Origin of the sequence: Amycolatopsis dendrobii, assembly GCF_014145675.1 — a bacterium.
Taxonomy (GTDB): domain Bacteria; phylum Actinomycetota; class Actinomycetes; order Mycobacteriales; family Pseudonocardiaceae; genus Amycolatopsis; species Amycolatopsis dendrobii.
Genome location: NZ_JACGZW010000020.1, coordinates 1 through 114391, shown reverse-complemented (window position 1 = coordinate 114391; position 114391 = coordinate 1). Strand labels below are relative to the sequence as shown.

108 protein-coding genes and 1 pseudogene (1 of these 109 cut by a window edge) are annotated in these 114391 nt (G+C 71.5%); 67 read left to right on the top strand and 42 right to left on the bottom strand.

Annotated elements, in window-relative coordinates; translation table 11 throughout:
* The 3 genes from H4281_RS41150 to H4281_RS41140 all read right to left on the bottom strand — a co-directional run.
* Nucleotides 1–275, bottom strand: partial view of a GntR family transcriptional regulator gene (locus H4281_RS41150; protein WP_182896265.1) — the start only. It extends 427 nt beyond the left edge of the window; only the first 275 of its 702 coding nucleotides appear in the window; it begins with the start codon at nt 273–275; its stop codon lies beyond the left edge, outside the window.
* Nucleotides 276–397: 122 nt separating this feature from the next.
* Nucleotides 398–1900, bottom strand: coding sequence for an FAD-dependent oxidoreductase (locus tag H4281_RS41145; RefSeq protein WP_182896264.1), 1503 nt, complete (start codon nt 1898–1900; stop codon nt 398–400).
* A gap of 1 nt (nt 1901) precedes the next feature.
* Nucleotides 1902–2819 (bottom strand): AurF N-oxygenase family protein, encoded by a 918-nt coding sequence (locus H4281_RS41140; RefSeq protein WP_182896263.1) that lies wholly within the window; start codon nt 2817–2819, stop codon nt 1902–1904.
* A gap of 193 nt (nt 2820–3012) precedes the next feature.
* Between H4281_RS41140 and H4281_RS41135 the strand changes: the two genes are divergently transcribed.
* Both H4281_RS41135 and H4281_RS41130 read left to right on the top strand, forming a co-directional pair.
* Nucleotides 3013–3588 (top strand): hypothetical protein, encoded by a 576-nt coding sequence (locus H4281_RS41135; protein ID WP_182896262.1) that lies wholly within the window; start codon nt 3013–3015, stop codon nt 3586–3588.
* Nucleotides 3585–4097 carry a GNAT family N-acetyltransferase gene (locus tag H4281_RS41130; RefSeq protein WP_237599613.1) on the top strand — a complete coding sequence of 171 codons (513 nt, stop codon included), beginning with the start codon at nt 3585–3587 and terminating at the stop codon, nt 4095–4097. Before H4281_RS41135 ends, H4281_RS41130 begins: the two co-directional genes overlap by 4 nt.
* A 491-nt stretch (nt 4098–4588) precedes the next feature.
* Here the strand turns inward: H4281_RS41130 and H4281_RS41125 are convergent, their stop codons facing one another.
* Complete coding sequence (locus tag H4281_RS41125; protein ID WP_312872281.1) at nt 4589–8005, bottom strand: AfsR/SARP family transcriptional regulator; 3417 nt, start codon at nt 8003–8005, stop codon at nt 4589–4591.
* Between H4281_RS41125 and H4281_RS41120 the strand changes: the two genes are divergently transcribed.
* A complete protein-coding gene (locus H4281_RS41120) occupies nt 7973–9094 on the top strand; it encodes a glycosyltransferase family protein (protein WP_312872280.1) in 1122 nt (373 codons plus the stop codon). The genes H4281_RS41125 and H4281_RS41120 overlap by 33 nt on opposite strands.
* Before the next feature lie 328 nt (nt 9095–9422).
* Here H4281_RS41120 and H4281_RS41115 read toward each other — a convergent pair whose 3' ends face one another.
* The 6 genes from H4281_RS41115 to H4281_RS41090 form a co-directional block, all read right to left on the bottom strand.
* Complete coding sequence (locus H4281_RS41115) at nt 9423–11564, bottom strand: tetratricopeptide repeat protein (RefSeq protein WP_182896258.1); 2142 nt, start codon at nt 11562–11564, stop codon at nt 9423–9425.
* A gap of 177 nt (nt 11565–11741) precedes the next feature.
* Nucleotides 11742–12977 (bottom strand): multidrug effflux MFS transporter, encoded by a 1236-nt coding sequence (locus H4281_RS41110; protein WP_182896257.1) that lies wholly within the window; start codon nt 12975–12977, stop codon nt 11742–11744.
* On the bottom strand, nt 12974–13948 hold the full coding sequence (locus H4281_RS41105) for an alpha/beta hydrolase fold domain-containing protein (RefSeq protein WP_182896256.1): 975 nt from the start codon (nt 13946–13948) through the stop codon (nt 12974–12976). Before H4281_RS41105 ends, H4281_RS41110 begins: the two co-directional genes overlap by 4 nt.
* Nucleotides 13945–14922 carry an alpha/beta hydrolase gene (locus H4281_RS41100; protein WP_182896255.1) on the bottom strand — a complete coding sequence of 326 codons (978 nt, stop codon included), beginning with the start codon at nt 14920–14922 and terminating at the stop codon, nt 13945–13947. Before H4281_RS41100 ends, H4281_RS41105 begins: the two co-directional genes overlap by 4 nt.
* Before the next feature lie 140 nt (nt 14923–15062).
* On the bottom strand, nt 15063–16028 hold the full coding sequence (locus tag H4281_RS41095; RefSeq protein ID WP_182896254.1) for an aldo/keto reductase: 966 nt from the start codon (nt 16026–16028) through the stop codon (nt 15063–15065).
* Nucleotides 16029–16059: 31 nt separating this feature from the next.
* Nucleotides 16060–17169, bottom strand: coding sequence for a zinc-binding dehydrogenase (locus H4281_RS41090; protein ID WP_182896253.1), 1110 nt, complete (start codon nt 17167–17169; stop codon nt 16060–16062).
* 104 nt (nt 17170–17273) lie between these two features.
* On the opposite strand from H4281_RS41090, the gene H4281_RS41085 reads away from it, so the two are divergent.
* Entirely contained in the window at nt 17274–18635 is a 1362-nt protein-coding gene (locus H4281_RS41085) for an amidohydrolase (protein ID WP_312872279.1), read from the top strand.
* 63 nt (nt 18636–18698) lie between these two features.
* On the opposite strand, the gene H4281_RS41080 is transcribed toward H4281_RS41085, so the two are convergent.
* Nucleotides 18699–19421, bottom strand: a complete 723-nt coding sequence (locus H4281_RS41080) for an SDR family NAD(P)-dependent oxidoreductase (protein WP_182896251.1) — start codon at nt 19419–19421, stop codon at nt 18699–18701.
* 86 nt (nt 19422–19507) lie between these two features.
* Between H4281_RS41080 and H4281_RS41075 the strand changes: the two genes are divergently transcribed.
* The 10 genes from H4281_RS41075 (at nt 19508) to H4281_RS41030 (ending at nt 34164) form a co-directional block, all read left to right on the top strand.
* Entirely contained in the window at nt 19508–20464 is a 957-nt protein-coding gene (locus tag H4281_RS41075; protein ID WP_182896250.1) for an aldo/keto reductase, read from the top strand.
* Nucleotides 20465–20552: 88 nt separating this feature from the next.
* Nucleotides 20553–21530 (top strand): methyltransferase family protein, encoded by a 978-nt coding sequence (locus tag H4281_RS41070; protein ID WP_182896249.1) that lies wholly within the window; start codon nt 20553–20555, stop codon nt 21528–21530.
* A gap of 172 nt (nt 21531–21702) precedes the next feature.
* Nucleotides 21703–23226, top strand: a complete 1524-nt coding sequence (locus H4281_RS41065; protein ID WP_182896248.1) for an ABC transporter substrate-binding protein — start codon at nt 21703–21705, stop codon at nt 23224–23226.
* A 66-nt stretch (nt 23227–23292) separates the two neighbouring features.
* Complete coding sequence (locus H4281_RS41060; protein WP_182896247.1) at nt 23293–24234, top strand: ABC transporter permease; 942 nt, start codon at nt 23293–23295, stop codon at nt 24232–24234.
* Nucleotides 24231–26057, top strand: a complete 1827-nt coding sequence (locus H4281_RS41055; RefSeq protein WP_182896246.1) for a dipeptide/oligopeptide/nickel ABC transporter permease/ATP-binding protein — start codon at nt 24231–24233, stop codon at nt 26055–26057. Before H4281_RS41060 ends, H4281_RS41055 begins: the two co-directional genes overlap by 4 nt.
* Entirely contained in the window at nt 26054–26869 is an 816-nt protein-coding gene (locus H4281_RS41050; protein WP_182896245.1) for an ABC transporter ATP-binding protein, read from the top strand. Before H4281_RS41055 ends, H4281_RS41050 begins: the two co-directional genes overlap by 4 nt.
* A gap of 81 nt (nt 26870–26950) precedes the next feature.
* Nucleotides 26951–27541 carry a TetR/AcrR family transcriptional regulator gene (locus tag H4281_RS41045; RefSeq protein WP_182896244.1) on the top strand — a complete coding sequence of 197 codons (591 nt, stop codon included), beginning with the start codon at nt 26951–26953 and terminating at the stop codon, nt 27539–27541.
* A 160-nt stretch (nt 27542–27701) separates the two neighbouring features.
* Nucleotides 27702–32645 (top strand): RHS repeat-associated core domain-containing protein, encoded by a 4944-nt coding sequence (locus H4281_RS41040; RefSeq protein ID WP_182896243.1) that lies wholly within the window; start codon nt 27702–27704, stop codon nt 32643–32645.
* Nucleotides 32646–32892: 247 nt separating this feature from the next.
* Complete coding sequence (locus H4281_RS41035; protein ID WP_182896242.1) at nt 32893–33624, top strand: alpha/beta fold hydrolase; 732 nt, start codon at nt 32893–32895, stop codon at nt 33622–33624.
* A 36-nt stretch (nt 33625–33660) separates the two neighbouring features.
* Nucleotides 33661–34164: a helix-hairpin-helix domain-containing protein gene (locus tag H4281_RS41030; protein ID WP_182896241.1), complete on the top strand. Its 504-nt coding sequence runs from the start codon at nt 33661–33663 to the stop codon at nt 34162–34164.
* A gap of 130 nt (nt 34165–34294) precedes the next feature.
* On the opposite strand, the gene H4281_RS41025 is transcribed toward H4281_RS41030, so the two are convergent.
* The gene (locus H4281_RS41025) at nt 34295–35509 is read right to left on the bottom strand and encodes an FAD-dependent oxidoreductase (protein ID WP_182896240.1); all 1215 of its coding nucleotides are present in this window, start codon (nt 35507–35509) and stop codon (nt 34295–34297) included.
* Between the two features lie 86 nt (nt 35510–35595).
* On the opposite strand from H4281_RS41025, the gene H4281_RS41020 reads away from it, so the two are divergent.
* On the top strand, nt 35596–36594 hold the full coding sequence (locus H4281_RS41020; protein ID WP_182896239.1) for a helix-turn-helix transcriptional regulator: 999 nt from the start codon (nt 35596–35598) through the stop codon (nt 36592–36594).
* Here H4281_RS41020 and H4281_RS41015 read toward each other — a convergent pair.
* Nucleotides 36572–37204, bottom strand: a complete 633-nt coding sequence (locus H4281_RS41015; protein ID WP_182896238.1) for a TetR/AcrR family transcriptional regulator — start codon at nt 37202–37204, stop codon at nt 36572–36574. The two genes, H4281_RS41020 and H4281_RS41015, sit on opposite strands and share 23 nt — an antisense overlap.
* 111 nt (nt 37205–37315) lie before the next feature.
* Between H4281_RS41015 and H4281_RS41010 the strand changes: the two genes are divergently transcribed.
* Genes H4281_RS41010 through H4281_RS40995 form a run of 4 tightly spaced genes read left to right on the top strand, consistent with a single transcriptional unit; the run spans nt 37316 to nt 42547 of the window.
* Nucleotides 37316–38860 carry an AMP-binding protein gene (locus tag H4281_RS41010; RefSeq protein ID WP_182896237.1) on the top strand — a complete coding sequence of 515 codons (1545 nt, stop codon included), beginning with the start codon at nt 37316–37318 and terminating at the stop codon, nt 38858–38860.
* 11 nt (nt 38861–38871) lie between these two features.
* The gene (locus H4281_RS41005; protein ID WP_182896236.1) at nt 38872–40062 is read left to right on the top strand and encodes an acyl-CoA dehydrogenase family protein; all 1191 of its coding nucleotides are present in this window, start codon (nt 38872–38874) and stop codon (nt 40060–40062) included.
* Nucleotides 40059–41378 carry an MFS transporter gene (locus tag H4281_RS41000; protein WP_182896235.1) on the top strand — a complete coding sequence of 440 codons (1320 nt, stop codon included), beginning with the start codon at nt 40059–40061 and terminating at the stop codon, nt 41376–41378. The genes H4281_RS41005 and H4281_RS41000 overlap by 4 nt, the downstream gene beginning before the upstream one ends.
* Nucleotides 41375–42547, top strand: coding sequence for a serine hydrolase domain-containing protein (locus H4281_RS40995; protein WP_182896234.1), 1173 nt, complete (start codon nt 41375–41377; stop codon nt 42545–42547). The genes H4281_RS41000 and H4281_RS40995 overlap by 4 nt, the downstream gene beginning before the upstream one ends.
* Before the next feature lie 228 nt (nt 42548–42775).
* On the opposite strand, the pseudogene H4281_RS46875 reads toward H4281_RS40995, so the two are convergent.
* From H4281_RS46875 to H4281_RS40945, 10 genes and pseudogenes are all read right to left on the bottom strand, one after another.
* Nucleotides 42776–43447, bottom strand: a pseudogene (locus H4281_RS46875) (DUF998 domain-containing protein); the annotation flags it as partial.
* Nucleotides 43448–43487: 40 nt separating this feature from the next.
* Nucleotides 43488–43958: a nitroreductase family deazaflavin-dependent oxidoreductase gene (locus H4281_RS40985; protein ID WP_182896233.1), complete on the bottom strand. Its 471-nt coding sequence runs from the start codon at nt 43956–43958 to the stop codon at nt 43488–43490.
* A 128-nt stretch (nt 43959–44086) separates the two neighbouring features.
* Nucleotides 44087–45322, bottom strand: a complete 1236-nt coding sequence (locus tag H4281_RS40980; protein WP_182896232.1) for a nitrate/nitrite transporter — start codon at nt 45320–45322, stop codon at nt 44087–44089.
* 132 nt (nt 45323–45454) lie between these two features.
* On the bottom strand, nt 45455–46210 hold the full coding sequence (locus H4281_RS40975; protein ID WP_182896231.1) for a YwiC-like family protein: 756 nt from the start codon (nt 46208–46210) through the stop codon (nt 45455–45457).
* On the bottom strand, nt 46207–46611 hold the full coding sequence (locus tag H4281_RS46480) for a CBS domain-containing protein (protein ID WP_182896230.1): 405 nt from the start codon (nt 46609–46611) through the stop codon (nt 46207–46209). Before H4281_RS46480 ends, H4281_RS40975 begins: the two co-directional genes overlap by 4 nt.
* Nucleotides 46604–47344 (bottom strand): respiratory nitrate reductase subunit gamma, encoded by a 741-nt coding sequence (gene narI, locus H4281_RS40965; protein WP_182896229.1) that lies wholly within the window; start codon nt 47342–47344, stop codon nt 46604–46606. The genes H4281_RS46480 and narI overlap by 8 nt, the downstream gene beginning before the upstream one ends.
* Entirely contained in the window at nt 47341–48018 is a 678-nt protein-coding gene (narJ, locus tag H4281_RS40960) for a nitrate reductase molybdenum cofactor assembly chaperone (RefSeq protein ID WP_182896228.1), read from the bottom strand. The genes narI and narJ overlap by 4 nt, the downstream gene beginning before the upstream one ends.
* A complete protein-coding gene (gene narH / locus H4281_RS40955) occupies nt 48015–49640 on the bottom strand; it encodes a nitrate reductase subunit beta (RefSeq protein WP_182896227.1) in 1626 nt (541 codons plus the stop codon). Before narH ends, narJ begins: the two co-directional genes overlap by 4 nt.
* Nucleotide 49641: 1 nt before the next feature.
* On the bottom strand, nt 49642–53343 hold the full coding sequence (locus tag H4281_RS40950) for a nitrate reductase subunit alpha (protein WP_182896226.1): 3702 nt from the start codon (nt 53341–53343) through the stop codon (nt 49642–49644).
* Between the two features lie 175 nt (nt 53344–53518).
* Nucleotides 53519–53761: a hypothetical protein gene (locus H4281_RS40945; protein ID WP_182896225.1), complete on the bottom strand. Its 243-nt coding sequence runs from the start codon at nt 53759–53761 to the stop codon at nt 53519–53521.
* Between the two features lie 379 nt (nt 53762–54140).
* Here H4281_RS40945 and H4281_RS40940 point away from each other — a divergent pair, with 379 nt between their 5' ends.
* Nucleotides 54141–54704, top strand: a complete 564-nt coding sequence (locus H4281_RS40940) for a TetR/AcrR family transcriptional regulator (RefSeq protein ID WP_182896301.1) — start codon at nt 54141–54143, stop codon at nt 54702–54704.
* Between the two features lie 112 nt (nt 54705–54816).
* Nucleotides 54817–55365: a hypothetical protein gene (locus H4281_RS40935; protein WP_182896224.1), complete on the top strand. Its 549-nt coding sequence runs from the start codon at nt 54817–54819 to the stop codon at nt 55363–55365.
* Here H4281_RS40935 and H4281_RS40930 read toward each other — a convergent pair.
* From H4281_RS40930 to H4281_RS40900, 7 genes are all read right to left on the bottom strand, one after another.
* A complete protein-coding gene (locus tag H4281_RS40930; RefSeq protein WP_182896223.1) occupies nt 55352–55621 on the bottom strand; it encodes a metal-sensitive transcriptional regulator in 270 nt (89 codons plus the stop codon). The two genes, H4281_RS40935 and H4281_RS40930, sit on opposite strands and share 14 nt — an antisense overlap.
* Before the next feature lie 41 nt (nt 55622–55662).
* Nucleotides 55663–55830 (bottom strand): DUF8730 family Cys-rich protein, encoded by a 168-nt coding sequence (locus H4281_RS40925; protein WP_182896222.1) that lies wholly within the window; start codon nt 55828–55830, stop codon nt 55663–55665.
* Between the two features lie 2 nt (nt 55831–55832).
* The gene (locus H4281_RS40920) at nt 55833–56417 is read right to left on the bottom strand and encodes a mycothiol-dependent nitroreductase Rv2466c family protein (RefSeq protein ID WP_182896221.1); all 585 of its coding nucleotides are present in this window, start codon (nt 56415–56417) and stop codon (nt 55833–55835) included.
* Complete coding sequence (locus H4281_RS40915) at nt 56414–56818, bottom strand: DUF302 domain-containing protein (protein ID WP_182896220.1); 405 nt, start codon at nt 56816–56818, stop codon at nt 56414–56416. The genes H4281_RS40920 and H4281_RS40915 overlap by 4 nt, the downstream gene beginning before the upstream one ends.
* Nucleotides 56819–57008: 190 nt before the next feature.
* Nucleotides 57009–58238, bottom strand: a complete 1230-nt coding sequence (locus tag H4281_RS40910) for a sensor histidine kinase (RefSeq protein ID WP_182896219.1) — start codon at nt 58236–58238, stop codon at nt 57009–57011.
* Nucleotides 58235–58915: a response regulator transcription factor gene (locus tag H4281_RS40905; protein WP_182896218.1), complete on the bottom strand. Its 681-nt coding sequence runs from the start codon at nt 58913–58915 to the stop codon at nt 58235–58237. The genes H4281_RS40910 and H4281_RS40905 overlap by 4 nt, the downstream gene beginning before the upstream one ends.
* A 119-nt stretch (nt 58916–59034) precedes the next feature.
* The gene (locus tag H4281_RS40900; RefSeq protein ID WP_182896217.1) at nt 59035–59271 is read right to left on the bottom strand and encodes a hypothetical protein; all 237 of its coding nucleotides are present in this window, start codon (nt 59269–59271) and stop codon (nt 59035–59037) included.
* A gap of 66 nt (nt 59272–59337) precedes the next feature.
* Here H4281_RS40900 and H4281_RS40895 point away from each other — a divergent pair, with 66 nt between their 5' ends.
* The 15 genes from H4281_RS40895 (at nt 59338) to H4281_RS40825 (ending at nt 71210) form a co-directional block, all read left to right on the top strand.
* Nucleotides 59338–60285, top strand: coding sequence for an FAD:protein FMN transferase (locus H4281_RS40895; RefSeq protein WP_182896216.1), 948 nt, complete (start codon nt 59338–59340; stop codon nt 60283–60285).
* Nucleotides 60282–60845, top strand: a complete 564-nt coding sequence (locus tag H4281_RS40890; RefSeq protein ID WP_182896215.1) for a ferric reductase-like transmembrane domain-containing protein — start codon at nt 60282–60284, stop codon at nt 60843–60845. Before H4281_RS40895 ends, H4281_RS40890 begins: the two co-directional genes overlap by 4 nt.
* Nucleotides 60842–62149 carry an NADH-ubiquinone oxidoreductase-F iron-sulfur binding region domain-containing protein gene (locus H4281_RS40885; RefSeq protein ID WP_182896214.1) on the top strand — a complete coding sequence of 436 codons (1308 nt, stop codon included), beginning with the start codon at nt 60842–60844 and terminating at the stop codon, nt 62147–62149. The genes H4281_RS40890 and H4281_RS40885 overlap by 4 nt, the downstream gene beginning before the upstream one ends.
* A 2-nt stretch (nt 62150–62151) precedes the next feature.
* The gene (locus H4281_RS40880; protein ID WP_182896300.1) at nt 62152–62367 is read left to right on the top strand and encodes a ferredoxin; all 216 of its coding nucleotides are present in this window, start codon (nt 62152–62154) and stop codon (nt 62365–62367) included.
* Nucleotides 62368–62421: 54 nt separating this feature from the next.
* Nucleotides 62422–62973, top strand: a complete 552-nt coding sequence (locus tag H4281_RS40875) for a DUF2231 domain-containing protein (RefSeq protein ID WP_182896213.1) — start codon at nt 62422–62424, stop codon at nt 62971–62973.
* A gap of 102 nt (nt 62974–63075) precedes the next feature.
* The gene (locus H4281_RS40870) at nt 63076–63411 is read left to right on the top strand and encodes a cupin domain-containing protein (RefSeq protein WP_182896212.1); all 336 of its coding nucleotides are present in this window, start codon (nt 63076–63078) and stop codon (nt 63409–63411) included.
* Nucleotides 63412–63486: 75 nt separating this feature from the next.
* Nucleotides 63487–64734: a type III sulfide quinone reductase, selenoprotein subtype gene (gene sqr, locus H4281_RS40865; protein WP_182896211.1), complete on the top strand. Its 1248-nt coding sequence runs from the start codon at nt 63487–63489 to the stop codon at nt 64732–64734.
* Nucleotides 64735–64749: 15 nt separating this feature from the next.
* The gene (locus H4281_RS40860) at nt 64750–65067 is read left to right on the top strand and encodes a TusE/DsrC/DsvC family sulfur relay protein (RefSeq protein ID WP_182896210.1); all 318 of its coding nucleotides are present in this window, start codon (nt 64750–64752) and stop codon (nt 65065–65067) included.
* Nucleotides 65068–65079: 12 nt separating this feature from the next.
* On the top strand, nt 65080–65538 hold the full coding sequence (locus H4281_RS40855; RefSeq protein ID WP_182896209.1) for a DsrE/DsrF/DrsH-like family protein: 459 nt from the start codon (nt 65080–65082) through the stop codon (nt 65536–65538).
* A 29-nt stretch (nt 65539–65567) separates the two neighbouring features.
* Complete coding sequence (locus H4281_RS40850; protein ID WP_182896208.1) at nt 65568–66461, top strand: class I fructose-bisphosphate aldolase; 894 nt, start codon at nt 65568–65570, stop codon at nt 66459–66461.
* Nucleotides 66462–66471: 10 nt separating this feature from the next.
* Entirely contained in the window at nt 66472–67062 is a 591-nt protein-coding gene (locus H4281_RS40845) for a 2-oxoacid:acceptor oxidoreductase family protein (RefSeq protein WP_182896207.1), read from the top strand.
* Nucleotides 67046–68287: a pyruvate ferredoxin oxidoreductase gene (locus H4281_RS46720; protein WP_182896206.1), complete on the top strand. Its 1242-nt coding sequence runs from the start codon at nt 67046–67048 to the stop codon at nt 68285–68287. The genes H4281_RS40845 and H4281_RS46720 overlap by 17 nt, the downstream gene beginning before the upstream one ends.
* 13 nt (nt 68288–68300) lie before the next feature.
* Complete coding sequence (locus H4281_RS40835) at nt 68301–69296, top strand: thiamine pyrophosphate-dependent enzyme (protein WP_182896205.1); 996 nt, start codon at nt 68301–68303, stop codon at nt 69294–69296.
* A 1-nt stretch (nt 69297) separates the two neighbouring features.
* Nucleotides 69298–70923, top strand: a complete 1626-nt coding sequence (locus H4281_RS40830) for an NAD(P)-binding protein (protein ID WP_182896204.1) — start codon at nt 69298–69300, stop codon at nt 70921–70923.
* 23 nt (nt 70924–70946) lie between these two features.
* Nucleotides 70947–71210, top strand: coding sequence for a dsRBD fold-containing protein (locus H4281_RS40825; protein ID WP_182896203.1), 264 nt, complete (start codon nt 70947–70949; stop codon nt 71208–71210).
* A gap of 111 nt (nt 71211–71321) precedes the next feature.
* On the opposite strand, the gene H4281_RS40820 is transcribed toward H4281_RS40825, so the two are convergent.
* From H4281_RS40820 to H4281_RS40800, 5 genes are all read right to left on the bottom strand, one after another.
* Nucleotides 71322–71744 carry a DUF6292 family protein gene (locus H4281_RS40820; RefSeq protein ID WP_237599648.1) on the bottom strand — a complete coding sequence of 141 codons (423 nt, stop codon included), beginning with the start codon at nt 71742–71744 and terminating at the stop codon, nt 71322–71324.
* 268 nt (nt 71745–72012) lie between these two features.
* The gene (locus H4281_RS40815) at nt 72013–72669 is read right to left on the bottom strand and encodes an ANTAR domain-containing protein (RefSeq protein WP_246412673.1); all 657 of its coding nucleotides are present in this window, start codon (nt 72667–72669) and stop codon (nt 72013–72015) included.
* A complete protein-coding gene (locus tag H4281_RS40810; RefSeq protein WP_246412672.1) occupies nt 72666–73109 on the bottom strand; it encodes a hypothetical protein in 444 nt (147 codons plus the stop codon). Before H4281_RS40810 ends, H4281_RS40815 begins: the two co-directional genes overlap by 4 nt.
* Before the next feature lie 145 nt (nt 73110–73254).
* Nucleotides 73255–75198 carry an ATP-dependent zinc metalloprotease FtsH gene (ftsH, locus tag H4281_RS40805; protein WP_182896201.1) on the bottom strand — a complete coding sequence of 648 codons (1944 nt, stop codon included), beginning with the start codon at nt 75196–75198 and terminating at the stop codon, nt 73255–73257.
* Nucleotides 75199–75204: 6 nt separating this feature from the next.
* Nucleotides 75205–75522, bottom strand: coding sequence for a hypothetical protein (locus H4281_RS40800; protein WP_182896200.1), 318 nt, complete (start codon nt 75520–75522; stop codon nt 75205–75207).
* A 144-nt stretch (nt 75523–75666) separates the two neighbouring features.
* Between H4281_RS40800 and H4281_RS40795 the strand changes: the two genes are divergently transcribed.
* On the top strand, nt 75667–76662 hold the full coding sequence (locus H4281_RS40795; RefSeq protein ID WP_182896297.1) for a zinc-binding alcohol dehydrogenase family protein: 996 nt from the start codon (nt 75667–75669) through the stop codon (nt 76660–76662).
* A gap of 43 nt (nt 76663–76705) precedes the next feature.
* On the top strand, nt 76706–78979 hold the full coding sequence (locus H4281_RS40790) for a heavy metal translocating P-type ATPase (RefSeq protein ID WP_182896199.1): 2274 nt from the start codon (nt 76706–76708) through the stop codon (nt 78977–78979).
* Here H4281_RS40790 and H4281_RS40785 read toward each other — a convergent pair.
* Nucleotides 78955–80109 (bottom strand): site-2 protease family protein, encoded by a 1155-nt coding sequence (locus H4281_RS40785; RefSeq protein WP_182896198.1) that lies wholly within the window; start codon nt 80107–80109, stop codon nt 78955–78957. The genes H4281_RS40790 and H4281_RS40785 overlap by 25 nt on opposite strands.
* A gap of 156 nt (nt 80110–80265) precedes the next feature.
* Between H4281_RS40785 and H4281_RS40780 the strand changes: the two genes are divergently transcribed.
* The 13 genes from H4281_RS40780 (at nt 80266) to H4281_RS40720 (ending at nt 93771) form a co-directional block, all read left to right on the top strand.
* Nucleotides 80266–80445 (top strand): hypothetical protein, encoded by a 180-nt coding sequence (locus H4281_RS40780; protein ID WP_182896197.1) that lies wholly within the window; start codon nt 80266–80268, stop codon nt 80443–80445.
* A complete protein-coding gene (locus H4281_RS40775; RefSeq protein ID WP_182896196.1) occupies nt 80442–81242 on the top strand; it encodes a universal stress protein in 801 nt (266 codons plus the stop codon). Before H4281_RS40780 ends, H4281_RS40775 begins: the two co-directional genes overlap by 4 nt.
* A 23-nt stretch (nt 81243–81265) precedes the next feature.
* The gene (locus H4281_RS40770) at nt 81266–81844 is read left to right on the top strand and encodes a flavodoxin domain-containing protein (RefSeq protein ID WP_182896195.1); all 579 of its coding nucleotides are present in this window, start codon (nt 81266–81268) and stop codon (nt 81842–81844) included.
* Between the two features lie 35 nt (nt 81845–81879).
* Nucleotides 81880–82287: an Hsp20/alpha crystallin family protein gene (locus H4281_RS40765; protein WP_182896194.1), complete on the top strand. Its 408-nt coding sequence runs from the start codon at nt 81880–81882 to the stop codon at nt 82285–82287.
* A 62-nt stretch (nt 82288–82349) separates the two neighbouring features.
* Complete coding sequence (locus tag H4281_RS40760; protein ID WP_182896193.1) at nt 82350–84995, top strand: bifunctional acetate--CoA ligase family protein/GNAT family N-acetyltransferase; 2646 nt, start codon at nt 82350–82352, stop codon at nt 84993–84995.
* Between the two features lie 21 nt (nt 84996–85016).
* Nucleotides 85017–86141 carry an acetate/propionate family kinase gene (locus tag H4281_RS40755; protein WP_182896192.1) on the top strand — a complete coding sequence of 375 codons (1125 nt, stop codon included), beginning with the start codon at nt 85017–85019 and terminating at the stop codon, nt 86139–86141.
* Nucleotides 86107–86499 (top strand): hypothetical protein, encoded by a 393-nt coding sequence (locus H4281_RS40750; protein ID WP_182896191.1) that lies wholly within the window; start codon nt 86107–86109, stop codon nt 86497–86499. Before H4281_RS40755 ends, H4281_RS40750 begins: the two co-directional genes overlap by 35 nt.
* Nucleotides 86496–87122 carry a hypothetical protein gene (locus H4281_RS40745; RefSeq protein WP_182896190.1) on the top strand — a complete coding sequence of 209 codons (627 nt, stop codon included), beginning with the start codon at nt 86496–86498 and terminating at the stop codon, nt 87120–87122. Before H4281_RS40750 ends, H4281_RS40745 begins: the two co-directional genes overlap by 4 nt.
* Nucleotides 87123–87144: 22 nt before the next feature.
* Complete coding sequence (locus H4281_RS40740; RefSeq protein WP_182896189.1) at nt 87145–89802, top strand: cation-translocating P-type ATPase; 2658 nt, start codon at nt 87145–87147, stop codon at nt 89800–89802.
* An 11-nt stretch (nt 89803–89813) separates the two neighbouring features.
* On the top strand, nt 89814–92057 hold the full coding sequence (ppsA, locus tag H4281_RS40735) for a phosphoenolpyruvate synthase (RefSeq protein WP_182896188.1): 2244 nt from the start codon (nt 89814–89816) through the stop codon (nt 92055–92057).
* Between the two features lie 29 nt (nt 92058–92086).
* On the top strand, nt 92087–92593 hold the full coding sequence (locus tag H4281_RS40730; RefSeq protein WP_182896187.1) for a universal stress protein: 507 nt from the start codon (nt 92087–92089) through the stop codon (nt 92591–92593).
* A gap of 10 nt (nt 92594–92603) precedes the next feature.
* Nucleotides 92604–93305, top strand: coding sequence for a CBS domain-containing protein (locus H4281_RS40725; protein WP_182896186.1), 702 nt, complete (start codon nt 92604–92606; stop codon nt 93303–93305).
* A gap of 127 nt (nt 93306–93432) precedes the next feature.
* The gene (locus H4281_RS40720) at nt 93433–93771 is read left to right on the top strand and encodes a hypothetical protein (protein ID WP_182896185.1); all 339 of its coding nucleotides are present in this window, start codon (nt 93433–93435) and stop codon (nt 93769–93771) included.
* 58 nt (nt 93772–93829) lie between these two features.
* Here H4281_RS40720 and H4281_RS40715 read toward each other — a convergent pair whose 3' ends face one another.
* The gene (locus H4281_RS40715) at nt 93830–94867 is read right to left on the bottom strand and encodes an alcohol dehydrogenase catalytic domain-containing protein (RefSeq protein ID WP_182896184.1); all 1038 of its coding nucleotides are present in this window, start codon (nt 94865–94867) and stop codon (nt 93830–93832) included.
* A 58-nt stretch (nt 94868–94925) separates the two neighbouring features.
* Nucleotides 94926–95516, bottom strand: a complete 591-nt coding sequence (locus H4281_RS40710; protein WP_182896183.1) for a hypothetical protein — start codon at nt 95514–95516, stop codon at nt 94926–94928.
* Between the two features lie 205 nt (nt 95517–95721).
* On the opposite strand from H4281_RS40710, the gene H4281_RS40705 reads away from it, so the two are divergent.
* Nucleotides 95722–96651, top strand: a complete 930-nt coding sequence (locus tag H4281_RS40705) for a universal stress protein (protein ID WP_182896182.1) — start codon at nt 95722–95724, stop codon at nt 96649–96651.
* Here the strand turns inward: H4281_RS40705 and H4281_RS40700 are convergent.
* Nucleotides 96581–96820, bottom strand: coding sequence for a PLDc N-terminal domain-containing protein (locus tag H4281_RS40700; RefSeq protein ID WP_182896181.1), 240 nt, complete (start codon nt 96818–96820; stop codon nt 96581–96583). The genes H4281_RS40705 and H4281_RS40700 overlap by 71 nt on opposite strands.
* Before the next feature lie 143 nt (nt 96821–96963).
* On the opposite strand from H4281_RS40700, the gene H4281_RS40695 reads away from it, so the two are divergent.
* On the top strand, nt 96964–97638 hold the full coding sequence (locus H4281_RS40695) for a CBS domain-containing protein (protein WP_182896180.1): 675 nt from the start codon (nt 96964–96966) through the stop codon (nt 97636–97638).
* Between the two features lie 51 nt (nt 97639–97689).
* Here H4281_RS40695 and gap read toward each other — a convergent pair whose 3' ends face one another.
* The 3 genes from gap to H4281_RS40680 form a co-directional block, all read right to left on the bottom strand.
* Nucleotides 97690–98706: a type I glyceraldehyde-3-phosphate dehydrogenase gene (gap, locus tag H4281_RS40690; RefSeq protein ID WP_182896179.1), complete on the bottom strand. Its 1017-nt coding sequence runs from the start codon at nt 98704–98706 to the stop codon at nt 97690–97692.
* Complete coding sequence (locus tag H4281_RS40685) at nt 98703–99965, bottom strand: NAD(P)/FAD-dependent oxidoreductase (RefSeq protein ID WP_182896178.1); 1263 nt, start codon at nt 99963–99965, stop codon at nt 98703–98705. Before H4281_RS40685 ends, gap begins: the two co-directional genes overlap by 4 nt.
* 96 nt (nt 99966–100061) lie before the next feature.
* Nucleotides 100062–101519, bottom strand: a complete 1458-nt coding sequence (locus H4281_RS40680; RefSeq protein WP_182896177.1) for a bifunctional aminoglycoside phosphotransferase/ATP-binding protein — start codon at nt 101517–101519, stop codon at nt 100062–100064.
* 512 nt (nt 101520–102031) lie between these two features.
* On the opposite strand from H4281_RS40680, the gene H4281_RS40675 reads away from it, so the two are divergent.
* The 14 genes from H4281_RS40675 to H4281_RS40610 form a co-directional block, all read left to right on the top strand.
* Nucleotides 102032–103045 (top strand): Acg family FMN-binding oxidoreductase, encoded by a 1014-nt coding sequence (locus tag H4281_RS40675; protein ID WP_182896176.1) that lies wholly within the window; start codon nt 102032–102034, stop codon nt 103043–103045.
* Nucleotides 103042–103920 carry a universal stress protein gene (locus H4281_RS40670; RefSeq protein WP_182896175.1) on the top strand — a complete coding sequence of 293 codons (879 nt, stop codon included), beginning with the start codon at nt 103042–103044 and terminating at the stop codon, nt 103918–103920. Before H4281_RS40675 ends, H4281_RS40670 begins: the two co-directional genes overlap by 4 nt.
* A complete protein-coding gene (locus H4281_RS40665; protein WP_182896174.1) occupies nt 103917–104636 on the top strand; it encodes a TylF/MycF/NovP-related O-methyltransferase in 720 nt (239 codons plus the stop codon). Before H4281_RS40670 ends, H4281_RS40665 begins: the two co-directional genes overlap by 4 nt.
* 121 nt (nt 104637–104757) lie before the next feature.
* Nucleotides 104758–105396, top strand: a complete 639-nt coding sequence (locus tag H4281_RS40660; protein ID WP_182896173.1) for a CBS domain-containing protein — start codon at nt 104758–104760, stop codon at nt 105394–105396.
* Between the two features lie 5 nt (nt 105397–105401).
* The gene (gene ppk2 / locus H4281_RS40655) at nt 105402–106256 is read left to right on the top strand and encodes a polyphosphate kinase 2 (protein ID WP_182896172.1); all 855 of its coding nucleotides are present in this window, start codon (nt 105402–105404) and stop codon (nt 106254–106256) included.
* A gap of 70 nt (nt 106257–106326) precedes the next feature.
* Nucleotides 106327–107163 (top strand): universal stress protein, encoded by an 837-nt coding sequence (locus H4281_RS40650; RefSeq protein ID WP_182896171.1) that lies wholly within the window; start codon nt 106327–106329, stop codon nt 107161–107163.
* A gap of 32 nt (nt 107164–107195) precedes the next feature.
* Complete coding sequence (locus H4281_RS40645) at nt 107196–107768, top strand: CBS domain-containing protein (protein ID WP_182896170.1); 573 nt, start codon at nt 107196–107198, stop codon at nt 107766–107768.
* Nucleotides 107769–107798: 30 nt separating this feature from the next.
* Nucleotides 107799–108080, top strand: a complete 282-nt coding sequence (locus H4281_RS40640; protein WP_182896169.1) for a DUF1918 domain-containing protein — start codon at nt 107799–107801, stop codon at nt 108078–108080.
* The gene (locus tag H4281_RS40635) at nt 108067–108957 is read left to right on the top strand and encodes a universal stress protein (RefSeq protein WP_182896168.1); all 891 of its coding nucleotides are present in this window, start codon (nt 108067–108069) and stop codon (nt 108955–108957) included. Before H4281_RS40640 ends, H4281_RS40635 begins: the two co-directional genes overlap by 14 nt.
* On the top strand, nt 108954–109358 hold the full coding sequence (locus H4281_RS40630; protein ID WP_182896167.1) for a hypothetical protein: 405 nt from the start codon (nt 108954–108956) through the stop codon (nt 109356–109358). The genes H4281_RS40635 and H4281_RS40630 overlap by 4 nt, the downstream gene beginning before the upstream one ends.
* Nucleotides 109355–110479 (top strand): CHAD domain-containing protein, encoded by a 1125-nt coding sequence (locus H4281_RS40625; protein ID WP_182896166.1) that lies wholly within the window; start codon nt 109355–109357, stop codon nt 110477–110479. The genes H4281_RS40630 and H4281_RS40625 overlap by 4 nt, the downstream gene beginning before the upstream one ends.
* 94 nt (nt 110480–110573) lie before the next feature.
* A complete protein-coding gene (locus H4281_RS40620) occupies nt 110574–111188 on the top strand; it encodes a CBS domain-containing protein (protein WP_182896165.1) in 615 nt (204 codons plus the stop codon).
* Nucleotides 111185–112084 (top strand): universal stress protein, encoded by a 900-nt coding sequence (locus H4281_RS40615; RefSeq protein ID WP_182896164.1) that lies wholly within the window; start codon nt 111185–111187, stop codon nt 112082–112084. Before H4281_RS40620 ends, H4281_RS40615 begins: the two co-directional genes overlap by 4 nt.
* On the top strand, nt 112081–114391 hold a 2311-nt coding region (locus H4281_RS40610), incomplete at its 3' end, for a phosphoketolase family protein (protein WP_182896163.1). The genes H4281_RS40615 and H4281_RS40610, both read left to right, overlap by 4 nt.

Here is a 114391-nt window from a genome sequence, read left to right as displayed (position 1 = left end):
CGGGCGGCGTAGATGTCCGCGACGTCCGGTGCGGTGACGTCCGCGACGACAATGCCGCGGTTCATCTGATACCGGACCAGTCCTTCGCTTTCGAGGGTCCGTGCGGCCTCGCGGAGCGTGCTGCGGGAGATCCCGAGCTCGGCGGCGAGCGCGGCCTCGCGCAGCGGGGTGCCGGGCGGCAGCCGGACGGACAGGATCGCCTGCCGGACCGCTTCGGCCGCCTGCTCGGCGGTGCTGCGCCGCTGGATGCTCGCACCCAGACCGTCGATCGCCATCTGCCCCCCCAGTGCTCGCCGTGCGCACTAGATTGCCAGATTGTCCGACAATCGGGCAATACCCGACGCGCGCGAAAAAGTCCCGGCCGCAGTGCGCGGCCGGGACTCCGGAAGGAACTGTCTCAGCGACCCCTGAACCGTGCCGCCAGTGCCGCGATCGGCGACCGCCGGCCCCGCAGCGGCACCGCGCCGGAGGTGATGTCCGCCAGCAGCGTCGCCACGGTTTCCTTGGCGCACGTACGGTTCGCGCCGATTCCGCCCGACGGGCCGCGCTTGATCCAGCCCACCACGTACGCGCCGGTCCGGCCCTCGATCCGGCCTGCGGAGTTCGGGATCGTTCCGCTGGCGTCGTCGAACGGGAGCCCGGGCACCGGACGGCCGCGGTAGCCCACAGCGCGCACCACTTGACCCGCGGCGATCTCGACCGGTCCGGAAGGTCCGTCGACGCGCAGTCCGCGCACCTGCCGGTCGCCGGTGATCTCGACCGGGGCCGAGTGGAACCGCAGCACGATCCGGCGGGGGCCGTCCGCGGGAGGGGCGGTCCAGTCGACGGTTTCGCGGGCCAAGTCCTTCAGCAGCGCGGCTTTTCCGGCGCCCGCGTCGATCGCCGCGGCGGTGCGCGGGTCTTCGGTGTCGACGACGAGCGGCACGTTCGCCCGCTGCGCCAACGCGATCAGCTCGGGCGAGGTGTAAGCGGCGTCTTCCGGACCGCGTCGGGCCAGCAGCACTACCTCGCGAACCTTGCTGGAGCGCAACCGTTCCAGCGCGTGCGGGGAGATGGTCGTGCCGTCGAGCTCGTCCGGGTCGGCGGTGAGGATCCGGGCCACGTCCAGTGCGACGTTGCCGGTGCCGATCAGCACGACTCGCTCCGCGGACAGGTCGACCGCGTGCGCGGGGACGTCCGGATGGCCGTTGTACCAAGCCACGACTGTCGTCGCGGCGAGACTGCCGGGCAGTTCTTCGCCAGCGATGCCGAGGGTGCGGGCGGACGAAGCGCCGACCGCGTAGATCACCGCGTCGTGCCGTTCGGCCAGCTCGTCCACCGTCACGTGGCGGCCGACCTCGACGCCGAGCTTCAGCTTCAGCCGCGGGTGGTTGTGGAACCGGGAGAACGCCTCGCCGATCCGCTTGGTGTCCGGATGGTCCGGGGCGACGCCGAAGCGCACGAGGCCGCCCGCGACCGGCAGCCGGTCGATCAGCGTGACGTGCGCGTTGGTGTGCAGCAACAGGTCTTCCACCGCGTACATCCCGGCCGGGCCGGTGCCGACGACGGCCACGTCCGCGGGCTCGAGGTCGCTCGGGATCTCCCGGTCGAACGTCGGCGGGCCCCAGCGGTGGAAGTTCGGCGCGGGGTTCGCGGCGACCGGCGGGCGGTCGGCGAAGAAGTCCGCGTTGATCCCCGCGTAGACCTTCATCGAATCGGTCAGCAGGTCCACCGGGAAGATCGCGTCGACCGGGCACGCGTCGGCGCACGCGCCGCAGTCGATGCAGGACGCCGGGTCGACGTAGAGCATCTCGGTGGTGCCGAAGTCCGGTTCGTCCGGCGTCGGGTGGATGCAGTTGACCGGGCAGACCGACACGCACGTCGCGTCGTTGCAACAGGTCTGGGTGATCGCGAAGGCCATGTCAGATCAGATTCGCTCGCTTGTAGAACACCAGCGCCGGCTTCGTCAGCAGCCCGCACGAGCCGAGGAACTCCATCAGCCCGGCACAGCTCGACCGCATCATCGACTTGTGGTGCTCGTTGGCCTTCGCCTCGCGCAGCGCGCGCTCGGCGTCCAGCCCGGCGTTCTTGTACACGTCGCGGTTGACCATGCTGCTGACGATGAAGTACGACGCGATCGCGATCACCAGCGCGTTGAACTGGCGGCGCACGGCACCCGCGCCTTCCAGTTGCTCGCGGGTCTCCTCGCGGGCGAACTTCATGTGCCGCGACTCTTCCACGACGTGGATGTTGTTGATGGTGCGCACGAACGGGACCACGCGCTCGTCGCGCATCCAGTCGCGCTGCATCACGTCGAGAACCTCTTCGGCGACCAGGATCGCCGCGTACGCCGCTTCGCCGCCGGCGACCGCCTTGAAAACGCGGCCCAGTTCGACGGCGAGCTTGCGCGGCCGGTACGGGGGAGCGCCGAGCTTCTGCGCGCCGCGGGCGAACATGATCGAGTGGCGGCATTCGTCGGCGATCTCGGTGAGCGCCCACTGGAACGCCGGGTCGGTCGGGTCCTTGGCGTAGAAATCGCGCAGCACCATCTGCTGCAGGATCATCTCGAACCAGATCCCGGTGCTCGCGACCGACGCCGCCTCCTGGCGGGTCAGCTCCTTCTGCTGCTCCGGGGTCATCTCGGCCCAGTAGCTCGTGCCGTAGAGCGTGCTCCACTCCGGGCTGGCCCCGTGGAAGTCCTTGTCCAGCGGGGTTTCCCAGTCGACCTCGGTGGCCGGGTCGTAGGACAGGGTCGCGGAGGAGTCGAGCAGCCGCTGCGCGGTCTCGTGCCGGCCGGACTGGGCTGCTTCCGGTGCTCGCTGCACGTCTGCGCTGGTCATTCGGTCCTCCCTGAGCGACATTGGTTAGGCGTTACCGCGATTCACTGTTACCTAAGGTAACACCTATCTGGCCGTATCGCGAGAGGCGCCGGCGAACCGCGTGTCGTCCGTTTGGGCAATCGGGCCGGAAAGGGGCCGCTGACCTGGCAGGATGAGCCGCGAATGTCTTCCTGACCCCGGAGGAACAGCTGTCGTGACGCAACCGCCTTACCCCGGCGCGGAGCCGCCGCAGTACTCGCCGTTGCCGCCTGCCTACGGCGGGCAGCCCCCGTACAGCGGCCAGTTCCCGTCGCAGCCGGCTCCCGCGCCGACCGCGTGCTTCGGCGCCACCGCCATCGCCGCGGCGACGTTGTCCTCGGTGATCGGCCTGGTGGGCACGATCGGCTTCATCGTGGCGGTGGTCCGGATGATCGACAATCCGTCCTCGTCCAGGCTGCTTTCCAGCGGGATCGTGGGCGCTGCGTACCTGGCTGTCGCGGCACTGGCGGTGGCCGGCGCCATCGGGCTGTTCAAGCGTTCCCCGGCCGGCCGGATCTGCGTGCTCGTCGGAAGCGGCCTGGCGGTGCTGGACATCGTCGTCTTCATGATCGTCGGCCTCGGCTCCAGCTTCGTCCGCAAAAGCGCGCCGCCGACGCTGCAGATGACCTTCCCGAGCGGGTTCCTGTGGCTGATCGTCCCCGTGGCCGCACTGGTGCTGGCCGCGCATCGGGCGACCGGCGCGTGGCTGCTGCCGAAAACCCCGCCGACGCCGTACCACCCTGGCTGGTGAGCGGCCGCGACGAAATCCTCCGCACGCCGCGGCTTCGGTTGACCACGTGGCTGCCCGAGGACCTGGACGATCTCGCCGCACTGCACGCGGACCCGGAAGTCATGCGGCACATGACGACCGGCCCGCAGACCCGCGAGGCGACCCGGGAACGGCTGGAGCGGTTCATCGCCGAGCACCGGACGCGCGGCTGGTCGAAGTGGCGGGTCGAAGGTGCGTCGGGATTTCTCGGCCGGGCCGGGTTCGGTATCGCCCATCGCAGCGGACACCGGGAAGTCGGATATCTGCTGGCGCGGGCGGCGTGGGGCGCGGGCCTGGCCACGGAGCTGACGCAGGCGCTCCGGCGGTGGCATGAGGAGCATCCGGAGCCCGCTCTCGCCCCCGAGTTGCGGGCGTATGTGCTGCCCGGAAACGCGGCGAGTCGCCGGGTGCTGGAGAAAGCGGAATTCCGGATGGTCAGCGAGGAGGACTGTCAGCTCGTGTTCGAGTCAAGTGGTTCGTGCCGGAGGTGACCGGACGATGCTCGAAGCAAGAAAATTTCGGGACCGCTGAAAAGCGTCGTCGGTAAACCGGCCGATTGAAAATTGATTCCTTGCCCCTCATATTTGCTCTGAGCGGTGTGCGCCGTCCGACGGCGCACACCGCTACGGCAATCAGAAGTACTTGAACCATCCGAGGGTCGCCATGACAAAGGCGGTCGCCATCATGGATGCGTTAAGCCAGTGGGGATTGCGAGGCAAGGCGGTTACCTTTCTGGTGGTGCGTGAGGTGATGTCCGGAGGTGTTTGCCGCTGCGGCCGCGTCTTCGGACTGCGCCACCATGCCAGGCGAAATACATGTTGTCTAGATGTTCAGGCTACTGACTGCAGCTCGAGGGGTGTACGGAAACACTCGCGAGCAGCCATTTTTCAGCAGATTGCGGCACATGATCACACTTTAGCGTGATTATCTCGCAGAGTGTATCGGGTGTGATCCCCGGAACGGGTTGCGCCCGTTTTGTGAGCTACTTTCGCGTAAAGTTAATGCGGGCGGCGGGGTCCGCCGCGAGTGCGTCAGCGTCGCGGGCGGCGGGAACGAACGTGTGCGCGCCGTTGATATCGGCGAGATGGCGGGATATGCGAACTGTCGCGGCGTGTTCTTCCTTGCCTTCGAGAAGGCCGGCCGCGATTGTCCATGCGTCGCATGCCTTACCGGATTCGCCCTCGGCGTGGTAAATCTTTCCGAGTATTTCCAGTGCCAATGCGTGTTTGACTGGATTATGCGTCTTGTACGCGAGGGCGATCGCCTCGCGGGCATGCTGGATCGCTTCGTCCGGGTTCTCTTGTTCGTGTCGCAAGCGCGCGATCAAGAGCAGGACGCGCAAGCGCGCGTCGGCGTCGTGTGAGCGGGCGAGCAGCGTCCGGGCTTGGTCCGCGTGCTGTTGGGCCGCGGGGTGGTCGTCGCGGAGGCAGGCCAGATCGGCCAGTTCGACGTGCGCGGCGATCTGCCCGGGAAGGTCGCCCACCTGTTCTCGCAGCCGGAGAGCGCGTTCGAAATGCCCCTGTGCGGCCACGCGGTCGTGCATGGCGCGAAGCGTTTCGCCGAGCTGGTGGGCGATGCCTGCTTCCAGTCCCGGATCGTCCAGTTCGGACGCGAGGCGGTCGCAGCGCACGAGGAGGTCGAGCGCGGTGCTGAGCCGCTGGGTCTCGTGCTCCAGGCGGGCGACGTTGAGCTGGACCACGACGCGGAAGGCGGGGTTGTCGGATTCGCTGATGATGTCCAGCGCGCGGTACACGTGGTCGTGCTCGCCCATCAGCATGAGGGTGTGTCCGAGATCGTTCAAAGTGCCCGCCTCTGCCTCGCGCTCGCCGCAGCGGGCGGCCGCGGCCGCGGCGATCTCCAGCCCGGCTCGGATAGCCGGGTAGCGCCCGTGCCGATCCCAGACGAAAAGCGTGGTGTGCGGCAGGGGCCAGGCATGGTCGTCCAGCCCGTGCTGGGTCGCATAGCGGAGGACTGAGGCGAGCGTCTCTGCCTCCCTCAGGCACCACTGCTCGGCTTCGTCGGCCGTGGCGTAGGTGAGCGGTTCGCACCCGGGCGCGACAGGCGGGAGCGGGGGGCCCGGGCGATGAGGGAAGACGAGCTCATGGGCGCGGGCCGCCGAATGCAGGTAGAAGCTGGCTATCCGGTGCCGTGCCGCACGGTGGTCCTGACCAGCGCACAGATGGGCGGCGTAGGCGTGGACGAGGTCGTGCAAGTGGAATCTGTCGATTTCCTCGCGTTGTTCGAGGAGGTGAGCGCTGTGGAGCGCGTCGAGATTGCGCCTCGTGGCGGCGACTGGCTCGCCGGTGCACGCGGCCGCCGCGTGCACGCCGATATCGGTGCCGGGGTGCAGTCCGAGCGCGCGGAAGGTGCGCTGAGCGCTGGGGGAGAGCGCTTCGTAGGAGCAGGCGAACGCGGCGGCCAGGCCGGCGGGAGGGGTATCGGCCTCGTGTTCCAGGAACAACAGTTCATCGTGGTCGCGCAGTTGGGTCGCCAATCCCCGCAGGGGCACGCCGGTCCGGCTCGCCGCGTGTTCGGCGATCAGGGCGAGCGCGAGCGGAAGGCCGCCGCAGCGGCGGGCCAGGTCGCGGACCGGGCCAGGCTCGTATTTGGCGCGGTCCCCGATGCGGGCTGACAGCAAAGCGGTGGCGGCGGGCAGCGGCAGCGGGTGGAGGGCCAGCGTCGCGAAGTGATACCGCGTGCTGGCCTTGCGCAGGCTGTTTCGGCTGGTGATCAGGACGACGCAGCTGGCGAACAGGTTCAGCAGCGGCTCGATCTGATCGGAATTGGCCGCGTTGTCCAGAATGACCAGGGCGGGTCGCTCGGCGAGCAGGGCGCGCAGCTGCTCGGTCCGGTTGCCGGTGCTGAACCGCTGGTCGGCGGACGGATCGAGCGCGGCGAGGAAGCGGTCGACCACCTCGGCGGGCGTCTGGGGGATGCCTGGTGCGAATCCGCGAAGATCAGTGAACAGCGTGCCGCACGGGAAGCGCTGGGCCGAGCGGTGAGCCCAGCGGACGGCGACGGTCGTCTTCCCGATCCCGGGCGGCCCGGTCAACAGGACCGCTGCGGGGGAGGGATCAGCCGCGGTGGTGCCGGTGATGGCGTCCAGGCGTCCGATCAGCGCGTCGCGGCCGATCAGGTTGGGGACGTCACGCGGCAGCTGGCGCGGCACGCGGGAGTGGCTGCTCGGTGGTGTGCCGGCGGAATGGGCGGTCGAGCGGGGTGCTGGCGCGGCGAGCGTGTCGTAGTGGCGTTTGAGCGCGTCCGCGGATTCGTCGTCGCCTTCGCGAAGCAGGCGCTGTCGCGTCGACACATAGTGCAGGTATGCGTCATCGCGGCGGCCTAGCCGGGTCATCAAGGTCAGTCGCCGCTGAGTGCCGCTCAGGGTGAAGCCGTGCTCGCGGTGAAGATCGTTGAGACGTCGCAACGCCATGTCGAACTGGCCGAGTTCGAGGTAGCTGTCGACGAGGAGATCATTGGCTGGCAGCCATTCGTCGGCGAGTACGGCACGCCGCCAGTTGTCGGCCCACGGGGAGTGCACGTCGGCGAGCGGAAGATCATTCCACAGCGCGATGGCCTGTTCGATGCAGGCGCACACTTTTTCATGATCGTTCTGCCGGGCGTGGCGGTGGGAATCGCTGATCGTTTCCCGTAGCCGGTAGTAGTCGATGAGGTTTTTGTCGGCGTGCAACTGGTAGCCGCCGTCGACGGTTTCCAGTCGGGCAGCGATGCCGGCGGCCTGCAGCGCGGCGCGGATCCGGGTGGTGTAGGTGTGCAGCGTGGACGCGGGATTCCGCGGCCGTCGCTCTTCCGGCCAGGCGCGTTCGGTGAGGGTCGAGGCGGGAATTCGCTGGCCCGCGTGCGCGAGGAGGACAGCCAGGACCGCACGTGCTTGCGGCCGTTCCCAATGCACGCTCATCCGGCCGTGCATTCGTAACGCGGTTTGCCCGAGAAATCCCATGACGACGGGTCGGTTCATGGCGCATCCCTCCCCAGGTGCCGCCTTCGCGGCGGCCCGCGCTCCCGTGCACGCAGTTTTCCACCTCAATACCTGTTTCGCCAATCGGTGTCGCTTCTGGCAAATATCTGTCACCTTCTCGCGGTGGCTGAAAGAGGATTTCCCCCTGCGCTGAAAGCGTCGTGAATGAAGCGCTGTCGACGATTTCCGTATTGGCCTCGGCCAGTCGAGCAGAACAGGAGGCGAGCCAGCGATGGGAATGCGGATTTCGGCGGCGCGGGAGGGAGCCCGATGAGCGGGAGTGCGTGGACGAGGGCTCCGGGGAACGCGGCGGCGGAGCGATGGGTGACCCGGGCGGGGTGCCGCACCGTCCTGGTTGTGGTGCCGCACATGACCGCGGGGACGCGACTGGTGGAAGTGCTTCCCCTGCTGCGTGCCGATCACCGGGTGCAGGTCCTGTTCACCGTCCCCGCGCTGGAGGACCGCTGGGACGGAACAGAGGAGTACGTCCGGGCCTGGGGCGGGCTGCTGCTGCCGTGGCACCAGGTGTTGCGGACGCGCTTCGACCTGGCGATGGCGGCGAGCTACCTCGAAATCGACAAGATCGCGGCTCCGGTCGTCGTGATGCCGCACGGCGTGAGCGGCCCCCGGTTCCGCCGGAGTCCGCTGCCGGCAGAGCGCGCGGCTCAGCCGTCTCTGGCCCATCCGCGGTATCGGCTGGTCCGGGACGGGCGAGTCGTTCCCGCGACAGTGCTGACGGCGCACGAACAGGACGCCCGCTGGCTGCGTCGCGAGTGCCCCGAGGCCGCTGACCGCGTTGTGGTGGCGGGCGACCTGTGCTTCGACCAGCTGCGAGCGAGCCTTTCCCTGCGCGACCGATATCGCGCCGCGCTCGACGTCCGGAGCGGGCGGAAACTGGTCCTCGTCAGCTCGACCTGGTCCAGGCATTCGCTGTTCGGCAGCAACCCGCACCTGCTCGACCAGCTGACGGCACAGTTGCCGGCGAGGGACTACCAGGTCGTCGCGGCGCTGCACCCGCTGACGTGGTCGATACACGGTTCGTGGCAGATCCGCGCGTGGCTGGCCAAGGCGCTCGACGCCGGGCTGCGGCTGCTGCCGCCTGACGACGGCTGGCGGGCCGCGTTGGTGGCCGCGGATTACGTGATCGGCGATCACGGGTCGATCACCCAGTACGCTGCGGCCCTCGGCACGCCTGTGTTGCTGAACCCCGGCTCGGCTGAGGATGTGCGCGCGGGCAGCCTTGCCGCGTCGGTGTGGCGCCTTGCGCCGAAGCTGCGTCCGGACCTGCTTGTCGACGTGCAGTTGCGCGCGCTCGCGGCTGGACGGCCGGAAGACTGGGTCGGCGACATCGCGGCACGGATCACCTCACTGCCCGGCCGCGCGGGCGCGCTCTTGCGGCGGGAGATGTACCGGGTGCTCGGTATTCCAGAACCGCCGCACGAGGTGCAGGTGTCTCCGGTACCTTTGCCTCGCCGCGTCGCCGTTGAGGGATTCGTCGGGGGACCGCCATGACACAGTGGCGAACGGTCAGTACCGCACCCGGTGTGTGGGACGTGTCGTGGGTTGACTCCGTCGGCGGGCGCGACCACGTGCTTGTCGCCAGCGTGGAATCCGCGCCGACGTCGTGGCTGAACCGCTCGGACGTCGTCTTCGCGTCGGAACGCACGTCGAGGGCGTTGGCCTGGGCTGCGGTGGACGAGATACTGGCGCGGCTGCCGGGCTGCACCGCTGCGGTGGCGGTCGCGCGAGCGGGAGAACACGTATTGAAGACGCGCCGGGGAACAACGGCGGTGCTGCTCGGCTGCCGCGACTTCCCCTCCCGTCGGCCTCCCGCTCGGCCCTACGCCTCGCCGTGCCCGGGCTTCTGCTTGCCGGCGGCGATCGCGGCGATGCGGGCTGACACTCGCTCGGCTTTCGGGTCCTCCGCGACGGCGTAGGTCGCCAGCGCTTGCTCGAGGTGCAGGCGTGCGCTCTCGACGTGGTCCGCGGCCAGGTCCGCTTCGGCGAGAGCTTCGAGCGCTTCGGCTTGGTACGCCGCTGCCCCATGCTGGCCGAGGAGATCTGCCGCTTCGCGCAGGAGCGAACACGCGGCGGTCGAGTCCCCGAGCCGCAGGTGCTGGTCGCCGAGCCGGGTCATGGCTCGGCCGCGCAGCACTTCGTCGCCGATCTCGCGCGCGATCTCAGCCGACCGTTCGAAGTGCTCTACCGCTTCGGCTGGGCGGTCGAGGTCGCGACACGCTTCCCCGAGTCGACGTCGGTGGAGAGCGATGCTGCGTGGTTGACGCAGTTCTTCCGCGATCGCGAGGGCTCGAGCGTAGTGTTCGTAAGCTTCCCGAGGGGATCCGGTGCTATGCGCGACGACTCCCAGGTGCTCCCAAGCGCGGGCTTGGGCCACGCTGTCGTCGATGGCGAGAGCCACCTTCAGCGATGCCGTGAAGTGGTCTTTGGCGGCGTCGTAACGTCCGGTGTTCAGATGGGCGTAGCCGAGCTGAACCTCCAGTCGCGCCTCGGCGCGGCGGTTGCCGCAGCGCCGGGCGGCGTCGACGCCCCAGCTGTGCGTGCGTTGCCACTGGCGATAGTGCTTGCGGTGGAGAAAAAGCCCCCACAGTCCTTCGCAGAACTGCCACACCAGCTCAGGCCAGACTTGGTCGGCCGCGACTCGCATGGCGGCCACGATGTTCGCCAGCTCCCGCTCCAGCCAGTCCAGCGCGGCCGTGGCGTCCGGCGGCGCGGGAATGCTGCGGATTCGCTCGTAGCCCGGGCTGATCCTGGCGCGCAGTGGGGTGATCACCAGATCGGCGGCCAGTACGCGGTCGAGGTACCACGTGATCATGCGGTGCACCGCGGCGGTTCTCGACGATTCGCTCTCCTGCGTTTCTGCCTGCTGCCGCGCGTGCACCCGCGCGAGGTCGTGGAAACGGTACCGATCCGGGCCGGCGTCGGTGAGCAGGCTCGCGTCGACCAGCGCATCGAGGGCGTCCTCGACGTCGGCGGCCGGGCGGTCGACGGCGGCCGCCGCAACCTCGGCTCCGAAGTCCGGGCCGGGATGCAGTCCGGACAACCGGTAGACGAGCGCGATGTCCGGTGCCAGCTCGTCCGCCGAGAGGTCGAAGCTGGCCTGCACAACAGCTTCGTCGGCCACCGCGAGCGCGGACAACCGGCGTCGTTCGTCGGCGAGCGCGCCGACCAGCCGGGAGATCGGCCATCGCGGCCGGGTGGAGAGCCGGGCGGCCGCGACGCATACCGCGATCGGCAGTCCGCCGCACAGCTCCACCAGCTGCTGAGCAGGCTCAGGTTCGGTCTTGACCCGGTCGATGCCGATCGCGCGGCGGAGCAGTTCCAGCGCCGAGACAGAGCTGAGCGGCTCCACGAGTAGCACGCGCGCCCCGTCCATCGCGAGCGCGCCCAGCCGCCAGCGGCTGGTCACCACCACCACGCTGTGGGGAGAAGCCGGGACCAATGGCCGGACCTGAGCCGCCGAGTCGGCATCGTCCGCGAGCACCGCCAGTTTCAGCCCGGCCGTCACCGAACGGTAGAGCGCGGTCTGCGCGGCCAGCTCCGCCGGGATTTGCGCGGAGGGCACGCCGAGCGCACGGAGGAACTGACTCAGTACTTCGTCGGGGGAGGCGGGCTCCTCGGCGCCGAACGCACCGAGATCGGCGTAGAGCTGCCCGTCCGGGAAACGGTCGGCATGGCCTGCTATCCATCGCGACGCCAGTGCCGTTTTCCCCACTCCGCCCGAGCCTGCGATCACGGCGACGCGAGGCCCTTGCCGCTGCTGATCGCCGATCAGGCGGTCGAGTTCGGCCAGTTCCCGCTCCCGATCGGTGAACGACGCGGAGACTGGAAGCAATTGCCGCGGAACAGTGCGTCTCTCGCGCCGAGAATGCACATGGACGTCGCCGTGGACCACGCCGGCCTGCACCACCGGCCCGGACACTTCGGCGGCGATCAGGTTTTCGTGTCTGTCACCAGTCCCCATCAGTCGCGCCCCCCCGACCGGTCATTTTTCCTTGTGCGCGGGTGCTGGGGTAGCGCTTGAACGGGGTCGATGTGGTGATCCTGGTCAACTCAAACGCGGTCGTCGGCGCGGGTGGGTTGTTACTGGATAGCCCGTTCGGCTCAATTTCGGAGGCCTTGCCCCTCGAGTATCGGCCGGTCAGTCGCTCCCGGACCGGCGCAGCCGGGGCAGCACCGCCAGCCACAGCAGCACCGTCGCGACGCCGTATGCCGCTGCCATGGTCAGGCTCATCGACAACGGCGTCGTCCCGCCTAGCGACACCAGCGGCGCGACAACCGGCCCGACCGCGAACGACGACGTCCCGAGCAGCGCCGCCGCGGTTCCGGCCCGCTGGCCGTGGTTCGCGAGGGCGAGCGCGTTGCCGTTCGCCTGCGTGGTCCCGCCCGCGAACATCAACAGCGCCAACGGAATCAGCAACGCCGCCAGCCCGGCCCCGAACGCCACGGCGGCGAGCATCGCCACTGCCGCCGCCGCGGTGAAGGTCGTGCCCAGCACGTACATCCGGACCGGTCCCACGCGTCGAACCGCTGCCCGGTTCACCTGCGCGCCGAGCACCGACATCACTGCGTTCGCGGCGAAACAGGCGCTGAACAGCTGCGGCGACAACGAGAATCCGTCCTGGAGCACGAAACTGATCGACGCCAGATAGGTGAAGAACGCCGCTCCGCCGCAGGTGCTCACCAGCAGGAAACCCAGGAACAGCGGGTCTTTCAGCAATATCCGGAACTCGCCGCGGCCCTTGCGCGGATGTCGTGCTTCGGGCGGCAGGCTCTCCGGCAGCGCGGTCGCGGCGACGAGCAGCAACGCCGCCCCGATGCCGGCCAGGACGCCGAAAATGCCGCGCCACCCGATGACCGCCGCCAGCTGTCCGCCGATCACCGGAGCGACGATCGGCGCCAGCGCCCCGACGGTGGTCAGCAAGGCCAGCAGCCGGACCAGTTCCACGCCCTCGGCGAGGTCCCGCGCGACAGCCAGCGACAGCACGATTCCGGCGGAACCGCACAGGCCTTGGAGGAACCTCGCGGCGAGCAGCACCTCGATCGACGGCGCGAACGCGCACACCGCCGAGAGAACGGTGAACAGCCCGATCCCGGCCAGCAGCGGACGGCGCCGGCCGAACCGGTCGCTCAGCGGGCCTACGACCAGCTGGCCGAAGGCGAGGCCGAGCATGCAGACCGACATGGTCGCCTGCGCGAGGCTCTGCCCGGCCCGGAGGTCGTCAGCGAGCTGGGGGAGCGCCGGCAGGTACAGGTCCATGGAGATCGGGCCGAAGACCTCCAGCAGCCCCAGCACGACTGCCATCCGGAGCGCGCCTGGCCGTTTTTCCGGCAACGCCGGCTCGACCAGGCGCGCTTCGGTCTGGAGTCGCTTCATCCGGCACGCAGGATCCGGCGCAGCCACGAAAGCCGGGTCGCGACCGCGGAGCGGGAGACTTCCGCGTCGGGGGAGAAACCGGCGAACCCGTGGTAGCCGCCCGCCCAGACGTGCAGTTCCGCCTGCCCGCCGGTCGCCCAGATCCGCAGGGCGTACTCGGTCGTTTCGTCGCGGAAGATCTCCGCGGCGCCGACGTCGAGATACGCGGGCGGGAGGCCGGACAGATCGGTCATCCGGGCCGGGACCGCGTACGGCGAGGCCGCGTCGGTGCCGCGCGCCGGGCCGAGCAGCGCGTCCCAGCCGGTGTCGTTGTTGTTGCGGTCCCAGGCGCCGATTCCGTTGTACTGCCGGGTCGACACGGACTCGTTGCGGTCGTCGAGCATCGGGCACGCCAGCAGCTGTCCGGCGATGGCCGGGCCGTTGCGGTCCCGGGCCAGCAGGGCGACACCCGCGGCCAACCCGCCGCCCGCGCTGGCGCCGGTGACGACGATGCGCGACGGATCGATGCCGAGTTCGTCGGCGTGCTCGACTGTCCACACCAGACCGGCGTAGCAGTCCTCGACGGCGGCCGGGGCCGGGTTTTCCGGAGCCAGCCGGTATTCCACCGAGATGCCGACCGCGCCGAACAGCAGGACGTCGTCGATCAGGCCGTCGAGACCGAAGAATCGGTTGCCCAGCACCATTCCGCCGCCGTGGATGCTGTACAGGGCGGGCGCGTCGGCGACGCCCGACGCGGGGCGGACGACGGTGAGCACGATGTCCGGCGCGCCTTCGGGGCCGGGGACGGTGTGCTCGGCCAGTTCGACCGGGCGGTCGCCGACGATCTGCTCGGCGGGCGGGATGATCGTCGCGAAATGCGCGCGGTTGGCCAGGATCGTGTCCGCGCGCAGCGGGATCCGCTCGACCAGGTCGAGGAACGCGGCGAGGCCGGGCTCCAGTTCCGGGTCGTAGGGCACCGGCGGGACGCTCATTTGCCTGCCTTCCCGAAGATCCGGCGCAGCCAGGAATTCCGGGTTTCGAGGGCGGCCTTGCTGATCGGCCAGTCCGGCACGTACATGTCGAACCCGTGGAAGGCGCCCGCCCAGACGTGCAGTTCGGCCTGTCCGCCGGTCGCCCAGATCCGCAGTGCGTACTCGGTGTCCTCGTCGCGGAACGGTTCCGCGCTGCCGACCTCGATGAACGCCGGCGGCAAACCGGACAGGTCGCTCGCCCGCGCCGGGGCGGCGTAGGGGGAGACGTCGTCGGTGCCGACCGCGTCGCCAAGGAGCGACTGCCAGCCCGCAAGGTTCGACTCGCGGGTCCACGTGCCCAACCCTGGGTACTGCTGGCTCGCGACGGTCGTGTTGCGGTCGTCGATCATCGGGCACAGCAGGAGCTGGCCCGCGATGGCCGGGCCCTTCCGGTCGCGCGCGAGCAGCGAGACCGCCGCGGCGAGACCGCCGCCCGCGCTGCCGCCCATCACCACGACGCGCGACGGGTCGATGCCGAGTTCGTCGGCGTGCTCGACTGTCCACACGAGACCGGCGTAGCAGTCCTCGACCGGCGCGGGGTGCGGGTGCTCGGGGGCCAGCCGGTATTCGACGTTCACCGCGACGACGTTCAGCTCCAGCACCAGAGCCAGCAACCGGCCCACGTCCATGTTGCGATGGCCGACCATCATGCCGCCGCCGTGGATGTTGTAGAGGGCGGGCAGCGCGCCGTCGCTCTCGTGCGGGGACAGGATGGTGATTCCCAGGTCCGGCGCGCCTTCCGGGCCGGGGATGGTCTGTTCGACGACGGTCACCGGAGCGTCGCCGACGACTTCCGCGGCGGGCGGGAACATCTCGGCCATCGCGCGGCGCAGGCCGGGGATCGTCTCCGGGGTGAACGGCGGCGCGTCGGCCGGGACGATCTCGGCGAGCGCGGGCTCGATCTCCGGGTCGAACGGGACGGGGGGATAGGTCAAGGCAGCCTCCTCGGGCTGGGCGGGCGAATTCTGCGGCGGCGCGGATCGCGGCGGCGCGGGCGGTGCCGGGTGCGGTGCGGGAGGGGAACCCTGCGGGAATCTGATTCCGGCAGGATTCCCCTCCCGGACGTGAACGGGCGTCAGGGGCCTTCGGGATCGACGGCGTCGCGGTCGGCCCAGAACGGCTCCACCAGTGCGCGGATCTGCTCGGCCCCGACCTTCTCGACCAGCTCGACCGCGGCAAGGTTGTCCTCCAGTTGCTCCATCCGGGTCGCGCCGAAGAGCGTCGTGACGTTCGCCGGATGCGTCAGCGTGAACGCGACCGCGAGCCGCGCCGCGCTCGTGCCGAGTTCCTGTGCGGCCCGCACGACCTTGGGCGCGTCGCGGGTGATCCGCTTGCGGACGTCGCCGGGGTCGCGGCCGATCTCGCGGGTCAGCTTGGTGCGCCCGGCGAGGATGCCGCCTTCGAGGACATCCGAGGCCTGCATGACGAAACCGTCGGCGAACAGCCGGGCGAACGGCTCGCCGTCCGGAATGGACCGGCGGCCGATGCTGTACTTCAGCTGCGCGATCTGCGGACCCGGCACCTGCAGCGCTTCGGCGATTTCGCGCAGCCGCGCGATGTTCCCGGCCGACCAGTTGTTGACGCCCCACGCCCGGATCAGTCCGGAGCGGGTGAGCCCGGCGAGGTCCTCGACCAGATCCTCCAGCGCGACGTCGTCGCGGCGCAGGTCGCCGAGGATCACCAGGTCCGCGACGTCGAACCCGCCGCGCAGGAACGCGTTTTCCAGCTGCGGCCGGAATCCCTGGTCGCCGAAGCCTTCGATCCACAGCTTCGCCGAGACGAGGTAGTCCTCGCGCGGGATGCGGGCGGCTCGGATGATCGCGCTCCAGAGCACGTCGGTGAAGACCGGCGGGTGGCCGGGCATGCCGTAGACGCCGACGTCGAACAGGTTCACGCCGGCCTCGACCGCGGCGCGGATCATCGCGACCGAGTCGGCGAAGTCCATCCGGTCGTAGGTGTGCCACGAACCGAGCGAGAGCAGCGAAACGTCCAACCCGGACGTGCCGACCTTGCGGCGGGGCAGGGGCGAGGATGCGGACACGAGACCTCCTTGGCTCGTAAGGGAATCGGGATCAGGGGAGACGGGGGTCGACGACGGCTTTCGTTTCGTCCAGCCGGTGCATGGCCTCGATCCGCTCGCTCGCGCCGGAGAGCCCGACCGGCGAGCCGAACAGCCGGTCCCACGGCATCCGGGCGGCGAAGGAACCGAAGAACTCGATCGCGTGGTGGTAGTCGGCGATGTCGCCGTTGAGCGAACCGACGACGGTCAGTTCCTTGCCCATCACCGTGCCGAGCGGGACCGGCGTCGGCTCCGGCCCGGTGCTGCCGACGATCACGACCCGCCCGCGCTGCGCCGCCATCGCGACCGCCTCGCGGCCGATCGACGGCGCGCCGGCGAAGTCCAGCACGAGATCGCCGCCGTGGCCGCCGGTCAGTTCGGTGACGCGCTCGACGATCGCGTCCGAACCGCCCGCGACGTCGACCACGTCGTCGGCTCCGAATTCCTTCGCCAGCTCCAGCCGTGAGGCGGGCGCGCCGACGGTGATGACGCTGCCCGCTCCGCTCAGGTGCGCGACCGCGGTCGCGAACAGGCCCAGCGCGCCGGATCCCTGCACCACCACGCGAGATCCGGGCCGGACGCCGCCGACCCGGTCGAACGCGCGCAGCACGGTCTTCGCCGCGCATCCGGCCATCGCGGCCCAGGTGTCGGGCACCTCGGCGGGCAGCAGCAGCTTCGCCGCGCCCGGGACGACGTAGGCGTATTCGCACAGCCCGGCAGTCGCGAACGGCGCGACGTCAGAGCGCTGCAGGAAGCCGTAGCCGCGCCGCGAGCACGCGACCGGTTCGCGCAGCACGGTGCAGCCGTAACACTCGCCGCACGTGGATTCCGACCACCCGATCCGCGCGCCGGCAGCGATCTCGCGACCGAGCGCGTCGCGCGTGTCCGGTCCGGCCGCCACCACTTCGCCGACCATTTCGTGGCCGAGCACCATCGGCAGCATGCCCGGGAAACTCATCTTCCCGGACCAGATCTCCACGTCCGTGCCGCACAGCGTCGCGCACGAGACGCGGACCAGCGCCGCGCCTGCTTCGAGCTCGGCGGGCAGCGGGAGTTCGGTCAGCTCCAGCGGCGCGCCGTGCTCGGTCAGCACCGCGGCGCGGGTGGAAGTCGGGACGGTCATGGGAAACCTTTCCGGGGACTGGCGGGCCCTGCGGGGCCGTGTGATGGGTTAGTCTACGGACGTCGACAAAAATGTCGAGTCCCCGAATCCCTCCAGGAGCGCCTGTGCCGACCTCAGTTGCGGACCTCGTCTTGCGGGCAGCAGCGGTGCACACCATGGCCGGTGCCGCGCCCGCGACCGCGCTGGCCGTGCGGGACGGACGCGTGCTGCGCGCCGGAACCGACGCCGACCTGCGGGAGCTGATCGGCCCCGGCACGCGGGTGCTCGACCTCGGCGACCGCGCGGTGCTGCCGGGCATCAACGACGCGCACCTGCACGCCACGTGGCTGGGAGCGCTGTGGCCGGACACCCTGTTCGCCGACGACGGCGCGCCGGGACCTGGTCCGGAAAAGCCGCTGCGCACCGCTGCCGAACGCCGGGCGGCCATCCTCCGCGCGGGCGAAATCCTTGCCGCGCTGGGCATCACGAGCTACACCGAACCCGGCCTCGGCCCGGGGGAGGACGACGGGCACATCGGCGCGTTCGGCATGTCCGTCGTCGAGCAGTACCGGGAACTGGCCGCCGAAGGACTGCTGCGGGCACGGGTGACCGCGCTTTGGCTGTACGGCGAACTCGACGGCCCGAGCACCCTGGACGGCTTCCGCGCCGGACTGGCCACAGTGGACGGACCCGGTCCGGACCCGCGCCGGCTGAACTTCCGCGGCGTCAAGATCTTCGCCGACGGCATCCCGCCGATGCGCTCGGCCTACACGCACCACTGCTACGCCGACGGCAGCCACGCCCACCTGCTCGTCGGCGGCGCGGACGACCCGGAACGCGAGGAGAACTTCACCCGGATGGTCCGCACCGCGCACGAGGCCGGACTGCAGGTCGGCGTGCACGCGACCGGCGACCGGGCGATCGAGCTGATGCTGGACGCCGTCGAACGGGCCAGGGAGGAACGCGACGCCGACCTCGGCCACTACGTCATCCACGGCGACCTGGTCAACGCGGCGCAGCTGAAGCGGATGGCCCGGCTGGGGGTCGGGCTGTCCGCCCAGGCCGGGATCGCGGTCCGCACCGCCGGAGTGGTCGACGCGGCGCTGGGGGCGGGCAGTTCGGACGCCGCGTGGCCGCTGCGAGAGGCGCTGGACGCCGGGATCCCGTTGTGCCTGACCTCGGACGCGCCGGTGCTGCCGCCGGACTGGCGCAAGGAAATCGCCGCCGCGGACCAGTGGATGGGGCCGGCCGAGGACGTGCGGCAGCGGATGGAAACGCTGCTGCGCTGCTACACCGTGCACCCGGCTCGGCAGGACGGTGCGGCTTCGTGGAAAGGCACGCTCGCGCCGGGGATGGCGGCTGATCTGTGCGTGCTGTCCGCGGATCCGTTCACGGTGACCCCGGCCGAGCTGCCCGAGGTCGAGGTCGACCTGACTGTCCTCGATGGACAGATCGTGTTCGAGCGTTCGCCCGGAACGATCGCCTGACGTCGGTGAAGGGCCCCTTGAGGGAATCTGATTCCTTCAAGGGGCCCTTCACCGACGGCTGGCTCAGGTGAGCAGCTGGCCGCCGTCCACCGGGAGGCTGGTGCCGGTGATGTGGGCGGCGGCCGGGCTCGCCAGGAACACCACGGCCGCGGCGACGTCCTCGACCGCGGCCATCCGGCCGTCCGGGATCCGCGCCACCCACGCGTCGTGCGCGGGCGATCCGGGCGGCATCGCGGCGGCGAGCATCGGCGTCGCGACCGGGCCGGGGGCGACCGCGTTGACCCGGATCTTGTGCTCCGCCAGCTCGATCGCCGCCCAGCGCGTCAAAGCGTCGACGGCCGCTTTGCTGCTTTCGTAGCCGCCCATTCCCGGCGTGGGCTGCCGCCCGCCGATCGAGGACAGGTTCACCACGACCCCGGGCTCGCCGCGGTGGACCATCCGGCGGGCGACCAGCTGCGTCATCAGGAAAGTGCCGTGCACATTGGTCGAGAGGATGCGCAGCAGATCCGCGCCGGGCAGGTCCAGCAGCCTGCCGTGGACGCTGAGCAGACCGGCGTTGTTGACCAGGACGTCGACCGGGCCGACCTCGTCGAGCGCGGCGGAGATCGCCGTCTCGTCGGTGATGTCGAGCCGGATTCCGCGCCCGCCAACCGGTTTGGCGGCTTCTTCGGCGCCGTCGAGGTCGGCGAGCACCACGGAATCGCCGGCCTGGGCGAAGGCGGCGCCGATCGCGGCGCCGATGCCGCCGGCACCTCCGGTGATCAGCACGGTACGGGCAGCGGGCATCGTCGTTTCCTTTCGCCGGGAGCGAGGTTCGCGGGCTTATAGTATACAAGCGTAGAAAATAAATCCCTTGAATCGCAGGAGGAATCGTGGCGACGGATCGACCTGGACTGGGCCCGGCGTTCCCGCGCGTGCCGGCGTTGTCGCTCGGCTCGTGGAACACCTGGGACCGGATGGAGTTCGGCGACGCGGTGGCGCTGATCGCCCGCGCGGCCGAACTGGGGCACGCCTTCTTCGACGTCGCGCACTACGACATGGGCCCGCACGCCGAGGGTTCCACGACCGATCAGATCTTCGGCCGCGCGGTGCGCGAGGCCGGGCTCGCCCGCGAAGATTGGCTCTACTGCGGGAAGCTCTGGCTCTGGGACTATCCGAACGTCGGCTTCGCGCAGCAGATGAACACCTCGCTGGAACGCGTCGGCGTCGAGTCGGCCGATCTGGTCGTGGTCGGCGACTACTTCGGCGAAGTCGACCTCGAGCGGGTCGTCGCGGACGTCGCCGAGCAGATCGAAGCCGGCCGGTTCCGCGCGTGGGGTGTGAACAATTGGCGCATTGACGATCTGCGCAAAGCTTTTGACATCGCGCGCAAACGTGGTTTGGCGCCGCCGGTTTTCGCGCAGCTCAAGTACGGGCTCGCGCGGCGGTCGATGGCCGAGGGCGAGTACTACGCGCCACTGTTCGCTTCCGGAGAGCTGACTTTGCAGGCGTCGGACATTTTCGAAGGCGGGCTGCTCGTCGGGAATCTGAAGCCGAATCGCAAGATCGGCGCGGACGTCGGCGGCATCCGGGAGAAGATCGCCGCCGCTTGGCCTGCGGTGCAACGGATCGCGAGCGAACTGGACGCTTCGCCCGCGCAGCTGGGAATTGCCTTCTGCCTGGCCAATCCCGCGACCGCGAACGTCCTCGTGGGCGTATCGCGGCGGGCGCAGCTGGAGGACAATGCGGGCGCGATCGCCTTGCTGGGGCGCGTCGGCGCGGACCGGATTCGCGAGCTGACCAAGGAGCTGTGGCTCGATCGCGAGGTCGCCGCCGACGGAACCTGGTGAAGGGGCTGGTGTTTTTTGTCGACGTGCGTAGACTAAAGCTCCCCGGGGTGCCCGGAGAGGCACCCCCGACGCCGTGAGGAGCCGCCACATGACGAAACCAGCGCCGGACCGCATCGTCGACATCGCCATCGGGTACATGGGCGCGAAGCAGTTGTTCGCCGCCTCGCGGATCGGCCTGTTCCGCGCGCTCGCCGACGGTCCGCGAACGGCGCCGGAACTCGCCGCCGCCACGGGCACGGGCGAGCAGCTGACCCGGATCCTGGCCGACGCGATGAACGCGCGCGGTCTGCTGGAGCGCGCCGACGGCCGCTACTCGCTGGCCGAGGACGCGCAGGAGTACCTGGGCGGGAACGGCGCTACGGATCTGGCGCCGTTCCTGACCTTCCTCAACGAAATCAGCTACGGCCACTGGCTCCAGTTCGACGCCACTGTGGACAGTGGCAAACCGGGCGACCTCCAGATGGACGAGGGCCGCTGGGCGACGTTCATGGCGGGCGTGATGCGCTACAACTCGCTGCACGCGTCGATGCTCGCGCGCGCATTCGATTTCTCGCCGTACCGCTCGATGCTCGATCTGGGCGGATTGTCGCCGGAATTCGCGATCGGCGCGTTGCGGGCGAATCCCGCACTGACCGCTCGCTTCGTTTTCGGACCCGAGTCCACGCAAGGGATCACCGACGCGGTGAATGCGGCCGGGTGCGCGGATCGCATCAGCATCGATCCCGCGCCGACCGAATCCGCGGAACCGGGCGGTGAGCACGATCTGGTGATGGTGAACCACGTTGTGCACCGGTTCACCGCGGAGCAGAACCGGAAAATCCTGGCCAACGCCCGCGCCGCCGCCGGAGACGGAGCGACGTTGCTGCTGCTGGACTTCTTCCTCGACGACGACGAACGGCAGCGTCCGATCGACGCGCTGCACGCGGGGGAGTACTTCGTGATCGACGGAACCGTCGTCTATCCGGAGGCGGAAGTCCGCGAATGGCTGGACGGTGCAGGATGGCGCGTATGCGATGTCCTCGCACTGCCGGGAAGCCCGCGCGTTCTGGTCGCCGACGCCGTCTGAAAACGGCATCGGGGCCGGGAGGTAACAAACGCATCCGGCCCGTTGATTTTTTAGCCGACAATCGTAGACTATCCCGCACCACGGCGAGCCGGGCCGCACTCGAAGGCCCGCCGTTCCCGGCGGGGCGCCGAGCGATCCCGCCGGCGGTCCAGCACCCTGAGAGAGGGACTCAATGACGAGGACAAGGACAGCGGCGTTGTTCGCGGCAGCCGCCGCGGCGCTGCTCGCGATCGCCGGATGCACCGGCTCGGGCGCCGCCGGGGCGGGCGCGGGCACCGACGAGCTGAAGGCGGGCGTGTTCCTCGACGTGACGTCGTGGGACCCGGCCAACGCCGACATCGGCTTCGACGGCCCGTACCTGTCCGCGGTCTACGACCCGCTGGTCGCCTTGGACAAGGACGCCAAGCCGATCCCGGCGCTCGCGAAGTCGTGGGACTGGTCGGCCGACCGGCTGACCCTGACCATGCACCTGCGCGACGACGTCGCGTTCGACGACGGCCAGAAGTTCGACTCCGCCGCGGCGGTGGAGAACCTCAACCACCTGAAGTCCGGCACCCGGTCCGGGCAGGCCTACATCGACGTGAAGAGCGTCGAGGCGACGGACGCCTCGACGGTCGTGCTCCATCTGTCCGAACGCGACGACGCGCTGCTGTACTTCATGGGTCTCGGGCGCAGCTGGATGGCCTCGCCCAAGGCGATCAAGGCCAACTCGCTCGCCAACGGCCCGGACGGCTCCGGCCCGTACACCTTCGACAAGGCGTCTTCGCAGCCGCAGTCGCAGTACGTCTTCAAGAAGCGCGCGAAGCACTGGGACAGCGCCACCTACCCGTTCCCGACGGTGCGGCTGTTCCCGATCACCGACCAGGCGGCGAGCTTCAACGCGATGCTTTCCGGCCAGCTGAACGTCCAGTTCGCCAACGCGGCCAACCTGCCGAAGGCACAGCAGAACGGCTGGAACGTCGCGAAGAAGCCGGCGTCGTGGGTGGGCGTGCAGTTCGCCGACCGCACCGGCAGCCAGGTGAAGGCGCTCGGCGACCAGCGCGTGCGGCAGGCGATCTCCTACGCGTTCGACGCGGCGGGGATCCTGAAGGCAGTCGGCAACGACGCCGGCACGGTCACCGACCAGCTCTGGCCGAGCGGCAGCCAGGTGTACGACCCGGCGGGCAACGGCAAGTACAAGACTGACCTCGCGAAGGCCAAGCAACTGCTGGCCGAGGCGGGCTATCCGAACGGGTTCAGCCTGAAGATGCCCATGTCCACGATCTTCCAGGCGTGGCAGCCCGCCGCCGAGCAGACCTTCGGGCAGCTGGGCATCAAGGTCGACTGGCAGAACATGTCGATGCCGGACTACCAGAAGAACGCGCCGACGTACCCGATGTTCCTCGCGGTGATCGCGATGGACGGCAACGACATGGCCACGCTGACCGACCAGGTCACGTCGAAGCAGTGGTACAACCCCAATCCGTCGGTGGACGCCTTCCCGGAGGTGAAGGCGCTCGTGCAGAAGGCGGAACAGGCCCAGCCCGGCCCGGCGCAGACCGCGGCCCTCAAGGAGCTGAACACGAAGCTCGTGGACCTCGCCTGGTGGAACGTCTGGTACCAGGCCGACAACCTCTACTTCAGCGTCAAGGGCATCACCGTCACGCCGATCACCGGCATGATGTTCCCGACGCTGCGGTTCATCCAGCGCGGCTGACGCGCCCGTCGTCCCGGGGCGGGTCTGTCCTCTGTGGAGGGACCCGCCCCGGGAAGGAGCCGGAACATGCTCACATTCATCGTCAAACGCCTGGTGTCCGGGATCCTGTTGCTCGTGCTCGTCACGAGCGGCACGTTCTTCCTGGCGCACACGGCGGTGGGGGACCCGACCGCCGGGCTGCTCGGCAACAGCGCGACCCCCGCGCAGCAGGCGGCGCTGCGCGCCCAGATCGGGTACGACCGGCCGCTGCTCGTCCAGTTCTGGGACTGGCTGTCGCACGCGGCCACCGGCGATTTCGGGACTTCCTGGCGGAATTTCCAGCCGGTCGGCGAGCAGATCGCGCTGCGGGTGCCGGTGACGCTGTCGGTCGTCATCGCCGCCACGCTGCTCGCCGCGATCCTCGGTGTGCTCGTCGGGGTCATCTGCGGCCTGCGTCCCGGCGGCGTCGTCGACCGCGTGCTGAAGCTCGCGTCGGTGGTGCTGTTCGCGCTGCCCGGGTTCTGGGTCAGCCTCGTGCTCGTCACCTGGTTCGCGATCCAGCTGCAGTGGTTCCCCGCGGTCGGCTACGTGTCGCCGGACCAGTCGGTGACCGGCTGGCTGCGCTCGATCGCACTGCCGTCGATCTCGCTGTCGCTCGGCGCGATCGTGATGATCGCCGAACAACTGCGCAACGGCTTCCTCCAGGTCGCCAACCAGGACTTCGTGCGCACGCTGCGGGCGCGCGGCCTGTCGTCGCGCCGGGTCACGACGCACGTGCTGCGCAACGCCTCGCCGTCCGCGCTGACCGTGCTGGCGCTGATGTTCGTCGGCCTGCTCGGCGGCGCGGTGGTCGTGGAGATCGTGTTCAACCTGCCGGGGATCGGCAGCCTGACGCAGTCGGCGTCGCAGATCGGGGACATCCCGGTGCTGCTCGGCCTGACCGCGGTGACCGTCGTGTTCGTCGTGATCGTCAACTTCCTGCTCGACCTCGTGCTCGGGTGGGTCAACCCGAAGGTGCGCGACCGATGACCGCTGCCCCGTTCCCCGCCACGCTCGCCCCGGTGAAGCGGATCTCGCTGACGCGCCGGTACTTCCGCCGCCCGGTCGGCGTGGTCGCGCTGGTCGTGTTCGCGATCGTCGTGCTGGCCGCGGTGTTCGCGCCGTGGCTGGCCCCGTACGACCCGAACCACGTCGACTTCGTGCTGACCCACGCCGAACCCGGCAACGGGCACCTGCTCGGCGGCGACTCCGCCGGACGCGACATCTTCAGCCGCCTGCTCTACGGCGCGCGGACCACGCTGTACGGCGGCGTGATCACCTGCGTCACCGGAATCGTGCTCGGCGTCCCGACCGGCGTGGTCGCCGGGTACTTCGGCGGCGCGACCGACCGGATCTGCTCGTGGATCAGCGACGCGCTGCAGTCGGTGCCCGGGATGATCGTGCTGCTGGTCGTCGCGGCCGGGACCGGCCAGGATTTCACCGTGCTGATGATCGCGCTCGGCGTGTTTCTCGCGCCCGGGTACTACCGGATCACCCGCGCCCGTGCGCTGACGGTGCGCCGGGAGCCGTACATCGACGCCGCGCGCGTGGCCGGGGTCGGCACGCTGCGGATCCTGCGCACGCACCTGCTGCGCGCGGTGTACGCGCCGATCATCGTGCAGACCGCGCTCACCGCCGGGCTCGCCATCGGCATGCAGGCCGGTCTGCAGTTCCTCGGCATCGGTTCGGCGTCGACGCCCAGCTGGGGCCAGACGATGAACGACGGCTTCCTGAACATGCTGACGTACCCGCTGATCCTGCTGTGGCCGTCGATCGCGCTGGGCGTGACCATCGCCGCGCTGGCCTTCATAGGCTCGACGCTCGCCGACTTGGTCAGCGTCCGCGCCGAACAGCCGACGCGGCGCGGCCGGGCTCGGGTGCGGGAAGCGCTCGCGGCTCCTGCGCCGGATGCTTTGGGCGACAGCGGGTCTTCGGGCGCGCACGAGCACGCGGCGGCGGATTGCGCGCTGCGGATCGAGAACCTGCGCGTCGGCTACGCGACGGACAAGGGCTTCAAAGAGGTCGTGCGCGGGGTGTCACTGGACGCGGCTCCCGGCGAGGTGCTCGGGATCGTCGGCGAATCCGGATCCGGCAAGACGCAGACGGTGTTCTCGGTGCTCGATCTCCTGCCGCCCGGCGGAACCGCGGTCGCCGACGCGATCTGGGTCGGCGGGCGCGAGGTCGGGAACGCGGCGGAGCGGGCGAAACTGCTCGGCCGCGAGATCGGGTACGTGCCGCAGGAGCCGATGACGAACCTCGACCCGTGCTACCTGATCGGGCACCAGCTCGTCGAGCCGCTGCGCCGCGTCCACGGGCTGGACAAGGCCGCGGCGAAGGCACGGGCGCGCGAGGTGCTGTTGCAGGTCGGCCTCACCGACCCGGACCGCGTGATGGCGAGCTACCCGCACCAGATTTCCGGCGGCATGGCGCAGCGCGTGCTGATCGCCGGCGCGGTGGCCGGGCGGCCGTCGCTGCTGGTCGCCGACGAACCGACGACCGCGCTGGACGTGACGGTGCAGGCCGAGGTGCTGGAGCTGCTGCGCGAGCTGCAGGCCGAGTACGGGATGGCGCTGGTGATCGTGACGCACAACTTCGGCGTCGTCGCGGACATCTGCGACCGCGTCGTGGTGATGAAGGACGGCCGGATCGTGGAAACCGGTCCGGTGGAACGGATCTTCCGCGCGCCCGAGGACCCCTACACCGCCGAGCTGATCAGCGCGTCGCTGGACGACACCGAAGGACGGGAAGAGTTGGACGAAGCCTGGGAACGGCGCGGCCTCGCCCACGCGGCCGGAGAGGAGGCCGGACGATGACCGCTCCGCTGCTCGCGATCGAGGACCTCGTGGTCGACTACCGGCTCAGCCGCCGGGCGCGCTTCCGGGCCCTGAAAGGGATCTCGCTCGACGTCAAGCCAGGCGAATGCGTCGGGCTGGTCGGCGAAAGCGGGTCGGGGAAGTCCACTTTGGGCAAAGCCGTCCTTGGCCTCGCCGCGCCGGAGTCCGGCCGGATCACCTTCGACGGCGAGGACATCACCCACGCTCGCGGTGCCGTGCGGCGCCGGCTGGCGAGCGACATCCAGGTGGTGTTCCAGGATCCGTACGGTTCGCTGGACCCGACGATGACGGTCGGCGAAGTCCTCGCGGAACCGCTGGTGGTGGCGGGAACCTCGCGCGCGGACGCCCGGACGGCGGTCGCTGGCATGCTCGACCGCGTGCGCCTGCCAGCGGACGCCGTGCACCGGTATCCCGGGGAGTTCTCCGGCGGGCAGCGGCAGCGGATCGCGATCGCGCGGGCGCTGGTCCGGCGGCCGCGGCTGATCGTGTGCGACGAGCCGGTGAGCGCGCTCGACCTGACCACGCAGGCGACGATCCTCGACCTGTTCCTGGAACTGCAGCGCGAAACCGGGGTGTCGTACCTGTTCGTGTCGCACGACTTGGGTGTGGTGCACCGGATCTGCCACCGGGTCTCGGTGCTGTACCGGGGAGAGATCGTGGAGTCCGGCCCGACCGCCGCGGTCACCCGGGCGCCGGAGCATCCGTACACGCAGCGGCTGCTGCTGGCCGCTCCGGTGGCGGACCCGGCCCGGCAGGCGGAACGCCGGGCCGCCCGGCTCGGGCTCGGGTGACGACTCCGGGGCCCGCCGCCCCGAATCGGCACCCGCAGGGTCACCTCCGCCGCGCGAGAATACGAGTTAGAGTCTGCAACCATGCCTAAGGTCATCGATCACGATCAGCGACGACGGGAGATCGTCGAGGTCGCCAAGAAGCTGATCATCGAAGGCGGGTTCGAAGCCGCCACGATGCGCAGCATCGTCACCGCGGCCGGGTTCGCGAACGGTGCCCTGAAGCACTACTTCCCCAGCAAGGACAGCATCATCGCGGCGACGTTCGAGAGCGTGCTGCAAGAGACCTCGCAGCGGATGTCCGAACTCGACCCCGCGCTCGGCCCGATGGAGTCGCTGCGCGGGTTCGTCGAGGCGGCGATCCCGTTCGACGAGCACCAGATCGCGTCCGCGCGGGTGCTGCTCGTGCTGTGGGAGCACTCGGTGGCGAACCCGGATCTCGCCCGGCAGTACCGGGATCTGCTGACCAGTTGGCGCGCGGAGCTGACCACGCGGATCGCGGCTGCCCGGGGGAAAGGCGAGGAGCCCGGCGCGCCCGCGATCACCGTGCTGGCGGACGAGATCGTCGCGGTGTCCATCGGGGCGAACGTGACCAGTCTGATGCATCCGGTGGGGGAGGTCGCCGGGCGGTACCGCGCCTACATCGACGGGCTGATGGCCAGGGTCGCTCTCTGAACCCGCGCCCGGGGCGCGGAAGGGCGGTTCCGGGGAACGCACGGGCAAACCCGCGCGCATCTGGGTCCGGTTGCCCCGGATGCCCGGGAAGTCCACTGCTAACGTCGGCTGTCGGCCGGGCGGCGCGCGCCCGGGCGAGCGACGAGCCGAGGGGGGCTTCTTGAGCAATCCGCTGATCGCGCCGACGAAGGATTCGACGACGGCGTATTCCGGGATCAGTCTTCTCGAGGGCGCCGCGGGCCTGAAAGAGGCGATCGAAGGCGGGTCGTGGGCGTCGGTCGCGATGGGCGCGGTCGGGGTCGCGCTGGACGCGCTGTCGACGGCGCTCGACCCGTTCGGCGCGATCCTCGCCGCCGGGGTCGCCTGGCTGATGGAGCACGTGGGCCCGCTGAAGGAAGCGCTCAACGCGCTCACCGGCGACGCGGACCAGATCAAGGCCCAGGCCGAGACCTGGACGAACGTCGCGAAGGAACTCGAGTCGATCGGCGCGGACCTCACCGAGCAGGTCGAACGGGATCTGCAGTCCTGGACCGGCGAGGCGGCCGACGCCTACCGGGAGCGGACCAAGGACGTCGCGAACCTGCTGGGCGCGGCGCAGAAGGGCACCGAGGGCGCCGCGTCCGGCGTGAAGACCGCGGGCGAGGTCGTCGCCGCGGTGCGGATGCTGGTGCGCGACATCATCGCGCAACTGGTCGGGCACCTGATCAGCTGGGCGCTGCAGGTCCTGCTGACGGCCGGGATCGGCCTGGCGTGGGTGGTGCCGCAGGTCGCCGCCGCGGTCGCCAAGACCGCGGCGCAGATCGCGAAGCTCACGACCCGCCTGGTGCAGGCGCTCAAGGCGTTGCTGCCGCTGCTGAAGAAGGCCGGGACGCTGTTCGGCGACGCCGCCAAGTCGCTGAAGGGCATCAAGGGCGGCAAACCGCCCGCCGCGCCGAAGCCGAAGGACATCTCGACGCCGAAGGGCTCCCCGGGAGGGAAGGGCGGCGGCAAGGCCGACGAGTCCACCACCACCTCGTCCGCGGCTCCGCCCCCGCCGCACCGGAGCGACCCGCCGCCGCCTCCGCCCAAGGGCGACTCCTCGCCGGGCGGCGGCCACGGCGGCGGCCCGGTCCCGCCGCCCGCTTCCCGCGGGATGCAGTCCCCGCCGCCGGCGCCGAAGAAACCCCCGGCCGCGCAACCGAAATCGCCGCCGCTGAAGGACCAGGGCACCAACCCGCGCTCGCCGGAGAACGTGCGCTGCGAGAAGGACCCGATCGACGTCTCGACCGGGCAGATGATCCTCGCCGAGGTCGACGCCGAGTTCTTCGGCACGCTGCCGCTGCGGCTGGAACGCACGCATTTCTCCGGTTTCCGCACCGGCGGGCTGTTCGGCGCGAGCTGGATGTCCACTGTGGACCAGCGGATCGAGGTGCACGACGCGGGCGTCAGCCTCGCCGTCGCCGACGGCACCGTCGCCCACTACCCGCATCCGCCGGTCGGCGAGTGGATCGTCGCCGAACAGGGCCCGCTGCGCCCGCTGACCCGGCTGGACGACGGCGGCTACCTGGTGGAGGACCAGGTGACGGCCCTCGCGATGCGCTTCGCCGGGGACACCGGCGCGCTGCTCTCGCTCAGCGACCGCCACGGCCACCGCGTCGACTTCCTCCGCGACGCCGACGGAACCCCGGTGGAGCTGCGGCACAGCGCCGGGTACCGCGTGCGCGTGACCACGTCCGGCGGCCGCGTCACCGCCTACCATTCGGTCGGCGCCGGTCCGGACGTCGAACTCGCCCGGTTCGGCTACACCGACGGCCGGCTCACCGAGGTGGTCAACCCGTCCGGCACGGCCATGCGCTACGAGTACGACGACGCGGGCCGGATCGTGTCCTGGACCGACCGCAACGGCGAGTGGTACCGCTACCACTACGACGCCGAGGGCCGCGTCGTGCGCACCGAGGGCTCGGGCGGATTCCTCAGCGGCACGATGGAGTACGACCCGGGCAACAGGATCACCCGGTCGGTCGATTCGCTGGGCCACACCACGGAGTTCCGGTTCAACGAGGCCGGTCAGGTGATCGCCGAGACCGACCCGCTCGGCCGCACGACCCGCTACGAGTGGGATGCCCGCGACCGGCTCCTCAGCGAGACCGATCCGCTGGGCCGCACCACTTCCTACACCTACGACGGCCTCGGCGAGCTGCTGTCGGTCACCGCCCCGGACGGCGCCCGCACCACCTACGAGCGCAACGAGTCCGGCTTGCCGGTGTCGATGACCGGACCGTCCGGCCAGGTCAAGCGGTGGGAGTACGACGAGTCCGGCAACCTGCTGCGGGAGACCGAGCCGGACGGCGCGACCACCACCAGCACGTACGACGAGCGCGGGGTCCTGACGTCGGTGACCGACGCGCTCGGGGCCACCACGCGGATCGAGTCCGACGAGAGCGGGCTTCCGGTCGCGGTCACCGACGCGCGCGGCGGCACGACCCGCTACGACCGGGACCGCTTCGGCCGGATCGTCGCGATCACCACCCCGGCGGGGGCGCAGGACCGGTTCGGGTACACAGTGGACGGTCGGCTCGTCTGGCACCGGGACGCCGACGGCGCGCTCGAGAGGTGGACCTACGACGGCGAGGGGAACGCCCGCACCCACACCGACGCCGGGGCGGGGGTCAGCACCGGCGAATACACCCACTTCGACCTGCTCGCCGCGGAGAACCGCGCGGACGGCAGCCGGGTTTCGTTCGGCTACGACACCGAGCGCAGGCTCATCGCGGTCACCAACGAGCAGGGCCTCGTCTGGAGCCACGAGTACGACGCCGCCGGATACCTGGTGCGGGAGACCGATTTCGGCGGCGTGACCGTGCGGTACCGCTACGACGCGGCCGGACAGCTGGTGGAGCGGACCGACCCGGCAGGCACCTCGACGTACCGCTACGACCTGGCCGGGAACGTCGTCGAGCAGACCGTCGGCGAAGTGACCACGCGCTTCAGCTACGACCCCGACGGCCGGATCACCGGCGCGGACGACGGGCGCACCAAGGTCACGCTGGAACGCGACGCCGCCGGCCGCGTCGTCGCCGAGACGGTGAACGGCCGCACGATCCGGTCGGCCTACGACGCGGCCGGACGCCGGATCTGGCGGCGGACGCCGTCCGGCGCGGAAAGCACGTGGGACTACGAAGGCGGCGAACCGGCGGCGCTGCGCGCGGGCGGGCGCACGCTGCGCTTCGACCGGGACCCGGCGGGCCGGGAGGTCCGGCGGACGCTGGACGGCGGCGTCACGGTCGAGTCATCCTGGTCGGCCGCGGCGCAGCTGCTCGCGCAAACGATCAGCACCGGCGCCGGGCAGCCGGTGCAGGAACGCGCGTACCAGTACCGCCCGGACGGCCACCTCGGCGCGCTCCGCGACCGGCTCACCGGACCGCGCGAGTTCACCCTCGACGCCGCCGGCCGCGTCACGGCGGTGCGTTCGCCGCAGTGGACCGAGCGCTACGGCTACGACCCCGCGGGCAACCTCGTCAACGCGTACTGGCCGGCCGAAACCGAGCGGCACGCGCTCGGCGGACGGATGTACCGCGGCAACGTCGTCGACGGCGCGGGCGCGGTCCGTTACGTCCACGACGAACGCGGGCGCATGGTCCGGCGGGAGGCTCCCGGCGCGGTCTGGCAGTTCTCGTGGAACCCCGGCGACCAGCTCACCGACGTGCTGACCCCGGACGGCACCCGCTGGCACTACACGTACGACCCGTTCGGCCGCCGGATCGCGAAGGAGCACTTCGCCGCGGACGGCGTCTCGCTGCTCGAGCGGGTCGATTTCACCTGGGACGACCGCGTGCTGGTGGAACAGGCCGCGCGCGGCCGGGTCACCGCGTGGGACTACGAGCCGGACAGCTTCCGCCCGCTGCTGCAACGGGAACTGGCGTCGCGCGGACCGCGGGAGCCGGTCGACGAGCAGTTCAGCCTGATCGTGGCGGACCTCTCGGGAGCCCCGGCGGAACTGGTGGCCCCGGACGGCCGCGTGACCTGGTACGCGCGCACCGGTCTGTGGGGCGCCGCCGTGCAGGAGACCGCGGCCGGAGCCAGCACGCCGCTGCGGTTCCAAGGGCAGTACCACGACGCCGAAACCGGGCTGCACTACAACCTCGCGCGCTACTACGACCCGGCGCTGGCCCGCTATCTCAGTCCGGACCCGATCGGTCTCGACGGCGGCTCCCACCAGTACGCCTTCGCGGGCAACCCGCACGCGTACGCCGACCCGTACGGGCTCGCCCCGGACTTGTGCAGGGGGACCACGCCCTCGGGCGCCGGTCCCTCGGGCACCACCACGCGAGGCAGGCCAGACCTCCGGATCAACACCGACGTGCCCAATCACGGGCCCGCCTGGTACGACAAGATGTCGCCCGGGGGCAAGTACGGGGCGAAGAAGCTGGACAAGAAAACGGGCAAGATGGTGCCCAAGTACAGCAACCGCACCGCGGCGGGCTACGTCAACCCCGACCACATGCACGGCAACATGATCCCGCTCTGGGCGAAGGCGGCGAAATCGCCGCTGCCTCCCGAACTGTCGCACCTGGACAAGAACAACCTCGGCCAGCTGAGCCGGACCGACCAGACGAAGCTGAAGAACTGGCTGAGCCACCCGGACCGGCGGTTCGACACGAAACAGCCCGGCGAGTCCTACACCGGCCAGCCGGGCAACGAGATCAAGGGGCACAGCAAGAGCAAGAACCCCGCGTTCAAGAACGACCCCGAACGGCAGGGCGGCGTGCTCGGGCACGACACCGCGGCGGGCACCGACTGGAACAAGAACGGGATGAAGCGGCCGCGTCAGGACAACCTCGAACACAACAACCAGACCGACACCTACCACGGCATCGAGTCTTCGGGCCGTTCGTCGGGCAGCGGGTCGAAGGAAGACCGGTACGACGCCCCCGGACCGAACAACCACGGGCTGCCCGAGTACTGGAACCGGGACCACCCGGGGTTCAACGACCAGGGCGGGCCGTGGCCTTCCTACAAGGAAGGCGAGTTTACGCCCGACGCGCCGACCACGCCCACCGCGCCGAAGCTGCCGGACCCGCCCGCTCCCGACGGACGGCCCGCCAAGCGCCCGCGGCTCGATTAGGCGGGGGAGAAGGCAGGACGGCGGCACTGGGCGTCGTCCTGCCGCGGCGGCTCCGGGCCGGGGCTTCGCCGGAGCGGCGAGTCCGGCGGAAATGCCACCGGATCTCGGAGGCGCGCGTGCCGGAATTCCCGCCGGGATCAGCCGGTGTGCGGCCTTTTCCCGGCCGTTCGGCGGGATTCCGGTCCGTGCGCGTGCTCCGCGTGGCGTCGTCCTGGACCAGACGCGAGGTTTTGTCTACGCTTGGAGAATGACAACCGCGTTCCCGGTCACCCGCACGCTGTCCTCCCGTCCCGCCGCCGGGCCTCCGGTCGTGCTGATTCACGGTTTCGCGTCTTCGGCAGCGGCGGACTGGCCCGCCGAGTGCTGGGCCGACCCGCTGGCGGCCGCGGGACGGGAGACGATCGTGGTGCACCTGCCCGGCCACGCGGGCGGTCCGAAGGTCGCCGAGGCCGGCGAGGTCACCGCCGCCCGGGTCGTGGACGCGCTGGCCGAATGCGCGGGCACGGAGGAGGTCGACGTCGTCGGCTACTCGCTCGGCGCGCGGCTCGCCTGGGATCTCGCCCGGCATCCCCGGACTTCGGTGCGCCGCCTCGTTCTCGGCGGGCTGAGCCCGCGGGAACCGTTCGCCGCGGTCGATCTCGCCGCCGCACGAGCGGCTGTCCGAGGCGGACCGTCGCCCGCTGATCCGCTCACCGGTGCGATCGCCGCCATGGCGAGCGCGGGGGACGCGGAGTCGCTGCTGAACCTCGTCGAGGGCCTGGCGGCCGAGCCGTTCGATCCGAGCGCGGGCGTCCCGGCCGTCCCGACGCTGTTCCTCGCCGGACGGGAAGACCTGATGGCGCACGGCATCGAAGAGCTGGCAGCGCAGGTGCCGGGCGCGCGGATGCGGCACGTCGCGGGCGATCACCGCGGCGCGCTCGTCGGAGTGGAACTGCGCGAGGCCGTGCTCGACTTCCTCGGCGCGCCGGACGCGGCCTGACCGGCGAAACGGCCGCGTCCGTGCCAGCCTGTGCTGGTGACGACCTTGGCCCAGCTCCGCAGAACTGCCCTGTCCTACCCGGAAACGGCCGAGCTGACCGTCGACGGCACGGTCGCGTTCGCCGTGCGGGGCAAGGAATTCGCCGCCCTGCGCCCGGATCGGCAGGTCGTGCTCCGGATGACCGGGCCCGACGCGGACGACCTGCGCGCCGAACACCCGACTGCGCGCCGGGTCGCCCGCGCCGGGGTGCGGCTGCCGATCGGGGATCTCGACGGACAGCAGCTGAACCACTGGGTACGGCGGGCGTGGCTGGCCCGCGCGCCGAAGCGGCTAGCCGCCCCGGTAGCCGCGGCGGGCACGGCGGTCGCGGGAGAAGTCGGCGACCTGCCGAGGGCGATCGGGAGCCCGGCCACGCGCGCCCTCCACGCGGCCGGGATCACGACCCTCGCGCACACTGCCGAGCGGACCGACGCCGAACTCCTCGCGCTGCACGGCGTCGGCCCGAAAGCGGTGCGAATCCTTCGCGAGGCTCAGGGCTGACCTGCCGCGGTACGTGAGCCGGCTCCGCTCGGCGGCGGACAGTTATCGCGATGCGCACAGGCCGTTGCGGCGGCCTGGATCGGGCAGAGCACGCGAATCCACGCGGTGTCTCCCGGCTCTGCCCGTCAAGTCAGCGACGCAGCCGAACCGCCGCTGCCAGGACCGGTGTGGCCGCGGCGGTGGCCGCGGCTCCAAACCCGGTGTCGGTAGCGAGAATCCACCGAACGGTCTTCATCGCCAACGTCAAGACCTCGCTGCCGCGCTGGCGCATCTCGGCTTCGAACCGTCCGACGGCCGCGGTGCTGCCGTCTTCGGACAGGTGCCGCACCAGGCTCGCCGCGTCACGAATCGCTGCGCCCGCGCCCATGCCCGCCGTGGGCGGGGTGGCGTGGACGGCGTCGCCGAGGGCGGTGATCCGGCCGGCGGGCCACGGTGCGAGATCAGCCGCGCGGGTGGAGGCGGCGTTGAAGCGGAAAGCGGCGACGCTCTGCGGATCAGCCTTGGCGATGACCTCGAGGGTGTGCTCCGCCCAGCGTCGCTTGCGGAAGGCAGCCAGGATCGCGGCCTGCAGTTCGCCGCCGCGGAGGGTGCGGAGGGCGCCGGTCGCGGCGGATTCGGGAAGCATCGCGCCCCAGATGTAGGTCGGGCCGGTGGTGACGGACATCCGGAGTTCGGGGGCGTCGAGTGCGGCATTGCCGACTGGGTCGAGGAAACCGACGTACAGGGCGGCTCCGTGCGGTGCGATGGCGGTGCCGGAGCGGGATCGCAGTCGTTGCTGCTCGGGCTGGCTGAGGTCGCGGCGGAGGGTACGGCCGGAGAAGCCGATGATGCCTGCCGGACGGTTGGTCGGGCCGCCTGCCAGATGGCGGGCGACTACGGAGTGGGCGCCGTCCGCGCCGACCACCAGATCGGCCGAGATCGGTGCACCGTCGGAGAAGAGAACCTGGGGACCGTCCGCGCTGACGCCGGAGACGGCGCGGCCGAGGTGCAGGTCGTCACCGACGGCTTCGGCCAGCAGGGTGCGCAGGGTGATCCGGTCGACGTCCACGCTTCCGCTGCCGCTCAGGTCGGGTCCGCGGCCGAGGAGCCGGCCGCGGCGGTCCCAGAACGCGTCGCGTTCGCGCAGCCGCAGTGCCGAACCCGAGGCTAGCAACCGCTGCATGATTTTCGGTTCCACCAGTTCCGCGAGCGCCGACTGCGCCCGGTCGTCCAGCGTGATGTGGTAACCGCCGGTCGCGGTCACGTCGGTGTCGCGGTCGAACACCGACACCTCGAATCCCCGGCCGCGCAATCCCGCACCCAGTGCCAGCCCGCCGATTCCGCCGCCGACTACAACCACCCGCATGTCTGACTGTCCTTCCGCTCTGTCCCGAACGGAGCCCACCTTGCCCCGGGTAGTGGACATCGAGTGGCCAGTACATGATGGAACCCGTGGCGAACACCTCGCACCGGGCCCTCCGGCTGCTGTCCCTGCTCGGCTCCGGACGGGTGTGGCCGCTGCGCGAACTCGCCGCCCGGCTCGAGGCCAGCGAACGCACCGTCCGCCGCGACATCGAGACCCTGCGCGGGCTCGACTACTCGATCGCCACCGTCCGCGGTCCGGACGGCGGCTATCGCCTCGCGGCGGGAAACACGTTGCCGCCATTGCTGTTCGACCACGACCAAGCCCTCGCAGTGGCGGTGGCGCTGCAGACCGCGCCCGGCACGATGTTCGGATTGGGCGACGACGCTTCGCGCGCAATGGCGACCCTGCACCAGGTCATGCCTCCCGCGCTGCGGGCGTCGATGGAATCCCTGCGCCTGACCCGGCTGCGGAACTACTGGGAATTTCCTGGACCGCCGATCGACCCCGCTGCGCTCACCGCGGTCGGAACCGCCGTGCGGCACCGGCAGGTGCTGGTCGCCGAGACCCTGCGTCCGGACGGCACCCGCGCCGAACCCGGCGACGCCGACTTCGAGGCCGCACATCGGATCGAGCCGCACCATCTGGTCGTCTGGGCTTCCCGGTGGTATCTGGTCGCGTACGACCGGACGGAGCGGAAATGGCGGGTGCGGCGGGTCGACCGGCTGAAGGTTCGCCCGACCACGCAGCAGTTCCCGGTCCGCGCACTGCCTGCCGACGATCTCGCGCAGTTCGTGATGAGCACCCACGACCGCGGGGACACCCCCGCGCAGTGGCCGTGCACCGGATCCGCCCGGCTCGCCCTGCCCGCGGCCGTCGTGGCGCGCTGGGCTCCGGGCGGTTCGGTGGTGGAAGACCTCGACGCCGACCATTGCCGGCTTACGCTCGGGGCGTGGTCCTGGGCCGGGATCGCGGGCATCCTCGCCACTTTCGACGCCGATCTGACTGACGTCCGTCCGGCTGAACTCGTTGCCGCGTGCGGAGAACTCGCCCGGCGATGGGCCGCTATGGGGACTCCGGCCCGGTAGGCGCGGGATCCGGCGGGTCGCCCTCGAAGCCGTTGGCCCAGTAACGGCCGCGCAGCGAAAGGTTCTGCAACATCCCGGTGGCCTCTTCCGCGGACATCGGCGCGGGCTCGGTTTCGAGCCACCACCGCAGGACCGCGAGCTGTTCCCCGACCCATGCCCTGGCCAGCACGCCGAGGTCGATGCGCGGTGTCACGTCGTGGTGGTCGGCCCGGGACCGGAACACCTTGCCGACCCCGTCGATGCGCGCGTCGGTGAACTGCCGCAGCGCCCGGCCGTCGCCTTCGCCGCGCAGGATGAGCAGGTAAAGATCCCGGTTCTCGCGGGCGTGCCGGAACAGCTCGAGTGCCGGTTTGCCGGTGAAGCCCACCGAGGACGCCGGGACCAGCGGGCGCAGCCGTTCGTCCAGTTCCTCCTGGAGTTCGGCGACGACGTGCCGCAGCAGCGCGTCCTTGTCCGGGTAGTGGCTGTAGAACGTCGCGCGGCCGAGGTCGGCCCGTTCGGTGATGTCCTCCACCGTCACGTTGGCGTATCCGCGTTCGAGCACCAGCGACACCAGCGCGTCGCGGAGCAGGCCGCGCGTGCGGCGGGTCCGTCGGTCAGTGGTCGGCAAGGGGCCCCCTTCGGTCGTTGCCGGCCCGAGTGTAGCGAACTGTTGACACCGCGACTGTTAATAGACAAAGTGTCCAGCATTGGTCAATCTGACGGAAAACAGGGAGTCGGCGTGAACCTGGGCAGCTATGTCACCCGTGCCAGCACGTTCTGGCCCGATCAGCAGGCGCTGGTGTGCGGCGAGCGGCGGTGGTCCTACCGCGAGCTGGAGAAGCGGACCAACCGGCTGGCGTCCGCGCTGCTCGCGTCCGGCGTCGAGCCCGGGCAGGCGGTCGCCACCTTCGCCGGCAACAGCGCGGAACTGGTGGAGACCGAGATCGCTTGCTACAAGGGCGGTTTCCTGCGCGTGCCGATCAGCGCGCGGCTGTCCGCGGGCGAGGTCGAGCACATCCTGGCGGACGCGGACGTGCGAGTGCTGCTCGTCGACGCCGAGCACGCCGAAGCGGCACAGAAGGCCGCCGCCGGGACCTCGTGCGCGCTGATCGACTACGACGGCCGCACCCCGGAGGCCCGGTCTTACGCCGACGTGCTGGCGGCGGGGTCGCCGGAGCCGGTCGCGGTCGAGGTGGGCGCGGAGGATCCGGCGGTCCTGCACTTCACGTCCGGGTCCACCGGGAAGCTCAAGGCCGCGGTGCAGACGAACGGAAACCGGCTGGCGAACATGCGCAAGCGGTTGATGAGCCCGGAGGGCGCGCCGTCCGCCTCGGAGAAGTACCTTGCGGCGGGGCCGATCACGCACGCCACCGGAATGGGTTTGCTCGCGGCCTTTTCCCGCGGGGCGACCGCGGTGGTGCTGCCGCGGTTCGGTGCGGCGGAGTTTCTGGAGGCGGTCGAGAAGGAACGGATCACCTCGACGTTCCTGGTGCCGGTGATGCTGAACATGGTGCTGTCGCACCCCGCCGTCCGCGCCGCTGACCTGTCCTCGCTGCGCTGCCTGCGGGTGGGCGGCGCGCCGGTGTCGCCGCAGCGCTTGCGCGACGCGGTGGCGGCGTTCGGCCCGGTGGTGATGCAGGGGTACGGGCAGGGCGAGACCACCAGTGGCGTCACGGTGCTGACCTGCGACGACGTGGTGCGTGGGATCGAGAAGGACCCGGAGCTGCTGTCCTCGGCCGGGCGGCCGCTGTTCGACTCCGAGGTCCGGGTGGTCGACGACGAAGGACAGCCGGTGCCCGCCGGGGAGCTCGGCGAGGTGGTGGTGCGCGGTCCGGACTGCGTGACCGAGTACTGGCACGAACCGGACCTGTCCGCGGAGACGTTCCGCGACGGCTGGGTGTACACCGGCGACATCGGCTACCTCCGTGCCGACGGCTATCTGTTCATCGTGGACCGCAAGAAGGACATGATCATCTCCGGCGGTTACAACATTTTCTGCACCGAAGTGGAGTCCGTGCTCTACGAGCATCCCGCCGTTTCCGAGGCATGCGTGGTGGGCGTGCCCGACGAGCAGTGGGGCGAAGCGGTGAAGGCGGTTGTCGTCCGCCGCTCCGACGTCACCGCCGAGGAGCTGATCGAGTTCTGCGCGGAACGGCTGGCGCGGATCAAGAAACCCCGTTCGGTGGACTTCGCCGGCGGACTCCCGGTGAACCGCAACGGCAAGATCGACCGGCGCGCGGTGCGGGACCGGTATTGGGCGGGCGAAGCCCGGAAAGTCCACTGAGGAGGCCCGGCATGTCCTTCACCCTCACTCCGGCTTACGACGGCAACCCGCGGCTCGCGGAGCTCGTCGGCCGGCTGCGCGAATACCTGTCCGGCGAGCTCGCCGACTACGAGGCCACGCTCGGGCTGACCCCGGAGACCCCGCTGACCCGGGCGATGATCGAACCGGTGTGGAAACGCTGCCGCGAGCTGGGTTTCTACGGTGTCCACCTGCCCGCCGAGTACGGCGGCCTCGACCTGACGTACACCGAACTGGCCGCGCTCAAGGAGGAAGTCGGCGCGTCCGGCCGGATCCTGTACCACTGCGTGCTCGGCGACCTGGGCGGCCCGCTGCGCGCGGGCGCGATCTTCTCGACAGCTACCGAGGAACAGCGCGAGCGATACCTGCTGCCGGTGGTTCGCGGGGAACGGGCGTGCTGCTTCTCGCTGACCGAAACCAATGCCGGGTCGGACGTGCGGGCCATGCGCACCACCGCGACCCCGGACGGCGACGGCTGGCGGATCAGCGGCCACAAGGTGTTCTCCTCGGCCGGTCCGATCGCGGACTTCTCGGTGCTGGTCGCCCGGATGGCGGGGGAGGACGAGAGCTACTCGGCCTTCCTGGTCGACCTGGACTCGCCGGGCTGCACCGTCGCCGACGGCGAGGTTCCGATGTCCGGCCAGCACATCGAGTCGGACATCGTCCTCGACGACTGCTATGTCGGCCCGGAGCAGCTGCTCGGCCGGGTCGGCGACGGGCTGCGCATCGGGCTCGGCCGGGTCACCACCAACCGGCTGCTGCACTGCCCGACGGTGCTCGGCCACGCCCGCCGCGCGCTGGAACTCACCATCGAATTCGCCCGCACCCGCCAGGTGTTCGGCGGCCCGCTGGCGGCGCTGCAGTCGATCCAGCACAAGATCGCCGACATGGCCACCGCGTACTACGCGGCCCGCTCCATGACCTACGACGCACTGTCCGAACTGGACTCCGGGAACAAGCCGAGCACGGAGGCGTTCATGTGCAAGCTGTTCGTCGCGGAGAACGCCTTCCGCATCGCGGACGAGGCGGTGCAGATCCACGGCAAGGCCGGGCTCGTGCGCGGGGCCGAGGTGGAGTGGCTGTTCCGCCGCCTGCGGATGTTCCGGGTGCTCACCGGCTCGTCGGAGATCCAGAAGAACGGCATCGCGAAAGCCCTGCTCCTGCCGTCCGGGACCCGGCGATGAAGCCCGCGGGCACCCGGCCGCGCTCGGCCGTGCCGGCCGGCGCCGCGGGGAGCACCTGGCTGCGCCGCTGGTCGGTAGTCGCCATGCTGCTGCTGTTCATGCTGATCAACTACGGCGACAAGACCGTCCTCGGACTGGCCGCGCGCCCGATCATGCACGAGTTCGGGCTGAGCCCGTCGCAGTACGGACTGCTGTCGAGCTCGTTCTTCTTCCTGTTCAGCGTGTGCGCGCTGGCGGTCGGCCTCGCGTCGAGCCGGATCTCGACCCGGTGGATCCTGCTGGTGCTCGCGCTGATCTGGGCGGTGACCCAGGTGTCGGTGGTCGCCGCGAGCGGGATCGGGCTGCTGCTGGCCAGCCGGATCGCGCTCGGCGCTGCCGAAGGACCGGCGCAGCCGATGGCTCTCCACGCGGCCCACAGCTGGTTCCCCAACGCCAAGCGCAATATCCCGAGCGCGCTGATCGTCGGCGGCGGCGCGCTGGGCGGGGCGATCGCGACCCCGCTGCTCACCGTGGTGATCGTCCATTTCGGCTGGCGCGCGGCGTTCCTGGCCATGTTCCTGGTCGGCTGCGTCTGGTGCGTGCTGTGGCTGGTGATCGGGCGCGACGGTCCGGTCGACCGCGCACCGGCCGGGGCGGCGCCGCTCCCGGCCAGCCGGGTGCCGTACCGGCGGATCCTGCTCTCCGGAACCTGGCTCGGCGGATTCACGGGCGCGTTCGGTGCGTACTGGACATCCACGCTGATGGTCGCGTGGCTGCCGTCCTACCTCGAGATGGCGCTCGGCTACAGCACCGGCGAGGCCGCCGCGATCGCGACGATTCCGTGGGTGGCCGGGCTGATCCTGACCTTCACGCACGGCGCGCTCACCCAGTGGCTGCTGCATCTCGGCGTGCCCAGCCGGATCGCCCGCGGCATCCTCGGCGGCTGCGTGCTGATCTTGGCGGGATTGGCGATGGTGCTGCTGCCGACTGTCACGCAGCCCACGCTGCGGATCGTCCTGATCGCCGTGGCGTTCAGCTTCCACGGCGTCACTTTCGCCAACGGACAGACCGTCAACAGCGAGATCAGCCCGCCCGCGCAACGAGGTGCGGTGCTGTCGGTCAGCGTAGCGCTGGTCACCGTCGCCGGGCTGCTCGCGCCGTATGTCACCGGTCGGCTGGTCGAGGCCGCTGACGGACCGGCCGCCGGTTTCGCCACCGCCTTCGCCATTCCCGGAGTCCTGATGATGGCGGGCGGCGTGGCCGCGTTGTTCTTCGTCCGCCCCGAACGCGACGCCCGGCGCATCGCGGCACTCGCCGTAGTCAAGGAGAAACCGTGACCAGCCCGTACACAGTGGACAATGCTTACTGGAGCCGCGGCTACGTCGACCCGGCCTTCGTCCGCCTCGGCATGACGCGCGCCAGGGAAACCGGCCCGACCCGGCGGGTGTGGCGCGGCGCGGGCCCGCGCTGGGACCTGCCCGAGGATCCGCACGACCTGGACCACCTGCTCGTGACCCCGAAGGCCGGGGGAGCCTCGGTCACGTTGACCGAGTTCCTGGCCGGCGCGGAAACCGACGCGATCCTGGTGGCGCACCGGGGAAAGGTCGTGTACGAGCGGTATTTCCACGGCATGCGGCCGCACGACGTCCACCTGTCCGCATCGGTCGCGAAGTCGTGGACCGGACTGCTCGCCGCGATGTTGCTGGACGAAGGCGTACTGGAGGCCGATCAGCCGCTGGCCCGTTACGCGCCCGAACTCGCCGGCACCGCGTTCGGCGACGCCACGATCCACCACCTGCTGCACATGGGCACCGTCATGGACTACGGCGGCCGGCCGTTCTGCAAGCCCCTTGAGGCACAACGGTATTTCGCCGCCGTCGGCATCGTGCCCCGTCCCGCTGGCTACACCGGCCCGGCCAGCGTCAAGGAGCACCTCGCCACCGCGCGGGCCGTCGCGCCGCCGGGCACTGAATTCCGCTACGACAACGGAAACACCGAAGCGGTCGCCGAAGCCCTTCGCCGCGTCACCGGCGTCAGCCTCGCCGATCTGTGGAGCGAACGCGTCTGGTCCCACCTGGGCGCGGACGAGGACGGCGCGTACTGCCTGGATTCCACCGGAACGGAGATCGCCTGCGGCCGCTACAGCGCGACCCTTCGCGACCTTGCCCGGGCAGGGGAGATGCTCCGTCGTGGCGGCGCGATCAGCGACCGGCAGATCGTGCCGGAACGCGTTGTCGCCGATCTGGCCAACGTGCCGCCCGGGCCCGCGCAGCGCGCCCTGCCGACCGGTGCCGCGCGGCCGATCGGCTACCACAATTTCTGGTGGGTCACCGGCGACGGCCACGGCACGTTCGGCGCGCGAGGCATCCACGGCCAGCGCTTGCAGGTCAGTCCGGGGCGGGAGCTGGTCATCGCGCACTACGGTTCGCACGTGATGTCGCCGTCGGTCCCGGTGCCGCCGCTGGAAGCGGTGTTCGCCCAGATCGGCGACCACCTGGCCGGGTAGCGCAGGCGCCGGACCTTCCCGGCGGCCGGCCGGGAAGGTCCGGGCCGAGTTCGGGCGCCGTGCCGTTCGCCTGCGCTGAGGGCGCGCCCGGCGGGTTCGCGTCGCGAGTCGTCCCGCCGGAACCCGGGGCGTGCCCGAGGGCGGTCCGGCAGCTTGGCGGCGGCCCGGCCGCTCCGCTGGTCCGGGCGGCGACGCTCGCGTCGCGCGGAGGCAGCGAAGCGCCGCCGCGACCGTGGCCGCGGACATGACGAGCAACTGGATCCGCTGCGGCAGGCCGGTCAACCCGAACGGGTAGCACGCCAGGCACCCGATTCCGGCGACGGCCCAGACCGCGACCAGCAGGCGGACCAGCCTCCGGTCCCGCCGGGCGCCGGACGCGGCGGCGAGCCTGCCGAGCGCGAGCGCGACGCAGCCGACCGCGAACTGCGCCACCACGCTGGCTCCGAGATGCGTCAAGTGGTGCCACGAGACCTGTCCGGCGAATTCGCGCCGCTCGCAGCCCGGGTCCACAGTGGACACGCAGTCCGGGACGAAAGCCGCGTCGGCCACGGTAGCGACGCCGAAGACGACGAGGCTCCACCAGGTCACGGCCGCGGCCCGGCCCGGCGGCAGCACCCGCCGCAAGAGCAAGGCCGCGGCGACGTATCCGGCTCCGGCGACGAGGTCCCCGGTCCGGAACAACTGCTGATACGGCTGGAACACCGGGTAGTGCTCGCTGACGAAGCCGCGGACCGGGGACAATCCGGTCGGCAGCACGAATTCGAGCAGCCACGCGGCGTAAGCGGTCCCGGCCGCGAGCAACAGCCAGCCCGCCGGTCTTCGGGCAGCCGAGTCCGGACGGCGGGCGGGGCGGGGCCAAGGGGCCCGGACCGGGCGCGGAAGCCGGGCCGAGTCTCGCATCGCGATTCCTTCCGGCGACTGCCGAGCGCGGAACCTCGGTTCAGTCGTGCTGGCCAGGTTGTTCTTCCGGAGCGGCGCCCGGCTCGCCGGTGTCGATCGTCAGCTTCAGGTAGCGCTCGATGCCCAAGCGCCGCCAGCCCCGGGCGTGCGACGGGCGGACCTGGGGGAGAGCGGCAGCCGCGTCCAGGATCTCCGGTGCGGTCACCCGGTAGCTGTCCCCCTTCGTCTCGACCGTGGCGTGGCCGGCGGCACGGACGTTGCGGACCCAGTCGGTTCGCGGGCCGTAAGGCAGCGGAATGACGAACCCGTCCTCGGTGCGGTCGGCGACCACAGGCGTGGCGTACTCGGCGCCGGAACGGCGTCCGGTGTGCCGCAGCACCGCCGCGTAGCAGAATCGCCGGCCGGCGATCCGCAGCATGGCCGGGTTGAGGATGTGCTTGGTGAAGCTGCGCAGCGCGTCTTTGCCGGAGTGCTGCCGGACTGTCGCCAGCACGCGGTCTTTGATGGCCATCGAGTCCTCCCGTGTCGGATTGCCGGGTCGAGTCCATGGTCGTGCCGCCCGGGTGTCCCGGGCAGGAGGAGAAGGCCCTGCCCGGCGTGGACGTTGGTTCCCATCAGACGGCCAGGGCACCGCAGTGCTCACACCCCGGGATTGAGCCCCTTCTCCGCGCGGAAATGCTGCTGCAGCGCGCGTTTCGCCACCGTCGCGGTGAACGCGAGAGCTGCGGCGGCGACCAGCGCCAGTGCGGCCAAACCGAGCGCGTACGAGCCGAGACCGCCGTAGAGCGCGCCCATCACCAGCGGCGGGATGAATCCGCCCAGACCGCCCGCGGCTCCGACGATTCCGGTCACCGAACCGACCTTGTTCGCCGGGACGAGCATGGCGACCATCGCGAACACCGCACCGCTGCCTGCGCCGAGTGCCGCGGCCATCGCCAGGAACGCGACCGTGCCCAGAGGCATCAGACCTGGGCTGAACGCCTGCACCGCGGCGCAGGCCGTGACGACCGCGAATACTCCGCCGAGCACGCGCACGGGTCCGAAGCGGTCCGAAAGCCATCCGCCGACCGGGCGCATCACCACGGCGAAGAGCACGAAACCCGCCATCCGGTTGGCGGCGTCGGTCTGGGCCAGTCCGTAGCCGGTCTTCAGGTAAGCCGGGAGGTAGACCGAAAACGCGACGTATCCGCCGAACGCGATCGCGTACAGCGCCGAGGCCTGCCACGTCACCGCGAGCCGGAGGGTCTCGCGCATCCGCCGGGCCAGCGGCTCCGTCGGCACCGCGCGGCCCGGTGCGTCACGCAGCAGGGCGGCGGCGAGGATCGCGTATCCGACGAGGACCGCGGCGGTGATCAGGAACGGGGTCGCGACACTCCCCGCTTTCACCAGCGGGACGGTGGTCAACGCGCTGATCGCGGTTCCGCCCATGCCCGCCCCGAACACGCCGATCGCCAGCCCGCGCCGTTCGGGCGGGAACCAGGCGTTGACGAACGGGACGCCGATCGCGAACGACGTGCCGCCGAGGCCGAGGAAGAAGCCGCCGATCAGGAGGGCGGCCAGCGACGAATGCCCGGCGAGGCCGAGGAACAGCACCGGCAGCGCGGTCAGCGCCGAGAGCACCGGGAACATGATCCGGCCGCCGTAGCGGTCGGTGAGCGCGCCGACCGGGATCCGGCCGAGCGAACCGACCACGACCGGCACGGCGACCATCAGGGCCTGCTCGAACGCGGTCAGCTTCAAGGAGTCCTTGAACAGCGGGCCGAGCGGGCTGAGCAGCGCCCAGGCCCAGAAGTTGAGCGCGAACCCGGCGGTCGCCATGGTCAGCATGAGCGCCGGTCTGCCGGGTCCGGCAGGGCGGTCCTGTGTCGAGGTCATCGACGCCTCATTCGTGTCGTTCGGGTGCCCGCCGGCCGGCGGGGACTCCTCCAGCGTCCGGTATCCGCGTTGCCGGAAGCAGAGCCGAATTCCCTCCGCGGGAGGACGAAGGTCCCGACTGTCCACTCCGGACTAGAAGGTCAGGAAGCCCGCCGCGGCAACGGAAACCAGTCCGGCGAGTTCGACCAGCCCGATCCGGGACGGTCGCCGCGACGGGTCGTGCCGCCAGAGCGATCGAGCGGACAGCAGCACGAACGCGACTGCCGGCCACCACCAGCCGGCAGCGACCGCGAGCCCGGCCGTCACGAAGGCGGCGGCGAGTGAGAAAGCCCGCGCCGCAACGGTGTATGCGGGATTGGCGCGTTCGCGGATCAGGGACTTCACCTGCAGCGTGGAGCCGACCAGAGCGACCGCGGCGAGTGCCGCGGCGGCGAGCACGGGAGCGGCGGTCATGGCCGCCCACGGCGCATTGCCTGCCACCACGCCGGCCACGACGGGGACCATCAGCGCGCACTCGGCGATCAGGACGAGGTCGTTGGCCATCGACCGTTCCCGGTGCGCTCGGGCGAACCCGAGGTTGACGCCGAACAGCACGAGATAGCCGAGCAGCGCCCAGACCAGCCAGGGACGTGCGCTCAGCACCACCGCGCCCGCCGTCGCGCACACCGGGGCCCACAGGAGCGCGGCCCGGCGGAAGCGGGCGGGCCGGCGCGCGGTGAGCAGCCCGGTGACTGCCCAGCCCGCCGGATGCGCGGACACCCAGGCCGCCGCGAGCGGGATCAGCCAGCAGGACCAGCCGCCTGCCGCGATGCCGAGCAGGAGCGGCAGGCCGAGAAATCCCCAGGCTCCGTGCTGCGGCGGCAAGACCGGAGCGTGGCGTCGCGTCACCGGAGGCGGTCCGCGGCCCGCGCGGCGACGTCGGCGTCACTGCAGAACCCGGTGCGGCGACGTTTGAGACACAGGAGACCGAGCAACGCACCGTCGCGGTTGATGACGGCGAGTCGCCGCTGCCCGCGGCGGAGCAAGAGCCGGCGCGCGGCTTCGGCGGGCAGGTCCGCCGGGACGGTCCGGCCGGCCAGCCGCGCATACCGCAGCGCCGGGCCGCAGGCGCTGTCGTCCAGGTCTTCGCGGACGAGGGTGCCCAGGAGGCGGCCGGAGTCGGTGAACAGGAGCAGGTGGACGTGGTCGTCGGCGAAGCAGGCCCTGGCCTCGGCGACGGAAGCGTGGGCGGGCAACGTTTTCGGCAGCCGGACGACGACGTCGGCGACTGACGGTTCCGGTTCAGGCACGGGTTCCTCCGGTGGTCCGGTCCCGCACCGCGGCCGGGGAAGGCGCCGGTGCGGGCGGCGCGCCGCGACGGGCGCGATAGACGACGTATGGACGCCACAGGTACGCCAGCGGCGCCGACCACACGTGCACCAGCCGCGTGAACGGCCAGAGCGCGAGCAGAAGGAATCCGCCGACGGCGTGCAACTGGTAGACCAGCGGCGCGTCGATCATCAGATGGGTCCGCGGGGAGAACCAGAATACGCTGCGGAACCAGACGGCGATGGTCTCGCGGTAGTCGTAGCCGTGTCCGAACAGGTTGACGCCGACCGTGGCGGTCATGCCGAGCACCACCATCGCGGCGAGCGCGACATACAGGACTTTGTCCATTGTGGTCGTAGCGCGGCGTACCCGGCCGTTGGCCGCCCGGCGCGCGATGAGCAACACCAAACCGGCGACCAGCACGAGCCCGGAGAGAGTGCCGCCCCACACCGCGACGGCGTGGTAGAGGCCTTCGGGGACGCCGACGGCGCTCGTCAGCCACGCCGGGACCAGCAGACCGGCCGCGTGCCCGGCGATCACGCCGAACGCGCCGAGATGGAACAGCGGCGAGGCCCAGCGCAGAATGCGGCTTTCCAGCAATTGGCTGGTGTGCGTGGTCCAGCCGAACTGGTCGTGGCGCCACCGCCAGACGTGGCCGAGGACGAACACCGCCAGGCAGGCGTAGGGCAGCACGATCCAGACGAACGTGGTCACGGGGCACTCTCCAGGGAGGGACACGAGGCGAAGGCGAACTCGGGACCGAAGCCGATCGCGTCGACGTCGGCTCCGTAAGCGGCCAGCCCGACCGATTCGACCGGCGGGCCGTCCACGGCGAGCGCGGTCACCGCCGCCTGGTCGCCGGGGGTCAGCGGCGGCAGCGCGGCGACCACGGCGGCGAGCACGTGCCGGTACGGCGACCCGGCCTCTTCCAGCGCGCGGCGCAGCAACTCCAGGCCTCGCCGATGCTGGCGCAACGGGGCCTCGCCGTCGCCGGGACCCGCGGCGGCGGCGAATTCCAGCACCACCGGCAGCAGGTCGGGCAGTTCACCGTCGGCCAGGCGCAGGCCGTGCGCGCGATAGCGTTGTTTGAGCGTCAGCAAAGCGATCCCGCGTTTGCGGGTGTCGCCGTGCAGGTAGTAAGTCAGGTAAAGCCCGCTGCGCCGGCGCAGGTCGAACGTGCGCACGTAATGGGTTTCGACGGCAAGCGGTCCGGTGGCGGACAGCCAGTCGAGAAACGCCGACAGCAGGTCTCGGACATCGGGGTGGGCGATCGTGTCGACGGCGGCACGAAGTTCTTCTGCCGCGGCGAACAGCCGGGCGTCGGGATAGGCGAGCAGGACCGACGCGAGGTCGAACAACCGTGCCCGATCCGGCGAATCGACCGTCATGACGCGCCTCCCGCCGGGTCGATGGCCAGCCCGAGCCTGCCGTCGGAGCGGCGGCTGAGAAGGCCGCGCCGTCCCGGGCGGACGCGCTCGTCACCGGAGACGAGGTGGAATCGCTCGGCGGTGGCGGGCAGTTCGGTCATCCCCGGACCGCCCGCGCAGTCCAGCGAGCAGTCCGAAGCGGACGCTGCCTGCGCTTCGAGCGCCGCGGCGTCCTTGTCGTAGGCCGTCGGCACGACGTAGCGCTCGTCGTACTTGGCGATGGCCAGCAGCCGGTACATCGCCTCGATCTGCTCGCTCGACATTCCCACCCCGGCGCACAGTTCCCCGGCGACAGTGCCGTCGAGGGTGCGGGCCCGCATGTAAGACCGCATGGCGGCGAGCTTCATCAGCACTCCGGCGACGGCGTCGGAGTCGCCCGCGGCGAACAGTTCCGCCAGGTACTCCACCGGGATCCGGAGGTCGCGGATGGTGTGGAAGACGTCGTCGGCGTCGGTGTCGTCGCGTCCGGCGGCGCCGACCGCGTCCAGCACCGGCGACAGCGGCGGCACGTACCAGACCATCGGCAGGGTGCGGTATTCCGGGTGCAGCGGCAGCGCGATCCGGTACTCGCCGATCAGCCGCCACACCGGCGACGCCTGCGCGGCGAGCACCCATTCCTCCGGCAGACCCGCCTCGGCGGCGAGCCGGACCGTCTCCGGATCGTGCGGGTCGAGGAACACCGCACGCTGCGCGGCGAGCAGTTCGTGCTCGTCCTCCACCGAGGCAGCGGCCAGCACCGCGTCCTCGTCGTAGAAGACCAGGCCGAGATAACGCAGCCGGCCGACGCAGGTTTCCGAGCAGATCGTCGGCTGCCCGGCTTCGATCCTGGGGAAGCAGAAGGTGCACTTCTCCGCTTTGCCGGTCGCGTGGTTGACGTAGACCTTCTTGTACGGGCACGCGCTCACGCACATCCGCCAGCCGCGGCAACGGTCCTGGTCGACCAGGACGATCCCGTCCTCCTCGCGCTTGTACATCGCCCCCGACGGGCAGGCCGAGACGCACGCCGGGTTGAGGCAGTGCTCGCAGATCCGCGGCAGGTGGAACATGAACGTCTTCTCGAACTCGAACTTGACCCGCGCGGCGGCCTCGGGGTCCATCGCCGCGAGGTTAGGGTCGGTTCCGGCCCGTTCCGGCGCTCCGCCGAGGCTGTCCTCCCAGTTGGCTCCCCACTCCAGGCGGATCGGCTCGCCGGTGAGCGCCGATCGCGGCTGCTTGACCGGAGTGTCGGCGGACCCGGCCGGAGCGTCGAGGAGGAGGTCCTTGTCGAAGGTCGCGGGTTCGTAATAGTCCTCGAGCGACGGCAGGTCCGGGTTCGCGAAGATCCGCGAAAGCCGTTTCGCCCGGCCGCCCGAGCGGAGCACGAGCCTGCCCTTGGCGTCGAGTTTCCAGCCGCCTTTCCAGCGCTCCTGGTCCTCGTAGTGCTTCGGGTAGCCGATGCCGGGTTTGGTCTCGACATTGTTGAACCAGACGTACTCGGTGCCCTCGCGGTTGGTCCAGGTCTGTTTGCAGGTGACCGAGCAGGTGTGGCAGCCGATGCACTTGTCGAGGTTCATCACCATGGCCACTTGAGCGCGGATGCGCATGTCAGTACTCCACTTCCTGGCTGCGCCGCCGGACGACGGTGATCTCGTCGCGCTGGCTGCCGATCGGTCCGTAGTAGTTGAAGGCGTAGGTCAGCTGGGCGTGCCCGCCGGCGAGATGCGTCGGCTTGATCAGCAGCCGGGTCATCGAGTTGTGGTAGCCGCCGCGCTTTCCCTTTCCTCGGCCGCTTTTCTCGGTCTTCGGGACGTTCACCGTGCGCTCGGGGGAGTGGTACTGGAACACCGTGCCCTCGGGCATCCGGTGGCTGACCACGGCTCGGGCGGCGAGCACGCCGTTGCGGTTGACCGCCTCGACCCAGTCGTTGTCGGCGACGCCGATCTTCGCCGCGTCCTCGACGCTCATCCAGAGCACCGGCCCGCCGCGCGACAGCGCGAGCATCAGCTCGTTGTCGTGGTACATCGAGTGGACCGACCACTTCGCGTGCGGCGTCAGGAACCGGACGGTGACGCCGCCGTCGGCGAGTTCGCCGGGTTTTCCGAAGTGCCGCGCCATGTTCAGCGGCGGCCGGTAGCCGGGCAGGTGCTCGCCCAGTTCGGCGACCCAGTCGTGCTCGACGAAGAACTGCTGCCGCCCGGTGAGGGTGTGCCACGGCTTGCGGCGCTCGACATTGATCGTGAACGGCGAATAGCGCCGGCCGCCCTTTTCCGAACCGGACCATTCCGGGCTCGTGATCACCGGCTGCGGGGCCTGTTGCGTGGCCGCGTAGGTGACGTGCTCGGTTTCGTGGCCCTCGACGAGGTCGGCGAACGGCTGCCCGGTCCGCTTTTCCAGCTGGAGGAAGCCTTCGTGCGCCACCCGGCCGTTCGTCGTGCCGGAGAGGGCGAGGATCGCCTCGCACATCCGGTCCGCTGTGGACAGTGACGGCCGCCCGGCGAACGGACCGTCGGCGACGACGCCGTTGCGACGGCGCAGGTACTCCAGTTCCGGGGCGACGTCGACGGTGATGCCCTTGGTCGTGGTGCCGAGTTCGTCCAGCAGCGGGCCGATCGCGCGCATCTTGGCGCCGAGGAGCGTGTAGTCGCGCTCGATCTCGATCAGCTTCGGCATCGTCACGCCCGGCACCGGTTCGCATTCGCCGCGGCCCCAGTCGCGGACCCGCCCGGACGGCGTGGCCAGTTCGTCGGGGGTGTCGTGCTGCAACGGCGCGGCCAGCACGTCGCGGCGGGTGCCGAGATGGGCGACCGCGAGTTCGCTGACCTTGTCCGCCAGCGCCAGGAACGCGTCGTAGTCGGTGCGCACCTCCCCGGGCGGATCGACGGCGGGGGAGAACGCGTGCACGAAGGGGTGCATGTCGGTGGTGGAGATGTCGTGCTTCTCGTACCAGGTCGCGGCGGGCAGCACGATGTCCGAGTGCAAGCCGGTGTTGGTCATCCGGAAGTCGACAGCGGTGAGCAGGTCGAGCTTGCCGGTCGGCGCGTCGTTCCGCCATCGCACGTCGCGCGGGTGTTCGTCCGCGCCGCATTCGTCCGCCGAGGCGAGGGAATCCACGCCGAGCAGGTGCTTGAGGAAGAACTCGTTGCCCTTGCCCGACGAGCCGAGCAGGTTGGCCCGCCACAGGGTCAGGCAGCGCGGGAAGTTCGCCGGGTCGTCGGGATCGTCGGCGACCGCGTGCAGCCGTCCCGCCCGCAGTTCGCCGACGATGTGCTCGGCCGCGCTCACCCCGGCGGCCGCGGCTTCGTCGGCGAGGTCGAGCGGGTTGCGGTCGAACGCGGGATGGCCCGGCGACCAGCCCATCCGCTGCGCGGCCGCGACGGTGTCGGCGAAGGACATCCCGGCCAGCCTGCCTTCTCCGAGCGGGGAAGCCAGTTCGTCGGCGGGCACCTTCTCGTAGCGCCACTGGTCGGTGTGCAGGTACCAGAACGGCGTGGCGGCCTGATGGCGCATCGGGCGCTGCCAGTCGAAGGCGAAGCTCAGGTGCTGCTGGCCGGTGAGCGGCCGAGCCTTCTCCTGGCCGACGTAGTGCGCCCAGCCGCCGCCGTTGACGCCCTGGCAGCCGGTGAGGGTGACCAGCGCGATCAGCGCGCGGTAGGTCATGTCCGAGTGGAACCACTGGTTCGCGCCCGCGCCGAGCGCGATCATCGACCGGCCGCGGCTGCGCTCGGCGTTGCGCGCCAGTTCGCGTCCGATCCGGGCGGCCAGCGCCGCGGGCACGCCGGTGATCCGTTTCTGCCAGGCAGGCGTGTGCGGGGCTTCGGCGTCGTCGTAGCAGGCGGGCCATTCGCCGGGCAGGTCGCCGCGACGGACGCCGTACTGCGCCATGAGCAGGTCGAACACGCCGGTGACGAGCTGGTCTCCGATGCGCACGACGGGAACGCCGCGGCGCATGGTGCCGCCGCCCTCGGTCTCGCCGACGTCGAAGCGGGCGAGGTCGACGGCGACCTGGCCGGTGGCGTGGTCGAGCACGCCGAGCGCGGGCACGACGTCGCCGAGATCGAGGTTCCACCGGCCTTCGCCCCCCGCGCCGTACCGGAAACCGAGGGATCCGTTGGGCACCAAGGGTTTTCCGGTGGCGTCGTCGAGCAGCACGGTCTTGTGCCGCGCGCCCTCGCCGTCGTCGCCGAGATCGGCGGCGGTGAGGAACCGGTCGGTGGCGTAGACCCCCGGCTCTCGTTCCCGCAGCGTCACCAGGAACGGCAAATCGGTGCAGGACCGCACGTAATCGGTGAAGTAGGGGACCTGGCGGTCGCGGAAGAACTCGGCGAGCACGACGTGCCCCATGGCCATCGCCAGCGCTCCGTCCGTGCCCGGGTGCGGGGCCAGCCAGTCGTCGGCGAACTTGACGTTGTCGGCGTAGTCCGGGCTGACCGCGACCACCTTCGTGCCGCGGTAGCGCGCCTCGGCCAGGAAATGCGCGTCCGGGGTGCGGGTGACCGGGATGTTGGAACCCCACATGACCAGGTAAGTCGAGTTCCACCAGTCGCCTGCCTCCGGCACGTCGGTCTGGTCGCCCCAGACCTGCGGAGAGGCGACCGGCAGGTCGGCGTACCAGTCGTAGAACGAAAGCAGCGTGCCGCCGAGCAGCGCGTGGTAGCGGGTGCCCGCGGCGAAGGAAGCCATCGACATCGCCGGGATCGGCGAGAACCCGACCACGCGGTCCGGCCCGAAGGTCTTGGTGGTGTAGACGTGCGCGGCGGCCACCATCGTCGTCGCTTCGTCGAAAGTGGCGCGGACGAACCCGCCGCGGCCGCGCTGTCCCTTGTACGCCTCGGCTTTGCGCGGATCCTCGACGATGTCCGCCCAAGCCGCGACCGGGTCGCCGAACCGCTTCAGCCCGGCCCGGAACATGGTGAGCAGCGAACCCCGCACGTACGGATGGCGCACCCGCGACGGGGAGTACTCGTACCACGAGAACGACGCGCCCCGGGGACAGCCGCGCGGCTCGTAGTCGGGACTGTCCGGCCCGGTGCCGGGGTAGTCGGTCGCCTGGTGCTCCCAGGTGATCAGGCCGTCCTTGACGAAGACGTTCCACGAGCACGAACCGGTGCAGTTCACCCCGTGCGTCGACCGCACGACGCGGTCGTAGCTCCACCGGTCGCGGTAGAACGACTCCCACGCGTTCGCGTCGATCTGGTGCAGGGTCCGCCCGTGGTCGCCGACGGTCTCCTTGGTCAGCAGCCGCCGCACGCCGAGCAGCGGTCCGTGCCCGGGAACGCGGTCGTCGGCGGGCACTGGTCGAGTAGGCAAGGCGACTCCTTCGGGCGGTCCGGCCCGGCGGGACTGTCCCGCTGCGACACCACCCGGGTGCCGGCCGTACGCCACCCAGCTTCGGCGAACGGTGCGGACCGTTCACCAGGCCTACGTCACGGGTCGAAGTGACCTTCGGCCTCGGGCGGCGGGGCCCTTTCGCATCGGCCGGGAGCTAGGCGCCGATGCCGAGCATCGGGCAGTCAGGGGTCTGGTCGGCCTCGAGCCGGTATCCGGGCACCAGCCGCGCCTGGCCGGGCGTGAATTCCACCCACACCGAGCCGGGGCGCAGATCGGGGGTGCGGTCGACGACGATCCCGGTCATGCCTTCGAACTGGCCGCCGTGCGCGCGTACGCGCAAACCGGCGGGGAACCCGCCCGGGTGGGCAGGTCCTGGATCAGCGGTGCGACGAACCATGTCGTCCTCCTTTCCGGAGGAAAGCAGCGGGCTGCTGCTTCAACGATGCCGCGGGCGGAGCCGCGCGGCCGAGACCGCTGCCCCCCGCCGATTGACTGCGGTGCAAGCGAAACCGGCGGCCTCGGCAGGGAGCGGCGGCAGCGGCGGGGCCGGGGGGCGAGGGGAAGAGCCCGTGCCGCCGCCACCGCTCGAGGCGAGAGCGCCGCTGCCGATTCGTCGGGGAGGCACGCGAGCGGCTCTCGCACTTTCGATTCTTCTTCCCGCGGCCGACGCCCGGCAGGGCGCAATGTCCTCGCGGGGAAGGACGAAGGGCCGCGCCGAGACCGGGGGAGCGCCCGTTCTCTCTGCTAGCGTTGCCGTTGTGGTGCAGAAGATCCCGGTGTCCGAGGCGCGGTCGCGGCTGCTCGCGACCGCGACCCGGATCTTCTACGCCGAAGGCCTCCATTCGGTCGGCATCGACCGGCTCGTGGCGGAGGCCAAGGTCACCCGGGCCACGCTGTACCGGCATTTCCCCGGCAAGGAAGACCTCGTCGTCGCGTATCTGCGGGGCGTCTCCGAGATGGAACGCGACGGGATCGGCAAAATCCTCGCCGGCAATCCGTCCGCGGCCGACGCCCTGCGCGCCGTCGCCGAACTGATCGCCGAGAGCATCCAGTCGGCGCACTTCCGCGGCTGCGCGTTCCTGAACGCGGCCGCGGAGTACCCGGACCCCGAACATCCCGTGCACCAAGCTGTCCTGGCGCACCGCGAGTGGTTCCTCCGCACAGTCACGGACTTGCTCGCGCAGATCGGCCCGTCCGCGCCGGAGCCCGCGGGACGGCATTTCGTGATGCTGCGCGACGGGGCGATGGCGTCGGGCTGCCTGACGGACTCGGCCGAGGTCGGCGAGACGTTCCTCCAGGGCGTCGACGGCATCCTGCGGCATCGCCTCGGCTCCGCGTAACTCCTGCCGTAAGACTTCGGAAAGACCGTTCGGCATTGACGCGGCCCGGGCGCACCGCCAGGCTCAGAGGTAGACAGAACGTTCGTTCTACCTAAGCTTGGGAAGGATCCTCGTGGCCACCATCGACAAGCCAACCGCGACCCCGTTGCGCCGGCTCTACTTCGTGCGATTCGCCTTCGCGATCGTCTGGGCCGCGCTGCTGTTCCTCACGGCGAAGTCGCATCTCGGTCCGATCGGGGTCGTGCTCGTCGTCGGGTATCCGCTGTTCGACGTCGCCGCCGCGGTCGTGGACGCGCGCTCGTCCCGTGCCGCCGGGCTGTACGTGAACATCGCGATCAGCCTGCTGGCAGGGATCGGCCTCGCGATCGCCAGCGCGTCCGGCGTCCCGGCGGTGCTGCGGGTGTGGGGCGCCTGGGCGATCGTGGCCGGTCTCGTCCAGCTGATCGTCGCGGTCGGCAGGCGCGGCATGGGCGGCCAGTGGCCGATGATCCTCAGCGGCGGCATCTCGGTGCTGGCCGGGGCGAACTTCATCCTCGGCGCCGGTGCGGCGGACCCGTCGCTGGCCGCCGTGGCCGGATACGCGGTGCTGGGCGGGATCTTCTTCCTGGTCTCGGCGATCCGTCTCGGCCGGGCCGGGGACGCACGGCTCAGGCGAGCGTGAGGAAGAGTTTCTCCAGCTGCTCCTCGGTCATGGCGGCCTCGTTCCCTTCGCTGTCGCCGGAGACGCAGTCGCGCAGTCCGCTGGCGATGATCTTGAATCCGGCCCGGTCGAGCGCGCGGGAGACGGCGGCGAGCTGGGTGACGACGTCTTTGCAGTCGCGTCCTTCGTCGATCATCGAGATGACGCCGGCGAGCTGGCCTTGCGCGCGGCGGAGCCGGTTGCGGACCTGGGTGACGGTGTCCTGGTCGCCGATCATGGCTGGTCTCTCCCTGTGCGGCCGGTGGAATTCTCGGGTGGTCAGGTGCGGTTCTTGCGCCACGGCCAGGAGCGCGGCGGGCGTGGTTCGGCGGGGTGTCCGGGGCACCACTGTCCGGCGGGGACGGCGGCTTTGACCTGGGCGATGTGCTGGCCGCAGCCGGACCAGGTGGTGTTGCCGCAGGTGCGGCAGGGAACGGGACGGCACATGGTCATCCTTCCGGAATCGTCGGCGCGCCGGTGCGCGGGCGGCGGAGTTCGGCGAACGCGGGGACGGCGGCGGTCGTGCGCAGGGCGTCGAGCAGGGCGCGTCCGTCGGCGGGGGAGGGCAGTTCGGTGAGCACGGGGCCGAAGAACGCGCGGCCGTCGATCTCGGTGATCGGGCTGCCGCCGGTTTCCCCGAGCGCGTCCTGGCTGGCCTGGTGTGCGTCGTGCACGGCCGGGTCCGCGTCGGTCGAATGCGCTTGGCCGGCAAGGTCTTCCGGCAGGCCCGCTTCGCGCAGGGCGGCGCGGAGGGCCGTGTCGCTGACCGGTTGCCGCTGCTCGTGGATGCGGCGGGCGAGCGCGATGTGGAAGCGGGCGGCGGCGGCCGGGTCCTCGATCGCGGCGCGGACCCGGCCCGCGTGCAGCGAGTCCTCGATCCGCTGCCGGTGCGATTCCGGCACGGGGTTTCCCTCGTTGAGCACGGCCAAGCTCATCGGCCGCACCGAGAACTCCGTTTCCGCGTCGGCGAGCCAGCGGTAGGCGAGCCAGGCGAACGGGCAGACCGGATCCCCGTAGAGCACCACGCCGGTCATGTCAGCTCCCGGTCGAGCGCGTCGAGTGCGGATTCGAGCCGTGCGGCGGCTTCCGCGGCGACCTCGGCGACGCCCGCCTCGGGCGCGACCTCGGCCATGACGGCGGGATTGACCGCCTCGACGATCGCGCCGCCGGCGCCGTGCTCGCGGACCACCACGTTGCAGGGCAACAGCAATCCGATCTCGCGGGTCGCGGTCAGCGCGCGGTGGGCGAGCGGCGGATTGCACGCGCCGAGGATGGTGTAGCGCTCCATCCGCTCGTCGAGCTTCTCGCGCATGGTCGCCTGCACGTCGATCTCGGTCAGCACGCCGAAACCGGCGTCGGCGAGCGCGGCGCGCGTCTTGGCCAGCACGTCGTCGAAACCCGCGCCTGGGTAGGTGCGGGACAAACTCAGCTGCACGGCAACTCCTTTCCCGGTTCCTTCACAATACCCCCGGGGGCATTGCACATGCCCCCGGGGGTATCTGTCAAGCAGGGGAAGGCGGGGGCTGCCGGATTCAGGAGTCGGTGTCGTCGGCGGGAAAGATGTTCTGCGGCAACGGGTCCGGCCTCGCGGCGGGGTGAAATGCGGTGCTGTCGGGGGTCGCCGGTCACTGCCCGGCATCGGCCAGCGGCAGGGTCAGGGTCAGCAAAGCCCCGCCGTCGGGGTTGGTCCCGGCGGAGACGTGGCCGCCGTGTCGTTCGGCGATTTCGCTCACCAAAGCCAGGCCGATGCCGTAATGGCGGCGCGGCGAGGGTTCGGTGCCGGCGCGGGTGGAGGAGAAGCGTTCGAACAGGCCGGGCAAAACGGCGGGGTCGATGCCGGGTCCGTCGTCGGAAACCTCGACCACGGCGGTGGTTCCGGCCCGCCGGGTCGTGATGGCGACCGACGAACGGGCGTGGGTGACGGCGTTGTCGACCAACGCGGTCACCGCGCGGAGGAGGCCGCCGTGCGTGCCGCGCACGAGCAGCGCCGGAACTGTCGGGCGCGCCTCGATCAGGACGGAGCGTTCGGCCGCGGCCGGGGTTCCGGCGGCGGCTGCCCGCGCGGCGAGGTCCACGAGGTCGAGGGTCGTGGTGAGGCCGTCCGCGCGGACGTCGGCGGCCAGCAGCAGGTCTTCGAGGATGTCGGCGAGATGGCCGGCGTCCGCGACGACTCCGTCGGCCTCGGCGGTCAGCCGCTCGCGGGAATCGCCGCGTTGCAGATGCCTGCGCAGCACTTGCGCGCGGGTGGACAGCAGGGTGAGCGGGGTGCGCAGTTCGTGGCTGGCGTCGGCGACGAACCGCCGTTGCATGCCCAGCGCCGTGGCCATCGGCGCGACCGCGCGCCGCCCGAGCCACACGCCCGCGCCGACCGCCAGCAACAGGCCCAAGCCGCCGCTGACGAGCATGGCGGCGAGCAGCCGCTCGCGTTCGTCGTTGTTGGACCGCAGGTCCAGCCCCGCCTGCACGAGCTGCGTGTCCCGCCGCTGGGTGTAGACCTGGTAGACGGCCCCGCCGCCGCGGACCTCGTCGGTTCGCGCGACCCCGGTTTCGGCGACGTTCGCCAGCGCCGCCCGGTCGGGCAGGACCGCGGGGGCGCCGGGCGTCGCGGTCAGGCCGCCCGGCCCCTGGATCGCGAGCCAGACCCCGGCTGGCGGATCCTGCACGTCGTCGGCCTGCGAAACGGCTTGCTGCAGCAGCGTGGTGACGTCGTCCTGCTGGCTTCGCAGCACCATGAACACCGCGAGCCCCGACAGGAGCACGACGATCGCCGCGACGGACAGCCCGACCTGGAGACCCAGCCGCCACGTCGCCCGCCGCAGCAGCCGCGCCTCGGTCGAAGCCGGTACCCGGCTCATGGCGCGCCCAGCTGGTATCCGCGCCCGTGGACCGTCGCGATCACCGGACGGCCGAGCTTCCGGCGCACATACGACACGTAGGTGTCGACGACTGCCTCGCTGTCGGCCTCGGGGAAGGCCAGGCTGAGCAAATCGCGCCGGGTGAAGACCCGGGAGGGCCGTCCCGCGAGGGTCGCCAGCAGCGCGCATTCCCGTTCGGACAACCGGACCGGGCTGCCCTCGGGGCCCGGCTCCACCTGCCGGGTGTCCAGGTTCAGCCGCATCGACCCCACCGGAAGCACTCGCGCGACGTCGAGGTGACGGCGGCGCAACGCGCGCACCCTCGCGAGCAGTTCGTCCACATCGAACGGTTTGGGCAGATAGTCCTCGGCGCCGGCGTCGAGGCCCGCGACCCGGTCCGCGGGGTTGCCGAGCGCGGAAAGCACCAGCACCGGCGTCGTGACGCCCTTGCCGCGCAGCCGGGCGAGCACGTCGAGTCCGTCGAGCGCGGGCAGGCCCCGGTCCAGGATCACCACGTCGTACTGGCGCACCAGGCCCAGATGCAGGCCGCGATGCCCGTCCGCGGCGGTTTCGACCTCGTAGCCCTCGTCGGACAGGAGCTCGGTCAGGAGCGCGACCAGTTCGGCGTTGTCCTCGACCAGCAGGACCCGGCCGGAGCCGCGGGGTGCGGTGTCCATCCCGCAATCGTGCCCGCCCGGGCGGCGCGCGGCATCCGCGGCCCGGTTCCCAGATTTTCCCCAGGACTGCCGCCGAGACTGGCACCAGTCCGTTCCGGCCCGAAGGAGACCCGCGTGAATCACCGGCAGCGCATCCGGACCCGTGTCCGCGGCCGTCGCAACGCCGCGGTGGCGACGTGGACCGCGGGACTGGGCGGCGCGGCGCTGGCCGCGGTCTTCGGTGTGACACTCGCCCAGCAAGCGACCGCGGACCCCAGCCCTCCGGCGCCTGCCGAAACATCGCCCGCCCCGCCGGCCGCCTCCTCGACGTCGATGGCTCCGCCGACGTCCGCCGAGAGCACCGAGCCGCCCGTCATCCCTCCGCCCGCCCAGCTGCCGGCGACTGGGCGCCGGCACCGCGCCGCCGCGCGCTCGGGCGGCTCATGACCGCGACCGCCGAACCCATCGCGAGCACGCGGTTCCGTGCCTTGGGCACCACCGCCGAGCTCATGGTCACCGACCCGGACCGCCTGCTCGCGGCGACGGATCTGCTCCGGGCGGAACTGCGCGCTGTCGACGAGACATGCAGCCGGTTTCGGGACGATTCGGAGATCGCCGCGCTGCACCGGCGCGCCGGTTCTCCCGTGCGGGTCAGCCCGTTGCTGGCCGAAGCGTTGCAGGTGGCGTTGCGCGCCGCTTGCGCGACCGACGGGCTGGTCGACCCGACGGTCGGCCAGGCCGTGTGCGACGTCGGCTACGACCGGGACTTCGCCGCGATCGCCCGCGACCTCGCCGCGCCGGTCCGGCCCGCGGGCGAGGCCCCGGGCTGGTGGCGGATCACCGCGGACTGGCCCCGGCGCGAGGTGGTCGTGCCGCACGGCGTGCGGCTGGATTTGGGCGCCACCGCGAAAGCCTGGGCGGCCGATCGCGCCAGCGTCCTCGTGGCGCGTCGACTCGGCTGCGGGGTGCTGATCGGGCTCGGCGGCGACATCGCGGTCGCTGGTCCCGCACCGGCGCGGGGATGGCAGGTGGCGGTCGGCGACGACCACGCCGCCGTCGATCCCCGCCGGGACCCCGTGATCGCCTTGGCCAGTGGCGGATTAGCCACTTCCAGCACGGTCTGCCGCACCTGGCGGCGCGCCGGGCGGACGGTGCACCACATCGTCGATCCGCGCACCGGCGACATGCCAGGTTCCTGCTGGCGGACCGTGACTGTCGCCGCGGGCACGTGCGCCGACGCGAACGCCGCCAGCACCGCGGCCGTCGTCCTCGGCGACCAGGCGCCGGCGTGGCTGGCGGAGCGCCGGTTGCCCGCCCGCCTGGTCGCACTGGACGGGCACGTCGTCCGCGTCGCCGGCTGGCCGGACCCCGACGAGGAGGCTTCGGCGTGAACGCGTTGTGGTACGTGAGCCGGGCGACGGGATTGGCCGCGCTGGTGCTGTTCACCGCGGTGGTGATTCTCGGCGCGCTCTCCAGCGCCCGGCTCGCGTCGCCGCGGTGGCCCAGATTCGCCGTGGCCGCCCTGCACCGCAACCTGTCCCTGGTCACGCTCGCTTTCCTGATCTTGCACATCGCGACGGCGATCATCGACACCTACGCGGGCCTCCAATGGATCAGCGTGGTGGTCCCGTTCGTCTCGGCGTACCACCCGGTGTCGCTCGGCGTCGGAGCCATCGCGTTCGACCTGCTCGGCGCAGTGCTCGTGTCGAGCCTGCTTCGGCCGCGAATCAGCGCCAGGATCTGGAAAGCCATTCACTGGGCGGCCTATCTGTCGTGGCCCGCCGCCGTAGTGCACGGGTTCGAGATCGGCGGCGCTGATTCTCGGCTGACCTGGGTCCGGGTGCTAGTGGCGGCCTGCGTGCTGGCCGCGGCGGCGGCCGTGGTGTGGCGCGCGACTGTGCGGCACCCCGACACCGAGGCCCGCCGGGGAACGCTGGGCGGCTTGCGATGACCATCGCGCGCTCGCCCCGGGCGGCCTCGGCGTCTCCGGCCCGGCTCTTGGCCGGCTGGCTGGATTCGCGCCGGCCGGCCGGATTCGCCGAGCACCGCGCCCGGTACGGCGCGCTGCCCGTCGAGCACTACGCCGGACGGAACGGCCGCGCGCGGCTGCTGGCCACAGTGGACGCCTCCGGCCTGCGCGGGCGCGGCGGGGCCGGTTTCCCCATCGGACGCAAACTGCGCGCCGTCGCCCGGGGCCGCCGTCCGGTCGTCGTGGCGAACGGATGCGAAGGAGAACCGGTCAGCCGCAAGGATCACGCCTTGCTCACCGTCGCGCCGCACCTCGCCCTTGACGGGGCGGTCCTCGCCGCGCTCGCGACCGGCGCGAAGGAGATCATCCTGTGCGTGCACCGCGACGATCCGCTCGCCGCTTCAGTTGCCGAGGCACTGGCCGAACGACCCAGCGGCGAGATCCCGCTGCGACTGGTGCAGGTGCCCGGCCGTTACGTATCCAGCGAGGAATCCGCGCTGGTCAACTTCCTCGAGACCGGCGACGCCCGGCCGACCGCGAAACCGCCCCGTCCCTTCGAACACGGGGTGCGCGGGCGTCCGACGTTGATCGGCAACGTGGAAACTCTCGCTCATCTCGCCCTGATCGCCCGTTACGGCCCGGAGTGGTTCCGCGGCTGCGGAACCCAGGAATCGCCTGGCACCACATTGGTCACCGTGGGCGGCGGCGTCGCCCGGCCCGGGGTGTACGAAGCCGCGCTCGGCACTCCGGTCACGGAGGTTCTCGACCAGGCAGGCGGACCGGCCGAACCGCCCCAGGCGATTTTGTTCGGCGGATACGGCGGAGCCTGGTTGCCCGCGCCCGTCGCAGCAGGCATCCGACTGTCCGCAGAGGACCTTCGCGCGGCGGGCGCGACACTGGGCGTAGCCTCGCTGACCGTGCTGCCCGCGCACGCCTGCGGCCTCGCCGAAACTGCCCGGGTGCTGCGCTATCTGGCGGGGGAGTCAGCGCGGCAATGCGGTCCGTGCATGTTCGGCCTTCCCGCCATCGCCGACGATTTCACCGCTCTTGTCCTCGGTGGCCGGGCCGCTGCCCAGGCTGGGCAGCGGCTCCGGAACCGGCTCTCGGTCATTCCCGGACGCGGCGCGTGCGCCCATCCCGATGGCGCCGTCCGGCTGGCCGCGAGCGCCCTGCGGTGTTTCGCGCAGGACCGGCAAGCCCACCTCGCCGGGCGTCCGTGCGCGTGGGCAGCGCACCCCGCGCTGCCGTTGCCGAACTGGAACAACCGAAGCGGAGAGTGGACGTGACGATGGCCGAACGGCAGCTCCGGGTCGACCCGATCGCCTGCCGCGCCCACGGAATCTGCGCCGAACTGGTGCCCGAACTGATCGACCTCGACGAATGGGGCTATCCCGTTCTCGTCGAGAGCCCCGTACCGCGATCGGTGCTGTCCGACGCGCGCCAGGCCGTCGCCGCCTGCCCGGCACTGGCACTTCGTTTGACCGCGAGCGCTGTGCGAAAGTAAGCACGCTTCGCGGATCTTCACCGAATTGCGAAACTCCACCACATTAAGGACATCATGACGACCCTCAACGGCCTGCCCGCCCACATCCTGCTCGTGCACGCGATTGTCGTGCTGCTGCCGTTGAGCGCGCTGCTGCTGGTGCTGAGCAGTGTCTGGCCGAAAGCCCGCGGCAAGCTCGCCGGCCCGAACGCGGTGCTGGCCGTGCTCGTGGTGATCATGGTCCCGATCACCACGGACGCCGGCGAATGGCTCGAGCGCCGGGTCGCGCGGACCCCGTTGCTGCGAGACCACACCGAACTGGGCGACACCGCGCTCTGGGTCGCGATCCCCGTCGCGGTGCTCGCGCTCGTGGTGTGGTGGCGGCAGCGGGAAAACCAGAAGGCTGACACCGAGGTCGCGGGAGACGACGCCGCGGTCGCCACGGCCGCGGGACGCAAGACCTATCTCGCGCCCGCGTCGACGAAGGTCACGGCAGTGCTCGCGGTTCTCTCGATCCTGGCCGCCGGTGCTGCCGTCTACGACGTTTACCGCATCGGCGATTCCGGTGCGCAGGCCTCCTGGCAGGGAAAGTTCAGCGAAAACGCCGCCCCTCGCGGGGAACGCTGACCGGGGCATCCCGCTGGTCGGCGGCGCGATCTTCTCCGCCTGCCCGAAGCCGGGCATGATGGGTGCCGTGCCGACGGTCCCGCAACGGAGGGAGCAAATGCGATGCCCGAGCACCCGGCAGTGTCCTCGATCGACGCGGTGGCCGCCGAACTGCTGTCCGAAGCCCGCGTGCACGGATCACGGCGGGCCGCGCGGACGCTGGTGTCCGGAACCTCCCAGCGCGCGACGCTGATCGCGCTCGGGGACGGAGCCGAACTGGCCGAGCACGACTCGCCGCCCGCGGCCACGCTCCAGGTCGTCGACGGCACCGTGCGGCTGCACACCCAGGACGCGGAATGGACGCTCGAGCGCGGGCAGCTTGCCGTCGTCCCGCCGGAACGCCACGGGCTGCAGGCGCTGGGAGACGCGGTCGTGCTGCTGACCGTCGCCCTGCGGTAACCGGCCCTCCTTGGTCGCTTCCGCGAGTGACCGAAGACCCTAACCGGGCCCGCACGCCGCTTCGAGACTGGAGCGGTGAGCAAGCACATCGTGATTCTCGGCGGCGGAACCGGCGGGACACTGGCGGCGAACCGGCTGCGGCGCGGACTGGGCGAGCAGGTCCGGATCACCGTGGTGGACCAGGACGACGAGCATGTCTACCAACCGGGTCTGCTGTTCGTGCCGTTCGCTCTCGCGCAGCCGGAAGACCTCGTCCGGTCGCGGCCGCGGCAGCTGCGCCGGGGGATCGAGTACCACCGCAGCGCGGTCGACCACGTCGACGCTGAAGCCTCGCGGGTCCGGTTGGCGGACGGGACGACGCTGTTCTACGACGCGCTCGTGATCGCCACCGGCGCCCGGCTCGTGCCCGAGGAGACCGAGGGACTCACCGGCCCGGGCTGGCGGGAGACGGTGCACACCTTCTACGACTACGCCGGGGCGATGGCGCTCGCGTCCGCGCTCGACGAGTTCACCGGCGGGCATCTCGTGGTGAACGTGGTCGACCTGCCGATCAAGTGCCCGGTCGCGCCGCTGGAATTCTGCTTCCTCGCCGACTGGTACTTCACCGAACAGGAAATCCGCGACGAAGTGCGGATCACCTATGTCACGCCGCTCGATTCCGCGTTCACCAAGCCGGTGGCGGCGAAGACGCTCGCCGGCCTGCTGGCGGACAAGGGCATCGAGCTGGTGACGGAGTTCAACACCGGCGAGGTCGACGGCGCGGGCGGGCGGCTGGTTTCCTACGACGGCCGCGAGGTCCCGTTCGATCTCGCCGTGGTGGTGCCGATGCACAGCGGAGCGTCCTATGTGGAGCTTTCGCCCGGGCTGGGCGACGAGTTCGGCTTCGTCTCCGTCGATCCGCACACGCTGCAGTCCACGGCGTACCCGGACATCTTCGCGCTCGGCGACGCCGCCGGAGTCCCGACCTCCAAGGCCGGTTCGGTCACCCACTTCGAAGGCGCGGTGCTGGCGCGCAACGTCGCGCGGTACCTCGCCGGCCGTCCGCTCGACCCCGGATTCGACGGGCACACGAACTGCTTCATCGAGAGCGGTTTCCACAAGGCGATGCTCATCGACTTCAACTACGACACCGAGCCGCTGCCCGGGCATTTCCCGGCGGCGGCCGGACTGCCGCTGCTGCGCGAGTCGCGGCTGAACCATCTCGGCAAGCTGATGTTCTCGTGGCTGTACTGGCACAGCCTGCTGCCCGGCCGGGAAATCCCCGGCATCGCCGCCGAGATGCCCGCCGCGGGCAAGGAATTCCCGGCTCCCGCGGAGCACTGACCGGAAAGGACGCCCATGCCCACCGCGACCTACGCGGGCACCGAAGTGCCTGTGACCGACGAGGGTTTCTTCACCGACCCGGCGTACTGGACCGAGCAGATGGCCCCGGAGATCGCCCGCGAATCCGGCATCGACCCGCTGACCGCCGAGCACTGGAAGGTCATCGAGTTCATGCGGAGCGAATACGCGGAGAAAGGCACCGGCCCGACCGTGCGGGCACTCGGGCGGACTTCCGGCGTCTCGATCAAGGACCTGTACCGGCTCTTCCCGAAGGGCCCGGCCAAACTCGCCGCGAAAATCGCCGGAATTCCGAAGCCGCGCGGCTGCATCTGAGGAGGAACCGGCATGATCGAAAAAGTCTCCGTCATCGTTTCGAAAGGCTCGCTGGAAGCGATCTACCCCGGCCTGATCATGGCCAACGGGGCTCGCGCGGAAGGCATCGAGGCCGATCTGTTCTTCACGTTTTTCGGCCTGGACGCCGTGCACAAGGCCCGGCACGAGCACATCAAACTGGCGACCGTCGGCAATCCGGGCCTGCACCTGGCCACCTGGGCGGGCGGCCTGCCCGGTGTCTCGTCGGTCATGACGCAGTATCTCGAGCGGAAGATGGAGAAGCTCGACATCCCGGCCATCCCGGAATTCCTCGAAATGATTTCCGACACCGGGGCCGGGTTGTACGCGTGCAAGGCGTCGGTGGACCTGTTCGGTCTCGAAAAGGACGATCTGATCGAACAGGTGCGGGACATCATCACGGTCGGCGAATTCTACGAGAGAGCAGCGGGCGGGCAGATCATCTTCACCTGAGCGCCGCGCGACGATCAAGGGAGGAAACCATGCACCCTCGTCCCCGGCTCGGCGAACTGGGCCTCGGCACCGGCAAGAAGGCCCGGCTGCACCGGATCCTGCACGACCACGGGCTGTGCAACGGCACCGCCTTTTTCCTGCCGTACGACCAAGGGCTGGAACACGGCCCGCGGGACTTCTTCGCCAACCCCGGCGCGGCCGACCCGCGCTACATCGTCCAGCTCGCCATCGAGGGCGGGTTCAACGGGATCGTGCTCCAGGTCGGTCTCGCGGAGAAGTTCTACTGGGACTACGCCGGCGAGGTTCCGCTGGTGCTGAAGCTCAACGGAAAGACCGAGATCCCGTCCGACGCCGAGGCGCTGTCGCCGGTGCACGCGACCGTCGAGGACGCGGTCCGGCTCGGCGCGGACGCGGTCGGGTACACGCTGTATGTCGGGACTCCGGTCCAGGACAAGGATTTCGAGCAGTACCGGAAGGTACGGGCGGACGCGCACCGGCTCGGGATGCCGTTGATCGTCTGGGCGTATCCGCGCGGCAGCGCCATCGAGGCGAAGGGCGGGCGGGATTCGTTCTACGCCGTCGACTACGCCGCCCGCACCGCCGCGGAACTCGGCGCGGACGTGGTCAAGGTGAACTACCCGCACCCCGAGAAGACCGAGGGCGTTCCGGTGAACTACGCCGGGCAGTTTTCCGTGCAGGAGGCGATGGACTCGGTCGTGCGTTCGGCGGGCCGGACGTTGCTGCTGGTGTCCGGCGGAGGCAGGGCAGGCGACGAAGCGATGCTCGACAAGGCCCGTTCGGCGATGGAGGCCGGGGCGACCGGGCTGATCTTCGGGCGGAACGTCTGGCAGCGCGAGCGCGCCGAATCCCTGCGGTTCGTGTCCGCGCTGCGCGACATCCTCGCCAAGCACCCGAGCGAGTAAGGGGGCTCGCGTGTTCGAGGTCCGGATCCACGGCCGCGGCGGGCAGGGCGCGGTGACCGCCGCGGAACTGCTGTCGGTCGCGGCGTTCGCCGAGGGCCGCCACGCCCAGGCGTTTCCCAGTTTCGGGTCGGAGCGCACCGGCGCGCCGGTCGTCGCGTTCTGCCGGATCGGCGACGCGCCGATCCGCTCGCGCGAACCGGTTGTCCATCCCGACGCGCTGGTGGTCCAGGACGCGACGCTGGCGCACCAGGTGCGGTTGTTCGAGGGATTGCGCCCGGACGGGTACCTGCTGCTCAATTCCGGCCGCCCGCTGGCCGCGCTCGGCCTCGGCGACCTGGCCGAGCGGCTGCGTCCGGACCGGATCGCGGTGGTCCCGGCGACCGAGATCGCGCTGGCCCGGCTCGGCCTGCCGAAGCCGAACGAGGCTTTGCTCGGCGGGCTCGCCGCGCTGACCGGCGCGATCGGTCTCGGTTCGGTGCTCACGGCGATCCGCGGGCGGTTTTCCGGTGCGGCGGCCGAAGGCAACGTCGCCGCGGCCAAGGCCGCCTACCGCGTCGTCCATTCCGGAAGGGAGGAACTGCTCAGTGCGCCGCCAGATTGAAGGGTCCCGCGCGGTCGCCGAGGCGGTCGCGGCGGCCCGGCCGGAGGTCGTCTGCGCCTACCCGATCTCCCCGCAGACCCACATCGTCGAAGCGCTCGCCGAACTGGTGAAGTCCCGGCAGCTCGAACCGTGCGAGTTCGTGAACGTGGAGTCGGAGTTCGCGGCGATGTCGGTCGCGATCGGCGCGTCCGCCGCCGGGGCGCGCGCCTACACCGCGACCGCCAGCCAGGGCCTGCTCTACATGACCGAAGCCGTCTACAACGCGGCCGGGCTCGGGTTGCCGATCGTGATGACCGTGGCCAACCGGGCGATCGGTGCGCCGATCAACATCTGGAACGACCACAGCGACAGCATGGCGCTGCGCGGTTCCGGCTGGATCCAGCTGTACGCGGAGACCAACCAGGAGGCGGCGGACCTGCACGTCCAGGCGTTCCGGATCGCCGAGGAGCTGTCCACCCCGGTGATGGTGTGCATGGACGGATTCGTGCTGACCCACGCGTGGGAAGAGGTCGACGTGCCCGGGCAGGCCGACGTCGACCGGTTCGTGCCGCCGTATGTGCCCCGGCAATCGGTCGACCCGGACGCTCCGGCTTCGATCGGGGCGATGGTCGGCCCGGAAGCGTTCACCGAGGTGCGCTACCTCGCGCACGCCCGCCAGCTGGGCGCGCTCGACCTGGTCCCGGACATCGCGGACCGCTTCGCGGAGGCTTTCGGCCGCACGTCCGGCGGGCTGGTCCGGCGTTACCGCACCGAGGACGCGGAGACCGTGGTGGTCGCGCTGGGCTCGGTGCTGGGCACGGTCAAGGACGCGGTCGACGAACTGCGAGCGGCGGGCACGCGGATCGGCGCGCTCGGCATCACGTGTTACCGGCCGTTCCCGGCGGCGGACGTGGCCGCGGCGCTCGGGCACGCGCGCCGGGCGATCGTGCTGGAGAAGGCGTTCGAGCCGGGGTCGGGCGGGATCGTCTCCGCCGACGTGCGCGCGGCACTGCCCGGGAGCGGGCCGGAGACGGTGACCGTCGTGGCCGGTCTCGGCGGGCGCGCGATCACGAAGGCTTCGCTGGTCCGGGCATTCCCGGCGGAAGGACTGCCCGCGCTGACGTTCCTTGACCTCGACCGTGCGCTGATCGAGCGGGAACTGGCGCGGCTCGCGGCGAACCGCCGTTCGGGTCCGACCGCGGAGAACCTCTTGCGCGACCTCGGCGTGGTCGCCTCGCGGATCTGAGGAGGGAGCGGCCATGGCCGTCCAGCCGATCAAGTTCTACCAAACCGGCAGCTTCGCGGTGGGCAACCGCCTGCTGCCGATCGAAGACCGCACCGTGCAGTCCGACCCGGGGCGCAGCGACTCGCTCGACTCCGGGCACCGCGCCTGCCAAGGCTGCGGCGAGGCGCTCGGCGCCCGGTACGCGCTCGACGCCGCGATGGCGGCGACCGGAGGCCGGATCGTCGCGGTGAACGCGACCGGATGCCTCGAGGTGTTCTCGACGCCGTATCCGGAAACCTCCTGGCGGATCCCGTGGCTGCATTCGCTGTTCGGCAACGCGCCCGCGGTGGCGACCGGGGTCGCGGCGGCCATGAAAGTCAAGGGCCGCAACGACGTCCGGGTGGTCGGCCAAGGCGGCGACGGCGGCACGGTCGACATCGGATTCGCCTGCCTGTCCGGGATGTTCGAGCGCAACGACGACGTGCTGTACGTCTGCTACGACAACGAGGCCTACATGAACACCGGCGTGCAGCGTTCCGGCGCGACGCCGCCCGCCGCGCGGACCGCGACCACCCCGGCGACCGGTCCGGAACCCGGCGCGGAGTTCGGCAAGGGCAAGAACGTGCCGCTGATCGCGATGGCGCACGAGATCCCTTACACGGCCACGGCGACAGTCGCGAACCTGCGCGATCTGGAGGCGAAAGTGCGCCGGGCGATGGATTTCCGCGGCGCGCGGTACCTGCACGTGCTCGTCCCGTGTCCGCTCGGCTGGGGCAGCGCGTCGCGCGACACCGTCCGGCTCGCCCGGCTGGCCGCGGAAAGCGGGCTGTTCCCGGTGTTCGAGGCCGAAGGCGGCGAGGTGACGGCGGTGACGAAGATCCGCCGCCGGGTGCCGGTCGAGGAGTACCTGCGGCCGCAGCGGCGGTACGCCCACCTGTTCGGCGATGCGCCGCGGCCGGAGGTCGTGGCGGAGATCCAGGCGATCGCGGACCGCAACATCCGCCGGTTCGGCCTGCTCGGAGGCGAGTGACATGGAACCGGAGAAGCCGTTCGCGATCACGCTCGACGTCGGCTCCAGCCGGGTCAACCACACCGGGGCCTGGCGCAGCGAACGGCCGGTCTACGTCGACCTGCTGCCGCCGTGCAACCGGTCCTGTCCGTCCGGACAGGACATCCGCGGCTGGCTGTGGCACGCGGAATCCGGCGGTTACGAGAACGCGTGGCGCGCGATCATGGCGGACAACCCGTTCCCGGCGGTGCTCGGCCGGATCTGCTACCGGCCGTGCGAGACCGCGTGCAACCGCGGCCGGCTCGACGAATCGGTCGGGATCAATTCCGTGGAGCGGTTCCTCGGCGACGAAGCGATCCGCCGCGGCTGGACGGTCGCGCCTCCGTCGCGGGAGAGCGGACGCCGCGTGCTCGTGGTCGGCGCCGGGCCCGCCGGGCTGTCGGCGGCATTCCGCTTGCGACTGCTCGGGCACGCCGTGACGGTGCGGGACGCGGAAGCCGAACCCGGCGGGATGCTGCGCTACGGCGTTCCGCGCTACCGCCTGCCCCGCGACGTCCTTGACGCGGAAATCCGGCGCGTTCTCGATCTCGGGGTGGGGTTCGAACCGCACAGCCGGGTCGCCGACGTCCGCGCCGCCAAGGAGGACGGCGGATTCGACGCGGTGTTCCTCGCGGTCGGCGCGCACGTCGGCCGCCGCGCCGATCTTCCGGCTGGGGACTCGGCCCGCATTCTCGACGCGGTGTCGCTCCTGCACGGCCTCGAAGAAGGGGACCGGCCGATGCTGGGCCGCCGGGTAGCCGTCTACGGCGGCGGCAACACCGCGCTGGACACCGCGCGCACGGCCCGCCGCCTCGGCGCCACTGACGCCGTGGTGGTGTACCGGCGCACCCGGGATCGCATGCCCGCGCACGATTCGGAGGTCGTGGAAGCCGAGGAGGAAGGCGTGCTGCTGCGGTGGCTCTCGACCATCGCGCACGTCGACCGCGGCGGCGTGACCGTCGAGCGGATGGAGTTGGACGACACCGGTTTCCCCCAGCCGACGGGAGAGTTCGAGGAGCTGGCCGCGGACACCGTGGTGCTCGCGCTCGGCCAGGAGTCGGACTTGTCCCTCCTCGACGGCGTGCCGGGGATCGACCGCGCGCACGGCGGCGTCCAGGTCGGGCGAGACCAGGAAACGGGCTGTCCAGGGGTGTTCGCCGGGGGCGACATGGCACCGTCCGAGCACACCGCGACCGCGGCGATCGGCCAAGGCGCCCGGGCGGCACGGGCGATCGACGCGTGGTTCCGCGGCACCGTGCCCGCCGCACCGCCGCCTCGGCGCGATGCCGAGTTCGATGTGCTCAACACCTGGTACTACAGCGATGCCGAAGCGAGTGTGCGGCCGCGGCTGGAAGCGGCCCGGCGGACCTCGTCATTCGCCGAGGTGACCGGCGGACTCGACCGGGCGACGGCGCTGTACGAGGCCCGGCGCTGCTTGTCCTGCGGCAGCTGTTTCCAGTGCGACAACTGTTTCGGCGTCTGCCCGGACAACGCGGTGCTGAAGCTCGACCCCGGCTACGAGATCGATCTGGATTTCTGCAAGGGGTGCGGGATGTGCGCGCAGGAATGCCCCTGCGGCGCGATCGAAATGGTGCCCGAAGAAACGTGATCACGGACGGGAGGAGACCGGCGATGCACACCAGGAAGTGGAGCGTGGACGTTTTCCTGAGCGAGGAGGAGGACCGCACGCACGCCATCGCGCGGCTGCACACCGCGGCGGGCGAACTCACCGCCGACGGGACCGCGCGGCGGAATCCGGCTGACCGGGACGTCCCCGAGATCGGCGACGAACTGGCCGCGGCGCGGGCGTTGAGCGCGCTCGCGCACCGGCTGCTCGACACGGTGGTGGGCGATATCGAGGGGGTGACGCATCGTCCGGTGCATCTGGACCGTTGAGCCGGAAACCTTTCGTGCCCGGTCGAGGGACTGGCCCCCAGCACCGCTGGACGGCTGAACCGAGACCGCTCTCTCCGCCCCGGGGGACCGCGTCCGGCGCCGAGGGAGCGGTCAGCGGCAGCCGGCCAGCGGGGTCCAGTAGTCGAGAAGACGGCAGAGCAGATCGGTCCGTTCGCGGCGCAGGTCGGGCGGCGCGGGCGACGGTGCGCGCTGGGTCCGCGCGCTGACCGTGCGCACGAAGTCCCGGACCCGGGAAGGCGGCGGCACGAGTTCGCCGCCGAGGCAAGCCACGACGAGCAGGTCCTCGCCGGAGTGGGTTTCGATGGTGAGGGACCAGCCGTGGCGTTCGTCCCAGATCAGCGCGGTGTCCCGGCCGGGATGCGCGGCCAGCTGGCCGTCGAGCGCGATGTAGGCCGACATCGGCGAGTCGAGGTCAAGTGTGCAGGATTCCGGGCCGACCCCCACCGCGGCGCTCACCGCTTCGACATAGGCGCTCATTCCGCAGAGCAGGCGGTACTCGTGGTCGGTGGTCATCGGCTGGACTCTCATCAATTCTCAATCTCTGTTTTCGCCCGCCGCGGCGCGCTTCGAAGGGAAGAGGCCTGCTCCGGCCGGGTCGCGGCCGACACAGTCCAGGCTCTGCTCCGCACGGCGCATCGGAAAGGGCCGAAAGTCCCCGGCATCGGGCTTTGTGGATAGACGAACCGAAGGCGCGGCGCCGCCCGGCGGATCGGCGGTGCGGTGTGCGAAGCGTTTCCGGACGCGCGGTCGGGTCAGCGCGGCAACGGCCCGAGGGCGGAACTCACCGGGCGAAGTCCCGCAGGATCTGAGCCGGAGGCAGCAGGGCCCGGGCGACCGCGTCCGCTACCGCGCCGATCCGGAGGTTGTTGCGGCGACAGTAGGCGCGCAACCGCTCGAAAGCCGCGTCGACCGGAATGCCGCCGGCGCAGGCCAGCACGCCTTTGGCCTGTTCGATGACGATCCGGCTGTCGAGGGCGCGCTGCAATTGCCCGGTGCGCGTGGCGCCGTGCCGGATGGCTCGTTCCTGGAGCATGCCGACGGAGGCGATGTCCGCCAGTGCGCGGGCGGCGTCGAGCCGGCCCCCGGACAGCGGTTCCGGGCTGAGCAGCACGAGGGTGCCGAGTGCTTCTCCGCGAAGGCCCAGCGGAATGGTCTGCCCGAAACCGGGAACGCCGGTGCGGCGCGAGCCGAGCAGCGCGTCGGTGTCGCCGGACGCGTAGCGGATCTCGGGTTCGCCCTGGCTGCCGACAAGCAGGACCCCGGCCGCGGTCGCGCCGAGCAAAGTGACGCAATATCCGGTGAGCCGCTGGAACAGTCCGGCCGGGGTGTAGTCGTCGGCGAGTGTGTCGGCCAGGTCCACGAAAGCGCGGAGCAGCTCAGGTTCCAGTGCGGGTGCTTCGGGTTCGCTCGTCTTCGGCATCCGGCGAGGTGCGGTCATGCGCACAGGTCGCGGTCGGGCCACCGGTCGGCGGCTGCGGCGATGCTAGCGCGGCACGCCCGGGTCAGCTGCCGGGTCGCTCGGTTGTCCGGGGTCTGCCCGCAGCGCGGGCACGAGAAGCGCACATCGCCGGCGAGTTCGTCGACCGCCGCGTCGAGCGGGCGGGCGCACGGACGGCACCAGCGATGGCCGCTGACCGGCACCGCGTGGTGCGGGGAGGAGACGCACTGGTGGAGCCAGCGGCGATGCGTCCGGCAGGTGATCCGGTCGAACGGGTCGAGCTCGGCTTCTTCCCGGGCGTCTTCGTCGGTCAGCGTGCTCGCGAGCCGGAGGTCGGCGAGCTCGGCGTACCGGGCGTCGACGCGAGCGCTCGGCAGCAGCCCCAGCGCGGCCGTCCGCGCCGTCGGAACGCGATCGGGGGAGATTCGGTCAATGCTCATGGTCGCCTCGCTTTCGTTGCGTCTGAGCTTCCGCCGCGACGCTCCGCTGAACGAGGGCCGCACTGCCCGTTCCGGAGGGTCCGCCAGCTGGCGGCGACGGGCGGTTTTCTGTGCTGTCCGGGGACTTTGGCCACCGGATCGGCACCTATCGCGGTGCCGCGTCCCGAGGCTCGGCCGAGATCGCGGGCACGGACTGCCCGTTCGCGGCGGACCGAAGGACTGCCTGGACGACTGTCCCGTCGACGGTCTCCTCTTCGCGCAGCCGCTCCGCGAGCCTGCCGAGTGCGTCGCGATGCTGTTCGAGCAGCGCCACCGCCCGGGCTTCCGCCTCGCGCACCAGGCGAGCGATTTCCCGGTCCACCACCCGTTGCGTTTGTTCGGAGTACGGTCGGCCGAGCAGTTCCGGGCCGTCGCTTGCGACCCCCGGGGCACCGCCGCGGCTGTATCCGATCGGGCCGAGCGCAGGGGAAAGACCGAACTCGGTGACCATTTTCGCGGCCACCGCGGTGGCGCTGGCGAGGTCGTTGGCCGCGCCGGTCGACGCTTCGCCCAGCACGACCAGTTCAGCCGCGCGTCCGCCCAGCCGCACCGCGAGCAGATCGGCGAGGTAGCTCTCGGAGTAGAGCCGCCGCTCGGCCTCCGGCAGTTGCTCGGTGGCGCCGAGCGCCAGGCCGGCGGGCAGGATCGTCACCTTCGCCACCGGGTCGGCGTGCTCGCACAGCGCCGCGACGAGAGCGTGCCCGGCCTCGTGCACGGCGACAGATCGGCGTTCTTCGGGCAGCAGCGCGTTCGACGCGTCGCGGCGGCCGAGCAGGACGCGGTCGCGCGCGGTCGCGAGGTCGTCCGCGGTCAGTACGGTGCGGTCGTCCCGCACGGCGTTGATCGCCGCCTCGTTGACGAGGTTGGCCAGATCGGCGCCGGAGAACCCGGGAGTGCCGCGCGCGACCACCGTCAGGTCGACGTCCGGGGCGAGCTGCTTTCCGTTGATGTGGACCGCGAGAATCGACGCGCGTTCGGCCTGATTCGGCAACGGCACGGTGACCTGCCGGTCGAACCGGCCGGGCCGCAGCAGCGCCGGGTCGAGGGTTTCCGGCCGGTTGGTCGCGGCGAGCACGACGGTGCCGCTGCTCTGGTCGAAACCGTCCATTTCGGCCAGCAGCTGGTTCAGGGTCTGCTCGCGTTCCTCGTGCCCGCCGGTGCCGCCGATGCCGCGACGGCTGCCGACGGCGTCGATCTCGTCGATGAAGATGATCGACGGCGCGCGGTCGCGGGCTTCGGAGAACAGGTCGCGCACGCGGGAGGCGCCGACGCCGACGAACATCTCCACGAACGCCGACCCGGTGATCGACAGGAACGGCACGCTCGCCTCGCCGGCCACCGCGCGGGCGAGCAGCGTCTTGCCGGTGCCCGGCGGCCCGACCATCAGCACCCCGCGCGGCCCTTTCGCCCCGGCGGCGGCGTAACGCGAGGGATCGCGCAGGAAGTCGACGACCTCGGCGATCTCCTGCTTCACCCCTTCGTATCCGGCGACATCGGCGAAGCGGGTGTCCGGTCGTTGCGCTTCGATGATCCTGGCCTTCGACCGGCCGAACCCGCCGATGCCGCCGAGCCCGCCCGGACCGCCCGCGGCGAGGGTGCGCTGGGCCCGGCGGCCCGCCCACCAGAGGAGGCCGAAGATCAGCAGGATGGGCAGATAGGCCAGCAGCGTGGTGGCGATCGAATCCCCGCTGCTGGTCTTCGTGCCGGTGACGGGGACGTTCTTTTCGCGCAGTTTCTCCGCCAGCCGCGGATCGCCCAGCGCGGTGGGGAGCTGGCTGGTGAACTTGCCGCCGTCGCGGAAGTTCCCGGAGACCGCGCCGTCGCCGCCGACCGTGACCGCGGCGACCTGATTTGCGTCCACTTTGGACAGAAGTTCGGTGTAGGCGAGCGCCGGGACCGACGAGGTCCACAGCGACGGACCGGCGATGAGCACCACGGTCACCATGACGGCGGCGGTGAGCAGGAGCCCGATGAGTCCGCCGTAGTGGCGTTCTTCGGGCTGGTGCGGGGGCGGGTCCGGAGGCGGCCCGGGGCGGGCGGTGCGCGACATCCGGGCCTACTCGCCCCTGCGGCGGCGCCGCCGGGCGTGTGCGGGCCCGTGGAAGACGCTGGCGACGAGCACGGCGCCGACGACGAAACCGAGGTCGTAGAGATGCCCGTTGTTGCGCACCTCGTAGATGCCGACGTGGTCGTTGAACAACGACACGAGGAAGGTGATCGGGCAGATGAACCCGTGCCAGAGCCCCAGCCAGAACCCCGGGCTCAGACCGGGTTCGGCGAGGGCGTCGGCGCGGGCCGCGCAAGCGGCGAGGGCAGGCATCAGCGCCAGGAGGACACCGGACGCGGCGAGCCGGCGCCGCGCGGGAGCAGTCATGGGACGACTCTGCGCAACGACGGCACCGGGCGAGAAGAGCCTAATGTCCCCGGCGGGCGGGACCTGCGGACGTCGTTCGGCGCCCGGCCCGGCGACATGCTGGACCGGGCACGCCGGACGAGAGGAGCCGCGATGACGGCGGAAATGCGAGGCTGGCGGGTGCGCGCGCCCGGACCGATGGCGGGCGGACCGCTGGTGCGGGAGCGGATGCCGGTCCCGGAGCCCCGTGACGGCGAACTGCTGGTGCGGGTGCGCGTGTGCGGCGTGTGCCGCACCGATCTGCACGTGGCCGAGGGCGATCTGCCGGTGCACCGGGCGGGCGTGGTGCCGGGCCATGAGGTCGTCGGCGAGGTGGTCGCGCCGCGGGCGGGCGGATTCGAGGCGGGGGACCGGGTCGGCATCGCGTGGTTGCGCGGTACCTGCGGCGTGTGCCGCTATTGCCGGTCCGGGAGGGAGAACTTGTGCCCGGAGTCGCGGTACACCGGCTGGGACGCCGACGGCGGCTACGCGGAGTACGCCGTCGTCTCGGCTGCGTACGCGCATCGGCTGCCGGCCGGGTACTCAAACGAAGAGCTCGCTCCGCTGCTGTGCGCCGGCGTGATCGGCTATCGCGCGTTGCGGCGGGCCCAGGTCCCTGACGGAGGACGGCTGGGTATCTACGGTTTCGGCGGCAGCGCGCACCTCGCCGCGCAAGTCGCGCTCGCCCGCGGGGCGACAGTGCACGTGCTGACCCGCAGTCCGGAAGCGCGGAAGCTGGCGCTCGAACTCGGCGCCGCGTCGGCGGGCGACGCGGCCGAGGCGCCGCCGGAGCCGCTGGATTCCGCGATCCTCTTCGCCCCAGCCGGGGAATTGGTGCCGGTCGCTCTGGCGGCGCTGGACCGCGGCGGCACGCTCTCGATCGCGGGGATCCATCTCTCGGAGATTCCCGTGCTGGATTACCAGCGCCATCTCTTCCAGGAGCGGCAGGTGCGCAGCGTCACCGCGAACACGAGAGCGGACGCGCGGGAGTTCCTCGAGTTCGCGGGAGCGCACCGGCTGCACGTCCGGACGATGTCTTATCCGCTGTCCGCGGCTGCGGAGGCGTTGGCGGATCTGGCGGCGGACCGGGTCACCGGTGCCGCCGTCCTGCACGCCGACTGAATCTGTCCACAGTGGACCAGAACGGAATCGCCGGGGAGGCGTCATGACACGGTGGCGGAATCAGCTGCCGGGCGAAGCGGTGCTGCTCGTCGCGGTCGCCGCGCTGTTGCTCGCCGGGGGAATTCTCTGGCTGTCGCGAACACCCGGCTCCGGCGGCTGCTGGGCGGCGGCGACCGCGGTCGCGCTGGCGCCCGCGCTCTGGTGGGTGGCCGAGGATCTGCGCCATCGGCGCTGGGGCGCGGATTCGCTGGCGGTGCTCGCGCTCGCCTCGACCCTCGCGGTGGGCGAGTTTCTCGCGGGCGCGGTGGTCGCGGTGATGGTCGCGACCGGGCGGGTGCTCGAATCGCGGGCACAGCGCCGGGCCGCGCGGGACTTGACCGCGCTGCTGGACCGGGTGCCGCAGACCGTGCACGTGCGGTCCGGAGACGACCTTCGCGAGATTCCGGCGGGCGAAGTGGCCGCGGGGAACACGGTGGTCGTTCTGCCGGGCGAGGTCGTGCCGGTCGACGGGAGGCTCCCGGCCGCGGGGGTGTTCGACGAGTCCGCGCTCACCGGCGAACCGCTCCCGGTCGCCCGTCCGGCCGGAGACGCGGTCCGCAGCGGAGTGGTGAACGCCGGCGCCGCCGTGGAGATCACGGCGGCGGCGAGCGCGGACGAGAGCACTTACGCCGGAGTGGTGCGGCTGGCGGAGTCGGCGGCAGCGCAGAGCGCGCCCGTCGCCCGGCTGGCGGATCGGGCCGCGGTCTATTTCTTGCCCGCCGCGTTGCTGATGGCCGGTGCGGCTTGGCTGCTGAGCGGCGACGTGACGCGCGCCGTCGCGGTGCTGGTGACGGCGACTCCGTGCCCGCTGCTGCTCGCGGTGCCGATCGCGGTGACCGCGGGCATGTCGCGGACGGCGCGGGCAGGGGTCGTGGTCAAGGACGGCGCGGCGCTGGAATCGCTCGGCCGGGCCCGGGTGCTGCTCATGGACAAGACCGGCACGATCACCGCCGGGCGGCCCGAGGTGACCGACGTGGTGTGCGCTCCGGGACGCACCGCCGAGGACGTGCTCCGGCTGGCCGCGAGCGTCGAGTACTACTCGCCGCACGTGCTGGCCGCGGCTGTGGTGCGGGCGGCGGAATCGGCCGGGATCGAACGCGTCCCCGCCGCGGAGGTCGGCGAGGTGCCCGGCTCCGGGGTCCGCGGACGCGTCGGGGGACACCTGGTCCGGGTGGGCAGGCTGACCGCTGACCAGCAGACGCCGTCGTGGGCGCGCAGTGCGGCACGCCGGGGACGGCTCGACCTGGCGACCGTGCTGTGGGTGGAACAAGACGGCGAGCCGGTGGCGGCGCTGCTGGCGAAGGACCGGGTCCGCCCCGACGCCGCCCGCACGACGCGCCGGCTGCGGGCGGCGGGGATCACCACGATCGGGCTGCTCACCGGCGATCGGGTCGACAACGCGCGGGAAGTGGCTGCTTTGCTCGGCCTCGACCGCGTCCAGGCGGAGGTCACCCCGGCGGAGAAGCTCGCGGCGGTTTCCGCGGCTCGGGCCGAGGGGCTCGTAGTGATGACCGGCGACGGGGTCAACGACGCTCCGGCGCTCGCCGCCGCGGACGTCGGCGTCGCGCTGGGATCCCGGGGTGCGACGGCAGCGGCGCAGGCGGCCGACGCGGTGATCCTGGACGACCGGCTCGACCGGCTCGCCGACGCCGCGGAGATCGCCCGGCGCGCGCGGCGGCTGGCAGTGCAGAGCGCGGTGGCCGGAGTGGCTCTGTCGCTGGCGGCGATGGCTGCCGCCGCGACCGGTTTCCTGACACCGGTCTGGGGCGCGGTCGTGCAGGAAGGCATTGACGTCGCGGTCATCCTCAATGCCTTGCGTGCGTTGCGGGTGCCCGCGATCGCCGCTCCGGCGCCCGCCCAGCTGGTCCATCGCTTCGAGGCCGAGCACGAGCGGCTCCGCCCCGCGCTGCTGGCGATCCGGCAGGCCGCGGACGCACTGGCCGACGGACCGGTCCCGGCGGCGGATCGGGCCGTCCGCCACGCCTGCGACGTCCTGCTCGGGCAAGTCCTGCCGCACGAGACGGCGGAGGAGACCGAGCTGTACCCGGCGCTGGCCAGTGCACTGGGCGGTCCGGAAAGCACAGTGCCGATGAGCCGCGCACACGCCGAGATCGCCCGGCTGACGCGGCGGCTGGAGCGGCACCTGGCGGAGTCGCCGTCGGGGATCCAGGCGGATCAGGTCGACGATCTGCGTGCGACGCTGTACGGGCTGGACGCGGTGCTGACCCTGCATTTCGCGCAGGAGGAAGAGGCTTATTTCACGCTGCCGGCGTCGTGAGCGGGCCGGATGCCGAGCCCGGCGAGTTCGAGGGCTTGGGCGAGGTCGCCCGGTGCGGCGACTCCGACGAGTGCGCCGTGTCCGACGACGAGCACCAGGTCCTGCCCAGGACGCAGCCGCACGCTGCTGAGCACCTCGGACAGGGGCGTGTCCGGCCCGGCGATCAGGCAGGCGGGCGGTTTGACGCAGATGTCCTCCAGCCGCGTCGCGGTCCGCTCGGTTTCCGGCACCCGGGACAGTGCGGAAAGACTGACGGCGCCGACCGGGGTTCCGGTGAAGGTCACCACCGGGAAGGTCCGGAAGCGCGTGTGCGCGGCCTGGTCGAGGAAGCCCTGCACGGTGTACCAGCCGGGCGCGGTGACCGGGTCGGTGCTCATGACGTCGCGGAGCCGGAGCCGGGAAAGGAGCTGGCGCAGCGGGGCGGCGGAGAGCTCCGCGCGCGCGGCGACGGCGAGGAACCAGCTGATGGCGATCATCCACAGGCCGGAAAGCGTGCCCAGCGCCAGGATTTGCCAGGCGCCGAAGGCAGCGAGCGCGCTCGCGAGCACTTGGCCGCCCGCAGCGGCGATGCGCCGGGCACGGGTCCGGTTCCCGGTCAGCCGCCACGCTACGGCCTCCAGGATGCGCCCGCCGTCCAGCGGTGTTCCCGGCAGCAGGTTGAAGACCGCGAGCACGCCGTTGGCCCAGCCGAGCCAGGTGAGCGCCACGGTGACCACCGCGGGCAGCACCGGCGAGGCGAGCGCGCCCGCCCCGAGGAAGCCGCCGCCGACGACCAAGCTCGCGGCCGGGCCTGCCGCCGCGATGAGCAGTGCGGAGCGCGGGGTCGGCGGTTCCTCGGGCAGCTCCGCGGCGCCGCCGAGCAACCACAGGGTGATGCGTTCCGCCCGGAGTCCGTAATGCCGCGCGACGAGGGCGTGGCACAGCTCGTGCGCGAGCAGCGATGCCAGGAACACCAGCGCGCTCGCCGCGGCGACCGTCCAGTTGACCGCGACCGGCGAACCGCGGGCGCCGAGCGGAAGGACAGTTGTCGCGAGGAGATCGGCCAGCAGACCCATCACGATCAGCACGGACCAGTGCGCGCCGACGCGGATTCCGGCGATGCGGCCCAGCGGGAAAGTCGCGGATGTCATAGCCCGAATCTCCCGCCGAGCAGGCACGGGCGGCAGGGCCGCAGCGCCTCTCGCCCCGGGACCAAAGACTCCGCCGGCGCGGACGTCCGCCCGCAGCGACCGGGGCCGGCGCGGCCATAGCGTCGGCTCAGAGACCCGGCTCGGAGGAGGCACGCGATGGACGAGAAGGAGAAAGCGCTGATCGAGGAGGAGGCCCGGCGCAGCGTCGCGGAGCGCGGGCAGCACGGCAAACACGGCCCGGCGATGCGGCGGTACCTGCTCGCCGAGGAACAACGGGCGGCCAGCGAGAACGAACGCGACGTCGTCCCGGAATCGGCGCCAGAGCCGCCCCGATGATTCCGCCGGTGGTCGCCGGGGTCGACGGATCGGCGGAGTCGCTGGCCGCCGTGCGATGGGCGGCGGCGCAGGCCCGTCCGCGCGGCAGCGGACTGGTGGTCTTCCGCGCCGAACTGTTCGCCGACCCGGACCTGATGCCGCACGGGAAACCGCCCGCAGGCACGGATTTGCTGCTCGAACCCGGGTATCGCCTCCTGCGCCAGGCGGCCGACGAGGCGCGCCGCGCGGTGCCCGAAGTCCGCGTGCGGATGTGTCTCCGGCTCGGGGCCGCCGCGGGTCTGCTGGCCGCGCAGTCGGCCGAGGCCGGGCTGCTGGTTCTGGGCTCGCCCAGAGCGGCCGGCGTGCGGGGAGGGGTCACCGGTTCAGTGGCGCTCAGCGTGGCGGCGTCCGCCCGGTGCCCGGTGGCGGTCGTGCGCGGGTACGCGGATCCGGAAGGGCCGGTGGTGGTCGGGGTCGACGATTCCGGCGGCAGCGAGCGCGCGCTGGCTTTCGCTTTCGAAACCGCTGATGTGCACCGAGCTGTGGTGGAGGCAGTGCACGTGCGGCACGACGACGACCGGGAAAGCGGCGTCGGGGAGCAGGTCGAAGCGTGGTCCCGGAAATACCCGGCGGTTCCGGTGCGGGTCCGCGCGCTGCGGGCGCGTTCGGCGGGCCGGGCGCTCGCGGGCATTTCCCCCGGCGCACGGCTGGTCGTCGTGGGCAGCCGCGGTCGCGGACCGGTCGCGGGCGGCCTGCTCGGCTCCACCGGCAATGGGCTGCTGGCGCACGCGTCCTGCCCGGTCGTGGTCGCCCGCTGAACACGACGGAAGGACGGAGTCTCATGAGAATCGTTGTCGCGGTGGCGACCCGGCACGGGGCGACTCGCGAGATCGCGGAGCAGATCGCGGCGTCGCTGCGCGGCGAGCTCGCCGGCGCGGGCACGACCGCCGAGGTCGTCGTGGCGGACGCGGGCAGCGTCACGTCGTTCGACGGCTGCGACGCGGCGGTGCTCGGCAGCGCGGTCTACCTCGGACACTGGCTGGAGCCCGCCCGGACCTTGGTGCGCGAGCATCAGGACGAGCTGGCGCGCATCCCCGTGTGGTTGTTCTCCAGCGGGCCGGTCGGAGAGCGGACCAAACCCGGGGAGGACCCGGTGGACGTCACCGAGGTGCTGGCCCGCAGCGGCGCCAGGGAACACCGGCTGTTCGGCGGCAGGCTCGACCGGTCCCTGCTGCGGTTCCCGGAACGCGCGATGGCCGCGGCCTTGCGGGTGCGCGACGGCGACAACCGCGACTGGCCGGTGATCCGCGCCTGGGGCCGCGCCGTCGCGCGCGAGCTGAGTGCACTGGCCGGTGACCTTCGTCCATCGCCTTCAGGCAATCCGGCCGCGTCGCCGCGCCGGGCGCCCGGAGTTGCATGAAGGTGCGACACCGTTCGCGAAGAGAGGAGTGCGCAATGACGTCACTGTTGCCTGGATCCCGGATGGCGCTGCCGAGCATCGCCGCCTGGCTCGACCACCCTTGGCCGTTCACGGAGCACAACCCGGTGCGGATCGAGGAGTCCACTGAGGACGGCAAGTACACGGTGCGGGCCGAGCTGCCGGGGTTCGACCCGGACAAGCACATCACCGTGACGACGCACGACGGCCTGCTGACCATCGAGGCGGAGCGCGAAGCGAAGAAGAACGACGGCGGCCGCAGCGAGTTCTACTACGGCAAGTTCAGCCGCACGGTGGGCCTGCCCGCAGGGGCCGAGGCCGCCAAGATCGCCGCGAAGTACACCGACGGCATCCTCGAGATCTCGATGCCGCTGGCGCAGCAGCCGCACGAGAAGCAGGTCACCATCCACGTCGACAAGGCATGACGCCCGGTGGCGGCGGGCGCGGTCGCGGCCGTGCCCGCCGCCTCGTGCGGAAAGGAGCTCCGATGAGCGCGGACCAGCCCGCCCGGGTGCTGCTGGCCGACGGACAGGTCGGCCTCGTGCGTCCGCTCGGACCGGCCGACACCGAGGCCGTGCTGCGGCTGCACACCGGCCTCGGGGAGCGGGATCGCTATTTCCGCTTCTTCGGGCCGCTTCCGTCCACTGTGGACAAGCTGGCGGCGGAGATCACCTCGGCGCCTGGCGAATGCCACCTGGCCGTCGGCTGCTTTCTCGACGGGACGCTGGCCGGAGTCGCGCACTGCGAACGGATCGGGGACACCGCCGATGCCGAGATCGCGCTCGTCGTCGACGGGAATCAGCGCACGCACGGAATCGCGACGCTGCTGATCGAACACCTCGCCGCGGCGGCGCGGGCGAACGGGATCAGCCGGTTCGTCGCGGAGGTGCTGGCCGAGAACGCGAAGGTGATCCGGGTGTTCGCCGAACTCGGCCTGCGGTACGAGATCGACCACGAGGGCCCGGAATGGTCGGTGACGATCTGGCTCGACGGCGAGGACGGTTATCCGGACGCGTTCGCCCGCCGCGACGAGGTCGCCGAAGCGGCGAGCCTGGCGCACCTGCTGCGTCCGGCGTCGGTCGTGGTGATCGGCGCGGGCAGGCGGGCCGGGTCGGTGGGGCACGCGGTCCTCGCGAACCTGGCGGCCAGCGGCTTTCCGGGTTCGGTGGAGGTCGTGCACCCGGTGGCGGAAGAGATCCTCGGCGTGCGCTGCGTACCGTCGGTCGCGGACCTGGCCGGGACTCCCGAACTGGCGGTGATCTGCCTTCCGGCGGAGGCCGCCGCGGACGCGGTGGAGGAATGCGGCAAACGCGGCGTGGCCGCGGCGGTCGTCGTTTCGTCCGGGCTGACCGGGACCGCAGCGGGCGCGCGCGTCCGGGAAGCGGTGCGCAGGCACGGCATGCGGCTGGTCGGACCGAACTGCCTCGGCGTGCTCTCGACGGATCCGTCCTGCCCGGTCGACGCGACCTTCCTCGCCCGCCGTCCGCGGGCCGGGAACATCGGCGTCGCGACCCAGTCCGGCGGCGTCGGGATCGCGCTCGTCGAGGCGCTGACCGGCCTCGGCCTCGGGCTTTCCTCGCTGGTCTCCACCGGCGACAAATACGACGTCAGCGGCAACGACCTGCTGCTGTGGTGGGCGAGCGACCGGCGCACCGAGCTCGTGGTGCTGTACCTCGAATCCTTCGGCAATCCCCGCAAATTCTCCCGGCTGGCGGCGCGGCTGGCGCGGACCAGGCCGGTGCTCGCGGTGCGGGCCGGAAGCGGCGGGACCGCCCAGCGCGCCGCTGCTTCGCACACGGCCGCCGCGGCGACGCCTGCGGTGACCCGCGACGCGCTTTACGCGCAGGCGGGCATCATCGCCGTCGACACGGTCGCCGAACTGGTGGATGTGCTCGCAGGTGTTTCCTGGCAACCGCTTCCGCGCGGCAGGCGTATCGCCGTGCTGAGCAACGCGGGCGGGGCCGGGGTCCTCGCGGCCGACGCGTGCGAGCGAGAAGGCCTCACGATGGCGAGCTTGTCCGCGGAGACGGCGGAAGGCCTGCGCGAGCTGCTGCCCGCCGAGGCCGCGGTGCACAACCCGGTCGACACGACGGCCGCGGTTCCGGCGGAGAAATTCGGGCAGGCGCTGCAGATCGTGCTCGCCGACCCCGGCGTCGACGCGGTCATCGCGGCGACGGTGCCGACCGCGGTCGGGAACCCCGCGGCCGCGCTAGCCGACGTGCTGCCGGGCGCGGACAAGACCGTGCTCGCGGTCCGGCCGGGACAACGGGAACGGGTGTCGCCGCTGTGCGCGGACGGACCCGCGGTCACCGCTTGCTACGACGACCCGGCGACCGCCGCGCTTGTGCTCGCCCGGCAGGCCGAGTACGCCGAGTGGCTCGCCCGGCCCAAGACGGATGCCTCGCCGCTGCCGGAGATCGACGCCGCTGCGGTGCGGGAGTTCGCGACAGCACGAGCGGCGGAGCGCGAGGGCTGGATGGCGCCGGCCGCCGCGGCGGAACTGCTCCGGCTCGCGGGAATCCCGTTGGTGCCGACCCGCTACGCCCGCGACGAGACCGAAGCCGTTGGCGCGGCGGAGGAATTCGACGGCCCGCTCGCGGTGAAGGCGGACGCCGAGGGGCTGCTGCACAAGTCCGCGGGCGGCGGCGTGTTGCTCGGCGTCGACGGACCGCTCGGCGCGCGGGACGCGTACCGGCTGCTGCTGACGCGATTCGGTCCGGGACTGCGCGGCGTGGTGATCCAGCCGATGGCCGACCGAGGCCGTGAACTGCTCGTCGGCGTGCGGTCGGACCCGGTGTTCGGGCCGCTGGTCGTGTTCGGGCTGGGCGGGGTCGACACCGACCTGGTGGCCGACCGGGCCGCGCGGCTCGCCCCGCTCACCGGGCCGGACGCGGACCTGCTGCTCGACGGCCTTCGCTCGGCCGAGGCGCTGTGGGCGTCCGGGATCGACCGGGCCGCGGTGCGCGAACTGCTGCTGAAGACCGGCCGGCTGGCGACGCTCGTGCCGGAGCTGGCGGAGCTGGACCTGAATCCGGTCGCGGCGCGGGCGGACGGCTGCGCCGCGCTCGACGTCCGGGTCCGGCTGGAGCGCCGGAAGCCCGCCGACCCGTACCTGCGCAAGCTGTCCGGCTGAGGCGACCACGAGGAGAACCCAGTGCGAATCCTGACCCTGAACCCCGGTTCGTCCAGCCTGAAGGCGGCGGTCGTGCACGACGGCGTCGCGGTGGGCTGGGCGGCTTGGCAGAGCGAAATGTCGCGTGCGGTCGTCGATGCCGTGGAGCGCTGGCCGCTGCCGGACGCGGTGGCGGTCCGGTTCGTCCACGGCGGGACGCAGAAGAGCCCGGTGCTGGTGACCGACCGGGTGGTGGCGAATCTCGACCGGCTCGTCCCGCTGGCTCCGATTCACCAGCCGCTGTCGCTGGACGTCGCCCGGCAGGTCCGGGACCTGCTGCCGGGTGTGCCGGTGGTGGCCTGCTTCGACACCGCGTTCCACGCGAACCTGCCCGACGCGGCCGCGCACTATCCGCTGCCGCGCCAATGGACGCGGCAGAACCGGTTGCGCCGCTACGGTTTCCACGGTTTGTCGGTGCAGTACGCGGTGCGCCGGACGGCGGAGTTGCTGCGGCGGCCGGTCGATGAGCTGCAACTGGTCTGTGCGCACGTCGGAGCCGGAGTGTCGGTGACCGCGGTGCGCGGCGGGCGGAGCGTGGACACGTCGATGGGATTCACCCCGCTGGAAGGACCCGCGATGGCCACCCGGTCGGGCTCGATCGACCCGGGATTGCTGCTGCACGTGATGAAAACCGCGCCGATGGGACCCGACGAGCTGGCCGACGCGCTGTGCCTGCGGTCCGGGCTCGCCGGGATGAGCGGGACGAGCGGCGATCTCGGCGAGGTGCGGGCGGCCGCCGCGGCCGGGAACGCCGATGCCGCGCTGGCGGTCGAGGTCTACGTCCACCGTCTCCGCCGGGAGATCGGCGCGGCCGCGGTCAGCCTCGGCCGGCTGGACGCTTTGGTGTTCACCGGCGGGGTCGCGCACTACCAGCCGGAGACGGTCGCCGAGGTCGCGCACGGTCTCGGGGTGCTGGGGGTGCGGGTCGGAGAACTCGCGCAGTCCGATGCGGACCGGGTGATCAGCTCGGCGGGCTCGGCGGTGCCGGTGCTGGTCGTCCGCGCCCGGGAAGACCTGGAACTCGCCCGCGGCGCGGAAGCCGTGCTCGCGGATCTGGGAAGTGAGGTGCACCGTGCACGTACTGCTGACCGAAGCGAAGTTCGGTGACTGCGACGCGCTCAGCGGGCCGTTGCGGGACAACGGGTGCCGGGTCAGCCGGTGCCATTCGCGGGAAGGGATCTGCCTCGCCCTCGGGCCGGGGACCTCGTGCCCGCTCGACGACCGCGCCGACCCGCCGGTGCTCGCCGTGGACGTCCGCGGCTCCGGGGACGAGATCACCGCGCGGGAGTACGGCGTCGTGTGCGCGCTGCGGGCGCTCGTCCCGGTCGCGTTGGTCCCGCCGGAACCGGGCCTGCCGGTGACCGTGCCCGCGGGGCTAGAGGACCGGGTCACCGTCACCGACGCCGCGAGTTTGCTGGCCACGTGCCGGGCGGCGTCCCTGGCGCCTGCGGGAGCGGGCAGATGACCGACGTCGCGTTCGCCTGGGACCGCTGCACGCGGGCGGTGCTCGTCGACGCGCTGGCGCGGCTGGACGTGCGCCGGTTCGTGGTCGAGACCCGGACCGGCGAGCTGGCGATCGCTCGCGTCGGCAGGCTCCGGCACGATCCCGGCGGACGCCACGTGCTCGCCGGATGCGGCACCGCGCTGTCCGCGGCCTGGATCGTGCTGCGGGGGCTGGGAATCCGTCCGGTGCTGTCGTTTCCGTGCGATCCGGGCCGCCCGGACGTCGTGGCGGCGGTGACCCCGGGCGCGGACGATCCGGCGACCACGAGCGACTGGGAGCGGTATCTCGCCCTGCGCGCGGTCGCCGGGCCGCCGCGCGGCCGGGCGGTGCCGGTCGAGGACCCGGCGGTGCTCGCCGGGCTGGCGGGGGAGAACCCGTGGCCGCGCACCCAGGTGACGCCGCACGCGGGCAGCCCCGGCCTCGCGGTGACAGCCGACGGCGACAGCTGCGTCGACCGGGTTCTGGTGGGCGCGGCGGCCCATTCGCTGCGGGTCGCCGCCGCGGTCCGCGGGTTGACGACTGAGGTGCGCCCCGGGAACCAGGGCCGCGCGCCGCAGGCGGTCGTCCTGGTGTTCGAGAGCTGACTTCGAGAGCTGAAGGAGTCCGATGACCACGCATCTTCGCCCGCCGCCCGCGACCGCGGAGCCGGACATCGACGCACGGGAGCCGATCGGCCTGCTGCTGCGCGATCTCCGTTCCGTGCCGGGCGGTCTGACCAGCCGCGAGGCGGCCCGGCGGCTGCAGGCCTACGGGCCGAACGAGCTGCCGCACAAGGGCGGCAGGCAGTGGCCGCTGGCTTTGCTGCGCCAGCTGGTCCACCCGCTCGCCCTGCTGCTGTGGGTCGCGGCCGGGCTGGCGTGGTTCGCGGGCACCACCAACCTGGCGATCGCGATCGTCGGGGTGATCATCCTGAACGGCCTGCTCGCGTTCTTCCAGGAGCAGCAAGCCGAACGCGCGGTCGAAGCGCTCGGCAAGTACCTGCCGGAGCGCAGCGCCGTGCTGCGCGACGGACTGGTCGCGCATCTCGAATCGGCCGAACTGGTCCGCGGCGACATCGTCCTGCTCGCCGAAGGCGATCGGGTCCCGGCGGACGCGCGGCTGATCGAGGGCACCGTGGACGTCGACGCGTCGATGCTCACCGGCGAGTCGGCCCCGGTGACCCGGACCGCCGATGCCGCGGACGACGCCGACCGCGCGCTCGACTCCCCGGTGCTGGTCTTCAGCGGCACTGTCTGTGTCGCGGGTTCGGCGCGGGCGGTGGTGCACGCGACCGGGCGACGCACCGAAATCGGCCGGATCGCGTCGCTGTCGGCCCGGATCGGCCGCGAGGAAAGCCCGCTGGAGCGGCAGGTGCGGCGGGTCGCGTGGCTGATCGCCGGGGTCGCGGTGGTGGTCGGCGTCGGGTTCCTGCCGCTCGGCGTGGCTGCCGGACTGTCGTGGTCGGCCGCCTTCGTGTTCGCGATCGGCTTGCTGGTGGCGAACGTGCCCGAGGGCCTGTTGCCCACGATCACGCTCGCGCTGGCGGCCGGGGTGCGGTCGATGGCGAAAGCGGGCGCGCTCGTGAAACGGCTGTCGGCGGTGGAGACGCTGGGTTCGACCACCGTCATCTGCACCGACAAAACCGGCACGCTGACCCAGAACTCGATGCGAGTGGAGGAACTGCGCGGCCCGGACGGGGCGGAATCCGCGCACCCGCGCGAAACCGCCGCCGTGCTCGCCCGGTGCAGCACCGCGGATGTGGCCGGCGGCTCCGGCGACCCGACCGAACTCGCGCTGCTGCGATTCGCCGATGACCATGGCCAGAACGTCACCACGAGCGCCCGCGAGGCCGCCCGGAAAGCGTTGTACCCGTTCGATCCCCGGCTCAAGCGAATGTCCACAGTGGACCTAGTGGACGGCGGACTCGTCGTCGCGGTGAAGGGCGCGCCCGAGCAGGTGCTGCCGTTGTGCAGCACGGAACTGGGCGGAGCGGAGCTGACCGCGGACCGGCGGGCGCGGCTGTCCGCGCTGGTCGACAGCATGGCCGGGCGCGCGCTGCGAGTGCTGGCCGTGGCCCGGCGGGACGCACCGGCGATCCCGGGCAGCCGGGCCGAAGCGGAGGACGGGTTGTGCCTGCTCGGCTTCGTCGGCCTGGTCGACCCGCCTCGTCCCGAGGTCGCCGACGCGGTGGCGGACTGCCATTCCGCCGGGATCACGGTGCACGTCGTGACCGGGGACAACGGGCTGACCGCGGCCGAGATCGCCCGCCGGGTGGGCATTGGCGCCGACCGGGTGGTGGACGGCGCCGCGCTCGCGCGGATGCCGGAGCCGGACCTCGACTCGGTGCTCGTCGGCGGCGACGAGGTGGTGTTCTCCCGCGCCGCGCCGGAGGACAAACTCCGCATCGCCGACGCGTTGCGCGACTGCGGCGAGGTCGTCGCGATGACCGGCGACGGGGTGAACGACGCGCCGGCGCTGCGGCGGGCCGACATCGGGGTGGCGATGGGCGTCGGCGGCACCGATGTCGCGAAGGAAGCCGCGACCGTCGTACTGACCGACGACAATTTCGCGACCATCGTCGCCGGGGTCCGCGAGGGCCGCCGGGTGTTCGACAACGTCCGCAAGTTCGTGCTCTACATCTTCGCGCACGCGGTGCCGGAAGTGCTGCCGTTCCTGCTGTTCGCGATTTCCGGCGGCGCGATCCCGCTGCCGCTGACGGTGTTGCAGATCCTCGCGATCGACCTCGGCACCGAAACGCTGCCCGCGCTCGCCCTCGGCCGGGAACCCGCCGAGCCCGGGCTGATGGCCCGCCGCCCGCGCTCCCGCCGCGAAGGCGTGGTGACCGGCCGGATGCTCCTGCGGGCCTGGGGAATCATGGGAGTGCTGTCGGCCGTGCTCGTGCTCGGCGCCTACTTCGCGGTGCTGTACGCCGCGGGCTGGCATCCCGGTGCGGACGTGTCCGACAGCTCGCCGCTGCACCACGCCTATCTCCAAGCCACGACGGCCAGCTTCGCAGCGATCGTGTTCTGCCAGATCGGAACCGCGTTCGCCGCCCGCACCGAGCGGGTGTCGCTGCGGGCGATCGGTCTGGGCACCAACAAGCTTCTGCTCGGCGGCATCGCCTTCGAACTTCTTTTCGCCGCCGCGCTCATCTATCTGCCCTGGCTGCAGGACGTCTTCGGCACCGCGGCGCTGCCCGCGTGGGTGTACGCGGTGCTAGTGCCGATGCCGGTGCTGGTCTGGGGCGCGGACGAACTGTTCCGGCTCCTGACCCGCCGTTCTTGAGGAGGACTGTCATGACACACGTGCGAAAACTGGCCGACATCCGGCTTTCCGACGCCGAGACCGCGGGCGGCAAGGGGGCGAACCTCGGCGAGCTGATCGCCGCGGGCTACCCGGTGCCGGACGGGTTCGTCGTCACCCGCGACGCGTACTGGTCCGCGCTGGAGGCCGCGGGGGTCCGCACCGAGGTCGCCGATCTGCACGCGAAAACGCTGACCGCGGTGGACGATGCGGCAGCGCTGGCAGCGGCGTGCGAGCGGCTGCGCGAGCTGGTGCGCTCGGCCGGGCTGCCGCAGGAGCTGGCGTCCGAGGTGACCGGCGCGTACCGCGCACTCGGCGACCAGCCCGTGGTGGCGGTGCGCTCGTCGGCCACCGGGGAGGACGGCAGCGAAGCCTCCTTCGCGGGCATGAACGCCAGCTACACCAACGTCGTCGACGAAGAAGCCTTGGCCGCGCGACTGGTCGACTGCTGGACGTCGCTGTTCTCGCCGCGAGTGGTGAGCTACCGGGCGAGCCGGGGATTCACCGGCGAACCGGCGATCGCGGTCGTCGTGCAGCGGATGATCCCGGCAGAGCGGTCGGGCGTGATCTTCACCGCCGACCCGCGCACCGGCGACCGCGACCGGGCAGTGGTCGAAGCAGTGTTCGGCCAGGGCGAGGCGATCGTGAGCGGCGCGGTGGACCCGGACACCTACGTGGTGGCGAAAGAGGACCTCCGGGTGCTCAGCGCGCGGATCGGCGCCCAGACGCACAAGATCATCCCGGAAGCGGGCGGGGGAGACGTGAAGGTCGCGCTGACCGCGCAGGTCGGCGGCAGGCGCGTGCTCGACGACGCCACCGTGCTCGGGCTGACGCGGCTCGCCTGCCGGGTCGAGGACCACTACGGCGTTCCGCAGGACATCGAGTTCGCGATCGCCGAGCACAAGACGTGGCTCGTGCAGTCCCGCCCGATCACGACCCTGCCTCCGGTGCAGGAAGAAGCCGCCGGAGTCCTGGTGACCGGGCTCGCCGCCTCGCCCGGCGAGGGCAGCGGCGCGGTCCGGGTGCTGCACGACCCGGCCGAGGCACGGCGGCTGCGCGACGGCGAGGTGCTGGTAGCCCCGATGACGACCCCGGACTGGGTCCCGGCGATCCGCCGGGCCGCGGCGCTGGTCACCGACGGCGGCGGCATGACGTGCCACGCCGCGGTGGTCGCCCGCGAACTGGGCGTCCCGTGCGTCGTCGGCACCGGCGACGCCACCCGGGTGCTCGCGGACCGCACGCTGATCACGGTCGACGGCACGAAAGGCGAGGTGCGGGCGGGAGCGATCACGCACGAGGCGGTGCACGCGACCCCCGTCGCCGCTCCGGCGGCGGCCGAGGCGATCGCCACCCGGCTGTATGTCAACCTCGCGATGCCCGACCACGCCGAGGAGGTCGCGGCTCAGCCGGTCGACGGCGTCGGCCTGCTCCGCGCCGAATTCCTGCTGACCTCCGCGCTCGGCGGACGGCATCCGCGCGCCTTGCTCGCCCGCGGCGAGGAAGAGTCCTTTGTGGACGCGATGGCGGAATCGCTGCTGCGGATCACGACCGCGTTCGGCTCGCGTCCGGTCGTCTACCGGGCCACCGACCTGCGCAGCAACGAATTCCGCGGCCTCGAGGGCGGAGCCGAGTACGAACCGGTCGAGAACAACCCGATGATCGGCTACCGCGGCTGCTACCGGTACGTGCGCGAGCACGACCTGTTCGCGCTGGAGCTGCGGACGCTGGCGCGGGTGCGGGAGCGGACGCCGAACCTGCACCTGATGATCCCGTTCGTGCGCACGAAGTGGGAGCTGGAGGCGTGCCTGGAGGCGGTGGACGCGAGCCCGCTCGGCAAGCAGCGCGGGCTGCACCGGTGGATCATGGCCGAGGTCCCGTCGGTCGTCTACTGGCTGCGCGAGTACGCCGGGCTGTGCATCGACGGGGTGTCGATCGGCAGCAACGACCTGACCCAGCTGATGCTCGGCGTCGACCGGGATTCGGCGGTGTGCGCCGAACTGTTCGACGAGGCCGACCCCGCCGTGCTCGACGCGATCACCCGGATCGTGAGCACCGCCCGCGCCCGCGGCATCACGTCGTCGCTGTGCGGCCAGGCGCCGTCGACGAATCCCGCGTTCGCCGAACATCTCGTGCGCGCCGGGATCACGTCGATCTCGGTCAACCCGGACGCGATCGGGGCGGCGCGCGGCGCGATCGCCGCGGCCGAACGCCGCGTCCTGCTGGAAAAGGCGCGCTGAGCGCCCGAGCCTGTGCGGAGGAGAAAGTCATGACCACAGCCAATGAACAGGAAATCGTCGTAGGCGTCGACGGATCGGCGGGCAGTGCCGCGGCGGTCCGCTGGGCGCTGACGGAAGCTAAGGCCAGCGGCCGGACCGTGGTGGCGTTGCGGGCCTGGACGTTCGACCCGCTCGCCGACATCGAGTCGGCCGTCAGCCGCACGCCGTCCGAGATCGCGTCCCGCTATCAGCACGAACTGGACCACGTGCTGGACGAGGCGCGCGGTGACTTCGAGGGGGTGCGGGTGCGCAGCGGCACGATCGACGGCGCCCCCGGCCCGGCGCTGGTCCGCGCGTCGGCGGACGCCGCGATGCTGGTGCTGGGCAGCCACGGGCACAGCCGGGTCTTGCGCCTGCTGGTCGGCTCGGTTTCCGAGTACTGCCTGCGCCAGTCGCGCTGCCCGGTCGTGATCGTCCCGGCCCGGTCGGCCGAAGAACGGGAACCGTTGCCGGACAAGGAAACCGCGGGCTCGTACTACCCCGGACCCCTGCTGTGAGGAGCGGAAGATGAAGAGGATACGCCGGATCCGCTCGGTGATGACCACCGACGTCGCGCGGATCGCATCGGGCACGTCGTTCAAAGCCGTCGCCGCACTGCTGGAAGAACGCGGCGTCGGCGGCGCACCGGTCGTCGACAAGGACGGCCGGGTGCTCGGCGTCGTTTCGCGCGGCGATCTGCTGGAGCGGAACGTCGAACACCACGGCATCGGACCGAAGGCGCGCCACGGCAGGCACAAGGCCGAAGCGCTCTTCGCTGCCGATTTGATGACCACGCCGGCGATCACCGTCTCTGCCGACGACGACGTTCTGCGCGCGGCCCAGCTCATGGAGAGCCATCGAGTGCACCGGCTGCCGGTGCTCGAATCGGACGGAACGCTCGCCGGGATCGTCTCGCGGGCGGATCTGGTGCGCGCGTATTTGCGGCCGGACAACGAGATTCGCGAGGAAGTGCGCGACGAAGTCCTGAGGCAGGAGATGTGCGTCGACCCGTCCACGCTGTACGTTTCGGTGCACGACGGGGTGGTGTCGCTGGACGGGACTGTCGAGCGCTACAGCATGATCCCGGTGCTGAAGGCCCTCGTCGGCCGGGTCGACGGCGTGGTGGAGGTGAAGGCGCGCCTGCGGGCGGAGCTGGACGACCGCGACATCCGCCCGGGGGAGCCCGCGCAGGGCGGGTTGTTCCCGGACCGGTCGATCCATCGGCCGTGAGTCCGGGCCGGGTGTTCGCCGACGGGAGTGCGCGGACGAGTGTCTCGCCGCGGTACGTCCCGTAACAGTCTCGGTTGCCCGGGCGACTCCCCACCACAACTACACCGTCGACTCCGCTGGGGTGCCGATGCCTGAGACGTTCGAGATGGACCGCGTGGACCGGATTGCCGACATTCTGTACGGTGTCGCCTCCGGGGGAGGCTTGATCCAGTACGTGCCGCTCGGCAGACGCGTCGGCGTACAGCCGAATCACCTGGGCTACTTCCTGGAGCAAGTCTCGATCCGGGCGGCGGATCAGGAAGCGCCCCTGTGGAGCGCGCTCGTCGTCTCGAAGGACAGCGGCCGGCCGAGCGAAGGCTTTTACGGCCTGGCCCGGCGACTGCGAAGCGAATACCGCGACCTCGACGAATCGACGCTGTGGCACCAAGAACGGCAGCGCTGCTACGAGGCCGCGCGCCCCGCCTGATACGGGCTGAAGGTGCGTGAGGGTTCCCCTCACGCACCTTCAGCTGGACCGCAGCGGCTCACTCGCGGAACAGAGCGACCTTCAGCGCTCCGCTGTCCTGCGGATGCGCGAAAACGTCATAAGCCTCATCCATCTCCTGCAACCCGAACCGGTGCGTGACCATCCGGCTCACGTCGAGGTGTCCGCCCGCCAGCATCCGCAGCAGCATGGGCGTGCTGGAGGTGTCGACCAGGCCGGTGGTGATGGTGACGTCCCGGATCCAGAGCCGTTCGAGATGCAGCGTGGCCGGTTTCCCGTGCACGCCGATGTTCGCGACCCGGCCGCCGGGGCGGACGAGCTCCGCGCACAGTTCGAATGTTTCCGGGACACCGACTGCTTCGACGGCCACGTCCGCACCGAGCCCGCCGCCTGCCTCGCGGACCGCGGCTTCCGCGTCCGAGGGCTGGACCGTCACGTCGGCACCCGCCGCTTTGGCTGCCGCCAGCCGGGCGGGTTCCTTGTCGATCACGATGACGGACGACGGGCTGTAGAGCCGGGCCGCGGTGATGGCGGCGAGGCCGATCGGGCCCGCGCCGACGATGGCCACTACGTCGCCGGGGCCGACCTGTCCATTGCGGACTCCGACCTCGTAGGACGTGGGAATGATGTCGGCCAGCAGCAGCGCCGACTCGTCGCTCACCGCGGGCGGCAGCAGGTAGACGGAGGTGTCGGCGAACGGGATCCGCGCGAACTCCGCCTGTACGCCGTCGACCAGGTGGCCGAGGATCCAGCCGCCTCCGCCGAGGCATTGGCCGTAGGCGCCGCGGCGGCAGTATTCGCAGCGGCCGCACGCGCTGATGCAGGACACGAGCACCCGGTCGCCCGGCTTGACCGCGGAGACCGCGTTGCCGATCCGCACGATGGTGCCGACCGCCTCGTGGCCGAGGATCCGGCCGCGTTCGACCTCGGGCACGTCGCCTTTCAGGATGTGCAGGTCGGTGCCGCAGATGGTGACGGCGTCGATCCGGACGATCGCGTCGGTCGGCGCGAGGATTTCCGGGTCCGGGCGGTCGGTCCAGGACCGGCGTCCGGGGCCGTCGTAGACGAGTGCCTTCACAGTTTCTCCTTCGGGAGACTGCGGGCGTCCGCCAGGACAGCGGACGCCCGTAAGCGGTTCAGCGCAGCCAGGTCCGGTCGCCGACGAAGGCGGCCCAGCGGCGGCCGATTCCCCACGTGTCCCCGGCGCACGCCGCGGCGAGCGCGATCAGGACGAGGGCGTAGACGAGGTGGTAGTCGAGGATCGGGTTGGTCGAGTGCGTGGGCGCCCCGGCGCCCGTGGTGCGGGCGAGCGGCCATTCCGCGGCCCACATGAGCAGCATCAGCACGGTGCCGGAAACGGCGGCGATCCGCAGCCCGGCCCCGGCGACCAGCGCGAGCCCGATGCCGAGCAGGCTCAGCATGAACAGCCAGTCGGCCCACCAGGTTCCGGCCCAGGCGTGGAACATCGAAGCGAACGGGCCGACGTCGACGTTGCTCAGGAAGCCGTTGGTGGGCGAGCCGCCGCGCAGCCAGGCCCCGGCGGCGGGGGTGGCGTAGCCAAGGCCGAACAGCTTGTCGGCGAACGGCCACAGGAACAGCAAGCCCGCGGCGATCCGCAGGACGGCGAGCGACCGCGCGCCGTAGCCTGCCCGCGGCGAGTCCGGTTCGGGGCGGTGCGCGGGAGTCCGTCCCGCGGCGGGCTTGTCGTGCTCGGGTTTGAGGGACATGGGGACCTCCATTCGTCTCTGGCCCGAGTCTGATCCGCAGGTCGGCGAACGCTCTGGAGCCGAAAGTCCCCGTCGGGCGGGCCGTTGGACGCGGACCGGCGCGGAGGGGCCGAAGGTCCGTCCGCGAGGGGACCGACGCCGCTGCCGCACGGTGCCGTCCGCGCCTACCGTCCGAGGGAAACCTGTTGCCGGAAAGGCGGAACCGATGACCGAACCCGCACTCGTCGCCGCAGTCGACGGCTCGCTGGCTTCCCTGCACGCGGTCGGCTGGGCGGCGCGCGCCGCGGCGGGGCGCGGAGTCCCGCTGCGGCTCGTGCACGTGCTCGACGAGCTGGCCCTCGACTTCCCCCGTCCATTGCGGACACTGGAGAACTTCGACCGCGTGCTCACCGCGCGCGGGCACCGGATCCTGCGCACCGCCCGCGACGCCGCCAAAGAAGCCGTACCCGCGCTGACGCCGGATCTGGTGCTGCTGCGCGGAATCGTCGGGAAGTGCCTGGTCGCGCAGTCCCGCGAGGCGGTGCTGCTGGTGCTCGGCACGCCCGGTCTGCGTCCGCTGGGCCGGATCCTGCTCGGCTCGGTCTCAGTGTCCCTCGCCGCGCACGCGGACTGCCCGGTGGCGCTCGTCCGGCCGCACGCGGGCGACGAAGAACCGCCAGCCGCCGGACCGGTCGTCGTGGGAGTCGACGGTTCGCCGTCGAGCGAACGGGCACTGGGGACGGCGTTCGAGGAAGCCTCGTGGCGGAACGCTCCGCTGACCGCGGTGCACTGCTGGGACGACCGGCTGCTGTCGGCGATCTTCCGGGAGAACCGCTGGACAGCCGACAGCGGGATCGAGCAGGAGGCGCACGTGGTGCTCGCCGAGCGAGTCGCCGGGTGGGCGGAGAAGTACCCGGGCGTGGACGTGCGGCAGCTGGTCGTGCGCGGCCGCCCGGCCGAGCAGCTGCTGGATCTGGCCGACCGGGCGCAGCTGCTCGTCGTGGGAAGCCGCGGGCGCGGCGGGTTCGGCGGGCTGCTGCTCGGGTCGACGAGCCAGGCGGCGATGTCCTACGCGCTGTGCCCGGTCATCGTCGCCGGTTCCGGCGAGGAACCGCCCGGCCCCAGCGGAAGTACGCCAGCGGACCCGCGAAATTGACGGCGATCGCGATCGCCCAGGCGGACTTCGGGCCGTTGACCCGGTCCTCCGGCCGTTTCGCGAGATCCCACCAGGCCGCCGCGGCCAGCAGCACCTGCACGGCCGCGGCGGCGATGAGGCCCCGCCGCTGCGCGGGGGACAGGTCGGAAAGCTTCCGGTGTGCTCGCATGGGCTCCTCCTCCGGTCGCGCTCCAGGCAACACCCCCGCGCGGCGTGCGGAAAGGGGCGAACGGCCCGGCGGCCGGGGACCGCGGACTCCGGCCGCCGGCACCGGAAAAGCCTACCGTGCAAAGAAAACGCGGAGGTGCTGTGATGACCGGACTGCTGGTTTCGGATGTGATGAACTGGCCGGTGGTGACGGCCGCCCCGGACACGCCGTTCAAGGAACTGATCGATCTTCTCGCTGCCAACGGCATCTCGGCGGTGCCGGTGACGAACGGTTCGGGGCGGCCGGTCGGGGTGGTTTCGGAACGTGAACTGCTCGCCAGGTACGACCGCCGGGCCGAAGGACCGAGACCGGGACTTTTCGCCTCTTCGCGCCGCCGGCGCGGCTGGGCGCGAGCGCGGGGCCGAAAGGCCGTCGACGTGATGAGCACCCCGGTGCGCGTCGTCCGGCAGGACGAACCGCTGGCCGACGCCGCGCGGTGGATGGTCGAGGCGAACCTGCGGCGGTTGTTCGTCGTCGACGGTTCCGGGGCGCTCACCGGAGTGCTCGCCCGCCGGGATGTGCTCGCGGTGTTCCTCCGGCCGGACGCGGAGATCAAGGAAATGGTCGAACGCCGGGTGCTGCGCCAGGCGCTGTGGGCCGACCCCGCGACGACGTCGGTGCGGGTCGACGACGGCGTGGTCACGCTGACCGGAATCGTGGACAGCCCCGGCGAGGTGCTGCGCGCCGAGCGGTTGACCGAGGTGCTGCCCGGAGTGGTCGGCGTGCGAAACCAGTTGCGCTGCGCTGGAGACCGGCACGAGGTCGGCGTCCGGCCGTGACGATGACGGAACGGCCGCCGCGGATTCCGTTCCGCGGCGGCCGTTCCGCGGTCAGCCTTGGTCGAGGGCGCGCCCGATGACTTCGGCGAGTTCGACAGTGCGGGCCACATAGCCCCATTCGTTGTCGTACCAGCCGAACGCCTTGACCAGGTGCCCGTCGGCTTTGGTGAGGCCCGAATCGAAGACGCACGACGACGGGTCGCCGATGATGTCGCGCGACACCAGGGGCGCTTCGGTGTAGCGGAGGATTCCCTTGAGCTGCCCGTCGGCGGCGTGCGCGAACGCGCGGTTGACCTCGTCCGCGGTGACGTCCCGCTCGAGTTCGACGGTCAGGTCGGTGAGCGAACCGTCCTCGACCGGGACCCGGATCGCGACCCCGTCGAGCTTGCCCGCGAGCGCCGGGATCACCTCGCCGATCGCCCGCGCGGCTCCGGTGCTCGTCGGGATCAGGTTCACCGCGGCCGACCTGGCCCGCCGCGGGTCCCGGTGCGGCCGGTCGAGCAGCGCCTGGTCCCCGGTGTAGCTGTGGATCGTGGTGAGCAGTCCCCGGCGGATCCCGAACGCCTCGTGCAGCACCTTGACCATCGGCGCGGCGCAGTTCGTGGTGCAGGAGGCGTTGGAGACGACGTCGTGGCGCGCCGGGTCGTAGTCGCCGTCGTTGACGCCGAGCACCAGCGTCGCGTCGAGTCCCTTGCCCGGCGCGGAAACGAGCACCTTCCGCGCGCCCGCGGCGAGGTGCCCGGCGGCCGCCTCGCGGGTGCGGAAGCGGCCGGTCGCCTCGATCCCGATCGACACGCCGAACTCGTTCCACGGCAGGTTCGCCGGTTCGGTCACGGACGTCACCTGCACGACGTGGTCGCCCACCTCGATCGCGTCGCCGATCACCCGCACCGGCAGCCGCAGCGGGCCGTAGGTGGAATCGTGGGCGAGCAGGTGGGCGAGAGTGTCCGGCGTGGTGACGTCGTTGACCGCGACCACTTCGACCGGGCTGTCCGGCCGTTCCAGGACGCGGCGCAGGATGTCGCGGCCGATGCGGCCGAAGCCGTTGATGCCGACTCGTACGGTCATGGTCTCTCCACAAGGTTGTCGGTGTTCGGACGGGTTCTTCCGGGAGCGCGGCCGAGCGCGCCCCATCCGCTGCCCGCGCGGAACGGCAGGCCGAGCCGGAACCGGGCCGATAGCGCGGCCTCGGCCAGTCGCGCGCCCGCGCGCCAGAACGCGCCGGTGCTGACCCAGTAGCGCGAGGACGACTCGTCGACGCGGGCCGGATCGTCGCCGGGGGCGAGCGGGATCTGGGCGAAGGCGGCGTCGTCGAGCAGGTCCAGCACCTGCCGCACGACCGGGGACGGCCCGGCGGACAGGGTCGTCCCGCGTCGCTGCGCGGCGATCGCGCCGGCGGCCGCGTCGGCCTGAAGCAGCGCGAGATACCCCAGTTTCAGGGGGAAATCCCCGGCATCGCCGGGCCCGAAGACCTCCGGCCGCCCGAGCACCGCTCGGCCGAGCGGATCGCAGCGCAGGAATCCGCGCTCGTCGCACGGGAGACCGGAGTAATGGACGGAAGCGACCTGCGGCGGGAACGTGGCGAGGACGTCGAATTCCCGCACAGAGCCGTCGGCGAAAACGGCGCTGCGTTCGGTCGCCTTGGCCAGCGTCGCCGCGGTGCGGCCCTCGATGCCGCGCGCCTCGAACTGCCGGGAGACGAGCTCGTGCAGTTTGGGGCCGAAGGCCTGGACGTAGCTCTCCTCGCAGGTGTCGAAGGCGATTTCCACGCCGTCGCGGATCTGCTTGCGGCGCAGCCACGTGTCGAGCATCAGCGCGACCTCGTACAGCGGTGCCGCGCACTGATTGCCCGGCGGCAGCGCGAAAAGCACTCGCTGCGCGCGGCCGTGCCGGGCGTGCTGCGCGGCCCAGCGCAGATCCTCGCCGAGCCGGTGCAGCGCACCCGCAGCGGCGATCGAATGGGCGTGCTCGGCGAGCCCGGGGATCTCCTCCGGCCTGCTCGCGGCTCCGGTGGCGAGGACGAGCCGGTCGTAGGCCATCCGGCCGCGGGAGGTGTGCACCTGCCCGCGGTCGAGGTCGATTCCTTCGGCGGTCGCGATCACCGCCCCGATCCCGCGCCGCCGGAACGCGCCGGCGAGCGGTACGTGCAACGGCGCCTCGGCTGCTCCGAACGGCAGCCGGACCGTTCCCGGCCGGTACAGGAAATCGTCACGGTCGGACACGACGGTGATTCCCACGTCGTCCTCGCCTGCCCGGGCCCGGAGCCGGAAAGCCGTTTCCAGCCCGGCGAAACCGCTGCCGAGAACGACGACCTCGGTGCGTGCCATGCTGTCTCCTCCCTTTCGCCCCGCTCACGGTGCCCGTGCCCGCCGCAGGCGCGGCAGAGACGTTGGCGGGCAGGGCGAGGGACGTTCGTCCCTCCGTCACGAGCCCGGCGCGAGATGCGCGAGCGCGATTCCGGCTGTGTCGGCCGGAGTTCCGGTGGTGTCGAGCGGGAATGCCGAGGGCCACGGCGCGGCGTCTTCCGCCATCTCGCGGGCGACGTCAGGTCCGGCGTCGGACAGCGATCCGGTCCGGGTGGCGAGTCTGCGCTCGCGCAGGTCGTCCGGCGCGGTGCAGCGCAGCGCGCACAGTTTGCTGCCGGTTTGTCTCGCGACCGCGGCGATCGCCTCTCTTTCGGTAGCGGAGGTCCACGACGCGTCGAGGACGACGGTCTCGCCGAGCCCGAGCAGTGCGGCCGAGCGCCGGGCGAGTTCGGAGTAGGTCAGCGCGGTCCACGGGGGCGTGTAGATCCCCTGCCGGTAGTCGGCGGGCACGTGGCGTTCCGGGTCGATTCCGGCGATTTCCTTGCGGATCCGGTCGCTCTGCAGCAAGGTCGCGCCGAGCGCGTCGGCGACGCGGGCGGCCACAGTGGACTTTCCCGAACCGGGCAGACCGCCGACCAGCACCGCCCGGACCTCGCCCGCCCGGAGATGGCGAAGCGTCGTTTCCGCATACGCGCTGGCCAGCTCCGCTGCCGCCGGATCCCCTTGCGCGTGGCGGAGACAGGCGACTTTGACCCGCACGAACGCGCGATACGCGAGGTAGTGGTGGCGCAGCGCCGGGGGAGCGTTGTCCCCGGAGAATTCGGCATACGCGTCGAGCAGTTCGGCGGCGAGCGCGGGCGCACCTAGCCGTTCGAGGTCCATCGCGAGGAACGCGACGTCGTCGAGCCCGTCGACGTGGCGGAGCCGGTCGTCGAATTCCAGGCAGTCGAGCACGCGCGGGCCGTCGTCGAGGCAGAAGATGTCGTCCGCGATCAGGTCGCCGTGGCCGTCGACGACCCGGCGCTCGGCGATGCGGCGGGCGAAGAGGGGCTCGCGCCCGGCGAGGAACAGGTCCGTGCGGCTCTCGATCTCCTTGGCCGCCGTCGTGTCCAGCACGACTCCGTGGAACGGCCGGACCTGGTCGAAGCTCGCGTGCCAGCGGGCGCGGACCGCGTCGCGCGTCCCGTCGGCGTCGACAGCCAAGCCGCGGTGCGCGCCCCCGTGGAAGACCGCGAGCAACCGGGCGAGCGAGCGGATGACCGGTCCGAGCGGTTCGCCGCGCCGCACCAGTTCGGACAGCCTCCGGTCGTCCGGCATCCGCCGCATCGCGACGAGGTGGTCGCAGACAGCGCCGTCCGGGCCGGTCACGGCGGCGACCCCGAGGTAGACGTCGGGCGCGAGCCTGCGGTTGAGCTCCGCCTCGCGGCGGCAGACGCGCTCGCGCACGCCCCGATCGGTGAAGTCGAGGAAGCCCAGGTCGACGGGTTTCTTGAGTTTCCACGCCCGGTCCCCGGCGAAGAAGACCGCGCCGCTGTGCGTCTCCCGCACCCCGGCCCACGGTTCGGTTTCGGTCATGCCGCCCACCCTCGCGGGCGCGCGGGCGGACGGGAAAGGGCGCTTGGTCCCCATGCCGGGGACTTAAGCCGGGCGGCCTCCCGCAGGTCCGTGCGGGGAACTCGGTGGGACTCAGGGGCAATGCCAGGAACTCAAGCTGCGTCGCTCCGCTGCCCGCCGCACAGGACGCCGACCTGGCCGAAATGCCCGGTTGCCTGAGCCGCACCCAATGCGGCATCGGGTTTTTCAGGAGCGTGCTGTGCGGCGGATGCGGAGCACCGGCCTGCGGAGACGCGCTGGGCGAGGCGAAGGCAGGTGAGGGGAAACCTCACGTACTTCACCCGGGCAGCCACGCCGCACACCGCACCCGCAGCCTCGCCTGAAGTGCCCGGCATCGGACTCAGATTCCCGCACAGACGATGCGGCCGCGCAGCCGGTGACGTTGGTCCCTTGACCCGGTGGCTTGCGACCGGAGCGCGGAGCGGCCTGTCCGGGGTTGGCTCAGGGTGTTCGCTACGACAGGAGTGACCGCCATGGAGAAGACAGCGGCCGCGGCCGGCTGCCGGTCCGGCGAGTGGACGCTCGCCGAAGCGGAGGTGCTGGGCCGCTCAGTCCTGCGCGCCCCCTCGGTGCACAACACGCAGCCCTGGCGGGTCGAGCTGACCGACGGCGCGGTCCTGCTGCGGGAGCGCACCGACGTCGCACTCCCTCGCCACGACCCCCTTCGCCGCGATCTGGCGATGTCCTGCGGGACCGCGCTGGCCAACCTCGAATTGGCGGTGCGGGTCCTCGGCCGCCGAGCCGAGGTGGCCATGCTGCCGGACCCGGAGCAGACCGACGTCGTCGCGCGGGTCGAGGCAGGGGAGCCCTCGCCGCCGACCGACCAGGAGTTGCAGCGGTACGGGGCGATCATGGTGCGGCGGAGCCATCGCGGGGCGTTCACCGGACTGCCGGTCAGCGCGACGCAGACCGCGCGTGTCGTCGCCGCGGCGGTGACGACCGGGGCGGAGGCGACGCGGCTGAACGGAATGGAACGGCTGGCGAAGCTCTTCGAGCACGCGGCCAGGGCGCTTCAGGACGACGGCGCCTACCAACGCGAACTCGCGCTCTGGACGATCCGGGACGAGGCCGCGCACCGGCACGGCGCGGGAATGCGATTCTCCGCGCTGCCTCCGGGCGAACTGCCGTGGGCCGGGCTGGTGCGCCGGGCGACGGTCGTGCCGGACCCGGTCTTGCTGCGGGAACGGCTCGAGGCCGAAACTCTCCTGCTCTTCACCACCGCGGACGACGCGCGCCTGGACCACATCCGTGCCGGGTACGCCCTGGAGCGCTGCTGGCTCGAAGGAGTGACCCTCGGTCTTGCCGGCGCGGTGCTGACGCAGCCGTTGCGAGTGCCCGAGGTGCGTTCGGCGCTGTGCGAGGACTACCAGCTCGCCGGATTCCCGCAGGCGCTGCTGCGGCTGGGGCGGTCGACCCGGGTGGCTCCCGCGAGTCTGCGTCGCGGGGTGGCGGAAGTCCTCGGCGAGAAGTGGAGGGAGCGGCGATGAACACGGACCCGGTTCTGGTCGGCGTCGACGGGAGCGAGTCCGCCGCGGCGGCGGCCCGGTGGGCGGCGCGCGAGGCGGTCCTGCGGCATGTGCCGCTGACGGTGCTCGCGGCGTTCGGATTCGCGGACGGCAGCTTCGTAGGCGAACGGTATCCGCCGGTGGAGTGGCTGGAAGTGAAGGAAGCTGAGGCGGAGGAGTTGCTGCAGGCCGTCCGGGACGACCTCGCGGAGGTCGAGCCGCGGGTCCGGATCGCTGTCGAGACGAGCCCGGCGGGCCCCGAGGTCGCGCTGCGGGAAGCCTCGGCGAAGGCACGGATGCTGGTGCTGGGCGAGCCGACCGGCACGCTGTCCGGGCTCCTCGCCGGCTCGCCGGACATCGATCTGGTCGCGCACGCGCACTGTCCGGTCGTGGTCGTGCGCGGCACGATCCGTCCCCGGGAGCCGGTCGTCGTCGGAGTCGACGGAAGCCCGCTCAGCGAAGCGGCGATCGGCTGCGCGTTCGAGGAAGCTGCGGTGCACGGCGTGCCGCTGGTCGCGGTGCACGCGTGGCTCGACGCGGACCGCTCCCGGCTGTTCGGCGACCGCGATTTCCCCTTCGAGGCAAGGGAAGCCGAGCACCGGTTGCTGGCGCAACGGATTTCCGGGTACAGCGCGCTGTACCCGGACGTGCGGGTGGAGCGGATCGTCGAACAGGACCGGCCGCGCGACCGGTTGATCGAATGGAGTTCCCGGGCCTCGCTGGTGGTGCTGGGCAGCCGCGGGCGGGGCGGGTTCACCGGCATGGTCCTCGGCTCGACGAGCCACGCGCTGCTGCACCACGCCGAATGCCCGGTGCTGGTCGTCCGGGCCGGGACCACCGCCGCGGGAGACCGATGAACGCGGTCCTCAAGTCCATCGTCCACCAGGCACGGGTCGCGCTGCTTCCGGCCGAGGCCCGGGCGGTCCTGCGCGATCGCCTCACCTATTTGAGCCCGGAGAAACTGACCCGGCTGACCGGCGCCGTCCACGAGGTCGCGAAACGCGGCATTCCGGGCGACCTCCTGGAGTTCGGGGTCGCGCTCGGCGGTTCGTCGGTGCTGCTCGCACGCCACGCCACAAACGAGCGGCAGTTCCACGGGTTCGACGTGTTCGCCCGGATCCCGGAGCCCACCTCGGCCAAGGACGACGCCAAGTCCAAGGAGCGCTACCAGGTGATCGCCGCCGGCGAGTCGCCCGGCATCGGCGGCGATCCCTATTACGGCTACCGCACGGACCTCTACGAGCAGGTGTGCGCGACGTTCGCACGCTACGGCCGTCCAGTGGACGAGAAGCGGATCTTCCTGCACCGCGGGCTGTTCGAGGAAACCTGGCCCGGCTACACCCGCGCCTCCGTCGCTTTCGCGCACCTCGACTGCGACTGGTACGACCCGGTTCGCTTCTGCCTCAACGCGGTCCTGCCGCGGCTCTCGCCGGGCGCGACGCTGATCCTCGACGACTATCACGATTACGGCGGCTGCCGGACCGCGGTGGACGAGTTCCTCCAGGAGAACAGCGGAGCCTTCGCCGTGGACGACGGCGCCAACCTCAGGCTGCGCTTCACCGCCGGTAGCTGACGCGCGTGCCCGCTGAGGACATTGGTCCTTCCCGCTGAGGACTCCGGACTGGCGTGCCGGGGTGGTCTCCCTGCCTATTTTCGAGGCAGCACAGGGAATGCGCGGACCTCACGGAGGAGCGATGAACACGATCACGACACCGGTTTCCGCGGTGATGACCGCCCGCCCGGTCTGCGTGCGGGCCGAGACGCCGGTGAAGGAAATCGCCGCGATGCTGGCCAGGGAAGGGATCAGCGCGGTCGCGGTCGTCGACCACGCCGGGACCCTCGTCGGCGTGGTGTCCGAAAAGGACCTGCTGCCGATGCTGCGGGGCGGCCGGTCCCGGTGGTGGAACCGGCGGGAAGCCCGGAAAGCCGAAGGACGGAGCGCGCGCGAGGTGATGACGAGTCCGGTCGTCACGATCGCCGCCGACGACACCGTGTCCGCGGCGGCCGCGAAGCTGGAGAAAACCGGTCTGCGGCGGCTGTTCGTCGTCGCGGACGGCCGTCCGGTGGGAGTCGTCGCCCGGCGCGACGTGCTGCGCGTGCTGACCCGTCCGGATCCGGAAATCGAACACGACGTGGTGACCGGCGTGCTGTACGAGACGCTGCACCTCGGCCCGGACCGCGCCCGCGCCGTGGTGCACGCCGGAGTGGTCACCGTCGCCGGCCGCGTGGAGCGGCGCAGCGAGATCGCCCCGGTCACCCGGCTGATCGAAGCCGTCCCCGGCGTGGTCGCGGTCCGCAACGGACTCGACTACGTGTGGAACGACGTCGCCTGACGCGAGTGGCCGCGAAACGCGGGACCTCCCGCCTGCCCAGGGCGGTCTACGAGGCGGAGCTGGCTCGTCTCCAGATCGAACTGGTGAAGCTTCAGGAATGGGTGCGCCACGAAGGAGCCCGGCTGGTCGTGGTGTTCGAGGGACGCGACGCCGCGGGCAAGGGCAGCGCGATCAAACGCTTCACCGAACACCTCAACCCGCGCGTGGTGCGGATCGCCGCGCTGCCCCGGCCCACCGACCGCGAGTCCACGCAGTGGTACTTCCAGCGGTACGTGGCGCAGCTGCCCGCGGCCGGGGAGATCGTGCTGTTCGACCGCAGCTGGTACAACCGCGCGGGCGTGGAGCGGGTGCTCGGCTTCTGCACTCCCGAGCAGTACCAGCGATTCCTGCGGCAGTGCCCGATCTTCGAACGGCTGCTCGTCGAGGACGGTCTGTTGCTGCGCAAGTACTGGTTCTCGGTGAGCCGCGACGAGCAGGAACGGCGGTTCCGCGCGCGGATCGAGGACCCGCTCCGCCGCTGGAAACTGTCCACAGTGGACCTGGAGTCGGTGCCGAGATGGGACGACTACTCGCGCGCCAAGGACGACATGTTCGTGCACACCGACACCCCGGAGTCGCCGTGGTACGTAGTGGACGGCGACGAGAAACGGCGCGGCAGGCTGAACATGCTCGCGCACCTGCTCGCCAGCGTGCCGTACCGGGAAATCCCGCCCCCTGCGGTGAAGCTGCCGCCCCGCTCGCACGCCTCGGGCTACGCGCGGACCGACCGGCGCTTGCTGCGCGAGGTGCCGGACCACGCGGCGACTCTGGGCAAACAGCATTCCGCTTTCGTCCCCGGGGGAAGGGACTTCGGGCTCTGACCCGTGCGGCGGGCGGCGCGTGACAGTGGAATCGGGCCGCCGGAACCGGCGGCGGGACGGGAGGCAAGCGGTGACCGCGAACAAACCCGGCGACGTGGTGCTCGTCGGGATCGACGAATCGGAGACGTCGCTGACTCCGGTCCGCTGGGCGGCCGCGGAAGCGAAGCGGCGGGATTGCCGGCTGGAGCTGTTCCACGCCGGGATCGGCGAAACCGTCGACGTTCCCGCGAAAGTCGCGGAGCGGAAAGCGCGCGAGGTGTTCGGGCGCGCGCACCGGTGGCTGAGCCGGGCCGCGGAAGTGGCCGAGGACGCGGCGCCGGGAGTGCGGACCCAGCTGGTCGCCCGCGTCGGGTTCGCGGCCGATCTGCTCATCGAACTCTCCCGGTCGGTGTCGCTGGTCGTGCTGGGTTCGCACGGGCTCGGCGGGCTGCGCGGCGCGGCGATCGGCTCGGTCGCCTTGCGGGTCGCGGCGAGCGCGTCGTGCCCGGTGGTGGTGGTGCGCGGACGCGCGGCGCCCGGCGGTGCGGTCGTGGTCGGCGTCGACGGCGCCGACGGTGCCGAGCACGTCCTGGAATTCGCTTTCGACGCCGCGGCGAGCAGGCAGGCCCCGCTGGTCGCGGTGCGCGCCTGGCACGCGGCGCTGGTCGACGAGCCGGGACGAGCCGACGCGGAGGAACGCGCCCTGCGTGAACGGATCGGCGCGTGGGCGGAGAAATACCCCGCGGTCGAGACCCGTGCGCTGGCCGTGCGGGACCGCTCGGCCGCGCGGGCGCTGATGACGGTCGAGGGGGCGCAACTGGTCGTGATCGGCAGCCGCGGCCGCGGGCCGGTGGCGGGAGGGCTGCTCGGGTCCACCGGGAACCGGCTGCTCGCGCACTCGGCGTGCCCGGTCGCGGTGGTGCACTGAGCCGCCGGTCCAACGAGGACGAGGAGAAAGCCGTGCGAGCACGGGACATCATGACCCGGCCGGTGGTCCGGGTCGGGCCGGGAACTCCGGTCCGCGAAGCGATCGCGCTGCTGACCGAACACTGTGTCGCGGCGCTGCCGGTGGTCGACGAGGGCAACCGGGTGGTCGGCATCTTCACCGAGGCGGACGCGCTGGCCGGCGTGCTGACCGGCGAGCCGGTCGACCCGGGCCTGCGGGTCGACGCGGTGATGACGAAACCGGTCGAGACCGTCGACCTCGACGCCGACGGGAGCGACATCGCGGCGCGGATGCTCATCGACCGGCTGCGCAGCGTGCCGGTGGTCGACGAGGGCGGGCTGGCCGGGATCGTCAGCCGCCGCGACCTGCTGGCACCGCTGGTCCGCCGCGACGACGCGATCGCGTCCCGGCTGCGCGCGCTGCTGCGCGACTACGGCGGGCACCGGGCCCGGTGGGACGTGTCCGTCGTCGGCGGAAGGGTGACCGTCCGCGGCGCGTTCGCCGACGAAGCGGAACGCCGTCTGGTCACCGCTCTCGCGCGGACCGTCGAAGGCGTGCTCGCAGTGGAGCTTTGCCCGCCGCGGTGAGCGCGGAGGGCACGGGACCGAGGAGGAGAAATGCACGCACAGCCCGGCGACTGGCTGGTGGTGAAGGGCGTCCGGCTGGATCTGCCGGAGCAGCGCGGCCGGATCGTCGCGACCGGAAAACCGGACGGCAGCCCGCCGTTCACGGTGCGCTGGCTCGCCGACGACCGGGTCACGACGGTGTTCCCCGGATCGGACGCGATCGTGCTCACCGAGGCCGAGGTGTCCGAACAGGACCGCAACGAACGCAAACGGTTCGAGCGGCTGCGCGCGCTGCGGCGGGCCAGGAGAGGAGCCCGCGATGTCCGGGCCTGAAGAAAGCGTGGTGCTGGCCGGGATCGACGGTTCCGCGTCGGCGCGCAACGCGGCTGTGTGGGCGGCCGAGGAAGCGGACCGCCGTAGCGCGGTGCTGCGGCTGGTGCAGGCCTACCTGATTCCCTCGCCCGGCATCACCGGTCCGTTCGTGGCCGGGGTGCGCTCGGGGTTTCAGGGGCAGGCGGAGGAGTGGCTCGACGAGGCCGAAGCGGCGGTGCGCGAGCGGTGGCCCGCGGCGCGGATCGAGCGCGTCGTCGCGGAGGGAAACCCGGTCGCGGTGCTGCTGGGGGAGAGCCGCGGAGCCGAGCTGGCCGTGCTGGGATCGCGCGGGCTCGGCGGGTTCACCGGTCTGCTGGTCGGGTCGACCGCGGTCGCGCTGGCCGCGCACGCCCCCTGCCCGGTCGTGGTCGTGCGCGGGCGGATGCCGGACGACGTCCCGCCCGCGACCGGACCGGTCGTGGTGGGGCTCGACGGCGCGGCCGACAGCGACGAGGCGCTCGAGTTCGCCTGTGCCGCGGCGGCCGCGCGGAAAACGTCGCTCACGGTCGTGCGCACCTGGAACGAACTGAGCCCGGACGGCACGTTGCGGAGCATGGAGATCGTCCCGGACGAGGTCGCCGCGGGCGAACGCTGCCGGATCGAAGGCCAGCTCGCGCTGTGGCGGGAGAAATATCCGGAACTGCGGATCGACGTCGAGATCGTGCGCGGGCGGCCGGTGCGGACATTGCTGGAGTACGGCGAGAGCGCGCGGCTGGTCGTGGTGGGCAGCCGGGGCCGGGGCGGGTTCGCCGGGATGCTGCTCGGCTCCACCAGCCAGGCCCTGCTCGCGCATTCGACCTGCCCGGTGGCGGTCGTGCGGCCGAGGAGCCAGCCGTGACCACGTCGCGCGGCCGGACCGCGCAGCGGGTGCTCGCGACCTACGAGACGGTCTTCGCGGCCGCGGCGCTGGCCGGCGGGATCTGCCTGATGGTCGGCGCGCCCGGGTTCCGGCTGCCGCTCTCCGTGCTCGTGCCGCTCGGACTGTCCAGCTGGGCGTTGCCCGGGCTGGCGCTCGTGCTCGCGATCGGCGGCACGCTCAGCTGGGCCGCGCTCGCGGCGTGGCGCGGCGACCCGGAAGCGCATTGGTTCGGCTACGCCGCGAGCGTGGTGCTTTGCGGCTGGCTCGCGATCCAGTTCGTCGTGCTCGGCTTCCGCGAGCCAGTGCAGTGGGTGACGCTCGCCCTGGCCGTGCTGCTGGTCCTGCTGAGCCGGCTCGCGCAGCGGGCGGTGCCGTCATGACCCGCGCGGCGCGGCCGGTGACGTACTACGACACGACCGGCCTGCGATTGCGCCGCCACGGCATGGCGATCAGCCGCGCGGGCAGCGAATGGCAGCTCGATCTCGGCGACGGCCGGGGACGCCGCGTCGAGGCTCCCGGCGTGGAGCAGGTGCCACACGAACTGGCGCGGCTGGTCCGCGCGTACAGCCGGGATCTGGACCTGGTGCCGATGCCGAGGCAGGCCGGAGCCGGAAGCCGGATCGGCGCCGAGACCGGCACCGCTCGGCAGGTCGCGCTCGGCTACCTGGAACGCCAGGTCGAAGCGCTCGCCCGCGCCGATCTCGCGGTGCGCCTGGAGGAACCCGAGGGCGTGCACGACCTGCGGGTCGCCGCTCGGCGGATCCGGGCCACGCTGCGGACTTTCGCGCCGGTGCTCGGCGGACGGCTCGCCGGGAGGTTCCGCTCCGCGTTGCGGTGGCTCGGCGCGAGCGTGGGGCCCGCGCGAGACATCGAGGTGCAACGCGCCCGGTTCTTCGCCGCGCTGGAAAAGCTCCCGCCAGAGGTGGTTTCGGACGAGATGCGAATCGGGGCTGAGCAGGTTTTCGACGCGCAGGCGGACGAAGCGGCCGCCGAGTGCGCGGTCGTCCTCGACTCGCCGCGGTACCTGCAACTGCTGAACGCGCTCGACGTGCTCCTGGTCGTGCTGCGCGAGCAAAGCGCTGGCGCACAAGGAAAGCGGGCGCGGCGACCGGCGGCGAAAGTGCTTCCGGGCTTGGTCTGGCCGGTGGTCGAGGAAACCGATGCCCGGGTCGGTGCGATGCCAGGCGGTGCGGCAGCGGTGCACGCGGTGCGCAAGAGCGTGAAGCGCCTCCGGTACGCCGTCGAGGCGGCTGGTTCGGCCCTGCCGGTCGATCGGGACCAGGTGCTGAAGAGCTTGCGAGGCTTGCAGGAACTGCTCGGCGAGTACCAGGACTCCGTGGTCGCGCAGGGCAGGCTGCGGGAGCTCGTCGAGTCCGGCGAAGCGACGCGGGCCCACGCTCTGGTGCTGGAAGCCGAGATCCGCTGCGCCCGCCAGTGCGCCGACGCGATGCCCGCGGCGTGGCGGGAGGCGTACCGGCAGCTGGCGCCGCTGCGGCGCTGAGGACGTTGGTCCTTCCCGCCGGTGACTCCGGACCGGCGTGCCGATGCGGTCTTGTTGCCTATTTTCGAAGCAGCACAAGGAAAGGACGGACCTGATGCGCGCACGCGATCTGATGTCCGCACCGGTCGAGACGGTGCATCCGTGGACCGCCGCCAAGGAGGCTGCGGAAATCCTGTCCGAACACGGTTTCACGGCGCTGCCGGTGGTGGACGACGACGACCGGCTGATCGGCATCGTCACCGAGGCCGACCTGATCCGCGGCCGGATCCCGGCGGACACGCGGTCGGAGTACCGGCATCCCTACCACCCGGGCGCGATCGAGACGACCGTCGGGGCGGTGATGACGTCTCCGGCGACCGCGATGTCGTCCGGCACCGACGTCGCCGACCTGTGCCAGGCGCTGGTGGACGCCCAGATCCGGGCGATGCCGATCGTCGACGGCAGCCGCCTGGTCGGCATCGTCACGCGCGGTGACGTCGTGCGCGTGCTCGCGAGGGAAGACCACGCGATCGCCTCGGACGTCCGGCACCGGCTGGAGATCTACGGCGGGACGGGCCGCTGGAAGGTCGAGGTGCACGACGGGATCGTGCGGATCGTCGACCTCTACGACGACGAAACCGATCGCCACGTCGCGACGCTGCTGGCACTGGCGGTGCCCGGCGTGGTCGGAGCGGACACCGTGTCCGCGGAACAGGAGGTGGGGAGATGACTGACCGGAACCGCACGGTGCTCGTCGGAGTCGACGGCTCGGAAGGGTCTTCCGACGCGGTCCGCTGGGCCGCGCGGCTCGCTTCGGGCCGCGATCTCGAACTGGAGCTCGTGCATTGCCTGCAACTGGCCGGGCTCGTGTACGGCGGCGGGCTCGCCGGCAGTGCGGTGCTGTTCGAAGGCATCCAGCAGGACGGCGAGCGCATCGCGGCCGAGGCGCGCGAGCTGGCGCTTTCGGAGGACGCGTCGCTCAAGGTCCGCAGCGAGGTGTTCACCGATTCGGCGCCGGCACTGCTGATCGACCGTTCCAAGAAGGCCCGGATGGTCGTCCTCGGCCGCACCGGGACCGGCGGTTTCACCGGCATGCTGGTCGGAGCGACGACCGCGGCCGTGGTGAGCCACGCCGGCTGCCCGGTGGCCGTGGTCCGCGGACGGCACGGCGACGGCCCGGTGCCGCAGGACGGACCCGTGGTGGTCGGCGTCGACGGCAGCCCGAACAGCGAGGCGGCGATCGCGGTCGCGTTCGAGGAGGCCAGCTTCCGGAAGGCGCCGCTGGTCGCGGTGCACGCCTGGGTCGACGTGGTCTACGACTCGACCGAGAGCGCGGCGCGGCTGATGCCGCAATGGGAAACCCTCCAGCCGACCGAGGAACGGTTGCTGGCGCAGCGGCTCGCTGGCTGGCAGGAGAAGTACCCCGACGTGGAGGTTCAGCGGAAGCTGGTGCGCGACCGGCCGCGGCACGTGCTGCTCGACGAGTCGGACCGGGCGCAGTTGCTGGTCGTCGGCAGCCGCGGGCGGGGCGGGTTCGCCGGAATGCTGCTCGGGTCGACCAGCCAGGCGCTGGTCCACCACTCCTCGTGCCCGGTGCTCGTGGTGCGCCCGGAGCGGAAGCGGTGACCGCGACCGAAATCCCCGTCGCGACCCTCACCGAGGAGGAACTGGCGCAGGTCGACGCCCAGTGGCGAGCCGCGAACTACCTCGCCGCGGGCCAGATCTACCTGATGGGCAACCCGCTGCTGCGCGACCCGCTGACCGCCGCGCACGTGAAACCCCGGCTGCTCGGGCACTGGGGCACCTCGCCCGGCTTGAACTTCGTCTACGCCCACCTCAACCGCGCGATCCTGGCGCACGATCTCGACGCGCTGTTCGTGACCGGCCCGGGGCACGGCGGCCCGGCGCTGCTGGCGAGCACCTGGCTGGAGGGCAGCTATTCGGAGCTGTGGCCGGAGGTCTCGCGCGACGAGGAGGGGATGGACCGGCTGTTCCGGCAGTTCTCCTTCCCCGGCGGCGTGCCGAGCCACGTGTCCCCGCACGTGCCAGGGTCGATCCACGAAGGCGGCGAGCTGGGCTACTCGCTCGCGCACGCGTTCGGCGCCGCGTTCGACAACCCCGGCCTGCTCGTCGCGTGCGTCGTCGGCGACGGCGAGGCGGAGACCGGTCCGCTGGCGACGAGCTGGCAGGCCAGCCGGTTCCTCGACCCGCGCCGCGACGGTGCGGTGCTGCCGATCCTGCACCTCAACGGCTACAAGATCGCGAATCCGACGGTGCTGTCCCGGATCCCGCCGTCCGAACTGGACTCGCTGCTGCGCGGCGCGGGCTGGGACCCGGTGTACGTGGAGGGTGACGAGCCCGCGGCGATGCACCAGGCGATGGCCGCCGCGCTGGACGCGGTGGTCGCCGATCTGGCCGTGCTTCGCCGCGACGGAGCGGGCGCGTGGCCGATGATCGTGCTCCGGTCGCCGAAAGGCTGGACCGGACCGGCCACAGTGGACGGTCAGCAGGTCGAGGGGACCTGGCGGGCGCACCAGGTTCCGCTGACCCGCGTGCGCGAGGATCCGGCACACCTGCGGCAGCTGGGGGACTGGCTGCGGTCCTACCGGCCGGAAGAGCTGTTCGACGCCGCGGGCCGTCCGACCGAGGCGGTGACCGCACTGATCCCGCACGGTTCGCGACGGATGGGCGCGAACCCGCACGCGAACGGCGGAGTGCTGCTTCGTCCGCTCTCGCTTCCGCCGGTCGCGGACCACGCCGTGCAGGTCTCCGCGCCGGGGGAGCGCGCTTCGGAACCGACCCGGGCACTGGGCCGCTTCCTGCGGGAAGTGTTCCGCCGCAACGCCGAACGCGCGAACTTCCGGCTGTTCGGTCCGGACGAGACCGCGTCGAACCGGCTCGACGCGGTGTACGACGTGACCGCGAAAACCTGGGAGCTGCCGACCGGCCCGCCGGACGACCGCCTCGCGCCGGACGGACGCGTCATGGAAGTGCTGTCGGAGCACCTGTGCCAGGGCTGGCTGGAGGGCTATCTGCTCAGCGGCAGGCACGGGCTGTTCTCCTGCTACGAGGCGTTCGCGCACATCGTGGACTCGATGGTGAACCAGCACATCAAATGGCTGCGCGTGCACCGCGAAATCCCGTGGCGGCGGCCGGTGGCGTCGCTGAACTACCTGCTGACCTCGCACGTCTGGCGGCAGGACCACAACGGTTTTTCCCACCAGGACCCGGGTTTCGTGGACCACGTGGCGAACAAGGCTCCCGAGGTCGTGCGGGTCTACTTCCCGCCGGACACCAACACCCTGCTGGAAGTGGCCGCGCACTGCCTGCGCAGCCGGGACCTGGTCAACGTGGTGGTCGCGGGCAAGAACGAGACGCCGGACTGGCTCGACGCCGAAGAAGCCGCGCTGCATTGTGCGCGGGGCCTCGGCATCTGGGAATGGGCCAGCACGCACGCGGACCGGGAACCGGACGTCGTGCTCGCGTGCGCGGGCGACGCTCCCACCCTGGAAGTCCTGGCGGCGGCCGCGATCCTGCGCGAGGAACTGCCTTCGCTGGCGGTGCGGGTGGTGAACGTCGTGGACCTGATGCGGCTGCAGCCGGAATCGGAGCACCCGCACGGTCTGAGCGACTGGGAGTTCGACGCGCTGTTCACCCCGGACCGGCCGGTGATCTTCGCCTATCACGGGTACCCGTGGCTGATTCACCGCCTGGCCTACCGCCGCACGAACCACGCCGGGCTCCATGTCCGCGGCTACACGGAACATGGAACGACGACGACGCCGTTCGACATGCTGGTGCGCAACCGGATGGACCGGTTCCAGCTGGTGATCGACGTGCTGGACCGGGTGCCCGGGCTCCTCGCCACGACCGGGCCGCTGCGGCAGCGGATGACGCGCACGCAGGAACGGCACCGGCACTGGATCGCCGAGG

Coding starts and splice junctions, on each gene's coding strand:
- H4281_RS41145 (WP_182896264.1), bottom strand. CDS start 1,900: ATGGCCTTCGCGATCACCCAGACCTGTTGCAACGACGCGACGTGCGTG.
- H4281_RS41140 (WP_182896263.1), bottom strand. CDS start 2,819: ATGACCAGCGCAGACGTGCAGCGAGCACCGGAAGCAGCCCAGTCCGGC.
- H4281_RS41115 (WP_182896258.1), bottom strand. CDS start 11,564: ATGGGGACTGGTGACAGACACGAAAACCTGATCGCCGCCGAAGTGTCC.
- H4281_RS41110 (WP_182896257.1), bottom strand. CDS start 12,977: ATGAAGCGACTCCAGACCGAAGCGCGCCTGGTCGAGCCGGCGTTGCCG.
- H4281_RS41105 (WP_182896256.1), bottom strand. CDS start 13,948: ATGAGCGTCCCGCCGGTGCCCTACGACCCGGAACTGGAGCCCGGCCTC.
- H4281_RS41090 (WP_182896253.1), bottom strand. CDS start 17,169: ATGACCGTCCCGACTTCCACCCGCGCCGCGGTGCTGACCGAGCACGGC.
- H4281_RS41080 (WP_182896251.1), bottom strand. CDS start 19,421: ATGCCCGCTGCCCGTACCGTGCTGATCACCGGAGGTGCCGGCGGCATC.
- H4281_RS41070 (WP_182896249.1), top strand. CDS start 20,553: ATGACGAAACCAGCGCCGGACCGCATCGTCGACATCGCCATCGGGTAC.
- H4281_RS41065 (WP_182896248.1), top strand. CDS start 21,703: ATGACGAGGACAAGGACAGCGGCGTTGTTCGCGGCAGCCGCCGCGGCG.
- H4281_RS41060 (WP_182896247.1), top strand. CDS start 23,293: ATGCTCACATTCATCGTCAAACGCCTGGTGTCCGGGATCCTGTTGCTC.
- H4281_RS41055 (WP_182896246.1), top strand. CDS start 24,231: ATGACCGCTGCCCCGTTCCCCGCCACGCTCGCCCCGGTGAAGCGGATC.
- H4281_RS41050 (WP_182896245.1), top strand. CDS start 26,054: ATGACCGCTCCGCTGCTCGCGATCGAGGACCTCGTGGTCGACTACCGG.
- H4281_RS41045 (WP_182896244.1), top strand. CDS start 26,951: ATGCCTAAGGTCATCGATCACGATCAGCGACGACGGGAGATCGTCGAG.
- H4281_RS41035 (WP_182896242.1), top strand. CDS start 32,893: ATGACAACCGCGTTCCCGGTCACCCGCACGCTGTCCTCCCGTCCCGCC.
- H4281_RS41025 (WP_182896240.1), bottom strand. CDS start 35,509: ATGCGGGTGGTTGTAGTCGGCGGCGGAATCGGCGGGCTGGCACTGGGT.
- H4281_RS41005 (WP_182896236.1), top strand. CDS start 38,872: ATGTCCTTCACCCTCACTCCGGCTTACGACGGCAACCCGCGGCTCGCG.
- H4281_RS41000 (WP_182896235.1), top strand. CDS start 40,059: ATGAAGCCCGCGGGCACCCGGCCGCGCTCGGCCGTGCCGGCCGGCGCC.
- H4281_RS40985 (WP_182896233.1), bottom strand. CDS start 43,958: ATGGCCATCAAAGACCGCGTGCTGGCGACAGTCCGGCAGCACTCCGGC.
- H4281_RS40980 (WP_182896232.1), bottom strand. CDS start 45,322: ATGACCTCGACACAGGACCGCCCTGCCGGACCCGGCAGACCGGCGCTC.
- narJ (WP_182896228.1), bottom strand. CDS start 48,018: ATGACGGTCGATTCGCCGGATCGGGCACGGTTGTTCGACCTCGCGTCG.
- narH (WP_182896227.1), bottom strand. CDS start 49,640: ATGCGCATCCGCGCTCAAGTGGCCATGGTGATGAACCTCGACAAGTGC.
- H4281_RS40945 (WP_182896225.1), bottom strand. CDS start 53,761: ATGGTTCGTCGCACCGCTGATCCAGGACCTGCCCACCCGGGCGGGTTC.
- H4281_RS40930 (WP_182896223.1), bottom strand. CDS start 55,621: ATGATCGGCGACCAGGACACCGTCACCCAGGTCCGCAACCGGCTCCGC.
- H4281_RS40925 (WP_182896222.1), bottom strand. CDS start 55,830: ATGTGCCGTCCCGTTCCCTGCCGCACCTGCGGCAACACCACCTGGTCC.
- H4281_RS40920 (WP_182896221.1), bottom strand. CDS start 56,417: ATGACCGGCGTGGTGCTCTACGGGGATCCGGTCTGCCCGTTCGCCTGG.
- H4281_RS40910 (WP_182896219.1), bottom strand. CDS start 58,238: ATGAGCCGGGTACCGGCTTCGACCGAGGCGCGGCTGCTGCGGCGGGCG.
- H4281_RS40905 (WP_182896218.1), bottom strand. CDS start 58,915: ATGGACACCGCACCCCGCGGCTCCGGCCGGGTCCTGCTGGTCGAGGAC.
- H4281_RS40900 (WP_182896217.1), bottom strand. CDS start 59,271: ATGACGGGCGGCTCGGTGCTCTCGGCGGACGTCGGCGGAGCCATCGAC.
- H4281_RS40895 (WP_182896216.1), top strand. CDS start 59,338: ATGACCGCGACCGCCGAACCCATCGCGAGCACGCGGTTCCGTGCCTTG.
- H4281_RS40885 (WP_182896214.1), top strand. CDS start 60,842: ATGACCATCGCGCGCTCGCCCCGGGCGGCCTCGGCGTCTCCGGCCCGG.
- H4281_RS40880 (WP_182896300.1), top strand. CDS start 62,152: ATGGCCGAACGGCAGCTCCGGGTCGACCCGATCGCCTGCCGCGCCCAC.
- H4281_RS40875 (WP_182896213.1), top strand. CDS start 62,422: ATGACGACCCTCAACGGCCTGCCCGCCCACATCCTGCTCGTGCACGCG.
- H4281_RS40870 (WP_182896212.1), top strand. CDS start 63,076: ATGCCCGAGCACCCGGCAGTGTCCTCGATCGACGCGGTGGCCGCCGAA.
- H4281_RS40860 (WP_182896210.1), top strand. CDS start 64,750: ATGCCCACCGCGACCTACGCGGGCACCGAAGTGCCTGTGACCGACGAG.
- H4281_RS40855 (WP_182896209.1), top strand. CDS start 65,080: ATGATCGAAAAAGTCTCCGTCATCGTTTCGAAAGGCTCGCTGGAAGCG.
- H4281_RS40850 (WP_182896208.1), top strand. CDS start 65,568: ATGCACCCTCGTCCCCGGCTCGGCGAACTGGGCCTCGGCACCGGCAAG.
- H4281_RS40835 (WP_182896205.1), top strand. CDS start 68,301: ATGGCCGTCCAGCCGATCAAGTTCTACCAAACCGGCAGCTTCGCGGTG.
- H4281_RS40830 (WP_182896204.1), top strand. CDS start 69,298: ATGGAACCGGAGAAGCCGTTCGCGATCACGCTCGACGTCGGCTCCAGC.
- H4281_RS40825 (WP_182896203.1), top strand. CDS start 70,947: ATGCACACCAGGAAGTGGAGCGTGGACGTTTTCCTGAGCGAGGAGGAG.
- H4281_RS40820 (WP_237599648.1), bottom strand. CDS start 71,744: ATGACCACCGACCACGAGTACCGCCTGCTCTGCGGAATGAGCGCCTAT.
- H4281_RS40815 (WP_246412673.1), bottom strand. CDS start 72,669: ATGACCGCACCTCGCCGGATGCCGAAGACGAGCGAACCCGAAGCACCC.
- H4281_RS40810 (WP_246412672.1), bottom strand. CDS start 73,109: ATGAGCATTGACCGAATCTCCCCCGATCGCGTTCCGACGGCGCGGACG.
- ftsH (WP_182896201.1), bottom strand. CDS start 75,198: ATGTCGCGCACCGCCCGCCCCGGGCCGCCTCCGGACCCGCCCCCGCAC.
- H4281_RS40800 (WP_182896200.1), bottom strand. CDS start 75,522: ATGACTGCTCCCGCGCGGCGCCGGCTCGCCGCGTCCGGTGTCCTCCTG.
- H4281_RS40795 (WP_182896297.1), top strand. CDS start 75,667: ATGCGAGGCTGGCGGGTGCGCGCGCCCGGACCGATGGCGGGCGGACCG.
- H4281_RS40790 (WP_182896199.1), top strand. CDS start 76,706: ATGACACGGTGGCGGAATCAGCTGCCGGGCGAAGCGGTGCTGCTCGTC.
- H4281_RS40785 (WP_182896198.1), bottom strand. CDS start 80,109: ATGACATCCGCGACTTTCCCGCTGGGCCGCATCGCCGGAATCCGCGTC.
- H4281_RS40780 (WP_182896197.1), top strand. CDS start 80,266: ATGGACGAGAAGGAGAAAGCGCTGATCGAGGAGGAGGCCCGGCGCAGC.
- H4281_RS40775 (WP_182896196.1), top strand. CDS start 80,442: ATGATTCCGCCGGTGGTCGCCGGGGTCGACGGATCGGCGGAGTCGCTG.
- H4281_RS40770 (WP_182896195.1), top strand. CDS start 81,266: ATGAGAATCGTTGTCGCGGTGGCGACCCGGCACGGGGCGACTCGCGAG.
- H4281_RS40765 (WP_182896194.1), top strand. CDS start 81,880: ATGACGTCACTGTTGCCTGGATCCCGGATGGCGCTGCCGAGCATCGCC.
- H4281_RS40760 (WP_182896193.1), top strand. CDS start 82,350: ATGAGCGCGGACCAGCCCGCCCGGGTGCTGCTGGCCGACGGACAGGTC.
- H4281_RS40745 (WP_182896190.1), top strand. CDS start 86,496: ATGACCGACGTCGCGTTCGCCTGGGACCGCTGCACGCGGGCGGTGCTC.
- H4281_RS40740 (WP_182896189.1), top strand. CDS start 87,145: ATGACCACGCATCTTCGCCCGCCGCCCGCGACCGCGGAGCCGGACATC.
- ppsA (WP_182896188.1), top strand. CDS start 89,814: ATGACACACGTGCGAAAACTGGCCGACATCCGGCTTTCCGACGCCGAG.
- H4281_RS40730 (WP_182896187.1), top strand. CDS start 92,087: ATGACCACAGCCAATGAACAGGAAATCGTCGTAGGCGTCGACGGATCG.
- H4281_RS40725 (WP_182896186.1), top strand. CDS start 92,604: ATGAAGAGGATACGCCGGATCCGCTCGGTGATGACCACCGACGTCGCG.
- H4281_RS40720 (WP_182896185.1), top strand. CDS start 93,433: ATGCCTGAGACGTTCGAGATGGACCGCGTGGACCGGATTGCCGACATT.
- H4281_RS40710 (WP_182896183.1), bottom strand. CDS start 95,516: ATGTCCCTCAAACCCGAGCACGACAAGCCCGCCGCGGGACGGACTCCC.
- H4281_RS40705 (WP_182896182.1), top strand. CDS start 95,722: ATGACCGAACCCGCACTCGTCGCCGCAGTCGACGGCTCGCTGGCTTCC.
- H4281_RS40700 (WP_182896181.1), bottom strand. CDS start 96,820: ATGCGAGCACACCGGAAGCTTTCCGACCTGTCCCCCGCGCAGCGGCGG.
- H4281_RS40695 (WP_182896180.1), top strand. CDS start 96,964: ATGACCGGACTGCTGGTTTCGGATGTGATGAACTGGCCGGTGGTGACG.
- gap (WP_182896179.1), bottom strand. CDS start 98,706: ATGACCGTACGAGTCGGCATCAACGGCTTCGGCCGCATCGGCCGCGAC.
- H4281_RS40685 (WP_182896178.1), bottom strand. CDS start 99,965: ATGGCACGCACCGAGGTCGTCGTTCTCGGCAGCGGTTTCGCCGGGCTG.
- H4281_RS40680 (WP_182896177.1), bottom strand. CDS start 101,519: ATGACCGAAACCGAACCGTGGGCCGGGGTGCGGGAGACGCACAGCGGC.
- H4281_RS40675 (WP_182896176.1), top strand. CDS start 102,032: ATGGAGAAGACAGCGGCCGCGGCCGGCTGCCGGTCCGGCGAGTGGACG.
- H4281_RS40670 (WP_182896175.1), top strand. CDS start 103,042: ATGAACACGGACCCGGTTCTGGTCGGCGTCGACGGGAGCGAGTCCGCC.
- H4281_RS40665 (WP_182896174.1), top strand. CDS start 103,917: ATGAACGCGGTCCTCAAGTCCATCGTCCACCAGGCACGGGTCGCGCTG.
- H4281_RS40660 (WP_182896173.1), top strand. CDS start 104,758: ATGAACACGATCACGACACCGGTTTCCGCGGTGATGACCGCCCGCCCG.
- H4281_RS40640 (WP_182896169.1), top strand. CDS start 107,799: ATGCACGCACAGCCCGGCGACTGGCTGGTGGTGAAGGGCGTCCGGCTG.
- H4281_RS40635 (WP_182896168.1), top strand. CDS start 108,067: ATGTCCGGGCCTGAAGAAAGCGTGGTGCTGGCCGGGATCGACGGTTCC.
- H4281_RS40625 (WP_182896166.1), top strand. CDS start 109,355: ATGACCCGCGCGGCGCGGCCGGTGACGTACTACGACACGACCGGCCTG.
- H4281_RS40620 (WP_182896165.1), top strand. CDS start 110,574: ATGCGCGCACGCGATCTGATGTCCGCACCGGTCGAGACGGTGCATCCG.
- H4281_RS40615 (WP_182896164.1), top strand. CDS start 111,185: ATGACTGACCGGAACCGCACGGTGCTCGTCGGAGTCGACGGCTCGGAA.